General features: G+C 35.9%; 110 protein-coding genes, 1 tRNA gene and 10 pseudogenes (2 of these 121 running past the window's edge). 23 read left to right on the forward strand and 98 right to left on the reverse strand.

Going from position 1 to position 115,343, the window contains the following annotated elements:
• From CS937_RS03050 to CS937_RS03130, 17 genes are all read right to left on the reverse strand, one after another.
• A protein-coding gene (locus CS937_RS03050) for an ABC transporter substrate-binding protein (RefSeq protein ID WP_099157011.1) crosses the window boundary here: on the reverse strand, positions 1-1,272 show its 5' portion. 24 nt of this gene lie to the left of the window's left edge; 1,272 of the gene's 1,296 nt are visible here — the first part of the coding sequence; it begins with the start codon at positions 1,270-1,272; its stop codon lies beyond the left edge, outside the window.
• Positions 1,273-1,416: 144 nt separating this feature from the next.
• Positions 1,417-2,907 carry a tripartite tricarboxylate transporter permease gene (locus CS937_RS03055; protein ID WP_099157012.1) on the reverse strand — a complete coding sequence of 497 codons (1,491 nt, stop codon included), beginning with the start codon at positions 2,905-2,907 and terminating at the stop codon, positions 1,417-1,419.
• Positions 2,908-2,924: 17 nt separating this feature from the next.
• Positions 2,925-3,401 (reverse strand): tripartite tricarboxylate transporter TctB family protein, encoded by a 477-nt coding sequence (locus CS937_RS03060; RefSeq protein WP_099157013.1) that lies wholly within the window; start codon positions 3,399-3,401, stop codon positions 2,925-2,927.
• A gap of 77 nt (positions 3,402-3,478) precedes the next feature.
• Complete coding sequence (locus CS937_RS03065) at positions 3,479-4,480, reverse strand: Bug family tripartite tricarboxylate transporter substrate binding protein (protein ID WP_099157014.1); 1,002 nt, start codon at positions 4,478-4,480, stop codon at positions 3,479-3,481.
• A 136-nt stretch (positions 4,481-4,616) separates the two neighbouring features.
• Positions 4,617-5,765: a galactonate dehydratase gene (gene dgoD / locus CS937_RS03070; RefSeq protein ID WP_099157015.1), complete on the reverse strand. Its 1,149-nt coding sequence runs from the start codon at positions 5,763-5,765 to the stop codon at positions 4,617-4,619.
• A gap of 157 nt (positions 5,766-5,922) precedes the next feature.
• On the reverse strand, positions 5,923-7,413 hold the full coding sequence (locus CS937_RS03075) for a tripartite tricarboxylate transporter permease (RefSeq protein WP_099157016.1): 1,491 nt from the start codon (positions 7,411-7,413) through the stop codon (positions 5,923-5,925).
• Between the two features lie 51 nt (positions 7,414-7,464).
• Positions 7,465-7,953, reverse strand: a complete 489-nt coding sequence (locus CS937_RS03080; RefSeq protein WP_099157017.1) for a tripartite tricarboxylate transporter TctB family protein — start codon at positions 7,951-7,953, stop codon at positions 7,465-7,467.
• A 103-nt stretch (positions 7,954-8,056) separates the two neighbouring features.
• Entirely contained in the window at positions 8,057-9,058 is a 1,002-nt protein-coding gene (locus CS937_RS03085) for a tripartite tricarboxylate transporter substrate binding protein (protein ID WP_099157018.1), read from the reverse strand.
• Between the two features lie 29 nt (positions 9,059-9,087).
• Positions 9,088-10,041, reverse strand: coding sequence for a phosphoglycerate dehydrogenase (locus CS937_RS03090; RefSeq protein WP_099157019.1), 954 nt, complete (start codon positions 10,039-10,041; stop codon positions 9,088-9,090).
• A gap of 64 nt (positions 10,042-10,105) precedes the next feature.
• Positions 10,106-11,281 (reverse strand): mandelate racemase/muconate lactonizing enzyme family protein, encoded by a 1,176-nt coding sequence (locus CS937_RS03095; protein WP_099157020.1) that lies wholly within the window; start codon positions 11,279-11,281, stop codon positions 10,106-10,108.
• Between the two features lie 27 nt (positions 11,282-11,308).
• Positions 11,309-12,223, reverse strand: a complete 915-nt coding sequence (locus tag CS937_RS03100) for a dihydrodipicolinate synthase family protein (protein WP_099157021.1) — start codon at positions 12,221-12,223, stop codon at positions 11,309-11,311.
• Positions 12,224-12,288: 65 nt separating this feature from the next.
• The gene (locus CS937_RS03105; protein WP_218012836.1) at positions 12,289-13,728 is read right to left on the reverse strand and encodes an NAD-dependent succinate-semialdehyde dehydrogenase; all 1,440 of its coding nucleotides are present in this window, start codon (positions 13,726-13,728) and stop codon (positions 12,289-12,291) included.
• 61 nt (positions 13,729-13,789) lie between these two features.
• Positions 13,790-14,539 carry a FadR/GntR family transcriptional regulator gene (locus CS937_RS03110; protein WP_176555728.1) on the reverse strand — a complete coding sequence of 250 codons (750 nt, stop codon included), beginning with the start codon at positions 14,537-14,539 and terminating at the stop codon, positions 13,790-13,792.
• Between the two features lie 18 nt (positions 14,540-14,557).
• Positions 14,558-15,508, reverse strand: a complete 951-nt coding sequence (locus CS937_RS03115) for a hydroxyacid dehydrogenase (RefSeq protein ID WP_099157023.1) — start codon at positions 15,506-15,508, stop codon at positions 14,558-14,560.
• Positions 15,509-15,617: 109 nt separating this feature from the next.
• Entirely contained in the window at positions 15,618-16,673 is a 1,056-nt protein-coding gene (locus tag CS937_RS03120) for an Ldh family oxidoreductase (RefSeq protein WP_099157024.1), read from the reverse strand.
• A gap of 14 nt (positions 16,674-16,687) precedes the next feature.
• A complete protein-coding gene (locus tag CS937_RS03125; RefSeq protein ID WP_099157025.1) occupies positions 16,688-17,845 on the reverse strand; it encodes a UxaA family hydrolase in 1,158 nt (385 codons plus the stop codon).
• 2 nt (positions 17,846-17,847) lie between these two features.
• Positions 17,848-18,126, reverse strand: coding sequence for a UxaA family hydrolase (locus CS937_RS03130; protein WP_099157026.1), 279 nt, complete (start codon positions 18,124-18,126; stop codon positions 17,848-17,850).
• A gap of 481 nt (positions 18,127-18,607) precedes the next feature.
• Here CS937_RS03130 and CS937_RS03135 point away from each other — a divergent pair, with 481 nt between their 5' ends.
• Both CS937_RS03135 and CS937_RS03140 read left to right on the forward strand, forming a co-directional pair.
• Positions 18,608-19,552: a selenium metabolism-associated LysR family transcriptional regulator gene (locus CS937_RS03135; RefSeq protein ID WP_099157027.1), complete on the forward strand. Its 945-nt coding sequence runs from the start codon at positions 18,608-18,610 to the stop codon at positions 19,550-19,552.
• Between the two features lie 239 nt (positions 19,553-19,791).
• A complete protein-coding gene (locus CS937_RS03140) occupies positions 19,792-20,205 on the forward strand; it encodes a GNAT family N-acetyltransferase (protein ID WP_099157028.1) in 414 nt (137 codons plus the stop codon).
• Positions 20,206-20,305: 100 nt separating this feature from the next.
• On the opposite strand, the gene CS937_RS03145 is transcribed toward CS937_RS03140, so the two are convergent.
• From CS937_RS03145 to CS937_RS03170, 6 genes are all read right to left on the reverse strand, one after another.
• The gene (locus tag CS937_RS03145; RefSeq protein WP_176555729.1) at positions 20,306-21,052 is read right to left on the reverse strand and encodes a basic secretory protein-like protein; all 747 of its coding nucleotides are present in this window, start codon (positions 21,050-21,052) and stop codon (positions 20,306-20,308) included.
• Positions 21,053-21,108: 56 nt separating this feature from the next.
• Positions 21,109-24,243 (reverse strand): alpha-mannosidase, encoded by a 3,135-nt coding sequence (locus CS937_RS03150; RefSeq protein ID WP_099157030.1) that lies wholly within the window; start codon positions 24,241-24,243, stop codon positions 21,109-21,111.
• Between the two features lie 83 nt (positions 24,244-24,326).
• On the reverse strand, positions 24,327-25,163 hold the full coding sequence (locus tag CS937_RS03155; RefSeq protein ID WP_099157031.1) for a carbohydrate ABC transporter permease: 837 nt from the start codon (positions 25,161-25,163) through the stop codon (positions 24,327-24,329).
• 12 nt (positions 25,164-25,175) lie between these two features.
• Positions 25,176-26,150, reverse strand: coding sequence for a carbohydrate ABC transporter permease (locus CS937_RS03160; RefSeq protein WP_245835678.1), 975 nt, complete (start codon positions 26,148-26,150; stop codon positions 25,176-25,178).
• A gap of 56 nt (positions 26,151-26,206) precedes the next feature.
• Positions 26,207-27,508, reverse strand: a complete 1,302-nt coding sequence (locus CS937_RS03165) for an ABC transporter substrate-binding protein (protein WP_245835679.1) — start codon at positions 27,506-27,508, stop codon at positions 26,207-26,209.
• Positions 27,509-27,765: 257 nt separating this feature from the next.
• Entirely contained in the window at positions 27,766-28,926 is a 1,161-nt protein-coding gene (locus CS937_RS03170) for a GntR family transcriptional regulator (RefSeq protein ID WP_176555730.1), read from the reverse strand.
• 349 nt (positions 28,927-29,275) lie between these two features.
• Here CS937_RS03170 and CS937_RS03175 point away from each other — a divergent pair, with 349 nt between their 5' ends.
• Positions 29,276-30,160, forward strand: coding sequence for a fructose bisphosphate aldolase (locus tag CS937_RS03175; protein ID WP_099157033.1), 885 nt, complete (start codon positions 29,276-29,278; stop codon positions 30,158-30,160).
• A 218-nt stretch (positions 30,161-30,378) separates the two neighbouring features.
• Here CS937_RS03175 and CS937_RS03180 read toward each other — a convergent pair whose 3' ends face one another.
• From CS937_RS03180 to CS937_RS03250, 15 genes and pseudogenes are all read right to left on the reverse strand, one after another.
• Entirely contained in the window at positions 30,379-31,872 is a 1,494-nt protein-coding gene (locus CS937_RS03180; RefSeq protein ID WP_099157034.1) for a tripartite tricarboxylate transporter permease, read from the reverse strand.
• A 55-nt stretch (positions 31,873-31,927) separates the two neighbouring features.
• Complete coding sequence (locus tag CS937_RS03185; RefSeq protein ID WP_099157035.1) at positions 31,928-32,350, reverse strand: tripartite tricarboxylate transporter TctB family protein; 423 nt, start codon at positions 32,348-32,350, stop codon at positions 31,928-31,930.
• A gap of 70 nt (positions 32,351-32,420) precedes the next feature.
• Complete coding sequence (locus tag CS937_RS03190; RefSeq protein WP_099157036.1) at positions 32,421-33,431, reverse strand: Bug family tripartite tricarboxylate transporter substrate binding protein; 1,011 nt, start codon at positions 33,429-33,431, stop codon at positions 32,421-32,423.
• A 23-nt stretch (positions 33,432-33,454) separates the two neighbouring features.
• On the reverse strand, positions 33,455-34,351 hold the full coding sequence (locus tag CS937_RS03195) for a DUF1932 domain-containing protein (RefSeq protein ID WP_099157037.1): 897 nt from the start codon (positions 34,349-34,351) through the stop codon (positions 33,455-33,457).
• Between the two features lie 24 nt (positions 34,352-34,375).
• The gene (locus CS937_RS03200; RefSeq protein WP_099157038.1) at positions 34,376-35,101 is read right to left on the reverse strand and encodes a 4-carboxy-4-hydroxy-2-oxoadipate aldolase/oxaloacetate decarboxylase; all 726 of its coding nucleotides are present in this window, start codon (positions 35,099-35,101) and stop codon (positions 34,376-34,378) included.
• Positions 35,101-35,829, reverse strand: coding sequence for a PIG-L deacetylase family protein (locus tag CS937_RS03205; RefSeq protein ID WP_099157039.1), 729 nt, complete (start codon positions 35,827-35,829; stop codon positions 35,101-35,103). The genes CS937_RS03200 and CS937_RS03205 overlap by 1 nt, the downstream gene beginning before the upstream one ends.
• A gap of 46 nt (positions 35,830-35,875) precedes the next feature.
• The gene (locus CS937_RS03210) at positions 35,876-36,757 is read right to left on the reverse strand and encodes a DUF6282 family protein (RefSeq protein WP_099157769.1); all 882 of its coding nucleotides are present in this window, start codon (positions 36,755-36,757) and stop codon (positions 35,876-35,878) included.
• Between the two features lie 20 nt (positions 36,758-36,777).
• Positions 36,778-37,419: a GntR family transcriptional regulator gene (locus tag CS937_RS03215; RefSeq protein ID WP_099157040.1), complete on the reverse strand. Its 642-nt coding sequence runs from the start codon at positions 37,417-37,419 to the stop codon at positions 36,778-36,780.
• A gap of 519 nt (positions 37,420-37,938) precedes the next feature.
• Positions 37,939-38,502, reverse strand: a complete 564-nt coding sequence (locus CS937_RS03220) for an NADPH-dependent FMN reductase (RefSeq protein ID WP_099157041.1) — start codon at positions 38,500-38,502, stop codon at positions 37,939-37,941.
• Positions 38,503-38,724: 222 nt separating this feature from the next.
• On the reverse strand, positions 38,725-39,063 hold the full coding sequence (locus CS937_RS03225) for an antibiotic biosynthesis monooxygenase (protein ID WP_099157042.1): 339 nt from the start codon (positions 39,061-39,063) through the stop codon (positions 38,725-38,727).
• Positions 39,064-39,141: 78 nt separating this feature from the next.
• Entirely contained in the window at positions 39,142-40,545 is a 1,404-nt protein-coding gene (locus CS937_RS03230) for an MFS transporter (RefSeq protein ID WP_099157043.1), read from the reverse strand.
• Between the two features lie 87 nt (positions 40,546-40,632).
• Positions 40,633-41,223, reverse strand: a complete 591-nt coding sequence (locus CS937_RS03235) for a TetR/AcrR family transcriptional regulator (RefSeq protein ID WP_099157044.1) — start codon at positions 41,221-41,223, stop codon at positions 40,633-40,635.
• Positions 41,224-41,462: 239 nt separating this feature from the next.
• A pseudogene (locus CS937_RS19625) lies at positions 41,463-41,765 on the reverse strand (FtsW/RodA/SpoVE family cell cycle protein); the annotation flags it as partial.
• A 401-nt stretch (positions 41,766-42,166) separates the two neighbouring features.
• Complete coding sequence (locus CS937_RS03245) at positions 42,167-42,676, reverse strand: hypothetical protein (protein WP_099157045.1); 510 nt, start codon at positions 42,674-42,676, stop codon at positions 42,167-42,169.
• A 28-nt stretch (positions 42,677-42,704) separates the two neighbouring features.
• Positions 42,705-43,271 carry a DUF4879 domain-containing protein gene (locus tag CS937_RS03250; protein ID WP_218012837.1) on the reverse strand — a complete coding sequence of 189 codons (567 nt, stop codon included), beginning with the start codon at positions 43,269-43,271 and terminating at the stop codon, positions 42,705-42,707.
• Positions 43,272-43,532: 261 nt separating this feature from the next.
• Between CS937_RS03250 and CS937_RS03255 the strand changes: the two are divergent.
• Positions 43,533-43,855: pseudogene (locus CS937_RS03255) on the forward strand (IS110 family transposase); the annotation flags it as partial.
• Positions 43,856-44,100: 245 nt separating this feature from the next.
• On the opposite strand, the gene CS937_RS03260 reads toward CS937_RS03255, so the two are convergent.
• The 5 genes from CS937_RS03260 to CS937_RS03280 all read right to left on the reverse strand — a co-directional run bounded on the left by CS937_RS03260 (position 44,101) and on the right by CS937_RS03280 (position 47,802).
• Entirely contained in the window at positions 44,101-44,475 is a 375-nt protein-coding gene (locus CS937_RS03260) for a YybH family protein (RefSeq protein ID WP_099157047.1), read from the reverse strand.
• A gap of 369 nt (positions 44,476-44,844) precedes the next feature.
• Positions 44,845-45,279 carry a cell wall hydrolase gene (locus CS937_RS03265; protein WP_099157048.1) on the reverse strand — a complete coding sequence of 145 codons (435 nt, stop codon included), beginning with the start codon at positions 45,277-45,279 and terminating at the stop codon, positions 44,845-44,847.
• Between the two features lie 410 nt (positions 45,280-45,689).
• Positions 45,690-46,103: a DUF4181 domain-containing protein gene (locus CS937_RS03270; RefSeq protein ID WP_099157049.1), complete on the reverse strand. Its 414-nt coding sequence runs from the start codon at positions 46,101-46,103 to the stop codon at positions 45,690-45,692.
• 130 nt (positions 46,104-46,233) lie between these two features.
• Positions 46,234-47,169, reverse strand: coding sequence for a DnaD domain protein (locus tag CS937_RS03275; RefSeq protein WP_176555731.1), 936 nt, complete (start codon positions 47,167-47,169; stop codon positions 46,234-46,236).
• Positions 47,170-47,238: 69 nt separating this feature from the next.
• A complete protein-coding gene (locus CS937_RS03280) occupies positions 47,239-47,802 on the reverse strand; it encodes a sigma-70 family RNA polymerase sigma factor (RefSeq protein WP_099157051.1) in 564 nt (187 codons plus the stop codon).
• A gap of 321 nt (positions 47,803-48,123) precedes the next feature.
• Here CS937_RS03280 and CS937_RS03285 point away from each other — a divergent pair, with 321 nt between their 5' ends.
• From CS937_RS03285 to CS937_RS03295, 3 genes are all read left to right on the forward strand, one after another.
• On the forward strand, positions 48,124-48,324 hold the full coding sequence (locus tag CS937_RS03285) for a hypothetical protein (RefSeq protein ID WP_099157052.1): 201 nt from the start codon (positions 48,124-48,126) through the stop codon (positions 48,322-48,324).
• A 79-nt stretch (positions 48,325-48,403) separates the two neighbouring features.
• Positions 48,404-48,883 (forward strand): competence protein ComK, encoded by a 480-nt coding sequence (locus tag CS937_RS03290; RefSeq protein WP_099157053.1) that lies wholly within the window; start codon positions 48,404-48,406, stop codon positions 48,881-48,883.
• A 100-nt stretch (positions 48,884-48,983) separates the two neighbouring features.
• A complete protein-coding gene (locus CS937_RS03295; protein ID WP_099157054.1) occupies positions 48,984-49,310 on the forward strand; it encodes a nucleoside triphosphate pyrophosphohydrolase in 327 nt (108 codons plus the stop codon).
• A 60-nt stretch (positions 49,311-49,370) separates the two neighbouring features.
• Here CS937_RS03295 and CS937_RS03300 read toward each other — a convergent pair whose 3' ends face one another.
• From CS937_RS03300 to CS937_RS03310, 4 genes and pseudogenes are all read right to left on the reverse strand, one after another.
• Complete coding sequence (locus tag CS937_RS03300; protein ID WP_342748188.1) at positions 49,371-50,774, reverse strand: nuclease domain-containing protein; 1,404 nt, start codon at positions 50,772-50,774, stop codon at positions 49,371-49,373.
• Positions 50,771-51,256: a DUF2357 domain-containing protein gene (locus tag CS937_RS19875; protein ID WP_342748189.1), complete on the reverse strand. Its 486-nt coding sequence runs from the start codon at positions 51,254-51,256 to the stop codon at positions 50,771-50,773. The genes CS937_RS03300 and CS937_RS19875 overlap by 4 nt, the downstream gene beginning before the upstream one ends.
• A pseudogene (locus CS937_RS19935) lies at positions 51,228-53,300 on the reverse strand (McrB family protein). Before CS937_RS19935 ends, CS937_RS19875 begins: the two are co-directional and overlap by 29 nt.
• A gap of 152 nt (positions 53,301-53,452) precedes the next feature.
• On the reverse strand, positions 53,453-55,177 hold the full coding sequence (locus CS937_RS03310) for a hypothetical protein (RefSeq protein WP_099157055.1): 1,725 nt from the start codon (positions 55,175-55,177) through the stop codon (positions 53,453-53,455).
• 118 nt (positions 55,178-55,295) lie between these two features.
• On the opposite strand from CS937_RS03310, the gene CS937_RS03315 reads away from it, so the two are divergent.
• Both CS937_RS03315 and CS937_RS03320 read left to right on the forward strand, forming a co-directional pair.
• Positions 55,296-56,543, forward strand: coding sequence for a DNA cytosine methyltransferase (locus CS937_RS03315; protein ID WP_099157056.1), 1,248 nt, complete (start codon positions 55,296-55,298; stop codon positions 56,541-56,543).
• A gap of 611 nt (positions 56,544-57,154) precedes the next feature.
• Positions 57,155-58,276 (forward strand): DUF3800 domain-containing protein, encoded by a 1,122-nt coding sequence (locus tag CS937_RS03320; protein ID WP_099157057.1) that lies wholly within the window; start codon positions 57,155-57,157, stop codon positions 58,274-58,276.
• Between the two features lie 421 nt (positions 58,277-58,697).
• Here the strand turns inward: CS937_RS03320 and istB are convergent, their stop codons facing one another.
• The 8 genes from istB to CS937_RS03355 all read right to left on the reverse strand — a co-directional run bounded on the left by istB (position 58,698) and on the right by CS937_RS03355 (position 70,244).
• The gene (gene istB, locus CS937_RS03325) at positions 58,698-59,465 is read right to left on the reverse strand and encodes an IS21-like element helper ATPase IstB (protein ID WP_099157058.1); all 768 of its coding nucleotides are present in this window, start codon (positions 59,463-59,465) and stop codon (positions 58,698-58,700) included.
• Between the two features lies 1 nt (position 59,466).
• Positions 59,467-60,999 (reverse strand): IS21 family transposase, encoded by a 1,533-nt coding sequence (gene istA, locus CS937_RS03330; RefSeq protein WP_141554321.1) that lies wholly within the window; start codon positions 60,997-60,999, stop codon positions 59,467-59,469.
• A gap of 480 nt (positions 61,000-61,479) precedes the next feature.
• Complete coding sequence (locus CS937_RS03335) at positions 61,480-61,932, reverse strand: hypothetical protein (protein ID WP_099157060.1); 453 nt, start codon at positions 61,930-61,932, stop codon at positions 61,480-61,482.
• A 3-nt stretch (positions 61,933-61,935) separates the two neighbouring features.
• On the reverse strand, positions 61,936-63,963 hold the full coding sequence (locus CS937_RS03340) for an AAA family ATPase (protein ID WP_099157061.1): 2,028 nt from the start codon (positions 63,961-63,963) through the stop codon (positions 61,936-61,938).
• Complete coding sequence (locus tag CS937_RS19330) at positions 63,960-64,133, reverse strand: hypothetical protein (RefSeq protein ID WP_176555732.1); 174 nt, start codon at positions 64,131-64,133, stop codon at positions 63,960-63,962. The genes CS937_RS03340 and CS937_RS19330 overlap by 4 nt, the downstream gene beginning before the upstream one ends.
• Positions 64,099-66,159, reverse strand: a complete 2,061-nt coding sequence (locus CS937_RS03345; protein WP_099157062.1) for a DEAD/DEAH box helicase family protein — start codon at positions 66,157-66,159, stop codon at positions 64,099-64,101. Before CS937_RS03345 ends, CS937_RS19330 begins: the two co-directional genes overlap by 35 nt.
• 8 nt (positions 66,160-66,167) lie before the next feature.
• Positions 66,168-69,413 carry a sigma factor-like helix-turn-helix DNA-binding protein gene (locus tag CS937_RS03350; RefSeq protein WP_099157063.1) on the reverse strand — a complete coding sequence of 1,082 codons (3,246 nt, stop codon included), beginning with the start codon at positions 69,411-69,413 and terminating at the stop codon, positions 66,168-66,170.
• 186 nt (positions 69,414-69,599) lie between these two features.
• The gene (locus CS937_RS03355) at positions 69,600-70,244 is read right to left on the reverse strand and encodes a hypothetical protein (protein ID WP_099157064.1); all 645 of its coding nucleotides are present in this window, start codon (positions 70,242-70,244) and stop codon (positions 69,600-69,602) included.
• 216 nt (positions 70,245-70,460) lie between these two features.
• On the opposite strand from CS937_RS03355, the gene CS937_RS03360 reads away from it, so the two are divergent.
• Positions 70,461-70,679, forward strand: a complete 219-nt coding sequence (locus CS937_RS03360) for a hypothetical protein (protein ID WP_099157065.1) — start codon at positions 70,461-70,463, stop codon at positions 70,677-70,679.
• Between the two features lie 386 nt (positions 70,680-71,065).
• Complete coding sequence (locus tag CS937_RS03365) at positions 71,066-71,671, forward strand: SEC-C metal-binding domain-containing protein (RefSeq protein WP_176555733.1); 606 nt, start codon at positions 71,066-71,068, stop codon at positions 71,669-71,671.
• Between the two features lie 32 nt (positions 71,672-71,703).
• Here CS937_RS03365 and CS937_RS03370 read toward each other — a convergent pair whose 3' ends face one another.
• The gene (locus CS937_RS03370; RefSeq protein WP_099157067.1) at positions 71,704-72,120 is read right to left on the reverse strand and encodes a hypothetical protein; all 417 of its coding nucleotides are present in this window, start codon (positions 72,118-72,120) and stop codon (positions 71,704-71,706) included.
• A 216-nt stretch (positions 72,121-72,336) separates the two neighbouring features.
• Between CS937_RS03370 and CS937_RS19630 the strand changes: the two genes are divergently transcribed.
• A complete protein-coding gene (locus CS937_RS19630; RefSeq protein WP_245835680.1) occupies positions 72,337-72,444 on the forward strand; it encodes a putative holin-like toxin in 108 nt (35 codons plus the stop codon).
• A gap of 227 nt (positions 72,445-72,671) precedes the next feature.
• Here the strand turns inward: CS937_RS19630 and CS937_RS19635 are convergent, their stop codons facing one another.
• Together CS937_RS19635 and CS937_RS03375 are read right to left on the reverse strand one after the other, a co-directional pair.
• The gene (locus CS937_RS19635) at positions 72,672-72,797 is read right to left on the reverse strand and encodes a DUF6254 family protein (RefSeq protein WP_245835681.1); all 126 of its coding nucleotides are present in this window, start codon (positions 72,795-72,797) and stop codon (positions 72,672-72,674) included.
• 42 nt (positions 72,798-72,839) lie between these two features.
• Complete coding sequence (locus tag CS937_RS03375) at positions 72,840-73,022, reverse strand: hypothetical protein (RefSeq protein WP_099157068.1); 183 nt, start codon at positions 73,020-73,022, stop codon at positions 72,840-72,842.
• Between the two features lie 141 nt (positions 73,023-73,163).
• Here CS937_RS03375 and CS937_RS03380 point away from each other — a divergent pair, with 141 nt between their 5' ends.
• The gene (locus CS937_RS03380; protein WP_099157069.1) at positions 73,164-73,952 is read left to right on the forward strand and encodes a nucleotidyltransferase domain-containing protein; all 789 of its coding nucleotides are present in this window, start codon (positions 73,164-73,166) and stop codon (positions 73,950-73,952) included.
• 132 nt (positions 73,953-74,084) lie between these two features.
• Positions 74,085-75,503 (forward strand): peptide MFS transporter, encoded by a 1,419-nt coding sequence (locus CS937_RS03385; protein ID WP_245835682.1) that lies wholly within the window; start codon positions 74,085-74,087, stop codon positions 75,501-75,503.
• A 33-nt stretch (positions 75,504-75,536) separates the two neighbouring features.
• On the opposite strand, the gene CS937_RS03390 is transcribed toward CS937_RS03385, so the two are convergent.
• Positions 75,537-76,475, reverse strand: a complete 939-nt coding sequence (locus tag CS937_RS03390) for a hypothetical protein (RefSeq protein ID WP_099157070.1) — start codon at positions 76,473-76,475, stop codon at positions 75,537-75,539.
• A 100-nt stretch (positions 76,476-76,575) separates the two neighbouring features.
• Positions 76,576-76,989, reverse strand: coding sequence for an Lrp/AsnC family transcriptional regulator (locus CS937_RS03395; RefSeq protein ID WP_099157071.1), 414 nt, complete (start codon positions 76,987-76,989; stop codon positions 76,576-76,578).
• Positions 76,990-77,119: 130 nt separating this feature from the next.
• Here CS937_RS03395 and CS937_RS03400 point away from each other — a divergent pair, with 130 nt between their 5' ends.
• Positions 77,120-77,881 (forward strand): MBL fold metallo-hydrolase, encoded by a 762-nt coding sequence (locus CS937_RS03400; protein WP_099157072.1) that lies wholly within the window; start codon positions 77,120-77,122, stop codon positions 77,879-77,881.
• 287 nt (positions 77,882-78,168) lie between these two features.
• On the opposite strand, the gene CS937_RS03405 is transcribed toward CS937_RS03400, so the two are convergent.
• The 16 genes and pseudogenes from CS937_RS03405 to CS937_RS03475 all read right to left on the reverse strand — a co-directional run.
• Positions 78,169-78,636, reverse strand: coding sequence for a M50 family metallopeptidase (locus CS937_RS03405; RefSeq protein WP_176555734.1), 468 nt, complete (start codon positions 78,634-78,636; stop codon positions 78,169-78,171).
• A 485-nt stretch (positions 78,637-79,121) separates the two neighbouring features.
• A complete protein-coding gene (locus CS937_RS03410; RefSeq protein ID WP_218012838.1) occupies positions 79,122-79,868 on the reverse strand; it encodes an SDR family NAD(P)-dependent oxidoreductase in 747 nt (248 codons plus the stop codon).
• Positions 79,869-80,377: 509 nt separating this feature from the next.
• Positions 80,378-81,226 carry a sialate O-acetylesterase gene (locus CS937_RS03415; RefSeq protein WP_099157074.1) on the reverse strand — a complete coding sequence of 283 codons (849 nt, stop codon included), beginning with the start codon at positions 81,224-81,226 and terminating at the stop codon, positions 80,378-80,380.
• A 282-nt stretch (positions 81,227-81,508) separates the two neighbouring features.
• Positions 81,509-81,850, reverse strand: coding sequence for an ArsR/SmtB family transcription factor (locus tag CS937_RS03420; RefSeq protein WP_218012839.1), 342 nt, complete (start codon positions 81,848-81,850; stop codon positions 81,509-81,511).
• Positions 81,837-82,268, reverse strand: a complete 432-nt coding sequence (locus CS937_RS03425) for an SRPBCC domain-containing protein (protein WP_099157076.1) — start codon at positions 82,266-82,268, stop codon at positions 81,837-81,839. Before CS937_RS03425 ends, CS937_RS03420 begins: the two co-directional genes overlap by 14 nt.
• 232 nt (positions 82,269-82,500) lie before the next feature.
• Complete coding sequence (locus CS937_RS03430) at positions 82,501-82,938, reverse strand: VOC family protein (RefSeq protein WP_099157077.1); 438 nt, start codon at positions 82,936-82,938, stop codon at positions 82,501-82,503.
• A gap of 375 nt (positions 82,939-83,313) precedes the next feature.
• Positions 83,314-83,823, reverse strand: a complete 510-nt coding sequence (locus tag CS937_RS03435; protein WP_099157078.1) for a DinB family protein — start codon at positions 83,821-83,823, stop codon at positions 83,314-83,316.
• 748 nt (positions 83,824-84,571) lie between these two features.
• Positions 84,572-85,860: pseudogene (locus CS937_RS03440) on the reverse strand (IS1182 family transposase); the annotation flags it as partial.
• Positions 85,861-86,016: 156 nt separating this feature from the next.
• Positions 86,017-86,820: a putative protein N(5)-glutamine methyltransferase gene (locus CS937_RS03445; RefSeq protein WP_218012842.1), complete on the reverse strand. Its 804-nt coding sequence runs from the start codon at positions 86,818-86,820 to the stop codon at positions 86,017-86,019.
• Positions 86,821-86,995: 175 nt separating this feature from the next.
• Entirely contained in the window at positions 86,996-87,811 is an 816-nt protein-coding gene (locus tag CS937_RS03450) for a tyrosine-type recombinase/integrase (protein ID WP_099157773.1), read from the reverse strand.
• Positions 87,812-87,886: 75 nt separating this feature from the next.
• Positions 87,887-88,273, reverse strand: a pseudogene (locus tag CS937_RS19885) (NAD(P)H-dependent glycerol-3-phosphate dehydrogenase); the annotation flags it as partial.
• A gap of 163 nt (positions 88,274-88,436) precedes the next feature.
• A complete protein-coding gene (locus tag CS937_RS19645) occupies positions 88,437-88,700 on the reverse strand; it encodes a hypothetical protein (RefSeq protein ID WP_245835684.1) in 264 nt (87 codons plus the stop codon).
• 229 nt (positions 88,701-88,929) lie between these two features.
• A complete protein-coding gene (locus CS937_RS03460; protein ID WP_099157079.1) occupies positions 88,930-89,499 on the reverse strand; it encodes a DUF2812 domain-containing protein in 570 nt (189 codons plus the stop codon).
• Positions 89,486-89,803: a PadR family transcriptional regulator gene (locus tag CS937_RS03465; protein WP_099157080.1), complete on the reverse strand. Its 318-nt coding sequence runs from the start codon at positions 89,801-89,803 to the stop codon at positions 89,486-89,488. Before CS937_RS03465 ends, CS937_RS03460 begins: the two co-directional genes overlap by 14 nt.
• A 310-nt stretch (positions 89,804-90,113) precedes the next feature.
• Positions 90,114-90,596: a GNAT family N-acetyltransferase gene (locus CS937_RS03470; protein WP_099157081.1), complete on the reverse strand. Its 483-nt coding sequence runs from the start codon at positions 90,594-90,596 to the stop codon at positions 90,114-90,116.
• 305 nt (positions 90,597-90,901) lie between these two features.
• Positions 90,902-91,264 (reverse strand): annotated as a pseudogene (locus tag CS937_RS03475) (M15 family metallopeptidase); the annotation flags it as partial.
• Between CS937_RS03475 and CS937_RS03480 the strand changes: the two are divergent.
• Positions 91,241-92,131 (forward strand): annotated as a pseudogene (locus CS937_RS03480) (LysR family transcriptional regulator). The pseudogenes CS937_RS03475 and CS937_RS03480 sit on opposite strands and share 24 nt — an antisense overlap.
• A 112-nt stretch (positions 92,132-92,243) precedes the next feature.
• Here the strand turns inward: CS937_RS03480 and CS937_RS03485 are convergent.
• From CS937_RS03485 to CS937_RS03540, 12 genes and pseudogenes are all read right to left on the reverse strand, one after another.
• On the reverse strand, positions 92,244-92,876 hold the full coding sequence (locus CS937_RS03485; protein ID WP_099157083.1) for a type 1 glutamine amidotransferase family protein: 633 nt from the start codon (positions 92,874-92,876) through the stop codon (positions 92,244-92,246).
• Between the two features lie 72 nt (positions 92,877-92,948).
• Positions 92,949-93,914, reverse strand: a complete 966-nt coding sequence (locus tag CS937_RS03490; protein WP_099157084.1) for a helix-turn-helix transcriptional regulator — start codon at positions 93,912-93,914, stop codon at positions 92,949-92,951.
• Positions 93,915-94,540: 626 nt separating this feature from the next.
• Positions 94,541-96,328 (reverse strand): hypothetical protein, encoded by a 1,788-nt coding sequence (locus CS937_RS03495; RefSeq protein ID WP_099157085.1) that lies wholly within the window; start codon positions 96,326-96,328, stop codon positions 94,541-94,543.
• Between the two features lie 393 nt (positions 96,329-96,721).
• Entirely contained in the window at positions 96,722-97,144 is a 423-nt protein-coding gene (locus CS937_RS03500; RefSeq protein ID WP_099157086.1) for a GNAT family N-acetyltransferase, read from the reverse strand.
• Between the two features lie 211 nt (positions 97,145-97,355).
• Positions 97,356-97,874: a DinB family protein gene (locus tag CS937_RS03505; RefSeq protein WP_099157087.1), complete on the reverse strand. Its 519-nt coding sequence runs from the start codon at positions 97,872-97,874 to the stop codon at positions 97,356-97,358.
• 260 nt (positions 97,875-98,134) lie between these two features.
• Positions 98,135-98,671, reverse strand: a complete 537-nt coding sequence (locus tag CS937_RS03510) for a DinB family protein (protein WP_099157088.1) — start codon at positions 98,669-98,671, stop codon at positions 98,135-98,137.
• Positions 98,672-98,976: 305 nt separating this feature from the next.
• The gene (locus tag CS937_RS03515) at positions 98,977-99,330 is read right to left on the reverse strand and encodes a DUF2200 domain-containing protein (RefSeq protein ID WP_099157089.1); all 354 of its coding nucleotides are present in this window, start codon (positions 99,328-99,330) and stop codon (positions 98,977-98,979) included.
• A gap of 321 nt (positions 99,331-99,651) precedes the next feature.
• A pseudogene (locus tag CS937_RS19650) lies at positions 99,652-99,978 on the reverse strand (DUF1062 domain-containing protein); the annotation flags it as partial.
• Between the two features lie 493 nt (positions 99,979-100,471).
• Positions 100,472-100,789 (reverse strand): TIGR04104 family putative zinc finger protein, encoded by a 318-nt coding sequence (locus CS937_RS03525; RefSeq protein WP_099157090.1) that lies wholly within the window; start codon positions 100,787-100,789, stop codon positions 100,472-100,474.
• Positions 100,790-100,891: 102 nt separating this feature from the next.
• Entirely contained in the window at positions 100,892-101,185 is a 294-nt protein-coding gene (locus tag CS937_RS03530; protein ID WP_099157091.1) for a hypothetical protein, read from the reverse strand.
• A gap of 219 nt (positions 101,186-101,404) precedes the next feature.
• Complete coding sequence (locus CS937_RS03535) at positions 101,405-101,695, reverse strand: hypothetical protein (protein ID WP_099157092.1); 291 nt, start codon at positions 101,693-101,695, stop codon at positions 101,405-101,407.
• 160 nt (positions 101,696-101,855) lie between these two features.
• Positions 101,856-102,293, reverse strand: coding sequence for a GNAT family N-acetyltransferase (locus CS937_RS03540; protein ID WP_099157093.1), 438 nt, complete (start codon positions 102,291-102,293; stop codon positions 101,856-101,858).
• Between the two features lie 229 nt (positions 102,294-102,522).
• On the opposite strand from CS937_RS03540, the pseudogene CS937_RS03545 reads away from it, so the two are divergent.
• Positions 102,523-103,357: pseudogene (locus CS937_RS03545) on the forward strand (tyrosine-type recombinase/integrase).
• Positions 103,358-103,442: 85 nt separating this feature from the next.
• Here the strand turns inward: CS937_RS03545 and CS937_RS03550 are convergent.
• From CS937_RS03550 to CS937_RS03590, 10 genes and pseudogenes are all read right to left on the reverse strand, one after another.
• On the reverse strand, positions 103,443-103,673 hold the full coding sequence (locus CS937_RS03550; protein WP_099157094.1) for a hypothetical protein: 231 nt from the start codon (positions 103,671-103,673) through the stop codon (positions 103,443-103,445).
• A gap of 124 nt (positions 103,674-103,797) precedes the next feature.
• Positions 103,798-103,959: a hypothetical protein gene (locus CS937_RS19335; RefSeq protein WP_176555735.1), complete on the reverse strand. Its 162-nt coding sequence runs from the start codon at positions 103,957-103,959 to the stop codon at positions 103,798-103,800.
• Between the two features lie 109 nt (positions 103,960-104,068).
• A pseudogene (locus CS937_RS03555) lies at positions 104,069-104,895 on the reverse strand (GNAT family N-acetyltransferase).
• A 14-nt stretch (positions 104,896-104,909) separates the two neighbouring features.
• Entirely contained in the window at positions 104,910-105,428 is a 519-nt protein-coding gene (locus CS937_RS03560; protein WP_099157095.1) for a GrpB family protein, read from the reverse strand.
• Positions 105,429-105,519: 91 nt separating this feature from the next.
• Positions 105,520-105,747, reverse strand: a complete 228-nt coding sequence (locus CS937_RS03565) for a hypothetical protein (protein WP_099157096.1) — start codon at positions 105,745-105,747, stop codon at positions 105,520-105,522.
• Positions 105,748-105,834: 87 nt separating this feature from the next.
• Positions 105,835-106,149 carry a hypothetical protein gene (locus tag CS937_RS03570; RefSeq protein ID WP_099157097.1) on the reverse strand — a complete coding sequence of 105 codons (315 nt, stop codon included), beginning with the start codon at positions 106,147-106,149 and terminating at the stop codon, positions 105,835-105,837.
• 69 nt (positions 106,150-106,218) lie between these two features.
• Entirely contained in the window at positions 106,219-106,539 is a 321-nt protein-coding gene (gene cutA / locus CS937_RS03575; RefSeq protein ID WP_099157098.1) for a divalent cation tolerance protein CutA, read from the reverse strand.
• A 147-nt stretch (positions 106,540-106,686) separates the two neighbouring features.
• Entirely contained in the window at positions 106,687-107,769 is a 1,083-nt protein-coding gene (locus tag CS937_RS03580) for a DUF3626 domain-containing protein (RefSeq protein ID WP_099157099.1), read from the reverse strand.
• Between the two features lie 459 nt (positions 107,770-108,228).
• Positions 108,229-108,408, reverse strand: a complete 180-nt coding sequence (locus tag CS937_RS03585; protein ID WP_099157100.1) for a hypothetical protein — start codon at positions 108,406-108,408, stop codon at positions 108,229-108,231.
• A 160-nt stretch (positions 108,409-108,568) separates the two neighbouring features.
• Positions 108,569-108,641, reverse strand: a tRNA-Val gene (locus CS937_RS03590).
• Between the two features lie 685 nt (positions 108,642-109,326).
• On the opposite strand from CS937_RS03590, the gene CS937_RS03595 reads away from it, so the two are divergent.
• The 6 genes from CS937_RS03595 to CS937_RS03620 all read left to right on the forward strand — a co-directional run.
• Positions 109,327-111,057 (forward strand): ABC transporter ATP-binding protein, encoded by a 1,731-nt coding sequence (locus CS937_RS03595; protein ID WP_099157101.1) that lies wholly within the window; start codon positions 109,327-109,329, stop codon positions 111,055-111,057.
• Positions 111,047-112,867, forward strand: coding sequence for an ABC transporter ATP-binding protein (locus CS937_RS03600; protein ID WP_099157102.1), 1,821 nt, complete (start codon positions 111,047-111,049; stop codon positions 112,865-112,867). Before CS937_RS03595 ends, CS937_RS03600 begins: the two co-directional genes overlap by 11 nt.
• Positions 112,868-112,958: 91 nt before the next feature.
• Positions 112,959-113,681: an alpha/beta hydrolase gene (locus CS937_RS03605; RefSeq protein ID WP_099157103.1), complete on the forward strand. Its 723-nt coding sequence runs from the start codon at positions 112,959-112,961 to the stop codon at positions 113,679-113,681.
• A gap of 274 nt (positions 113,682-113,955) precedes the next feature.
• Positions 113,956-114,474 (forward strand): YjcG family protein, encoded by a 519-nt coding sequence (locus CS937_RS03610; RefSeq protein ID WP_099157104.1) that lies wholly within the window; start codon positions 113,956-113,958, stop codon positions 114,472-114,474.
• Positions 114,471-114,893: a GNAT family N-acetyltransferase gene (locus CS937_RS03615; protein WP_099157105.1), complete on the forward strand. Its 423-nt coding sequence runs from the start codon at positions 114,471-114,473 to the stop codon at positions 114,891-114,893. The genes CS937_RS03610 and CS937_RS03615 overlap by 4 nt, the downstream gene beginning before the upstream one ends.
• A 209-nt stretch (positions 114,894-115,102) precedes the next feature.
• Positions 115,103-115,343, forward strand: the 5' end (the start) of a protein-coding gene (locus tag CS937_RS03620; protein WP_099157106.1) for a DUF421 domain-containing protein. 446 nt of this gene lie beyond the right edge of the window; 241 of the gene's 687 nt are visible here — the first part of the coding sequence; it begins with the start codon at positions 115,103-115,105; its stop codon lies off the right edge, out of view.

The raw sequence follows: 115,343 nt of genomic DNA on the forward strand, positions 1-115,343 counted from the left end.
ATCAAGGTCTTTTTGAATTTGATCTAGTATTTCTTGTATTGAAGTTTTAGTAGTTATAAGTTCTTGCATTTGCGTTGCGAATGTTGTCGCCATATCTGCGTAATCGGCACCAAACGGTGGTACAATAGCAGTGGGGAGTATGTCATTAAGAAACACCTTCATGTGAGGGCTTTCTTTTAATTCTGGAAAGCGTTCTGCTGCACTTGATGTAACCGGTAAATTCCCCATAGGCATAACATATTCTTCTAATGCGACATCACTGTTCGCAAGAAACTCAAGAAATTTCACTGCTTCTTTCTTATGCTCTGAATCTTCAAAAACCGCAGTAAAGTGGTCACTACCTCCTATTGCAGAATAAGATTTACCGTCCTCACCGGCTGGCAAAGTAGTTACGCCCCATGTTTCATTAAAGACCTCGTCTGTAATTGCGTCATCAAAACTTTGAACTGTCCCTTTAAAAAGAGGAGCGTCAAAAGCAAAAGCAAGTCGGTTTTGAGCGGCAAGCGGTCTAAATTCTCCTAACTTTTTGCCGGGCAATGTATATTCTTTTTCAACTAGTTTCCTCAGCCATTCACCATACTTGGTCAACTCGTCTACTTGGACGTTTTCATTATCGAAAGGTATTTTATCAATTGTAGCCATAAAAGACCATTGAAATGTAGCTGCAAATGCCCTTGGGCTAGTGTCAAATTGAAGCGGAATGACATCTGGCAACTTTTTAACTGCTTCCATAGCTGAATCAAGTTCTACCATTGTTTTTGGTGGTTTATTTGGATCAAGTCCTGCTTCTTTCATAATTTTTTTATTGTACCAAAATCCATTAATTCCACCAGTCCAAGGTACAAGGTAATGTTTATCTTCATAGAGACCGGTATCATAATAAGAAGATATTAAATCTGATTCATAATCTTGTGATAAAAGATCATCTACAGGCTGCAGTACTCCCATTGCCGCTAAGCTTACCCCTGTGCTGGCATCCACTTGTGCAATATCCGGTGCATTCCCACCATTGGACATAACGGTTAATTGATTTTGAATCTCTGAAAATGGTACCGTTACAGGTTTAATTTTAATGTTGGGATTTTCCGACTCAAACGCATCAATTACTTTATTAATTTTTTCCTCCGTTGCTTTTTCAGCTGTCGCCCAGTTAACAAATTCTAGTTCTATTTGATTACTTTCAGACGAAGTCTCCCCTGCAGAACATGCAACAAGCATTAACACTAAACCAACTAATAATGTTAATAAACAAACAGATTTTACTTTTGACATTTTTTACCCTCCTAAAAATTTCCTTGTGATTTTTTGGATTCTTAGAGATAATGCCTTATATCATTGTAATACTGTACGTTATACTTCAAAATCACACCCTCTAACTATTTAGCAATCCTTATCTACCATGGGTATCAATTACACCTAAGTCTTGTTTTCTACTTTTTTAGAAAAATATGGCTTTACTATTGGTAACAAAAAAGATAGGAAAGCAATCAGAATAAATATTGCAGAAATTGGTTTAGTCAAAAAAATCATCCAGCTACCATCTGACAGAAGTAATGCCTGTCTAAAGGAAGTCTCAGCAATAGGACCTAATACGATACCAAGCAGCATAGGTATAATTGGGAACCCAAATTTTGGCATGATATAGCCTATTACACCAAATATCATCATAAGTTTGACATCGAATAATGTATTGTTTACACCATATGCACCAATAAAACTTAGAGCCAGCAATATAGGAAGTAATAAACTTACCGGTATAGCAGTAATTTTAACGAACAATTTTATTGCTAACCTACCCTGTATAAACATGACAATATTGACAATTAGGAGTCCAATCATAATCGTATAAACAACATCTGCATGATTGGTAAATAACTGTGGTCCTGGAGTTAATCCCTGCATCGTCAAAGCACCTAGCATAATTGCAGTCACCATATCGCCAGGTATCCCTAAAGTCAATAGAGGGATTAATGTGGCGCCTGTTACACCGTTATTACCTGCCTCTGAAGCAGCGATTCCACCTAGAGATCCCTTTCCAAACTGCTTTTTGTTTTTTGAAACTCTATAGGCTTCGTTATAGCTAAGAAACGAAGCAATAGCAGCTCCGGTTCCAGGAATTGCCCCAACAAATGTACCGATCCCACTCGATTTAAGGATTGTTTTCATATGAGGTCTTACTTTTGAAAATGGTAGTTTTGTATCGACATTTCTGTCATCATGAGTATTTGGTAAATGGGCTGTTTGAGCACGATTTATAATTTCAGAAATCGCGAATAATCCAACCAAAGCCGGAATTAACGAAATACCACTCATCAAATATTCATTATTAAACGATACCCTAGGAATTCCATCAATAGGGTCAATACCAATAGTGGATATAAATAAGCCTAAAAACCCCATAATCATACCTTTTATAATAGATTTACCGCTTACACTTGCAATCATGGTCAAGCCAAACAAAGCTAAAGCAAAGAATTCAGTAGGTCCAAAATTAAGAGCAAATTTAGCAATTTGAGGTCCAATAAATAATAATATTAAGGCACTGAATAGCCCGGCAATTACTGAAGCAAAGAGCGCTATACGTAATGCCATACCAGCTTTTCCCTGTTTAGCCATTTCATAACCGTCTATAACAGTCGCTGCTGAGGCTGGTGTTCCTGGTGTTCGAATGAGTATGGCTGTAATCGATCCTCCGTAAATTCCCCCACAATAAACACCAAGTAGTAACAGCATCCCTGTGGTTGGTGTAAGTCCGAATGTAACCGGGAGCATAAGTGCTACTCCGACTGTCGCGGTTAAACCCGGTAATGAACCAAACACGATACCAGTCGCCACTCCTAGAAAAATAAATAGTATATTCTCTATTTGAAAAACATCTACGAAACTGTTAATTAGTAGTTCGCCCACAATAATCACCCTTTAAATTAAGGAAGTCTGATGTACATTATGTTTTCAAAAACGTATTGCAATGCAAATATGGTAGCAATCAGAATTAAATACAAATACCATTTACGCGCCTTCAATAACCACATAACCACAGACATGGAAATAACTGTTGAACACAAGTATCCAATTATATCTGCTAAATAAATATAACCAATCATAACAATAAACACCCAAACACCTACCGAAACTTTACCTCGTGGTTCTGAAGTTTCTTCTGTTCCCTCGTCTTTTTCCAAATTATTTTCTGAATCACCAATTTTAAAAAACGATTTAATTACAAGAAAAGCACTAAGTATAATTAATGCTATGGTAATGAACTTTGGAAAAAAACTAGGTCCCACTGTTGTCATTCCCTCACTTGATTCAATGCCATAAGGAATAATAACAAACCAAGATAATAAGCTGATGAAAAGTAAGACAAACCCGGAATACCTGTCTCTCATTCTTTCATCCATATACTTCCTCCTATTTTTTAGGTGAGAACCAAGGGACAAAAAGGGTACAAAAAGATTTTTTGCATCCTTTTTGTAGTTTAATACTCTTTCAAACCTATATTTTCAAGTACTTTCCCGGTACTTTCATATTCTTCATTAAGTCTAGGAACAATCTCATCTGGCTCTATATCAATTGGAGCTAGACTATTCTTTTTCAGAAACTCTTTATATTCAGTACTATTTACAGCTGTCGTAAATATGTCGCGTAACTTCTCTACTACATCGTCGGGAGTATCCTTAGGGACCACAAGAGCTTTCCAAACACTCATATTAAGATCAAATCCTTTTTCTTTAAACGTTGGAACATCTTCAAGGAGCTCAAAACGTTCAGGTGAGAAAACTCCCAACAGTCTTATATCTCCTGACTCTACATGAGGAATCAATTCAGCAGGGTGAGCAGCCACTGTATCAACATGACCACCAAGAAGAGCAGTCACAGCCGGACCACCACCTTCAAATGGCACACTTTCAGCATTAATTCCTGCCTCAGAGAAAAAAGCTTCCTGTGTGACGTGTGGAAATCCTCCTGCCCCTGAATGCGCAAATTTAATAATTCTATTAGAATTTTTCTCCGCAATTAAATCATCTAATGTATCCCAATCGGAATCTGCATTAACCGCTAATACAACTGGCTCATAAGTAAGTCCAACAATACCTTTAAAATCATCGTTTTCATACTGAACCTCGCGCATATGAGGTTGTGCTACCATTGCACCTGATGCAATAAATGTAATTTCATAACCAGTTGAAGCAGCATTTGCTCCTTCCATTATGCCAATTGTACCGCCTGCTCCCTCTCTATTCGTAATATTGACAGATTCGCCTATTTCAGGACCTACTATTTCAGCCAAGGCTCTGAGGGTTAAATCACTACTTCCGCCAGGAGCCCATGGTAATGTAATTTGAAGAGGCTGAGTAGGAAAGTCAGCTTGACCTTCTGTTTTTTTGGATGAGCAACCTGTTAGCAGTAAACTGAATGCTAGACATAGTACTAATACATACATCAATTTTTTCATGGAAAAACGTTTACTTCTATTCATTCCAAAACACCCCTTACTAAAAAAATTTATCGTCAGTTAAGCACTTTCAACATTGCAATTTATGATTCGTAAACTATAAACCTACCCAATCACAATTACTACCTATTAAAATGATACTTGCATAATTATCCGAAGTTTATCTTTCTGCAAAGCTGCCATCTTCAAGACGATGTATTGGCGGTTTCCAATTATGTCCTTCTTCTGCTGCAGAGCGCACTTTATCCTCATCAATTTCAATTCCAAGACCTGGACCTTTTGGAATATCTACGTAACCATCTGTGTATTTGAAAACAGACGGATCTTTAAGATAATCCATTAAATCACTACCTTGATTGTAATGAATTCCTAGACTCTGCTCCTGAATAAACACATTTGGTGTGCAAGCATCAAGTTGTAAAGAAGCTGCCAAACAAATTGGTCCCAACGGGCAGTGTGGAGCAACTGCAACGTCATATGCTTCAGCCATAGCAGCAATTTTTCGCGCTTCTAAGATACCACCCGTGTGTGATAAATCAGGTTGAATAATATCTATAAATCCATCTGATAAAGGCTTTTTAAAATCCCAACGTGTGTATAATCGTTCCCCTGTTGCAATAGGAACAGTCGTGTGGTTTACAATATCTCTTAATGCTTCATTATTCTCAGGTAAAACAGGTTCCTCGATAAACATAGGTTTAAATGGTTCCAATTCCTTCACTAAAGTCTTGGCCATACCTTTATGAACACGCCCGTGAAAGTCCAAACCAATTTCAAGATCATAACCAACCGCTTCTCTAATATCTGAAATCCGTCCAACAGCTTGATCAACCTTTACATGTGAATCAATATAATGCATCACATCTGTTGCATTCATTTTAATTGCTTTAAATCCCTCTTCAATTTTTTGTTTAGCTGCTTCGACTACATCTTTAGGTCGTTCACCTCCTATCCAACTATACACCTGTACTTTTTCCCTACATGCACCTCCTAGCAGTTCATACACTGGGGCATTAAAAAATTTGCCTTTAATATCCCACAACGCTTGTTCAATCCCAGAAATAGCACTCGTTAATACAGGACCACCACGATAAAAACCACCTCGATACAACAATTGAAAGTGATCTTCTATTCTCATTGGATCTTTACCAATTAAGTACGTACTCAACTCCTCAACTGCTGCTTTAACTGTATCCTGACGAGCTTCAACAATTGGTTCCCCCCATCCCGATATCCCTTCATCAGTTTCTATTTTTAAAAATAGCCAACGTGGTTTTACTTTAAATAACTCAAGTTTTCGAATTTTCACTATATCCCCTCCTAATAATTATTTAATAACTTTATAGTGGACAATAATCTTTTTACTCCTATACTTATATCAAGTGTGACTAGGAAATGGTCATAGATGACGATAGTAATATTCAAACTAATGCAAATACTACTCACATTTTGGAAAATTATTGCGCCTAGTAATTTGATTCTTTTATATGTTTCCTTATGGAAAATAGTACAGTACCTACGATTAATAAAAGGATTACGACTGAAATAGGTCTAGTAAAAAAAGGAATTAAACTTCCCTCACTAACCAATAAAGAATGTCTTAGGTTCTTTTCCAACATTGTACCTAATAGGAGAGTTATAACTAATGGAAGAATAGGATAAGAATTTTTTTTAAAAATGTATCCTAATATTCCAAAAATTATAGTTATCCATACATTTGAAATATCGTTACTGATACTGAAACTCCCTATAAGACTCATTACTATTACTATTGGAAGAATGTAATCTTTTGAAACTGAAAGTATACGAGAAAAGAAGGGAATCCCCACTGTAATCATTAGAAAAAACATAGCTATCACGGCGATAAAAAAACTTACAAACAATCCTAATATTAGTAATGGCTGTTCAGAAAAAAGTAACGGCCCTGGTTGAAGCCCCTGTATTTGCAGACCACCAATTAACATTGCCGTAATAGCATCTCCTGGTATCCCTAAAGTGAGTAGAGGAATGAGTGCGCCACCTACAACTGCATTATTTGCTGTCTCAGAGGCGATAATTCCCTGTATATTTCCTTTTCCAAATGTATCAGGTTGTTTACTTCTTTTTTTCGTTTGATCATATGCAACAAAATTGGCTAGAGAACTACCGATCCCCGGTAAAATTCCTATACCTGTTCCTATAAGACCAGATCTAATAAAGTTTGCAATTGAATGTTTAAATTCATTGAACGATAAGATGCCTCCTCCTCCCTTTACAGGAGGTGGTATTACTGTTTTTTCATGAATTTCCTCTAGCTCCTCAAATAGTTTGGAAACAACTAACAATCCAATCATGGCTGCTATAGGTGAAACTCCTGAAACTAAGAATTCTAACCCAAAAGTATTACGATCACTACCAGTAGTTGGGTCGATACCTATTGTTAGAATACTCAATCCCAAGACACTCATTAATACACCTTTTATTACACTCTCACCAGACAAACTTACCACTGTAATAATTGTAAATAATATTATTAGGGTGTATTCAAAGGATGTAAAAGACAATGAAATCTTGGCTAATTGGGGCGCAATCGTTATCAATACAAGAAAACCAAACAATGATCCAACCATATTCCCAATAATCGCTATCCCGAGAGCTTTCCTTCCTTGCCCGTTCTTTGCCAAAGGAAATCCATCCCACACTGTTGTAAAAGAGGAAGGTGTACCAGGCATTCCTAGTAGCACAGCGGAGACACATCCTCCAGATATACCGCCAACATAAGCTCCTAAAAGCATTGATATTCCAGTTAAAGTGTCCATTCCATAAGTTAACGGAATCAATATAACTACCGCTAGAACAGCTGTTAAACCCGGAATAGCTCCAAAAAAGATACCCAAAACAACTCCTAAGATTATAAATAAAACAGTTTCACTAAAAAAGACGGATTGGACTACTTGAATAATTAATGAAAAATCCATAAAGTTACCCCCAATTCAAATTATTTAATATTTATATTAGGTCCTACAATATTAAATAAGCCATGTATTAGGTAGGTAAATATTTATAAGGTCAAACAAAAAGTACAAAACGATTGCCAATGCTATACTAAAGGTGATTGAAGAAGTAATTTTTTTCTTATTCCAATTATTCATGATCATTCCCATAATAAACACGATAATTATTGAAGTTGTATAAAATCCAACGTATGAGAAACCAATTACAAAAAAGAATATAGCTATAGTTGTTTGAGTTATTTTCTTCTTAGCTTCAGCTCCCATTTTTTCTTTCACAATAATTGTTGATTTTTTAATATTTATCATTTGACTTATAGAAACAAGGATTAAAATAATAGATAAGCCAATTGAATATTCTTTACTTCCAATAACCTGACCATTAGAACCAAATATATTTGGTGAATAAACTGAACCAATAATCAGCAGTATCGAAAATAAAATTAATAACAATGGAAACAAAAATGGTAGAAAATCATTTTTCTTTATAATAGATACCAACTCCACATTTCAATAATTCTTAATCTAATTTTATGGTCACTCAACTTTCGATCTATTATTAGATACACCATTAATTGAGCGATGATTAATTTATTACACCTAAAGTGAATTATTTTTTCATCTGTTCTTCAACAATTTCTCCAATTTTATTGAACATTTCTTGATCCTGGTCTAGGATTTCTTCCCATTCATCACCTGGAATAAATTTATGTGTTAAAATCCTTGATTCTGTAAACTCTTTATACTCTTCCGTTTCAAAGGCACGTTTAATAACATCCTCCCAAATTTCAACAATTTCATCCGGAGTATCAGGGGGCGCAAAAAATCCTGTTCTCAGAATACCTTCACCTTCCACACCGAAATCTTTAAATGTAGGTGTATTAGGAAATTCCGGTAATGGTTCTTGAGTCGAAACTACCAAGGGGATGACATCTCCTGATTTCGAATACTTTAATGCAGCAGAAGCCCCCTGAGCAGCTATATCAACTTGCCCACCTAAAATTGCTGTTGCTAATTCCCCACCTCCTCCTTGAAACGGAACTGTTTTATAATATTGTGAAGTATTTGTTTCATTCAGTAGATACTCCAAAACCATATGCCCAGTACCACCAACTCCAGGTATTCCCAACGTCACTGATCCTGGATTTTCCTTTGCTACCTGTTGGTATTCTGCAAAGGAACCCATTCCATTCTTCTTTCCTGTATACACATATGCCATTTCTGAAACTTGACCTATTGCCTCATAGTCTCTATACGACATTGGTAATTGACCTACAGCCTCCATCGTATTAAATGCAGTGTGATGAAGTAATAACGTATGTCCATCCGGTTTTGCCTTTAATACCTCGTTAAGACCTGTGCGCGTATTCCCTCCAACCATGTTTACTACTGAAATATTCGCTCCTGGAAGTAGATTTTCTTCCTGTATAATTTTGGCAAAAATTCTTGCTGTAACATCGCTATTACCACCCGTTGCATAAGGCACTACAATTTGAATATCCTTCTGAGGAAAGTCAATATTTTGACCTGCAGTTTTTTCCTGCTTATTACAACCAACTGCTAGCATGAATATAGAAAAAGTTAAAAAAACAAGATACATTCTTTTTTTCATTTTTTATCCTCCCTAACTTATTAAACCAATCAATTTACAGAATATAATGGTTTTTCACCATTAAGGACCTTTATTATATTTTGTGAAGAAGCCATACCCATATTGTAATTCGATTCATAAGAATGACCACCTATATGCGGTGTGACAATTACGTTATCTAATGTTAATATTGGATTGTTACTAGGTGGTTCTTTTTGCAATGTATCCAATGCAGCACCTGCTATTTTTCTTTCTTTTAATGCGTTATATAAAGCCAACTCATCAATAATATCTCCCCTTGCGGTATTAATTAAGAATGCATCCTTTTTCATGGAATGAATCTTATCTTTATCCAACATCCCTTTTGTTGAAAGAAGGGAAGGCAGGTGAAGTGTTACGAAATCTGATGTACTTAATAATGTTTGCAAGTCCACCATTTTAATTTTATAACTTTGGATGAATTCTTTGTCAGGGTGAGGGTCAAAAGCTAAAATTTCCATGTTAAATCCTTGCGCTCTAACAGCTACTTCTTTTCCAATTCGTCCTAATCCAATAATTCCGAGTGTTTTTCTAGACAGTTCATGTCCAATAACAACTTTCCATTCACCTCGTTGAACGACATTAACAGCCTGAAAGATTTGGCGTGAAATGCTAAGCATTAAAGTAAATACCATATCAGCAACAGCATCTTTATTACTACCAGGTGTATTTGTTACAACGATCCCTTTTTTTGTCGCTGCTTCTACATCAATTCGGTCTGTACCAACTCCATACTTAGAGATAACTTTAAGTTTATTTGCTTTCTCGATAACCTTTTTAGAAAAATAATCATCACCAACAATTGCTGCATCAACACCTTCAATTAATTCAATTAGTTGATCTTGATTTAATGTTGATCCTTGATAAGGATTATCAACTACTTCACAACCATTCTTTTTTATTAGATTTAGCGGTTCGTCATTTTGCTTTCCAAACATACGTGATGAAATTAAGACCTTATACATTTTTTACCTCTTCCCATAAAATAGACTCTTAGAATTAATGCGGATACATACATACTTTAATCCGCTACTCGAACAATCTCTCTCCTGATTTCAAATGTGCTCTAGCGACATCTTCGTCAAGTTCCAAACCGAGTCCTGGTTCATCAGAAAGGGTAATGTAACCACGATCAATAACAGGTGCATTACTTTTTACTAAAGAACCGAACCAAGTTATATCGTCTGCGTGAAATTCCAGTACTAAGAAGTTAGGAACCACTGAACAAAGATGAGCTGCAGCTACTGTCGCAATCGGACCACCAACATTATGAGGAGCGAACGGCACATAATACGACTCAGCTAGTTCCGCAATTCGTTTCATTTCACTGATACCACCACTTCGTGGAAAATCGGGCTCAATAATGTCTACCGCTTGCTTCTCTAGTAAATCTCTGAACCCGTATCTCATATATAAATTTTCACCTGTACAAATTGGAGTACTGGTCGAATCTGTTACCTTTTTTATGACATCAATGTTTTCAGGACGCACCGGATCTTCTAGCCATAACAAATCAAAGGGCTCCAATGCCTTTGCTACACGAATAGCATCAGACGTATTATAGTGCCAATGACAATCAATAGCGATATCAATGGTTCTCCCCACTTGTTTCCGAACAGCTGAAACAATATCCACAATTTTATCTACTTGAGCAGGATATAGAACGTGATTGATTGGGTCTCTTTCTTTTAAGATTGGAACATCGATATCAAACTTAATCGCATCATAACCTCGTTCAACTGCATCTTTAGCATGATTCGCGTAAGCCTCTGGACTGTACATTTCCTCTGGATTATTTTCATTAACTTTTGTACCATCTCCAGGTTTATAACTCGCACCGGCATGAAGGTCAGCTAAAACACGGATACTATCCCTTTGCTTACCACCTAAAAGCTGCCAAATAGGTAGCCCACTATATTTTCCAAGAATATCCCATAGAGCAATTTCGACTCCACTTATTGCACATATGAACGATCCTTGCCAAGCAGCCCCTGCGACGATACGATACATTTTTTCCCATAGATAATTAATATTTTTTGGATCCTCCCCAATTAAATGAAGTTCGAGACGTTCAATCGCTTCTTTTACACCAAAACCCCAATGAGCCTCTCCTAACCCAATTACTCCTTCGTCAGTTACAACTTTAATAAGAAGCCATTCAAAATTTGCTTGAAGAAGAGCTGTATTAACTCCTGTAATCTTCATTTGAGTTCATACCTTTCTAAAAATCTCTTATTTAGTCGCTTCAACTGGATTTAAGTAACCTAGTTCTACCATTCTAGATTTTAATTCTACTGTTTCCTGATCAGTCATCTGTCGTAAAGGAGGGCTAACTGTACCATTAATAATCCCCCGTAGCTCAAGTGCTTTTTTATGAGAACCAACTGGATAAGATTTTAGTAGCATTTTTTTAACTTCTGCACAAACAGCTTGCCATTTCCGTGCCTCATCCAAATCACCTTTCTTATATGCTTGATACAGGGCAACGTATGGTTCTGGTACAGCAACAGCCCCAGCAGAAACAGATCCGCTTCCGCCAACAGTTAAAGCTGGGAGAATTTGGGCATCATTTCCCATGAGAATAACCTGGTTTGATTCCGCCACTTGAGTCAAATCATAAAAATTATTAAAATCCATGCAACTATCTTTTATTCCAACAATGTGTGGGTATTTATCAGTTAGTTTATTAAATAAAGAAGTGCTAATTTTATTTTTAGTATTGGAGGGTATGTTGTAAAGATAAATTGGACAATCTACTGCCTCAGCTACTTTCGAAAAAAATTGATCTAATGCATTATCATCCAAGCTATAATAAAAAGGAGGAATAACGGCAATCCCGTCAGCACGAAGGTTAACAGCAAATCTTGCTAATTCCAAGACATCTTGTTGTCGATGTGCCCCTGCGTGAAATACTATAGGAATGCGTCCATTCACTTCTTCTGTAATAAAACTCATAATCTGTTTACGAGTATCTAAGTCAAATAGAATTCCTTCCCCAGTTGATCCTAACGGAAATAATCCATCAACACCTTTTTCTATTAAGAATTCGACAAGATTCTTTATTCCCTTTCGATCAACCTTCATTCCAGAAGGATCCAAAGGGGTAACAAAAGCTGGAATTATACCTTCTAAATATCGATGTTCCATTTTCCCACACTCCTACGTAATGTTGTAAAAATCATATATGAAGTGATAAATCAATGACAGGCATTCTAAGAATTAAGCCCCATAGAAATATATTTCATCTCTAAATATTGATCCATCCCATAATGTCCACCTTCGCGACCAAGTCCACTCTCTTTCCATCCACCAAAAGGTGCCTGTGGAATAGATGGGAGCGGGTCATTCATTCCAACAATCCCGTACTCCAGCGCCTCTGCTACTCGATACGTTCTACTCAGATCATTAGTGAAGGCATATGCTGCAAGGCCGTAGTTTACATTATTTGCTTTTTGCAAAACCTCATCTTCAGTGTTGAAAACTATTAATGGTGCGACCGGTCCGAATGTTTCTTCAAAAGAGATTTCCATTGTTTCATTAACATGATTAATTACTGTTGGCTCATAATATGAACCACTTAAGGAACTCTCTTTCCATTCCTTTCCACCTGTAATAATCTCAGCTCCTTTAGAAATAGCATCACTTATTTGATGTTGAACTTTTGCCAAAGCATCTTGATCAATTAAGGGCCCAATTTCAATCCCATCCTCCATACCATTTCCAATTTTTAAAGTTCTAACTCGATCAGCAAGTTTTTTGGCAAAAGTATCTATTATTGTATCTTGAACATAGACACGATTTGCACTAATACACGTTTGCCCAGTATTACGAAATTTACTTAATATACATGCATCCACTGCCAAATCAATATCTGCATCATCGAAGACTAAAAATGGAGCATGGCCACCCAACTCCATGGATACCCTTTTTACTTGGTCTGCTGCTCCTTTTAATAAATGCTTTCCTACTTCCGTTGAACCAGTAAATGTTATTTTTTTCACCTTTGAATTTTCCAAAAACTCAGTTCCGATTTCACTTCCTTTTCCTGTTACCAGATTTACTACCCCCGGCGGAAATCCTGCTTGTTCAAAAACTTCAAACAATGCAACAGCTGTTAACGGTGTGTAATTTGCTGGTTTTATAACAACTGTACATCCAGCAGCCAATGCTGGGGCTACTTTACGTGTGATCATAGATGCTGGGAAGTTCCAAGGTGTAATAGCTGCAACAACACCAACTGGCTGTCTAATAACCATTGCTCGCTTATTAGAAACCGCAGCTGGGATTGTTTCCCCATAAGTTCGTTTAGCTTCTTCACTATACCAACGTAAAAATTCAGCAGCGCCGAGTACCTCTCCCCTAGATTCAGTTAGAGGCTTTCCTTGTTCCAAAGTCATTATCCTAGCAATCTCATCGGATCGTTCTGATAACATTTCATATGCCTTATACAAAGGAATAGATCGTTCCATTGCTGTCAATTTTGACCAAGATTTAAATGCAGAATCTGCGGCATCTATGGATAATTTCACATCTTGCCGACTACCAGCAGGAATTGAACCAACTATAGCCCCTGTTGCTGGGTTTATAACATCCGTTCTATCACCATTAGTCGCTTCGACCCAATTACCATTGCTATACATCTTCCCTTCCATTTTAATTCACTCCTTTTATGAAAAATGATTCAATACGTATCCTATAAAACTACCAATTTGATCATATGCTAGTTTGAGAGTTTCCTGTTTCATCTAGTTCTTTTATAAGATCCTGTTCTACACTTCTCAAATGTTCTAACATACTCTTGCGTGCTAGTTTAGCATCCCGTCCCACAATTGCATCTGCAATTTTAATATGTTCCTTTAATGATTGAGTAACCCGTCCTGGAATTCGCATAGATTGTAAACGACTCTTGCGTAGTAGGTCGATTAAATTATTCATAATACGAATAATCACCTCATTACCAGCTGCCTCAGCGATCATTAAATGAAACTTTTGATCGGATTGTGATAAAAATGTTTCTAGCTCTTCTTTTACTGAATACTTGTTGTTTATCACAATAGTGTCATACGTTTCATTAGCCATTTCAGAAATTTGTTCAAGAAAGTCTTGTTTTCCTCTTTTTGCAGCCCATTCTGAAGTTTGGGTTTCAATTGTCTTTCTTACTTCAAACAATTCACGAATTGTATCCGTTTCCAAAAAGAGATATGAAGCAAGGTTATCAATACGTGCCGTCTCATCAGCAACGACTACACCATGACCTTGCTTTATTGTAAGAAAGCCCATCGCTGATAATATTTTAAAGGCTTCACGAACAGTTGGACGACTTACATTCATCATCTCTGCCAATTGACGTTCTGCTGGAAGTTTATCCCCAGGTTTGAGTTGTTCTGTAATTATTAAATTTTTAACATGCTCAACAATTTTTTTGGAAAACGTTTTTCTTTCTTCATTAATAGACTTAAACACATTACATACCATCCTTCTTTATTTAACCCTACAAAGTGAGACTTTTCCCTCTAATTCACCAATTAGTTCATTCGCCACCAACCTTGAAGTTCGGTTTTGAGATTCCTCTGTCAATCCAGCAATATGAGGTGTAATCATACAATTATCCAAGCCAAGTAACGGATGATCCTTTTCTGGGGGTTCAATTTCTAATACATCTAAAAACGCTCCGGAAATAGTCTTATTTTGCAGAGCCTTATATAAATCTTTTTCGTTTACAATTCCACCACGCGATGTGTTAATGATCCATGTGGTTGATTTCATTTTACTCATCAAATCTGCATCGATTAAATTACGAGTTTTGTCCGTAAGTGGTACATGCAAAGAGATAAAATTTGAATGGATTAAAATATCTTGTAACTTTACTAATTCAATACCTGATTCCATAACAGAAAATTCGTATGGTGTTATAAACGGATCATAGCCTAAGACATTTAGTCCCAACATATGTGCATGCTTAGCAACACGGTGGCCGATTTCCCCCACACCAATTAGACCTAATGTTTTTCCATAGATTTCATTTCCTGTATACCTTCTCCGATTCCACTTTCCATTCTTTACATTTTCTGAAGCTGAATTCAAAGAACGGTTACTAGATAACATCGCTGAGATTACATATTCTGAAACGGAAGTAGCATTCGCATTTTTCGCGAAAATAACGGGTACTTTTCTTTCCGAAGCAGCTTTTAAATCAATATTATCCAACCCTACGCCTAACCGCCCAATAACTTTTAATTGCTTCGCAGTTTCCATCATTTTCGCATCAACTTTAGTTTGATTTCTCACGATTAAAGCATCGGCATCTTCTAATTCAAATAATAACTTTTCATTATCTGTCCATAAGTCTGGATCATAGACAACTGTCCAGTTTTTCTGTTTTATTAAATCAATTCCAATCGGCCAAATAATCTCAGAAACCACAATTTTCATATACTACTCCTACCCTTTGTAAACTTATTTTAGATGAAAGAAATCCGTACATAAGAAGGAAAATACGTTTTGATTGCCAATTGAGAACAAATGAACAACTACAATATGACTAAATCATTTTAACTGGAAATGAAATACCACAAAATTTTCCTAGTTGTTCAAGCTCTTTTACAACTTCCTCCGACAATGCTATCCCTTGTTTTTTATTTTCCACGTATGTTCGATAACGACGCTCACCAGGATATAAAATATCCTCACTACCTTCAGCGAGTGGAACATTTCGTATTTCCTCTAGAAATTTGTTCATTTTGGAATAATATGATTCCATAGAAGTCCATTTTTCAATATCCAATAATATAAAACAATGTCCGACATCTGCAGGTGGATCGTTATCCTTATATAGGTTATTGACATGCGGACCAAAGGCTGCTCCCGAAAGAACGGATGACATAATTTCTACTGCCATCGCAAGTGCATATCCCTTAGGTCCTCCCAGAGGAAGTAATGCTCCTCGAAGTGCTGATACAGGATCAGTTGTTTCCTTTCCTTCTTCGTCGATTGCCCAAATAGGGGGGATAGATTCCCCCTTCTGTTTGGCTACCATAATTTTTCCTCTAGCGACAACGCTTGAGGACATATCAACAATTACGGGTGGTGCTTGCTTTGTTGGGAAACCAAAAGCTACTGGATTTGTTCCAAGAAACGGCTCCCTTCCACCTGATGGGGCTATACCTGGAGGAGAATTAGTTGTCGCTATCATCGCCATCCCTTTTTCACATGCATTTTGGCAAAAATAAGCCGCAGTTCCAAAGTGATTACTATTTCGGACAAAGACACCAGCAATACCATTTTTCCGAGCCAAAGGTATTGCTTTGTCCAAAGCATGGTGTGACACAACCTGCCCTAATCCATTACCGCCATTTACTTTTAATATAGACCCATATTCTTCAAATTCAATATTTGGCTTAGCTTCAATTCTGCTTTCTCTTATTCGCTTTACATAAATCACAAGTCTATTAATACCATGGCTACTAGCACCTTCAAGTTCCGCCCTCACCAGTGACTCTGCTGCTACATTAGCATCTTCTTCATTAAAACCTATATGGATAAATATTTTTAAACAAAATTCAAATAATTCTTTGGAATGGTATCTTTTATTAGACACGAATACATCAACCTTTATGCACTAGGATATAGTTTTGTCATGACAAATTCTTTGTGACCAAGAGCCTCAGCAGACGTTAATCGCCCGTTCACGGTGCGAACTAGACATTCCATTAAAGAATCACCAGCTTCAGGAAGTGTCAATTCTCGTGAAAGTAACCCTTTAACATCTACATCGATGTGTTCACTCATTGTACTAGCAGTTATCGGGTTAGCTGTGAGTTTAATAACTGGCTCAATTGGATTTCCAATAATATTTCCTTGACCGGTTGGAAAAAAATGTACAACTGCACCAGCTGCAGCCATTAATGTAATACACTCAGCAGCTGCAGAAGATGTATCCATAAAATAAAGACCTGAACCATCTTTTGGAGCTTCTGCTGGTTTTAGTACACCGATAACTTCCTTTGTTCCAGTTTTCTCAATGTTACCTAATGCTTTTTCTTCAATGGTTGAAAGGCCACCTGTAATATTTCCCTGTGTCGGCTGCGAACCCAATAAATCTACTCCCTGTGATTCAATCTGGCCAACATATTTGTTATAAGTATTCATAAATTGCTCTTTTAATTGAGGTGTTGCCATTCGACCTGCGATAATGTGTTCTCCACCCGTCAATTCAGAAGTTTCACCAAAAAAAACAGTTGCCCCTGAATCGAGAAGTCTGTCAATAGTCACTCCAACAGTTGGACAAGACCCTAAACCTGTGGTCGTATCTGATTCACCACATTTAATACTTACGGTTAAGTCACCTAATTCAACGGGCTCGGTACGTAATTCTGATGCCCACTGTACAAATTCTTTAGCCTTCCAAGATGCCTTTCGAATTGTCTCTAAATCTCCGTTTCTCTCAATCGAAAAATAAGCTACAGGTTTACCTGTTTCCGCTATACCATCTGCAATTTGTTTAGACCAATTTTCCTCAATTCCAATAACAACTACAGCCGCTACATTGGGATTACTCCCTGTTCCAATCATTGTACGAAAATGTAAATCCAAATCCTCTCCATATTGTAGGCGACCATAAGCATGGGGTAGAGCTAAAGTACCTTGAATTTGATTAGCTACCTGTTCGCACGCCGCATTTGAAATATCATCCACGGGTAAAATGACGACGTGGTTCCGAATGCCAACTTTTCCATTTTCTCGACGATATCCATATAATTGTCTTTCCATTTTTACCACCTCGAAGTTTTTATATTGTGGGTATGAACATAGTCACCTACACTCAATCCATTCGGTGCTGATCCAATTTGAACCATGTATTCAATTACTGGCTGATTAGGGGGTAACTCTGCAACAGAAATTTTATGCCCTAGTGGAACTGCCTCCTTTGCCACAACCTCTATAATCGAGTCATCGTCCATGTGAACGCCTAAAACTTTTTCATTCTTTTCAATATCCTCAACTGCAACACCAACATGATCACCTTTATAATGAATTAAAAACTTATGCAACTTAAACCCTCCCCTATAATTTTATTGGTATGTGGTAAGTGGTAATACCAATATAGTTATTAAAAACCGTAAAGAAACTATGACTTATAAATCTCCTCCCCCTATTTTTTACAAATTGTATATTTTTGGCTGGTTGTAAAATAGTCCAACCAAGATATTAATATATAGTAAAACACAGCTGATTGATTTATTCAATAAATTCTATAAATTTTGACTTATTACTATTTTTAATAAATAATATAATATAAGGTAATAAATCAACTTATTTCTGATTTAACTAATACGCAACACCTCTAGTTAACGAATCTCGTGAAATCATTGTTAAAATTTTAGTGAATTATCTAAATTGCTTACTAGACTTTTACAAGCATTTTCTAGAATTATGATTTATTGTGCAGTACTTCATATAATTTGCACATGTTGTTTCACTGTTATCTTATTAAAGTAGATTACTAATTAAATAAATGGATGGTGATTGAAAGTGAACTTGGATCATTTAAAAGTTTTCTATACTGCAGCCACCACGAAAAGCTTTTCTGAAACTGCCAAGATCTTGCATCTATCTCAACCCTCTGTTAGTCAACAAGTTCGCAAGCTAGAGGAATATTTAAATATTAAACTTTTTACAAGAACAACAAAGAAGATTTCCTTGACACCTGCAGGGGAGTTACTTTATAAAAATACTGAAACTATTTTAAATCTAGTTCATCATACGGAAAGAGAAATTAACTTACTTTCTGAAACTATTCATGGAGAACTTATGGTGGGGGCAAGTTTAACAATAGGACAACATATTTTACCTTATGTACTTGGACAATACATAAAAGCGTATCCTAAAGTTGATATACATTTAAAAATTTTAAATTCTGAGCATATTGTTGAACATTTAAAAAGTGGAGAGATCAACTTAGGATTTATAGAATCCATGATATCCTACCCAGAATTATCGCAAAAACCATTTATGGAAGATGAACTAGTCCTTACTTCTTCAACTAACTATTCACATATTCAAATAAGTGAAAGTAACTCTATTTCTCCAAATGATCTGTTTTCACTTCCTATTATTCTGCGAGAGAAAGGATCTGGAACAAGACAAGTAGTGGAAGAATACTTAATAAAAAGTGGATTGGACCCTAATAAATTAAATGTTATCCTAGAACTCGAAAACACCGAATCAATAAAATCAGCTGTAGAATCAGGAATTGGGGTCACGATACTATCAAAATCTGCTATTCGCAAAGAGTTACAATTAAACACTCTAAAGCCAATTACTATTGAAGGCATCAAATTAATCAGAAAGTTTTATACAGTATTCATAGAAAATACCATATCTCTACCAAGTGAGTCTTTTCTATCCTTTATTACAAATTATTTTAGCTTGCATAAACAAGGAAATGACCATGCACGGAAGCATAAGTTTTTATAACATCTGAAATCCAAACTAATAATTAAGGATAACTCTTTTACGAAAGAAGTGTCCTTTAAGCAAGGTATTAACAATGCAAGCTATATAATTTTGATTATTACAAAATCGCAAAAGAATTTTTGGATTTTAAGTCGAATATCTTGTAGTATCCCAATATACGTTTGGAGGGTACAGTTTTGTTATTTTACTTTTGATATATATCGTCTGCTTAATAATAAGTAATTTAGGAGTTGATATATGTGATATACAAAAATTCTCTTGATGGCATTTCGTCTAATATGTTAAAAGGCTTTTTTGTGGATTGGCTTAATCAACCAAATCCACAAACTCACTTAGAGCTGTTAAAAAACAGCAGTAAAGTGGGCAATATCTTAGATGAAAATACTAAACAAGTAGTCGGATTTATAAAAGCAATTAGCGATGGAGTTCTATTCGCCTACATTCCATTCCTTGAAGTCTTACCAGAGTATAAAAATAAAGGTATTGGCAAGGAGTTAGTAAAACGAATGTTAAAAGAACTTGATGATATCTATATGGTTAATTTGTGTTGTGATGATGACTTCGTTCCTTATTATGAAAAATTTGGAGTGATAAAATCAAACGGAATACTTGTAAGAAATTACGAAGAACAATCGGGAATTTCAAACAAATAATATAAGAAAAACGCTTGAAAAATAGTGAAGCGTCTCCATAAAACATATAATGCCAAGTAGCCTCCAACTTTCCGGATGCTACTTGGCATTTATACACTTACTAGTTATATTTAGTTCTTACCTCAGGGTTCTCGAGATATTCCTCCCATAACGCATCAATAGATTTTCCTGTTATTTCTTTAAATACATGAAGATCGAATGTATTATGCTGCATTTCTCGATTGATAATGTCCACTGCGAAATGATTCTTTTGCTGCGTTATCCACAATAAAAAGCGTGCGGTAACGCGATATCCACTGTCATAGTTATCTGTTTCTTTTATTTCCTCTGGTAACCTCCAACTACCGTTGTGAGGGCCGTACACATATCTTGTATAATCTGCAATCCCTTCTGTAATCCACCATGTATCATCATTATAGGTAGGGTACGATTGAGCAAGATGGGTCAATTCATGAGTGAAAAGTGCCACATCATCCGGATTAGTCAAAATATAGTCAGAGCTTACAACTATTTTACCGTTGTCTGCATACGCAACGCCATCATATGCTGGGTCAAATTCAAGAATGACCTCTCTACTCGCCTCTTTAGGATTTAGTGCATACTTTTTAACCAATTTCGGATAAACCTTAAAATATAGATTTACAAACTCCTCAATAATAGGATCCATAGACGGGTCCTCTACCCCATTAATAACTTCAAGCTTGTACCCTCTTTTTTCATATTCCTGAGTTGATTGCGTGAAGGTGTTCGTTTCATACGAAGTCTCTTCCGCTTGAACACTATGGAATCCACCCATTCCACTTACTAAAACCCCTGTACAGATTAGACTGCCTACTAATTTTTTCATGAAACTTCCTCCCTTATTTATAAATGACATAAACAAATAGATTCGGATGTTTATTCTTACCTTTCTATTTCCACTAAGAATGTTTTGATCTCATACGGTTTAATATCAAATTCGATATGCTCATCATGTGATAATTCACTTACTGGTTCCTCCATTAAATTACATTCCTGCCAGCTCTTAATAGATAACTCCGAAGTTACGTTGACAGGGCCTCTTCTTCCAGTGAATTCATGTAATCGTATAACAACTTTATCGCTGTCTTCTGCTTTCTTTACAGCGTCAACCACGGCATAGTCAGCTGATATCGAAAATAAACTGAAACTAGCTTCACTAGATTTTCCTTGAATATAGGATAATGGTTGATTTAAATCTGACGCTTCCTGAACAGTTCTTCCTTCCACCCATGATCCTTGATGGGGCAACAAGGAATAAGTAAATGTATGCTCCCCTTGATCTTGCGTATAATCCGGGAATGTTGCACCCTTTAGCAGTGTAAGTCTCATTGTAGCGTCTTTGATGTCATAGCCGTATTTACAATCGTTCAGTAAGCTTACTCCATAGCCTCGCTCGGATAAATCAGCCCACTGATGACCAACCGTTTCAAATTTTGCAAGGTCCCAGCTAGTGTTCCAGTGCGTAGGTCGCTTCACATTTCCAAACTGAATATCAAACGTAGCCTCCGTTGAACGAACATTTACCGGGAAAGCGACTTTAAGCAATTGATTTGCCTCATGCCATGTAACGTTCGTTTCAAAATCGATGCGGGGATTATCCGCGTAAACAATCATTTTCTGCTCGATGATAGATTGGTTGTATTCCCAAGTAAATTGCATTACAGCACGAAGGGAATTTACTTCTATAACTTCTATCGATCTAACATTACAAATTTCTTTCATTTTCTCTTGGTAGGAAATGTCAATTTCCCAAGCATCCCATCTTGTAGGCTTGTCTTCGAAGATCTGCAATACATTACCTAATTGATTCTCTCCCAATACTTCCCGTTTATTTTGACTATCAAAAATCCTGGTAAGATGGCCCGCTTCGTTCCATTCCATTTCATAAAAAGGTGTTACTACATGGTTATCCTCAATTGTAAAAGGACATCCCATTTCTTCTAAATCATCCCGAGAACTCGGGTGAAAATCAATCGTCGTAAACCCCAATCCAGGAACAGTAGCATTGACTAGCCAGTAGTCTCCAACTTTTTCTGCACGTAATGCGTTCTTGGAATGATCAAACCATCGACCCGATTCCATGCCTGAACGAACCGGAATTTCAATTAAAGAATTGCGTTGCCAGGAAGATTGGTTAAGTACCGTAAACGATTGTGTTTTATCCTCAGACACCACCCCCTTACCTACTTGATTTCGTATAGATAATGCTATTTCTTCTGCTTCTTTATATTCTAGCTTGCTATCTTCATAGACTTCTTTAATTGCAGACCCAGGAAGAATATCATGAAACTGGTTTCTTAAAATTATTTTCCAGCCGTGATTCAATTGTTCTAGCGGATAGTGGCTCCACGTTTTTGTCAAAACGCTCTCAAGCACACTTAGAAGCTCCACTTCTTTATACAATAGTTCCAATTTGCGATTTGATTTCTTATTATAAGCTTGCGATGTATATGTTCCACGATGGAACTCTAAATAAAGTTCTCCATCCCATAAATGTACATAACCCTCTGTTTCTTCCACGTCTTGATGAAGTTTTTCTAAGTAATCCACTGCTTTACCAGTGACAACATTTGGTACACCTGGCATAGTGTTGAGCCGGCGCCTCATTTCCAGCATGTCTCGAGTGACACCACCACCGCCATCACCATGACCATACGTTACCATAATATCTTTGGTTACTCCTTTATCTCTAAATGCTTCCCATGCACCAATCATTGTTTCGGCGCTTATATTCGCATTGTAATCAGCTCCCCAGCCTTTACGACCGGGATAAGGCGTTGTAATAAAGTACGTTATGATCTCTGTCCCATCAATTCCACGCCATTTAAAGACATCATGAGGCATACGATTGTATTGATTCCAGCTAATCTTTGTAGTTACAAATGACTTGATGCCGGATTTTTTTAAAATCTGTGGTAAAGCCCAACTATACCCAAATACATCTGGCAACCATAGATATGTACACTCCACACCGAATTCTTTTCGTAAAAAACGAGTCCCGTGTAACAATTGACGAATGAAGGATTCGCCAGAAGGAAGGTTACAATCCGGCTCAACCCACATGCCACCATCCGGTTCCCAACGCCCTTCCTCTACACGCTTGTGAATTTGCTCGTATATGACTGGGTAATCCTGTTTAATATAATCATAGAGTTGTGGCTGTGCTTGCTGGAATAAGTATTCTGGATATTTTTCCATTAAGCGAAGCACCGTCGAAAATGATCGAGCCACTTTTTCCCGTGTATGCTTCAGACGCCATAACCACGCAACATCAATATGCGTATGACCAATGGCATGCACTGTCACCGGATAGTGTTTTTCAATCTGTTCTAAGCCTTTTTTCAGAACATCCCGAGCACCTTTGATGGATTGATAAAATGCTTCCGATCCAGGTGACATCCAATCTACTTGGTTAAAAGCACGATTTAGCACAAGCAGCAAATCTTCCCTGACAGGATTTTTCTGATCTAGCATTTCGATGGTCTGGAGAGCAGCCTTCCCTGTGTAGTACAAGTCATCGGCATTTTCGTCTAGCCATGATAGAAAAGCTTGCTTAAACGTATGAACCTGTTCGACAGGGCGGCCTCCTCCTTCCAAGCCTGACCATAAGCGGAAATCTAACCGAGCACTAGTTCCTGCAAGTTCTTCTGAGAAAAATACTTCTTTGTGATTGCCATCCACTCCTTGAAATGGAAAACGATTAACATACAATAACGATTCAAATCCAGAATTGGTCCCGCCATCGGTGATACCAAAGTCAAAGACTCCTACTACCTGTTTTGAATTCCACTCCTCAGGGATCTTTACCTCAGCTCCAAGCCAAGCATATAGGTCTCTTCCAGCCCACTTTTCTCCTTTTTTAAGTGTGGACCATTCACCATCTATTGGAGGTTTTGCTCCTACTTCACCTTTTGTATCCAACTGGAATCGGAAGGAGGATATTTCTATTTTCTCTCTATATCGGTGACAATCTAATTCAGTCAATCTTGCTGCAAGTTTCTTTTCTGTTTGAAACAAAAATACCCCTCATTTCATTTTTTCGTATTTCATAGTTTTATCATACAGGTTACTAGATTTAGAGTATACTAGCACACGATACTTCATCCTTTAATCCCGCTAAATGTGATACCTTTAATAAATGTTTTTTGTAAGAAGAAAAACAACACGATAATTGGTAATGTCATTAACGTTGATACAGCCATCATTAAACTCCATTCAGAACCTTGTTTATTTTGGAACTGCTGAAGAGCTAAGGATAATGTGTACGAATCTTCATTTGTCAGATACAGTAAAGGACCAAGGAAATCGGTCCAGCTTGCCATTAATTGGAACAACCCAACTGCCAGAATAGCGGGCTTCGCTAAAGGAAGCATAATCTGCCAGTAAACCCGGAGTTCGCTAGCTCCATCCATTTTCGCTGCTTCCCTAAGTGAATCTGGAAGCCCCATGAAAAATTGACGTAACAGGAAAATGTAAAATGGAACACCAAAAAATTGCGGTATAATTAGTGGTAATGATGTACCAACCCAACCCAATTTGTTAAACAACAGAAACAAAGGAATCATGGTAACTTGAGCCGGAATCATCATGACAGCTAAGGTCACAGCAAAAAGTACATTTCTGCCTTTCCATTTTAGTTTAGCAAAACTATACGCAACAAGCGGGCATGTCAAAACAACGCCCATAGTGCTTAAAATCGTTATCACAGAGGTATTAAACAAATACTTCCAAAAAGGTACATATTCAACCGCTTTACTATAATTCTCCCATTCAAAAGGTTTGGGTATCCACTCTGGCGGAAAGGTAAATACCTGTTCAATAGGTTTCAACGATGTGGATACCATCCAGATAAAAGGTACTAAGAAAAACAGTGAAGCTATAATTAAACAGATATGAGCAGCTGTAAATTTAAATTTTTTCACATGGGTAGGATTCATTCATTTCCCTCCTTATTTACCTTGATAATGCACCCAGCGCTTGGAAGACCAGAATATGAGTATAGTTAAGATCATAATAACGACAAATAGAATCCATGCCATGGCAGAGGCGTAACCCATCTTGAAGTATTTAAACCCATTGTCATACAAATACATAACATAAAACGTTAAAGAGTTGGCAGGCTTTCCTTGCCCTTGTGTAAGTGTATAAGGTAGGGTAAACTGCTGAAATGCTCCTATAACCCCCATTACGAGGTTGAAAAAAATAACTGGCGTAAGCAAAGGCAACGTTATATGAAACGTTTTTTGAAACCAACTTGCCCCATCTACTTCTGCTGCTTCATAATATTCATCCGAAATATCACCTAAACCCGCCAAATAAATTACCACAGCTTGCCCAATCCCCCAAAGAGACATAAAAATGAGGGAAGGCTTTGCCCATTCCTCACTTCCCAGCCAAGCTGGCCCTTTGATACCAATCATGTCCAAGAACCCATTTACAAGACCGAAGCCTGGATTTAACAGCCACATCCATAGTACAGCAATCGCCACATGAGGAACTAAAGTTGGCAGAAAGAAAATAGTTCGATAGATTGTCATTCCTTTAATTTTCATATTCAACATCATTGCTAAAGCTACCCCTGAGATAATACTTAAAGGAACAAAAAAGACGGCAAAATAAACCGTATTATAAATAGATTTTAAAAATAGTTCATCATGAATTAATTCTTTGTAATTCTGGAACCCAATAAACTCACCTGGTTGCAGGATGGAATAAGATGTAAAACTAAAATAAATGGAAGCAACCAATGGCAAAATATAAAACATAAAAAGCCCAATAATCCATGGGGATGCAAAAAACCAACCAGTTCTCCCATTGTTTAACGTAATCGTTTTCGGCTTTTTGTGCTTGATCGGTTTCGGTTGTTTGTGTTTACCAGTTGTACGAGGTGATGTGTCAACTTTGTTTACTGCTTCTTGTCCCAATTTACCCTCCCCTTTATGATGAAGAAGGGAGAGGAAATTCCCTTCTCCCTATCTGTTTATTCAATTGCAGCGTTAACTTTCTTATTCACGGCTTCTAACAGCTCTTTTGGCGTTCCGTTTCCGTGAATAGAATTATCTACTGCATTTGATAATTCGTTCCATAATAGTTCACCTTCTGGAATTACTGGACGATTATGTGATTTTGGAAGTATATTGATAAATTTGCTAAAAATAGGATCATCTTTATACCCTAGTTTCTCGTTAACCGAATCAATCACAGATAACGTTTTGTATTTTCCGTTATAAATTTCCTGACCTTCCTCCGAACCAAAGAATTTAACAAATTCCCATGCTTCATCAGGATGTGGTGCACCTTTCGGAATAACTACAGCCATCCCACCTGACCAAGAAGTGAAGTTATCACCTGTTGGTGTAGGTATTGGTGTAACGCCGTAATTTAAATCCGGTTTATACTTTAAGTAACTTGAAATACTCCAATTTCCACCAATATGCATAGCAAGCTGTCCCGTCAGAAATGGATCCATTTCACCTGAACCACTGGAATCAGTAAAGCCAGTTATATCTTCCACATTATATTTCTTTGCATATTCCGTCATCCATTCAAGCGATTCAACAATTTTAGGATCATCAGCAGTCACTTTTCCAGCTACTTTATCAAAGAATTCTCCACCAAATGACCAACCCCAAGAGTAGAGCCAACCTTGGTTATACCATGGAATAAAACCAATTCTCTTAAATCGATTCCCATCTTTAATGGTAAGTTTCTCAGCTGCCTCCTCCAGCTCAGCAATTGTCTTTGGCGGATTTTCAGGATCTAATCCTGCATCTTTAAATGCATCTTTGTTGTAAAATAACATCCGTGCATCGGTATCAACAGGCATGGCATACAGTTTATCCTGATACGTAGCCTCTTCCCATGCAAACGGATAATACGTATCTTTCGTAACCCCATCTTCCTTCGCGTATTCGGTAAGATCTGTTAAGGCACCTTGATCAGCCCATGAACCAACTTTGAATCGGTCAAACCAGGATACATCTGGAGGATTTCCCCCAGCTACTGCTGCCAATAACTTTTCATTTTGTGATTCATCGGCAGCGGTGTATACTGCATCTACTTTTATGTCTTCATGCTTCTTGTTAAAGGCATCTACTACAGCATTAATCGCTTCTTCGCCAACTCCCGTATTTTCATGCCAAAACGTAATGGTCGTTACACCATTTTCCGACTTAGCCTCTCCGGATTGCCCATCATTCGAGCATGCCCCAAGTGCAAGCGCTAACATAAGAGGAATAGCTAAAGAGACTTTTTTCACCTTATCACCTTTTAAAAACACCATTTTTTCCCCCTTTATCGTAAGTTTTAACTTTAACGTTTGGTCCTTCCCTCCTTCCATCTACCTTTATTAACCACAACTGAAAAGTTATGAGTAATAGCATTGCTAAAAACAAAGATTTACATGATGACTATACAACCGAAGGAAAATCCTTTTTTTGATATATCAATATATTAACAATACAAATTATTGATGTCAATATATTTTTATTTTAGGCTATTTTCAGAATTCTAACAAAGAAACAAAAAAAAGAACCATGTTTATTCATGGTTCCCCTGTAAACGAACTATTCTTGTAGATTGGCCATCCACTAATTCAAAATCAACTTTGCAATCAACTGGTTCTTTATCTCCGTTAAACTGTTTGATCAAAAGTTCTACCGCATTATGTCCCATATCTAATTGATTTTGCCGTATATGGGTGAAAAAAGGTTTATCCATATACGAATTTGGAGAATCAAAACAAAGGATCGAAATATCTTTTGGCGTCCTTTTCTCTAATGACTCAAGGATTTTGGACAGGAAGACGGCTATTTCATATTCACTACAAATATATGCGGTAACAGCTGGGTTTTGTTGAATAAACCGGACCATCCTGTCGTGATCTTTTTCTTCATATACTTTGGAATCTTCGCCGTGCAAATTAACTGGCATGGTACTATGAATATCTGTCAGGATATAGTCTTGATTTAAAGGTTCTCCTTTTTCGGAAAAAGCTGCTTGAAATCCCCTAAAGCGTTCCTCTACGGAAGAAGTACCTTCCACGGAAGGTGAAACAAATGCAATATCCTGATGACCACCTTCTAGTACTAATTTAGTTAGTTGCTGCATCGCCTTTTTATTATCAATGGAAACTGAACTCGCTGGTATCCCTTTTAAATAACGATCAATAAGAACCAACGGATACTCTTCAACAACCAACCGAAGCAGTTCGTTATTGTAATGAGTTCCTTGGACAGGTAGTACAATAATTCCTTTAACACCCATGTTCACAAAGGAATTTATTGCCTTCTTCTCTTCCTCTTTTAATCCAAATGTTCTCTTGATCATAAGGTTGTATTGATGTTCAGCACACCTTTCCTCGATCGACTTAACTAAATCGAGACCATACGTATCGGTGAAATCTGGTATGATCAAGCCAATTAACCTGTGATCGTGGTGTTTTTCGGATTCCGTTTTACCTTCGTTAGCAGGATTATTAAATTTAGGAAGGTTATATGCAACAAAAGATCCTTTTCCCTGGTAGCGTTCAATAATATTTTTCTGAGAAAGTAAATCCAGCGCCTTTTTAGATGTAATTCTACTTACATTAAATTGTTTAGCCAATTCATCCTCCGTAGGAATCTTATCTCCCTGCTTCATATCCCCTGCTTTTATTTTATCAAATATATAATTGTAAATTTGTTCATAAAGGCTACTCATTCGATCCATCCTTAGTGATTTGTTATATTCATTATAACAAATATATTGAATTAGTACAATTTCAAGATTACGTACTAACTGTGATCCTAAACATATAAACCTATATCTCCTCTAGTCTATATAACTACCCCTCCATTGCAAAATGTTCACCAACAAGTCGTTTTTCCTACTATTTTAACATATTTTGTAGGATGCGGGTTCAGACCTTGTCTCCTATCCCCAAACACTTTAATACACCATAACCACGACAAATGCTACAATTAATTATGATGCTTGCTTCAGCAAATTGTACGTATATTCGTTATCAAGCTGAAAAAACTAGCACTATTATGGTAGAGGAGTGGAAAATATGCGACAAGATCAATTACAAAAAATGAAAAACGGTAAAGGATTTATAGCTGCACTGGACCAAAGTGGTGGCAGTACACCAAAAGCACTAGCTGCTTACGGTGTACCAGAGGACGCGTATTCCAATGAGGATGAAATGTTTGATTTAGTCCACGAAATGCGGACACGGATAATTACTTCCCCTGCATTTGATTCCGACTATATTCTTGGTGCCATTTTGTTTGAACAAACGATGGATCGTGAAATTGAAGGCATGTACACTGGCGATTACCTCTCTGAGAAGAAAGGCATTGTACCTTTTCTAAAAGTAGATAAAGGACTTGCTGAAGAATCCAACGGTGTACAAATGATGAAGCCAATTACCGATCTAGACGAAACACTACGACGTGCGAATGAACGTCATATTTTCGGTACAAAAATGCGCTCTGTGATTAAAGAAGCTAACCCTGAAAGCATTAAGGCTGTTGTTGATCAGCAATTTGAAATCGGCAAACAGATTATCGCAGCTGGACTGGTACCAATTATCGAACCAGAAGTGGATATTAATAGCCCAGAAAAAGAGAAATGCGAGGACCTACTAAAAACGGAAATCCTTAGCCATCTCGACAGTCTAACTGATAATGAACCTGTCATGTTAAAATTATCGATTCCTACAAAAGCGAATTTGTATAAAGAACTGATCGATCATCCAAAAGTTGTTCGTGTCGTTGCTCTTTCCGGAGGCTATTCTGCAGATGTGGCAAATGAAAAGCTGAAAGCAAATGATGGTCTTATCGCCAGCTTCTCTAGAGCTTTAAGCCAGGATCTGAACGCCAACCAGACGGATGAAGAATTTAATGCTACATTAGAAAATGCTGTAAAATCTATTTATGAAGCTTCTGTTTAAAAAATGATAGTGAAAGCTAGCTATTAAAGGTGCCTGTCGCTTGTTCAATTTCGTCAAGTGGCAGGCACTACGTTTTTCCACACATATATTTAACAATATTGAAACAAAAATAGGCGCTTCACTCAACGCCTTATGTAACGATCAGTCGCACTACATGACCAAATCATACTATTTATTAATATCTCCGACTGGAAAAACCATCAATCTTATTTATAACTCTAACTCACTTTACTTTTCTTACTAGTGAAAACATTTTTTAGAATCGGTGATACAAAAGTAAACAACGCAATAAGAATTAGGATTAAACTAATAGGATTTGTTAAAAATATCATCCAACTCCCATCAGAAATGAGCAATGCTCTCCTTAAATTAGATTCCATCATGCCACCCAAAACTAAAGCAAGGACAATAGGAGCCAAAGGAAAATTAAACTTTTTGAGAAAATAACCTAAGACACCAAATCCTAAAGTTATATAAACATCAAACATTAAATTCCTTACAGAAAATGCTCCAATAACGGAAATACTTAAAATAATTGGTGCTATAAATGTTTGAGGCAGGCTTATTAACTTAACCCAAAAGTTTGTTAGTAAAGAACCTACGAAAAACATAAAAATACAAGTAATAAACAACCCTATAATTAGACCATAGAACAAATTTGCATCTGTTTCCATCAATTTCGGACCAGGTGTTAATCCATGAAGCATTAAAGCACCTAATAATACAGCGGTAGTAGGTGAACCTGGTATTCCTAAAGATAATAACGGCACAAGAGCTCCACCTACAGTTGCATTATTGGCTGCTTCCGGAGCTGCTACTCCAGAAAGAGCCCCTTTACCGTAATCTTTTTTATCTTTGGCAATACGCTTAGATTGTTGATATGCTATCCAAGATGCAATACTACCACCTGCTCCTGGAATAACTCCTACAAAAGAACCAATAAAACTACTTTGAAAAATTACTGGCAGCATGCTTTTGAATTCTTTTAGTGTAATAAACTGTTTGGATACTTTTTTTCCTAATTTTTTAATCGTGTTATTCTGGGTTAAAAACATATTAAACACTTCTGAAACAGCATATAAACCCATTAAAGCCGGAATAATTGATATACCTTCAAGCAGATAAAAACTTCCAAATGTATATCGTGGTTGACCAGTTAATGGATCTAAACCTATTGAAGAGATCAAAAGACCTAATATAGCCATTAATAGACCTTTTAGTATTGATTTCCCACTTAATGAAGCTACTAGCGAAAGTCCGAAGAAACCTAAAGCAAAGTACTCTGCTGGTCCAAATTTAAGCGCAAAGTTCATTAGAGGTATAGTTAAAAACAATAGTATAAATGTAGTAAATATCCCACCAATTGTTGATGCTGTGATTGATGCTCCTAAAGCCTTGCCTGGATACCCTTTTTGCGTTAGAGGATATCCGTCTTCAACTGTTGCTGTAGCTGCTGTTGTTCCCGGACTGGATATTAGTATAGCTGTTATTGAACCTCCATATTCAGCTGTCATATAAATTGCTACTAATAAAATTAAAGCTGCAGTTGGTTCCATCCCAAATGTAGCTGGTATTATCAGTGTTGTTCCAACAGTTGGACCAAGTCCTGGAAGTGCACCAATAATAATTCCAACAAATGAACCAAGTAAAATAATTAACAACATCTTTAATGTAAATACAATAGATATAGCCTCAATAAGATTTTCAATCATAAGGTATATGGAACCTCCTTGTGAAGCCGAAATTTTAAAATAAACTATTTGTCCTTTACGGAATTGGTAAAGCTATTATTTTCTCAAATACAATGAAAACGAATAAAGAATAAGCGATAGGAATGATCATAAGTTGCGGTAACTTTCTGATTCCAAGTAGCAAAAATAAAATTATTAGTAATAAAATAGTAGAAATATAGTATCCAATGATAGTAATTAAAATCATGTATACAATAGCAATACCAACGTAGAGAAAAAATTTTTTATCTAGTTTAAATTGTTCTTTTGTTTTTTCCCTAATACTATTTAGTAAAATAAAAACAGCTAATACAATACCAACCCAAACATATACCAGTGGTACATATGATGGTCCGATTATATTTGGATTAGGGGATTTAGGTATTTGTAATGTTAAATACAATATCCAAGACATTAATGTTAATAACAATACAGAAAAGATAATATTTGCGACCTTCACTCCAACCACCTACAATCTTTAAGTTAATTAATGAATAAAAATTTAGGGGGATAGTCCCCCTATTTGTTCACTAATTATTGAGTAAACCCATATCTTTTAAGAATTGAGTACGTCCTTCAACCTCGTTTGCAAGTCGTTCATCTAGCTTTTCAGGACTTGTAGTATCATTTTCTTGATTTCTTTTCTTTTGAAAGTTCAACCATTCTTCAGTTTGAGTTGCACTTTTAATAGCCTCATGCAATTTATTAACTATTTCTTTTGGCGTACCTTTTTTCACAGACAACCCTCTCCATAATACTTCGACCACATCATAACCTTGTTCCTTAAATGTTGGGATATCAGGATAGTTTTCCGATCTTTCTTCTGTACTTACACCTAAAAGTTTTACTTCACCACTTTGAACAGCTGATAACGCCGTACTTGGAGTCATTACCGCTACATCTATGTGCCCCCCAAGTAACGAAGCAGCGACTTTGTCAGTTGTATCAATTGGTATCCATTTTCCTTCAAATCCTGCTATTTTTTGTAGTTGGTAGTATACATATGTCATAAATCCTGCACTTCCATAACCACCAACAACTAATTTACCTGGATCGTTTTTCATTGTCTCTACAAAATCATCAATGGATTCTAAAGGACTATCTGCTAAAACTGCTATTGAAGCTGGTTCTTTTTGTAATGAATAAACCATTGACCAGTCTTCTGGATCAAAAGGAATCTGCCCTTGTGCCATACCAAAGCTGGTGCTACTTGTTTTTGATTGTAATGTGTAACCATCTGCTGGTGCAGTTTGGGTAGCTGTCTGTGAAATCGATTGACCGCCTCCTGGGCGATTCTCTACTATGACATCGACTCCAAGTTCTTCCGAAAGTAAAGGACTTAGTTGGCGAATTGCAGTATCTAAATTTCCAGGACCACTATGAACATTAATATGAATGTCCTTAGATGGCCAATCAGACGCAGCTGATTTATCCCCATTTGACTCCCCAGATTCACCGGAAGAACTTTTACTACAACCAACTATTAAAACTAAACTGGCCATACCTAATATAAGTAAAATTAAAGTCTTTTTAATTTTCATTATTTTCCCTCCAAAAAAAATTATTATATGACGGATTTGTCCAACGTATCAATCTTCTCTATAACATCTATAAAATCTCTTGGTGAATTATCTAAAAACTCATCTTTAAGGTTCATTTCTACAAATTGACTTAATTTGTCCTTGGTTGCCTGTGACAGTAAAGAATTTACATTTAAAGCTTTTAATGTTTTAATAACTTCTTCCATTTCTGAAACTCTACGCTCAGAGTGTTCCGCCGTTCGAGTTATTAATAGATTTACAGTTTCAGCAAACGGTTTGTCTAATAAAGAGTTTTCAATTGATTCCATAATCCACTCATTAATTCCATATTTATTACTAGCTATTAAGGTTTCAATCATCAGCATCGTAAAACCTTTCATAAATACACTTCTTATCATCTTGATTGCAGAAGCACTGCCGGGCTTATCGTCAATAAATGTAATATCCATCTCTACTTCATTAGCATAGCTTTCAAAGTCCTTGGCACCTTCACCGCTAATTAATAATGGAACTTTATGTTTATATTTCGGTATGGATTCTACAACAGCGACATCTACAAATTTCGCCTTATCTACCATTATTGATGAAATTTCTTCTTTTACCATTGGAGAGGCAGCATTAATATCTACAAATAATTGATCATTGGTTAAATAGGGCAAGGCATCTTTTGCTACGGATAAAGCATATTTAGCACTTGTAGCACTTATAATAATTTGGCTATTTTGTATAAGCTCTTGAAGTGTAGGCATTAATGAAACACCTAATTCTTCTGCCCTCTTTCTTAATTTACCACCCAAAGAAGGATGATCCTGATTGACATCATAAGCAATAATTTCTTGAGACTTCTCTGTGATTAAACCACTTGATATAAGGTAAGCAGCTTCACCAAAACCTATAAATCCTATTTTTTTTGAAACCATGAAATACCTCCTGATTTTCTATCATTACATGTTAGAACTAGATTTTGTTAATTGGTTTGTCAGTTGCTCTTCATCCTCAAAATAGACTACATTTTCACTATTTAGTACCTCTCTAAGCCCATAAAAGTCTAAACTTAACTCACCGTTCATTATTTTTTCTTTGGTTTTTATCTCTTTGTTTACTCTTTTAGCTGAAGCTTCTAAAGTTCTTTCAAAATTAGCTTTTTCAATAACTACGACCCCATCATCATCGGCCATAATTAAATCACCTGGACGTACGATACACCCTCCACATGAAGTTTCCTTATTTACCCAGCCTCCTTTGTTTTTAGTTGTGCCTTGAGAATATATTGCTCTACTCCAAACCGGGAAACCTAATCTTCTTATTTGGGCTACATCTCTAATACCTGCATTAATTATTAACCCTTTAACCCCACGTTTAATTAAAGCGCTTACAATGAGTTCGCCAATCATTCCTGAGTTTGACTCACCAATGATTGAGACAACCAGTATATCTCCAGGTCGGCAAACTTCAATCGCTGCATGAATCATTAAATTATCTCCAGCAAAACATGTGGCTGTAACTGCTGGCCCAACTACAAAATCTCCTTGAGAAATAGTTTGTAATTCATAACTCATTAAACCCGTTTTTCCTTGCGCTTCATAAACTGTAGATACATCATATTTAGCATAGTCTTCAATCAATTGATTATCTGGGCGTTTAATATTTTTAATAATATATTTTTTCATTATACAAACTCACTCCCTACATGGGGATAGAATCGCGTAAATGCTTCAGCATATTTATAAGTTTTATTTCCAGATATTCGTCTTGCATGATTCCCTCTCATTTTTGCTCTGGCATCATAATAATCTATTAAATGTGGCTGGGCTTCAAAACATTGCATTGCTGCCTTTTTTTGATCATAAGTTTCTGTAATATCAATAATGATTTCAGGTGTAAAATTACTAATCTCTGTTTGATGTGGTTCAAATCCAAATAGTCTTTGCTGAGTAGTTGCGTTTAATCCTTCGATTTGAACACCTGAAGAATTGGCAAGTACACTTGCCTTAAATACCGATTGAGAAACAAGTTCATGATCGGGATTAAAAGCATCTCCTTTTGCATGTGTAAGGATATGATCTGGCTTAATTTCTCTGATTTTCCGAACTAATTGATACAGTCGTGGTTCATCAATCACCATATGATAATCTTCAAAATCCCAAAACTCAACATTGTTAATGCCTAATATATCAGTTGCTTTATCAATTTCTTTTCTTCGTATATTTTTTACGTTTTCATAGGATTGGTCTTCCATCTTCCATAAATCATTTGACTCTCCTCTAACACCGTAACTTAATATGATCAGTGTTACATTTGCTCCATTTTTTATATATTTAGCAATTGTCCCTCCTCCCCTCCAAACAAAATCTGCTGCATGGGCACTTACTACTAATAAGTTTGTGTTTTTATCCATTTATGTCCCTCCAGAAAATTGATAAATTTATCATTCATAATGTTTTTTAACCTTCAACTAAATAAGATGGATTTTCTTTTATCATTGTGTTAATCATATCTGGGTTAAATCCATTATTAAGAAGTTTTTGAACGAATATTTTCATGCCTTCATCAGGATATATAGCGTTAAATTGACCAAGGTCAGATGATAAAATACAATTCTCATATCCTACGTAATTTATTTCTTCAAAAACAGATTCCCACGTCACCTTTTTAGTGTGTGGAGTGGTGAAACAGTGTTCTATAATAGCTCCCATATCTACTAATGTTTTTTGTTCTTCTTTTGATAGGTTAATAGAAGGAAAATTTGGGTGCGTTATAACAACCTTTTTAATATTTAAGTCTTTGGCTGCTTTAACAAGATGGAAAATTTCCCCTCTACCTAAATGTCCGGTTGCAAGAATCAAATTATGTTTAGCAATAACTTCTAGAATGTCTAAAGTAGTATTACTAATCTTAGAGTCTTCAAATACGGTTAAGCTTGAAGTTTCTATCCCCTGATCAATCATTTCTTGTTTGAATTTAGCCCAGCCAGGTGGATTTTTGTATTTACCCTGCTTAAATTGTATTTCTTCATTCATTGCATCCACTGTAGGCATCCAAACAATTTTGGCTCCATCTCTAGCTGCCATTTCTACAGCAATAGGGTTAATCCCCCCAACAGCATTATTTAAACTTATTGCTCCGAAAGCTTTAACATCTGAATTCACCTTATTAACTAGTCTAGCTCTTTCAGCAGTACAAAAATAATGAGATTTTATTCCAAACCCTTTCATACCAACTTTTTGTAACCTTTCTGTCATTTCTAAATCGTCCAGCTTTCGGTTCATTACATCAGGACCCGTATGTACGTGCAGGTCATAAGCACCCTCTAATAATGATTCCATTTCCAATTACGATTCCTCCCTTATATCAAGAACTGATAATAATCTTTTATTGTTTTTGCTACATTACTAATATGAATTCTAATTGCTTCTTCAACTGCTTTTTTGTCTCCATTTTTTAAAGCATTATATATATTTGTGTGTTCATTAAATGAATTAAAATTTCTGCCGGCTACTAATACCGTGCGAAATTGATGTCTTACCAGTTGTGTTTTAAACGTCTTTACTAATTCAACTGCCTCTGGTTTCTTTGATGCTTTATAGATAACATCATGAAATTTTCTGTTTCCTTTTGAATAATCATCATATCTTTCTTCTTGAATACTTTGCTCCATTTCGCTTAAAATTTCATTTAACCTATCCAATTGATCGGTAGTTATATGATCAACTGCTGATTTAGCAATTAATGCTTCTAATAACTCACGAATTTCCAATATATTAAGAACTTCTTCCAAATCAAGAACTTTAATATAAGCACCTTTATTTTTTTCAATTACTACTAATTTTTCTCTTTCTAATTTCAATAGTATTTGCCTTATTGTATTACGACTTACTCCTATTTCTTCTGATAATTGACTTTCAATTAATCTCTGAGAAGGTTTATATGTATTATTGATAATGTTGTTTTTAATTTTTAAATACGCGCTTTCCATCTTATCCGTCATAATGTCTACCCCTTATCAAAATTATTAACAAAATTGTTGAACAATCTTGGTTACAAAATCATACTACAATTAATAACCAGGTATGTCAATAGAAATTTCTGATTTCTTAAAAGATAATTTATATTCTATATAATGTTTTGGATATAGTTATTTAATTTTCACAGCTATGGACACCTCCAATTATTTAATATAAAAACCGCACTAGAATTAAGTGTGAAGCTTAATCAAATGCGGTTAATGATGAATAGCCTTCCCGTTTGCGATTATTAAATCGAATAGTGTGGCTAATTCATATGATGATGTAGCTTTGAAAGTAAATAAAAGGATTATATGGCATCTTGTACACCTCAAATTTATTGCAATGTATCATGCTGCAAATCCCTAGTTAGCCACAATTTATTTATGTGTCAACGTATATTAAACGATTGCCCCCTTTTCTTGAATAATGTTTTATTTTAAATTTCTTGACTATGTGAAAACCACATCCTCATATAAAGAATGTGGCCACATTAAAAATGGTTATTTAGGTTCTCGAATAACGCTCAGTGCACTACTCCAGTTGATAACCTGATCAAGCATGTCATGAACTGATTTTTCTTGGAAGGCAGCCGGCTTCAACTCGCTGAAATTCTCAAAATCGGTGAAGAGAGAAAGTCGTACCTGAGCACGCACATCCGCAACCTTCAATTCAGCCATAATCATCCTAAGATTTTCAACTGCAGTCGTAGCCCCGGTAGCCCCGTATCCAACAAAACCGGCCGCTTTGTTGTTCCATTCCTTATACAAGAAATCAATGGCGTTCTTAAGGGCAGGTGACGTTGCGTGATTATACTCTGGCGTGACGAAAATGAAACCATCAAATGTATCTATTTTTTGAGACCAAGCCTTCGTATGCGGCTTCGTGTACTCCCCTGATGCTGCCCCCTTTGGTTCATCAAGGAGTGGCAGATCGTAGTCTGCAATGTCCACGATTTCGAATTCAGCATCACTGCGTTGATTGGCTATCTCATATACCCAATGGGCAACAGCCTTGCCATTTCGACCCGGACGTGTACTTCCAATTATAATTGCTATCCTACTCATGTTACATTCCTCCTGCTAAAAATATATTGTGGGATCATTAGGGCATCGCCCTCCAAGTAACAAAATTTAATATTTAAATAAGGTATCTTTATTTCTCTTTTCACTCAAACAGCGTTTTAGTGATAAAACAAAGCGCGCCGGGTTGATCTTAGAAAACGGAAACCGGTGGAGCTGATGCAGCGACCGTCAGTTAAAACGCATAGTCGGGGGCCTCACACCCTTTTATGCGCCTTCGATCACTCGTGCAACTTGAAAAAAATCGACCTTCGTGGTCCTCGCCCCACAGCGCTTAATAACGTCAGCAATTGTCGCTTTGGCTGTGTCAAAACCAGTTGCCGAAGAACTTCCCATCCAGGCCTCTTTTGACAGCCATTGACCATAATTCACCACCCTTCGTCCATCATCACTCGCATGAAAACTTGCGGAAACAAATCCAGTAAAATGAGTAAAGTGTTGTTCGACTTGATCGGTAATCCCATTAATCAATACCTGTTGGTACTGTGGTTCAACATCGAACTCAACCATCACCGTAAAGAATCGGTTTTCATCTATTGTCGGCATTTTTTTACTCCTCCTCAGATCAATCAGGTTATTGTTGCTGCCACTGAGTGGCTGCTTCCCACTTAACAATGAATCGTATTATGGACTCTGCTCAGCCTGACTTGGTTTATACGTCATTTTAAAACGCGTGCTTGTCGCTCTCTGAATCTGAAAGTAGTAAAGCAATATAACACTAACAAGCAAAAGGGCAAGGGAGAGGTAAATATTACTATAAACAATCCCGTTCGAAAACAAATTGGCGGGATTCCAATTCACAACAGCCCCCAGGTCAACTACCTTACTGTATACAGCCCCTGAAACACTGCCGGCCATAAAGTTCAACATCGAGAAAATGCCCATGCCAACCCCAATCTGTTCCTTCGGTAATGTTTGGGAAATCATGTTCGACAGTGTAATGAGTATGAACGCTGCACCGGCATCACCGATGGTTAAAAAGACAGCGATGAAAATCGGCGAACTTCCCACAAAGGAAGATAATAAAAGAAAAGCGATGAACATTAACGCGGATGACAAGTAGAATAAGAAAGGATTTCCTTTCACATCCGCTAATTTGCCGCCTTTTTTCCCAAGAATGGCTGAAATGATGGCGGCTGGAACCATCACTATGCCAATCAGCTGTGGATCCAAATGACTGACATCGGATAACAACAACGGACTTAGATAAACGAACGAGAAACTGCTCCCACTGAGAAGAAAAGTAATAACCAGTCCAAGAGAATAACGCTTATTTTGGAACAGACGAACTTTAATAAACGGTTCTGCTGCTGAGCGAATGCGTACCATAAACAAGGCGAACAAAGTCAGGCAGCCGATGGCAAGCATCCATCCCCCTCTCGTAACAGACAAAAGTAATAGTGCGACTGTTCCGGCTAACAGCCCACCGCCAAGCCAATCAACTTTACTTCCTTGCCTCTGTTCGTCATCCAAATATTTACGGTAAAACGGCAGGAGGAATAGCGTGAAAATGGGTAGGCAGAACAACCATCGCCAATTAGCAATGCTGACAATAAAAGCAGAAACAATCGGACCCAATACTCTACCAAGCGCCAGCCCAACAGCAACCATCCCTAAAGCGCTGCCGCGTCTCTCCGGCGGAAAATGGCGGGCCGGAATGATCATAGCAGCTGCTGGAATAACTGAGGCCCCCACAGCCTGTAAGATACGGCCAAGAAGCACCATCCAATAGGCTTGAGCGATCAGACCAACTATTGAACCAAGTGAAAAAAAGATCAATCCGAACGTTAACAAATTTTTGAGCTTGCAAGTATCGGCCAACTTCCCATAGATGACTGCTCCGATTCCATAAATCAGCATATAGACTGTTGAAACCCAACTCACTTGGGCAAAAGAAAGGTCAAGATCCGAAGCAATATCAGGCAGAACGATATTAAACATCGTTGCACTCATGACGGATAGAACAAGTGTAAACAACAAAATACGCATTAATTTTTCTCCGGTTTGTTCTTGTACTTCATGCTCCATTTTTTATTTCTCCTTTCTGTTATTAATAGTGGTAATTTCTAAGTTTTTTACAGTCACTACTGACTGACATAATTCTTTTAAAAATAACTAGGGGGTTAAAGCCCTAGTAAAAATCGAAACACTTTCTTCAATAAAAGCTTCGATAGAAAAGGTACTGAGTATTGGATCATTGTTTATCCCGCCCATAGCTGCACCATAATTCATATACAGAAAGGCAACAGCTTTTCTTTCGGGATCGGTTTGAATAATCTTTCCCTTTTTATACATTTCATCGAAATACTCGGTTAAGAATGCTTTTAACTGCTCAGGGTGTTTATGGGTAGATTCCTTAAAGCCAGGAAGATTCTCACGCTCTCTTCCACTAATTTTGATCAGTTTTCGATTCTGATGCATGATTCGATGGTAGTTTCGACTAATCATCATCAAGTCTGTATGAAGGTCCCATTTTATTTTCTTATCAAAGAGATCTTTCATCTCTTCCGCATAATGATATCGATGAAAAGCTGATTCTAACAAATTTTGTTTGCTTTTAAAGTGTCTAAACAATGTTTTTTCACTAAATCCAGCTTTTGTTGCAATTTCTTCAGTCGTTACTCCTTTGTAACCTCTTTCTGCCATAAGATCTATGGCAGCCGTCATAATTTTATCAGCAGTATCCTGTTTTTTATTAAAATTCATTTGAATAACCTCGACCTCTTAAATTAATGTCAGTCATCAGTGACTGTCACTAATGTATAATATCATTTTCATATTGTCAAGTTTAATTTGAAATTTTTTTAACATGTTCTTTGTTTATCAATGGCTATTAAATATTTGTTTGTTTTACCTTAGTACCAATTTGTTTTGTACTTGTTAAATGCTCATTAGACCAGAAAAGAAAATTACCAACCGAAAAACATTTATACATTGAATCAGGTATAGATAAAGGATGTGGAGAGATTGGGTATCATTAAAAATAGATACAAAGGAAATAAAAATAAAATACCAAGATGCCATACTTTTAACCTAATGTTACTGAAAAAAGAAGCCCAAGCTAGAATAAAGAATGGTACAGGCATTAGACACTCAATTATGTTCGGCCCAATTTTTATAAAAGGTTCCCCATTTCGCATTATATTAGGAAAAAGGCTTATTACTAAGAGAATGAGTACTCCAATTATATAAAACACCATCCCAAAAGCTTTCGCAACACCTAAAATAACAAAAATCACCTTATCAAGAGTGGAACGTTCGCTTGAGAGGAACAACACTCTGTTAACAAAAAACGACGATGATGGCAACTAGTGCAGCCGTGTCAGCGATAATCGAACTTATTAATATATTTAAATCCATATTTATTGCTTTCTTCCAAACTCTATATCCATCCTATAATTATAGTATATATGAACAAAAGTAAATAATTCCAACGATTTTCCGTTTTACATATTGTCTTGTTCAACTCTCCAGCATCATTAAATCAACAAGAAAAAGCTATTCTCTTTCAAGAATAGCACTAGTACTTTAGTAAACTATTTCACAGCGTACTTAAAAAGTGCAAGAAACAAAAATTCCATGCACTTTTTTTAACTCATACATTTATTAACATTTCCATTTCAGAAATAGAAAAAAATAAGAAAATCCCCTATCTTTCTAGTTTCCGCAAAATATTTAAAGTCTTCATATTGTTATCATAGCCAAGTAAATTACCATGACTATAATTATTGTTTGCCCTTATCTCAAATTCTTCTATCCAGTCCCTTTGCCCACTTGCATTAGCTTTCGTTTCAAATAAGCTAAAATCTGGTGATACGGGCCCAGCTGTTTGACTACTTTTTGCAAACTGCATGATGTCTTGTGACGCTTTGTCATAATTAAAAGTTAACGAAGCAACACTTTTTAAAGAAATTTCACCTGATTGGTACAACGAATCTGCAATATCAACGATATCATCAAATGTCGCATTTCGAACATCATATTTGCTTGAAAGTCCTTCCCAAACTTTTGAAGAATCGTTAGTAGATAATTTTAGTTCTTGCATTTTTCCTTCTGATTCACTAGACCGTATGGAAGTCTCAACAGAATCCGATGTTAGATTTGTATTTCTTGAATACCACACATTTGATTGAGTAGATGTAACAGAGCTTATATTCATATAATTCACCTTTTCAAATAAGCTTAATTTATCTAATATTCATTCTATCAGACATTGTGTTCCAAGGAGCGTTTGATGAAGTATTTTGATAGGTAAACTCTCCTTCTTCATATCCGCTGGCATCCCACCATAGATACGAACCATCAACAATATTGTCACCATCTAAATCAATATCTTGTCTATCATATATTGATAACCTATCTCCTTCCATTCTTGCAAACCTTGTAGAACCATATCCTAATTCTGCAGTTACGATATACATTTCATCTCCGCCGTGATCTTCGATAGATGCTAATTGATTTTCGCTAAAGTACTCATATTCTGGATAATTAGTAGATATAGTTGCATAAGCTTCCAAATAGGTCAATGGGGCAGCCGCCGCAAATGGTGTAATACTTTTTGTTAATTTTTCTTGCTCCTCATCTGATTCAATGAATTGGGCATTAGGATACTCTGATTGAAGTGACTGCAAAGCCTGCTCCTTAAAGGATTCGATTTGGAAATCAATAGAATCATTAGATGATGCTGAAGCTTGCCCTACAAATAAAGAAAGAGATAATACTGCACCTGCTACAAGTGTAAGAGTTCTTTTCAAAATTAATCCTCCTTATTTTTTTAATAATCCAAATGAAAAAGATTATATATAATATATCGGTGGAAAAATCTATTTGTTTAGAAAAAATACAATTCTTTAAGAATGAATTTAGTTGTTTTTACCTCCCTACTTAAATAACATTCCTGTAGTGCATTAATTTAGACTTTGAAAAATTAGAGCTCCTCAGTAAGATAAGAGTATAGACACCACTCTAAAAACTCAAAATTTAAGGAAAAAGTTTTTATATGAAGAGAAAATGTAAGACAAACACACGTGGCTCTTGCTGTGACTTTCTGAGCTATATGGTTGACAATCCTTTACCTTTTGAAAATAACGAAGATGGCTTTGCTAGATTACTAGAATGGATAAACCAATTGACTCTTGATACGGAATTTGTTGGTATGGAACCTACTGGGCATTACTGGTTAAACCTATCACAACGGCTTTATGATAAAAATATTGATGGTGTAACAGTTAATCCCCATCTAGTTAAAAAGAATAAAGAAAACAGAGATAATACGCAGTCCAAAAGTGATAAAAAAGATGCTCTAGTTATTGCTGATATGGTGAAGAATGGATACTATTTTATCTAATCTCCTTTAGGGATACAGCCAACATTTTAAAAAATTATACGCTCAAGAAACCCGTCCTTGTGAAAAAAGATAATTCATAATTACCTTTTTTCAATACCCACGTTAAACTTATGTAGCTTTGTAATAAAGTCTGATCATTTCACTTATATTCGAGAAAAACGCCTTTTTCTATAAATTATAATTCCTTTATATCTCATTGATGAACACCAAAATCTCGATATTGTACTTTTTTTAGTTTAATTTGGTATACTTAGATGTTCATGAATCACTTTCCAGACCTGGTTGCTCCGTTTAAAGACATTCGTACCTCTTCCACTTCCTTCTCTACGGTTTCCTCCTATATTTCCTATCCAATGAAACTGATAAATACAAACGGCAATTGTTTCACCAAGTGCAATCCAATTTACATCTTTGATGGTATAAACCTCGTCCTGAATAGTATCCCATGTTTTTTCAAAGTAGGCTTTTAGCTGTTCATGTCCATGAACTGTTTCATCTGAAAAATAATAAATAGCATTTACGTCAATTAACTCGGATACATTTTCAAAGAGATGTGAATTTGTTGCCTTCTCATACTCCTTCAATGCTTCCTGTGGAGTTGATGCTGCCATAAGACCCCTCCTTTTTTCTTTCATTATAATCGAATATACGTTCCTTCTCAATGTTAGTTTCGAAACAAATTCAAAACTCTTACCCCTTTAACTTAACCGATTGATCAAGAACAGGTGCAATTCCCTTCTTATTGTATTTCTTGCTTGTTGACCAAGTTCTAATGCGTTTTTCCACTTATGAAATTCAACCTTGTTAATGTTCACGAATAGAGATGATCTAATTAAAATAGACATACAGAAAAGGCAAACTGATTTTATCAGTATTGCCCTTTTTCATGCCATATTCAATTATCCTGTCCGTCCAATATATTAAAAAAAGTGCAATCTCTTTACTCCAGAATTGAAACATTATCTTGAAGATACAATAACTCAATAAACACTATCACATGTTCCAGCTGCTGGTTCATAATAACAATGATTTTTATATTGACCAGAAAAAGGTTCACCATACCATGTTGGAGGACATGGACCATATGGATTGAAATACCAAAGAGCATATTTCGATGGGTGTTGCCTCCAAAATTTCAAATTCTTTCTTGCTAATTTTTTTTCATTAGATCTTGCTCTTTGATAAAATACATTACCTTTTTGGACAGCTTCAAACGAATAATTTCCTCCTTGTACTTGAAAAATGACATCTCGAATTGTTCTTACATCTCCAAAATCTAAACAATCTGCTTTAGTACGATTAACAATTACATTCCCGACAGACAACATCCCTAAGTTTCCTTCCCCAACAGCTTCCGCCCTCATCATCCTTGCCATCAAGGCAACGTCTGCACTTGTGAATTTTACTATTGGCATTCTTTCACCTCCAAAATATTGTATGAAAAAGCCTACTTCATTATTATAATAGTGCTTTGGTTTACAGCTACAGGTTTTATGTAGGATAGAATTTATGTCATCCTTTTTATAGATGTATTCAACTAAACGGATCGTTATTACATTAGATTGCCCATGGGACGCTGATTCTTTCCGTACTACTGGCCACCCCTTCCTTGTAGAAACATTTTTGAACAAACTGGGATGACGAATCTAAACTTGATATATACCTTATACATAAACTACTCAATTGCTCTCTAAAGTTGTCTGTTATCGTCTTCTAATTTTTTAAAATTCATTTCTATGATTCAAGAATAGCTTGCTAAATTGATTTTAATAAAGGTTCCCGTTCTGTAACTCCCCCAAAAGCTAGCTCCTCCTGGTTATCATCATTAAATCCCTAACCCAAACCACATAAACACCCCAGCAAGAACAACAATAGTCAAACAAGCCTCAATCACAGACAATTTATAATTGCTGCGGTTCTCTGCATATTTCCATTCGAAGTATGCCTGAAAAACAAGTTGTAAAACTCCAAAGATGGTAAGGATAAAAACAGTGATAAGCGGATTAGCTTGGAACACAATCGGAGAAAATAAAATAAAAAATATCCCGCAAATACGTAATCCCTTATCAATTTTTTCATGTAATTCATTGATATAGTTACGCGAAAACCATTTGCGTTTATCAGCACCCAATATACGGCGCACGATAGCTGGGAGTCCTACCAATATGATGAACATTGCTCCCACTATAATCAAAAGTTCACTCCAGAATCCGGGCGGAGGTCCAAGGTACTGCTCCATTTAAAATCAGCTCCAAATATCGTTCGCAAAATCATCCTAATTATTTCAAAATTTTGGATAAAACGCAAGGTAAGCAGCGGGACAGGGGGTCTGTCCCCTCGTCCCACTCAACTCCCTTTACGATATTCCGCTAGAACTCGGTAATCTCCTCTTTCTCCGCGGCAGTTGCTGCTGAGTCCATTGGCTTGTCTTGCCAATTCTTTCGCTTCGACGCCGCTTGCTTTGACTCTCGAAACCAATCTGGAACTACCTCACGCCTATGCTGGTACCCCTTATTTCGCTTCTCTATTCGATCAAGCATGTCATCTATTGCAACATCTTCAACTGTTCGAAGCTCTTTTTTCTGCCAATCATTTAAAATCCATTTCACATAGCCCCAGCTCTTCCTATCCAGCTCCAACGCCCGTTTCATTGCATGCAAAACAAGCTCCTCGTCAGCATTGTTTACCCAGCTTGTGATCTCTTTTGCAGTAAACGTATTTGCTTTGCCAAAATTCTTTTGAAAAAATTGCGTGGCTGAAGAAAAAGCTTTTTCCTGTTTACCATCGGTTTTATGTTGTTTACTGTTTTGTTTCCCCTCTTGTTTAGTATTATATTGTTTATATAATGGGTCCGCATTGTCTGCCGGATTGTTCACCACATTGTCAGCAACATCGCTTGCCGCATTGTTATCCTCATTGCCAGCCGCATTATCTAACAAACTATCACTCGCACTGTCAACCGTATTTCCTTCCACTGCATCAACCACTGCGCCGACAGTCGCAACGCCATTTTGATCAAATCTCTGTACCTGTGAAATCATTTGATAGATCGGTGATAAGCTGCCATTTCGCTTCTCCATTAAAATAAACCCTTTCTCCACAAGTTCATTCCTAGCCCGAGTTAACGAACTACCTGTAACACCAGAGATTGACTCAATTGTTTTATTCGCTATGGTAAAGCTTTTCTGCCACCCACTCAGATTGTTGAAATGCATCAAGGTATGCCACAATGCAATTGCTGAACCTGAAAGCGGACTAAATATAATACGATTATAAAATGCATTCATTTCTTTTATATAGTTCATGTTAAAAACCCCCATTTAAGCAATAATAGTGCGCGTCCCTATATACAGGACCACGCTAAATGATGATTGTTATACATCCCACGAAATACGCTTACGAAAATCCGCGTCCTTCAATTTCTTCCTAACCTGCTGCCCCCAACTCTTCACCGCTTCTTCAGTTGTATTTTCCTGAATAGCAATGTCTTTTACCGACATATCCCCAATGATGAAGAAATACACCCACTTCCATTGGTTTTCAGTTAATTCCGCCTTAAGATTTTGCCATAAGTTAGGATCATTCATTAGAGGATCAGAAAAGTTTGGTATAGGATAACTATTCCCCTTGCTTCTTTGGTGGTTGCCATCGTCTATTACTGTCTTTTCTTCTAAAATAGCATCTGCAGTGTGTTTGGTGTCACGTGTCTCTTTACGAATTTTGTCAATCAAACGGTTACGGATCATATAGTTGAAATAAGTTGCCATTGGACCTTTATCTGGTTGGTATTTCTCATAAGCATTCCACATCGCACACAACCCCCCCTGGTAAAACTCCTTATGCGGATCATAAATATGTAACCGATGAAGCTGATAATGAATTCTTCTTTCGTTTTGCTTGAAAATTTCCTCAAACGTAAATTTCTTTTCATCATTCATTTGTTTATCTCCTCTCCAAATGGTAAAGATAGAATCTTGATAGAACTACCATATTAAAAGAATAGAAAATGTGCATCCTGGCTAATTTTTCATTTTTAAGGCGAAAATTCATTTTTCATCTAAAAAATCCGTCGAAAATTGAAAAACTATCTTGAAAAAATCAATTTTGAAGGCAGTAAAAAAAGTTAGAGGGAATTTGCTGAATTGGAGTGAAGCAGTAATTGTTAAACTAGATAAATTTTATTCCCAAAAAGTGACCTACAGGGCGTGGGATCTACCAATTTACAACTAGATAATAGTTTTAAAAAAGGAAGATAACCATTGGGAGATAAAAATCTATTCAAGCAGTTACTGGGGAAACAATTACGATTGAAAAGAATAGAGAATATAGGTAGGATTGAACGAGGAGAAAAATTACCGACAACATTTACATTGGTTATACTCTGTAAATCGCTAAATATCAAGATTGATCCTTTGATCGAAGAAGTATGGATTAAAATGAAATTGGAATCAAATGAATAAACTATTAAATCGCTCCCATAATGGATTTTCCTTTTAAAAACAAATTCCATCATACATATACTAAGAGGTGTTAAAAATAGTGGAAGAAATTATAAATCAATATAAAATAAACTGTAAAACGATGGCACTATTACCTGCAGCGCATTTGGATTATCATACGATTGTTTTAGAAGAGGATCAAAGGCTATTTATCAGGAAAACACCGATACAACTAATTAATGCCGCCTGTTTAGAAAACGGTTCTACCTATGATGGAAGGAGAACTTCTGTTATGCACCAGACTGGCTTTAAGCGAAAAATCCCCATTCCATTCAAACCGAGCAAAGGCATCTATACCTTCCCATCCCATTCCCTAACCGACTTACAATGTAGTTGGATTTTCTATAAACACATACGAAAAATGATACAATACCAATCTCCAGAAAGACCAACAATTAAATCTATTATTATCATTAATAATGGAAAACAATTACCAATGAATGTATCTCATTTTACCTTAGAGAAGCAAATGCAGCGGACTCTTACGTGTATATATATGTTTTCTAATTTGGTGGGGTAGTGGAGCGGGACAATGGGAAGTCACTTTGTCCCGCTCTGTTTGCCATTGTAATATCAATCTATTAAAATAAAAACATAAATATATAAAAGGGGGTATTATTGTGCCTAAATATAATAAACTGGTTCGTGATCGGATTCCAGAAATCATTAAAAATACAGGAAAAGAGTCAAAAAAAGAAACACTTACCGACAAACGCTATATCGATGAACTAAAAAAGAAATTAAATGAAGAAGTAGCTGAATACCAGGAAGCTAAAACAGATACAGACGCATTGGAAGAACTAGGTGACGTGCTGGAACTGATGCATGCACTTGCACGACAACACGGAGAATCCATTGACACTGTTGAACAGATTCGAAAAGAAAAAGCGGCAAAACGTGGGGCTTTTCAAGACAAGATCTTTTTAATTGAGGTTGAAGACGATTGAAGCAATCCCCTTACACACAAACCTATTACAGGACACAGGGATCAGGTCCCGCGTCCCGTTCTATTTATCTTCCCAATTAACCTTTAGCATATTTACTAATAAATGAAAAATCCGGGAAGGATTCTTATTCAATTGATCAAACGATATTGTTTCTATATTTTTGTTAGCATGAAAATGTACACTACTTTGCGTTCTATCCATATGAACTTTCATGCCTGTAAGTCGATATTCCTTAATTTGAGTTGCACTATCCACATGTATATGGTCTAAACCAGTATTAATTTGATCAGAAACTCTACGTAACGTCTTCCACACAATTTTTTCCTCTTTAGACTTCATAAACAATTCCGGAAGTTCCGCTGCTTGCTTAATATTCGCTAAAGTAGTCATAAAGGAATTAGCTACACCATAGTTTACTGGTTTAATCGGATTATGTAGATTGGTCCAAACTTCTATTTTAAATAAAACATCGTCATTTGCCTTGTTCAGTATAACATCTGTAATTCTCCCATATACCAAAACGCCATTTTCATTAGCAATACCTTTTTTAACATACAGTGCTATATACTTTGCCTCTTGCCAGCCTCTTTTAACTCTTTCAACGGGGATGGTATAATATTTTTCTTTTATAAATTGCTTATAGTCCTCTGCGGTTGATACTAGCCCGACAAGGACAGATTCTTCAAGGGATGACCCCCACTCTTCCATGGTTCCCTGTGGTAAAATACCTTCTTCCTGTAATTCTTCCGGTCCCATTTCTACTAATCTTTTAATAAAGTTTTCTACCATAATGGTCGTATTCGGCAAAAATGGGAATGCTCCAACATTTACCTTATCAATACTCTTATAAAAGTGATGATTTTGGTATATGTTTTCATTCTTCCATGGAAATAAAACATATGCTCCAAACGCTGTTCTTTCATATGGTCCATTGTTTTCTGCGACGATCGCATCACGATAGCGATGCATCGTATTGATATCGTCTTCCATCGGTCCGGGCGTTTGATACAAATTTTTATAATAGCTACCATCTTGCGCATAATCCACCCGATATTTTGCATCAAAAATATAGTTGAATGTATACTCCTTGCCTTTTTTCTCTATGCTCAGCATTGTGTCCGGCTTCTGGGTAACGGTTGGTAATCTACCTTCACGCTTCTGGTAACGTAACACAATCTTTTCACTTGTAACTGGATGTGAATAAATTCTTTTAGCCGTACGGTTTGCTTCTAAATTAACGAATAGACCTTGACGACTTACTTGTACGATATCTTGGCTGATTAGGTTATAATTTTTATCCAAAATCTGTCCCAGCTTAAGAAATGTCCAATATTCGTATAATGTTGCTACATCTTTCAATGACAGCTGATATAGCTTACCTTGAAGAACTAAGCCTTTCGAAACGGTTAAATAGATTTGAAATGCCTTCCGATAACCTGGAGCCATTTGTAAAACTAAACTCATAACCGCTTCGAAGGAAAAATTTCAAGTGTTACTTCTAATAGTGTTTCATCATTATTTCTAATTTCAAAAGTGGTCAAACCAACCTCATTTTGAAATTGTAGATTACCCATCAACATTACTTGATTACCGACCTGTACAGAGTCAATAGCTTCCCTTAACAATGGATGCTCATGGTGAAATGTTAACACCTTATCATTTTTCGGAACGACGATTAATTGATATACTCCATTCTCAAAGAAAATAGGTCTTACATTAGTTTGTTCTCCTAGGTAATTTTCGTTTACATCGTACACTTTTATATCCTCAATGTCCGAACCATGGACACTAAATTCCATCACATCATGATAGTCCAACATACGATATTGCTTTAACCCCTCATACCTTTTGTGATAAGGCTTCCCTTTTAGAATTAGCGATAAATCATTTGTTTCAATTTGTACTAATTCAACTTCCTCACGAGATCCAGTAGGAGGTAAACCCATCTCTTAGCCTCCTCAACATTTCTACAACCTTTGCTACACTTAAAGGATATTTTGCACTAGCTAGATCCATTTCTGTCAAATCCTCATCAAATTGTTTATTTGTAAAAATTACATACAATTCACGTAATACTTGATCAACTCTTGAATCACTTCCTGCTATTCGCGGTAAAATTTTCTGTAAAATAGCATGATCAAATGCTTGATCAAAAGGTAGCAGTCCATCTTCGTTATTGTATGCCATTTAAAAACAAATCTCGTCCCGAACGCGATACCCTACTTGTGCGTGATCCCTCTGTAAAGCAGTGTTCATTCGAATAAGTTCTTTCGTTACATCCTCAATTAATTTTGGATAGACTGAATAAACATCCTTTAAATGCAAATACTTCGACGCAAATCTTTTATAAGGTCCTTCCATAGCAGCTACTTCTTTACTTTCCTTTAAGAAGTCTAAATGTCCAAGTTCCACCCGATTAAATTCGATCGTATTAGCGCGATCTAACACTTTTTTACTAAATGGATGTGTTGTTTCATCCATGTTTACCGTTCCGATTATATAGAGATTATTCGGTAATTTGATGTTCTCTCCAGCTGTTTCCTCCTTTGTTAACAAATGTGATGAAACAATTTTTCCATCTTCCCATTTCCGGCTTTCCATTACAGATAATATATCACTGAAATAATACTCCACCCGCGCAAGATTCATTTCATCCAATAAAACAAAAAATGGCAATTCAGGATTCAGTTCTGCCTGCTTGATGACTTTCGTTAATGGACCTTCTTTGAAATCACCCTTTATGTCAACATACCCGAGTAAATCTGACCCATCACTCCAGTCCGGTCTGATTGGGATAAGCGAAAACCGACCATTCTCCTCTGTTGCTCCAACACTTTCCGCAAACCATTGAACAATCTTAGTTTTTCCTGTTCCGGAAATCCCTGAAAGAATTACAAATGGTTTTGTCTTAAGAGATAAATAGAGATTCATTACTTCCTTTTTCTCAAAGTAAAAACCTTTTGAAGCTATGTAATTATGTATATGATCAACTATTTCTTTATTGGATATGTATGGGTTTTCCCCTTCACTAGCAATCTCTTTTTGATGGGATGGCTTGTACTCTACCATTTTTGTTCTCACCTCTGTTGGGAAACGCTTAGAAAACTGCTGAAATAATTTAAATGCAAATTTATCAGATATCTTGTAAAAATATCCTTGATTTAGATCTCCTTTTATATTAAAAGGTGGTTTCTCATTTAACCTCCATTGAATAGGTATTTCTTCTTTTTTTATATCAGTTTTTAAATCAAAATAAGATAGCTCAACTTTGTATCCATCCTTTTGTGATTCTTCCTTATCAATTTCAGAAGGTATTTTTGCCTCAATTGCGGTGGCTCTTACTATACCTACAGATAATATTTTAGGTGTAGAGTAACAAAAGACTATATCTCCTATTTTTGCATCTAGTAAATTTGTATGATGACCATATTTCCTTCCACCTTTACTTTGTTGCGGTGCCCAAAGGTACTCCCCTTCTTTCTGCTGACGATGTGTTTCCCTCTGGTTCACCCACCAAAAAGACGGAACCTTGTGTTGATTCCTTTTTGTTCGAAATGCTAGTTTATATACAAAAGGTTCATCAGTTTGGTAAAAGTCAATGTATTCTGCTTCGCTATTAGGAGTAAATACAGGTTTTTTTGATTTTTCTTCACGGTGTTCTTGAAAGTAGTTATAGGAGTTGAAAAAGGTCTCTCTTAGTAATTCCTTTAAATCATTGTTTTGTGTATATCTTAATTGCAAAGATCCTTTCTTAAAGTCATTCCTTTTCAAAAAAACTAGCTTCGCCTGATATGTCACACCATCAAATAATAATTTTACAGATACCTCTTCGCCCACACTTAAGGTAGCATTTCCATTAGCTTTTGCAAAATCTTCATGAAACTCAATAGGTATTTGTGACCCATATTCAAATATAGACCAATCTACTTTTTTACTTCCAATTAAATTTGCAGTCTCATCTTTTGACCAACTTCTCACTTGTTTTATCATTTTCTTATCACCATCACAATCTGTAATTATGATTTTATCTTTTTACGAGAACAGACCGAACAAGTCTACTAGAATTATTTTTATCACTTCTTTTTACACGCTTTCAAAGTTCAATTAAGATACTTGCATAATTTATAATTAATTTTTCTGGTCTAACAATCAATTTTTACTTGGCATGCAAGTTTTATTGATGACCATCCCTTGGATTGATTAGCACTAAATTTTACTCTTAACGTCAATTGTTCTATATTGTCATTCCAATATAAAGTAGTGTTTATAGTAGTAGGAAACTTGGGAACCACGATAACATTACTATCCACTTTACCATGCTCAAGAAGAACACTCTCATTATGAGTATAGAAAGAGATCAGTAATGCTACATCCCCTAATAATGCTTGTATACCTTTTTTTAATTCAAGTTGACTTGCCTTACTTAACTTTAATCCCAGTTCATTTGACACTTCCTCCAAACTTTGCTGATGATCAATTTGGTTCTTTTGAAACTCCTCTTTTACAACATTAATTTTCTCTTTCATACTTCCAATTCCGAAATATTGATCGCCTAATATCGTCCCTATCCCGGGGTTTTTTGAAACCAGTGTATTGGTTTTTTTCGCAAGTGCTTTTATCGAAAATCGTTCTTCTTCTAGTCTTCCATTTACAGAAATTATTAATTTTATATCACTTGTATCTAATCTATTCTTGATATAACTATCAGGAACTAATTGAATACTTACAATTGAGTACAAGCTGTATTTCTTCCCTAAATATTCCACTAGGTCTTTATAAACTTCTCTTGAAGTTTTAATGATATCTTTTATCGTTTGTTGAGGTACCAAATATGCATATCTTTTAAACACTTCTTTATACTCTACTTTATCTACTTGATAACAACTAGTATTCTCTTTCAGAATACTATAATAAACGATTGCTTCATTACACTTTCCAATTGCATTGCTCTTATTCTTATCTTCTAACATTTGGTGATTTGCTAACAGTTTTTCAAACTCAATTATATTAGAAAGATTCTCATCTTTATCATCGACTCTTGTTTCATGTATATCATAACTCGTAGCTAATTTAATTGACGAAGATGGACCACTTTCAAACTTAAAACGAAGCAATAGTGAAGTGCTGCCCACTCTAATGCCTAAGGAGTTCTGTCCCACCTTATATACCGATAGCTTACCATCTTCTAAATGAAATTTAAGTTCTTCTACGCCCAAACACTTGTTCTCTTGTTTATACCGTGTTATAATATTAGTAGATTCAGTAAGTAATAGCTTATTAAATGCATGGTTTATCTTATCTTTATTATCATTAAACTGTCTTCTTAACAATTCAAAACAATATTCTCTCAAGTAATATAAAAAATTATTTTTGTACTCTATGATTTCCTGTGTAAATTTTTTATAATAAAGTCTTATTCTTTTTTTTATGTCTGCTTTTTTTAAATAAGGATTAACAGTTTCCTTAATTTTTAATAACTCTTTTAAAAAAGTCATATAATTTTTCTCAAAAAATTCATTGAATTTTTCTTGCAGATCAGTTGATAAAAAATATTTTTCTAGAAAACTTAGTGCTCCCAAATTTTTAGGCTGAATTCTCCCATTTCCTTTAATGAAAAATAAATTTATTGGTATATACTTACCTTCACTTGTTTCCAGAGTTAAATCAGGATACTGATCTGGTTCGGGAAAATCAAATTTGGATTTAATTCTTATTATACTAGGGAATAAATCTAGAATATATTGTCCAGTTTTTCTTGTAGTTTCTTGTGGATAACCGATTATCTTATTTGATAGGTTTACTCTATGTTTTAAATAAGATGCGACCTCCTGTACATGTAAGTCTCCTATTTTTCTTGGATTGTTCATTATACCCCCTCCAGATAAGTCCATTTTACCTGTAATAGCCTAAAAATTAAATGATTTTTCATGATGTTATATTTGCTTATTCCATGTTAAAATAATATTCTACTAGAGGTGATACAAATTGAAGATCAAAGAACGAGGACGTGCTAAATATAGACCGCTAAAAAATTATGAGGTTTCTGAAGTTAAACGAGTACTTCTTGAAAAAATTGCAGAAGAACAAGCGGAAATTCAAAAGTTAAAAGAAGATGAAAAAATAGATACTATTCAATATATAGATAACAAGTTAAATGTAGTTAGTTTATTCTCTGGTTGCGGGGGATTAGATTTAGGAGTAGAATTCGCAGGTTTAGATGCTACAATTGGAGAAGCAAACACAAACAGATTAAAAAACAATTACAATCAGTTTATAAAATATCGTTATAAGAGCTTATTTCATACTATTTGTTCTATCGACCTTTTTAAAGAAGCTAATCAGACATATCACTGCAATTTTCCTGATTCAATTGTACAAATAGAAAAGGATATTAGAAAAATCAAAAGTTTTCCAGTTGGAGATATCGTCCTTGGTGGTTTTCCTTGTCCCGGATTTAGTGAAGCAGGTCCTAGATTAATCGATGATGAACGTAACTTCCTTTACATACATTTTATACGTAGTTTAATTCAGACTCAGCCACTGTTTTTTATAGCTGAAAATGTTAAAGGACTTTTAACTCTAGGAAAAGGTGAAGTGCTTAAGCAAATCATTCAAGATTTTGAAACAGCAGGTTATAAAGTCAAATTTAAACTAGTAAACGCCCGTGATTTTGGAGTACCTCAGAACAGGGAAAGGGTATTTATTGTCGGTGTTAGGAAGGATATAGATTTTGAATACAACTTCCCCGATCCTACACATGGAATGGATAATCATCTCTTGAACTTTAGAACTTTAAAAGACTCTATTGGCGATTTAGAAGAAGATCCTGGCGAGTGGTATGAAGGGAACTTTTCTTCAATATATCTATCTAGGAACCGGAAGAAGAACTGGGATGATCAAAGTTTTACAATTCAGGCATCAGGTAGACAGGCACCTCTCCACCCTAGCGGTGAGCCAATGAGAAAAACTGGTAAAGATCAATGGGAACTTCCTGGAGGGTTAAGTCAGCACCGCAGATTGTCTACTAGAGAAATTGCTAGAATCCAGACTTTCCCTGACTGGTTTAAATTTTCTCATGGTCTTAGTGATAATATTAGTAAGAATGGCAGGTTAAATAAAGTTTATAAACAGATTGGTAACGCTGTACCAGTTGACTTAGCAAGGGCTATAGCACGCCCAATAGCTGAATGGGTTATTAAAAATTATAGTGAAAAGACTTACTTAAGGGTTTAAAATTTCCCAGATACAATGTAAATGTAATCCCCACCCATATTCAGGATGGGGATTTTCTATTTGTCGAAGCGCATTTGTGTAATTAACCGTAATATGCAAATATGTAAATAAATTAATTTAATAGGAACTACTGAATTGGATACCCGACTTGGAAAAAAATTAAGGAAAGGTAATAGGGTGCTAATGAAAATATTAAGATTAAATATCAATAATTTTGTATGCTTGAGGTGTAAAGAACCAGAAGGTAAGGTCACAGTGACGCCTTGGAATTTGTCGAATGTTGTTAGCTTCAACAGCGACACAGTTGGTTTGGTTTGTTTTTATTCCCTTTTTTTATAGTTTTGAAGGATTTTGGATTATTTTGTAGAAAGAGAATGGGGTAGATATTTTTCGTTTCTTTATCATCCTTACTTCCTTTTGAACACATAATTGTAGGTGCCAGGCCATTTAACTTATTGCCATAATGGTTATCATTTAGGAAAATCTAAAACGGGCATCATTAAGATATTAGTGCTCGTTTTTAGGCAGATAAAGGATTCAAAATATTTTATAACAAGATCGAGAAGTATGGAGGTAAGCTTACAGAGAGATCGGATGAGGAGGTAGGTAGCATGGATGTAGACCAATATCGAAATATTTGGAGCGCATCATCTGGCATACCATTACTTAATGAAAAGTACAGCTTCTATTATGATGAGACCGGAAACGTTCGCAAGTTTAGACTGACCGATAATGGTGTGAATGCTGAAGAAGGCATTGTTAATGACTTTATTCTCGGTGGTGTGCTGTTTAATGGCAATACCCCCCCGTGTAATTTGGACTTATTATACGATGAACTGAAAATCAATGCTCCAGAAATCAAGTTTAGAACTTTAGCTGGTAGAGGAACTGATTTCTGGACTGCAATAGGCAAGAAACCAATTCAGCAATTCCTTACATGGTTAGAAAGCAGTGGCCTCTATGTCCACTATGCTACCTTAAATAATATGTACTACTCCATCGTGGATATTGTAGATTCGTTATTTGTCACTCAGCCACAGTTCAACTTTGGACCTGAATGGTTACAAGTTCTGAAGGCAAGATGGCATAGATTTGTCGTAGCCCATTTAGATGAAATCTTGACTATATTTTATAGATACGATTATCCGAGTTTAGTGAAAGCTGATATTAAGGACTTTTGCTATGAACTTAGCGATTTTATCCAGTCATATGATGATGACGACTTCTATTTAGAAAACTTCCGGCAGTTACTTAAAGAGAATGGACGTAGAGGAGAACTGTTTTTCATTGAAGATAACACACCAGGTTTATTAGTTGAGGAATACTCAAGTTTAAGAACCGGGCGGTGCGCATTATATAAAGATTCCATCCATTATTTTGATGAAGAAGCAGAGGCAGAATCGTCATTAGAGGTTATACCTTTCACTATGAATGGCGGGAAACTAGACAATTATAAATTCATTGATTCCAAAACAGAACGATTAATTCAAGTTTCTGATGTTTGGGTAGGTCTGCTCGGAAAGTTATTTTTCATTTTAGATGAATCAACACCAGACTCAATCAAGAGCATAATGGAATCGCTTACTGAAGAACAGAAAGAATGTGTTCGGATAATAAACTACTTAATCGATAGTGCTGAAAGTCTTAACAGAGCATTAATTCAGAACGTAAACAGTATTGAGATGGTTCAGCATAGAGGATCTCTGTTAGCATTGATGGATGAGTTGGTATGATTACTTGAGAATAAATGCAAAAGATCATTTGCCTGAGATGGATTTCTCTCAAGATCCAAAGGACAAAGTGCCTGTCACGCCCCGAAATATGCCGAAAAATCTTGTATTAGGAAATGTTCCATAACAGATTGTAAGAATAAAAAGAGAGAGCGCCATTAAAGAAGGTGCTCTTTCTTGTTATATACATTGATTTTAAAAATATGCTTTACTTATAAAAGAACATATTAGCTCTCTAACATTTTTTTCTTTTGTTAAAAACCTCAATTTACATCATTAAAACTTTCTATTAAGGCTTAAACATGGATCGAGTGTTGGTCGCAGACACTTTTGATATAGAGGTGTTTACCCCTATTTCTATTTAAAATATTTATTTAGCAAGAGCACCTGTATTTCGCAAGTGAAAAGTGAACCATATCGCAATTTAATTTAGAGCCACTTGATCATTATTATTTCTTATCCATTCTTCTGTTTCTTTCATTCGATAAGATGTACCACTCATGTTTAAAACATGGGATTTATGTGTTAACCGATCCGTTAAGGCTGCGGTTAGTACGGGATCATGAAAAATCTCTTGCCACTTTAAAAAGGATAAATTACTAGTAATAATCGTGGATTTTCTGTCAGCACGTAGCGATAAATGTGAAAATAATAATTCAGCTCCTTCTTTATCAAAAGAAATGTAGCCAAGTTCATCTAAAATGACAAGATCATACTTTTCAAACTTTAACTCGAATGACCGTAACGTGCGTTCTGAGCGATGCTCCTTTAATTGATTAATAAAAGAGGGAACTGTTGCGAAAAACACACGATATCCGGCTAAACATGCTTCCATCCCTAATCCAATAGCTAGATGGGATTTTCCCGTTCCGGGAGGGCCTGTTAAAATCACATTTTGACCCTCCTGAATAAAGGATAATGTCTTTAATTGTGGTAACTTCTGTCTTGCCTGTTCTGGTAATGCTTCTTCTATTAATTCTTCTAATAACTTCTTCTGTGGAAAATTCGCAGCTCGAATTCGGTTTTGTTTTGCACGAACCATGCGATCTTCTTTTTCCTGTGTTAAGACTTGTAGTAATACATCATAAGCTTGTTTCGGTTGCTTGAATGCACTTTGGTCCTGAACCATTTTGCGAATCGTTGGTAATCTTAATTCTTTACATAGTTGAATAAGTTGCGTTTGTGGATCCATATTACATTACTCCTTTTTCTGTCATATAAAATAGTTTTTGATAGGCATGTAAATTAGATTCAGCTTGCTTCGTTATATCATCTTGCGCATCCACCATAGGTTCCTCCTCCGTAAGTTCACAGATGAATTGGATTCGATCTAGTGAAACATAATCGGATCGCACTTTTTTCAATTGATGGATAGCCTTTAATACGTCCTGAAGGTTATTATTTTCCTTTATATAATGGAGTAATGCTATGAATTCTTTCTCTTTTCCGATATAATATAGGTGATAGATATTTTTTATATGAGTTGGTGCCTGTTTCAAACATTGACTTTGGATCATGGCACCTTTTTTCTTTTCAAATGTTCGTAAATAGTGATAGATATCCATTTCCCATTGGTGAAGACCCCAATTCCGGGAATGTGTTGCTACGTATTCTCCATCAATAAATAACCGAATATGCTCTGCTCCTACTTTAGCTCGTATATATTTTCCTACATGTCCCTCTGGGACAGAATAATGATTCTGTTTGAGGACCACGGTACTATATTTATCTACGCGGCATTCTATTAGTTCTGCCATATCAAATGGTTGAATGGGTGTTGCTCCGATTACTTCTTTTTCCTTCTTCATTAAGTCCACATGTTTTAACTTATGTTCATGATGCAATCGTTGATTAAGGCTTTCTAAAACGGTTATTAAGTACTGATTGGCTTCTTTGATATGTTGAAACTTATATACGGAGGAAAAAGCTTTTCGTCGAACGAACTCTACACTCCTTTCTACATGTCCTTTTTCATTTCCTTTTCTTATTTCACATAGCCGGATACGAAATTGATAATAGTCCGCTAGTTGTTTTATTGGTTCGGTGATGGTCTTTTCATTACCTACAAATGATTTGACGACTGTTCGCATATTATCATATGTAAAAACCTCTGGAATAAAGCCCAAGTGGTCTACTAATTTGGTATGAACATCCAAAACACATATTTGTGTTTCTGACTCATATAACCTGGCGAACCGATAATTACTATAAGGCAAGGTGAAAACAGCTAAGGAAAAACTTTTTATTCTCCCTTGTATTTCTAATTTCACTTCCCCCCAATCAAATTCAATCTCTGCACCTGGTTCACAATACTTACGAATAAACACTTCCTTCTTCTTCATTATTTCTTTATTCACATAGTTCCTTACTGTGGTATAGCTAATGTTGTACCCTTTATCTAATAAAGCATCATGCATATCAATGATTTTCATTTGTTGCTTTGCCATGTAATGTTGTTGTTTCCATTGATTCTCCGCAATATATTGTTGTAATAATTTCTGGATTTCTTTAGTTAATACTCTCTTTGGGCTAATCCTTGGTTTATAGCTAGGTGCACTTATAATATTTTCAGGTATGGGCAATTTCCGTAGGTCTTGTTGCTTACTCTCCTCAAATGCTTTGATATATTTTCTCACCGTATTTCTAGAAGCCTTTAATTCTTTCGCAATACTTCGTTGGCTCTCGCCACCTAAATATCTTTTTAATATTTCCTGTTTCTTGTTCAAGGTGATCACTCCTAAAATTCCCCCTAATATTTTCATAGAATATTAGGATTATTTTCTATTAGAGTGGCTCTATTTTCAATTAATAATGTGGCTCACTTTTAAGTTACCATATACAAGCACCTGATTGTGATAGATTTACTGAATAGTATTTGTCTACTACGCAATACTAGGATAAATCTATCGCAGGAGTAACATTAATTACACAAAATTATTAAGTTGTAAGCGTCTGTAATTTACTGGTAAAAAGTATGGCAATGATGGTAAAATTCATTGGCCGTAATCAAAAATTGCTTATATCCGTTGTATTTTGAAAAATTCGCGACGAATACACGTGCTTGCTATATGTCATACAAATGAGGAGGAATCTTCCCGACAACCGTAGAATGTCGAAAGCTTACCCATTTTCCGATATTTACTTCAGTCTCTAAGTAGATCTTTTGTCATGATGATTACTGCCAAAATGTAGATGCTGTTGTATTATTAAAATGGTACTTCTTTAGTATCGAAATAAATATACCCAAGAATATCTATTTCATATTCCGTATAATTTTGATCTAATTTATTGCCATCCCAACAATTACCGAAAACTTCTTCGATGAGTATTTCAATACCGCCTTCAGCATATTCCTCTAATCGTCTTTTTGCTTTTCTCCGGAATTCAGAGTCATCAAATTGCTCAATGCTTTTTCCAATCTCTGGATCTGCTAGGATAATAGAATATGCAGTAGCTCTTTGATTTGAGTTAAGATAGTTTGATCGGAATTCTCTACCTCGATTTTCAATTGGAGTTTTTCTGTTATTTTTAAATCCGATGCTTGCACAGATACTAAACAAATCCTGATATTTAATATCAAATTTGCTATTAAGATGTATATAGATTTCTTGATGTTTTTCACTCGTAAAGAAAAGGATTTGATCCAATAAAAAGTCCATGATTTACCCCCTAGTCGCCATAGAATCCTGAAGGTCCAGTTCAACGATTTCAGAATATCCATTTTTAATTTGGTCCAATTTATACCATTTGCCTAATTTTCCTGTCGCTTTGAATTGCATTTCTTCTGTTCTGGATAATTCCGTATCCGTCAATAGAAGAATCCACTGGGAAGATAGTTGTGGGATGTTTTCAATTAATTGATCCCTGTTTGTTCCACTAATTCTACCAAATGGCGTATCCATAAACAGTGGGAAAGAGATATCTGCGTAATCCCCAGCGGCAACCTTTGCCAAAGCAGTAATAAATGATAATGCTACCACTTGTCTTTGACCTTGGGAAATATCCTGCGTAATATTTACTTGATCCCAGCCAATGATTTCAATTTCATATTTTTCATTAATATCAATTTTGCTGATAAGGTCTTTATCCTTACTATCAATTAAGATTTTAAAAATAGCTGTAGCTTCCTCCATCAATTTATGACGCATATTATCACTATACTCGATAAAGACCTTTTCAAATTCGTTCTTTAAATCTTCAATATATTGAAGAACCTTAGCATCTACTTTTAAGCTTTCATTTTGGCGTAGTAGACGACTAAATTCCTTTTCTTTCGCTTTCTTTTTATTTTCTATTTCACTGATTTGGTCTTTCATCTTAGCAATATCAAGTTTAAAATTCTCTAAGTCTTGTTTCTTTTGTTTTAAAGTTGATTCCAAATAACTTAGATTTTCTTGTTCTTGTGCCTTGTCAGCAATGTCTGCCTGGAATGCTTCAAGCTGTCGATCTACTGCAGCAATATTATTTTTAATTCCTCTGAATTCCTTTAAATTCGTATCAATGGTATGAATAATTTCTTCCTCACTAATCTGAAAGTCATGTACCATGGAAGTAATTAAAGAAATAAGAGGAGTTAAGTTAGAGCGCTTGAAATTATCCTTTAAAAATTCCACATTTCTTAAATGGTCTGGATTTTTCCTAAGGTCTGTCCCACAACAAGCACAGATCAAATCATTCAATGATTTTTCAATCACTTCAATTGGAATCAAATCTTTTTGATCGACAAGCACCTGATCGAGATAGTTTTTTACAGAATAATAGGTATCCTTCAAGATCAGGTTTGAACCATTGGCTATTAGAACATTTTTCATTTCATCTTTCTTTGCTTTTAATAATCTTTGCTCGTACGTTTTCTTTTCTTGTGTTTCTTTATATCTTTCCTGGATTTTCTTCACATCTTCATTTTCCGAAAGTTTTGTTTCAATTTCGGTAATTTCCTGTGTACCTGCCTGAATATTGGAATCCTTCACGGCGATTTTCTCTTCCAAATCTGTAATTTTGTTGGATAAGTTCTCAATTTCATTTTGCTTTTGATTTAAATCCAGGCTTTTCGAATCCTGCAAAAGCCTGCGCTTTTCCGAAGAATGAAGCTTATTTAACAGGTTGATTGATGATTCCAGTTTGTCAATGTGCAATAATTTAACAATACCATTTTTTACTTCTTCTTTTACGCTCTTATCTGTTTTTGCTAGTGTTTCAATTTTTTCTGCGTCAAATAAGAAAAAGTCTTTTATGCTTTCGTGAAGAATGTCATTGATGATGCGTTGGACTTCTACTTCGTCAGTAATTGAATCAGGACTGAAATTGCCAGTTTCATCGGTAATGAAGAATTCCACATTGCTCATGCGTTCTTTAATGTTGTTTCCAACCATTACTCCTATAATCCTTCGATGTAATTCATATGTTTTTCCTTTGGATTCAAATTGAAGACAGACTTCCGTTTCTACAGGCATATTTTTTGATTCTTCCAAAGCGATAAAGTTAACTAGATGCAATTCTTCCTTGGGATTATCCTGTTCTATATGGATGTTTCCGTATAAACCAAACATAAGTGCTCGGAATATACCTGTTTTCCCTTTTCCGTTTTCTCCAAATATGATCGTAATATTTTGGTCTCCTGACGCAAATTCAATTACTTGTTCGCCATAGAATTGTCTAAAGTTTTTCATTGATATTTTTTTTAATTTCATTTATTTAAGTCCTCCAACACTATTTCTCTTATTTCCTGCCTTATGCGATCTTCAATCTGTGTATTGGATAGATTTCCACCTTCAATATCTTTTATGAGCAGTTTAGCTAACCTAGAAAGATGTTCAGGAAATTCATTAATTTTTTGGTCTAATTCCTTCGTTGTTTTCATAGTTATCCTCCATTTGCTGGAATTCTTTGTATACTTCCCATGGTAATTTGTCCATTAAATATTCTAGATGATAAGGTTCTAGATATTTACCAATTTCTTGTCGTGCATTATAGTTATTAATCGCAAATCGTGAAAACTCGGAAAAACGGGGGAGTTCTTTCGATGCGATGGATTTATACATTTGATCATTGGCCAGGCTTGGTAGAACGATAAAGTCATAGATTCTTGCAATATTTTTATTTGGATGGGATCTTAAAATTCTACCTCTTCTCTGCACAAATTCTCTAGGGTTCGAAGTACTTGCAAGAAAGTATGCTTCTTTTGTGCTTGGTACATCGACTCCTTCATCTAAACATTTAATGGCTACTAAGATTTGAATAGTGCCTCGATCAAAGGCTTCTAATATTTTCATCCGCTCATCCAGCTGGACCTCAGAGTCGAACCGGTGTACACGATAACCTAAATCAGCAAAGTTTTTCGTTATGATTTCTATTTCTCCTGGTGCACAGTACACTAATGCATGGGATACATTTTCCCGCTCTTTTTCTTCAAATATAGAAAAAAGCAATTCTTTCTTGTTTTCCGCTTTGCTGATAATTAAGCTTCTTTTCCGATTGACTTCACTTATTTCATCTTTATTTGCTTTTTCATCACCATATAAATGAATTAACCGTTTCGTGAGCTGTTCATAGCGATGCAGCTCATCATCATTAAATTCTGCATGTATCGGATGATAACTGTATTCTGTAAGAGCCCCATTTTGAATAGCTGTTTTCATATCATACTCATACACAGCAGGTCCAAAGAAAGATTCAATGTATTCTGTTCCAGCATCATCCCACCAACGCTGTGGCGTAGCGGAAAGACCTACTTTTGCTTCCATATTTCCTAATTTATTTTTACGAAGACTTTTGACTCCAAAATAATGGCACTCATCGGCAATTAAAAAAGATTCTCTCCTAATTTTAGATATTAGATCATTAAATTCAACAGAAGCTGCTGAGCGATACGTCGTTATTGCCACATGCTGATCTATAACTCCTAAATTAAAATCTCGAACATCGGTCTGTAACTGATTAGTCCATGATTTCTTGGAACCAAAGCATTTTGTAATATGTTCAAATCCCATCATTTCACAGTTTTCAATCCATTGTTCTACTAAATGGGTAAAAGGAACCAGTATGACTAAGAAGATTCGCCCTCGTTCTTTTAGAAATGCCTTTGAAATAAGAAGGCTGGTAATAGTTTTTCCCGTACCAGTTGCCATCTCTAATATACCGTGCCAATTGTTATTTTTTACTGCCATAATGGCTTCTTCCTGGTATGGCCTTGGTTTAATTTGATTCGATTTTGATGACATTGGCTCAGACCCTTTTCTATAACTTGATAATTTTTCTTTAATAATATTAGGAATCTCAATGACGGAAAGACCGGGAGTGGAATCATTCCAAAGACCCTCAAAGTCTTGTTGCATGTCAATGATTCGTTCCATGTCATGCTGTTTAAAAAAGACATCTATCTTTTCAAAATTATCCCGGATTCCACCTGCCGTTTCGTTAGAGGAACCAGAGAAAGCAACGCGATTTCCTTTTTCATCATAGAAAATACCAAATTTCTCATGATAAATACTATTATTTTTCGTAAAGGCAATCTTAATTTCCAATTTACCTTTATAAATTAACCAAGCGAGGGTGTTAAACGCATCTTCTTGAATCATTTTACTGCTCATTTCCAATTCTCTTAACATGGACTCGATAATGACATCATCTTTTGCTTTATAGCCAAATTCGATCGCTTCGACATCCTCTTTCTTTAAATGTGGATTGGCAATAATTCTAATGGCCCCATTTTTTCCCAAAAAGTATTCAAGTCCATCTGCAAGGATACTTAAACTGTTACTTGTGAAATAGCCGACGGCACGATCGTATTTTACTGCTTCCCGTAAGCATTTTTGATAAAAGTCCATATGGATTTTGTCATGAGAAGACCGGTATTTATATTTTAAGTCTAAATCCTGTAATGACATCACTTCACCTACTTTAACTTGACGATTCCGATTTCATCTACTTGGATTAAATTTGATTTACTTCTAATTTCATAAGGGAGTGTTTTTCCATAGTCTTTTTTTCGTAACAAGCCTTTATCTGCCAGAAAATGGTATACTGCTGTTTCATGCATGTTTCCATTATAGCGATCTTTTAAAATAGAATAAGTAAGTTCATCAAATGATTTAATCGTACTTGATTCAGGTACTAGAATAATCATGTCATACCGATAATCATTGTGAATTTTTTCTATTTGACGATAGCCGTTTTTAACCAAAATACTTTTTAATAAGAAAGGGTTCCAACGAAAATCGATAGCTGGAAGTGCACTTCGATATCCTTCTACAGTGTTTAAAGAAATATATTGTTGATTACCCATTTTAACTTCAATAAACTGTATTAAAGTTTGAACTGTCTCTTCTGATATACTGAACTTATCGGATGGGTAATAAACACCTAAATCAATTTCAATGAAATAGTTATTTTCAACAATTCTATCTAAGAAATTCGAAACCATTAAATCTTTATATCCATGCTGTAAAATAAAGGATTGAATCGCACTTCGAGGGGTTTCATCCTTAAAATGATCTACAATGACATCTTCAAAAGTTGTAAATTTACTACCCTCTGTGTATAAGAAATTATGATGTCCTTTGACTGACGGCATCATGTTTTTGACAATAGACGATATTTTAACCGAACTGTTAATATTTTTCTTCTGAATAAGTGGAGCCAATTTTTTATTAAACATCATTTGTTCGTAAATTAAGCTTGAGGTTGTATATCCATTCTTCATATTCGCTTCTACAACCCGAATCAATTCTTCTTTTTCATCATTTGTTAGAAGGGAATCAAAGAGTTTAACCGTATTTTTTTCCCAGGTTACAATTTGGTCAGAAGAAGAAATAGCTAAATCGATTTTATACCTTGGCCATTTCAAAACCATCTCCAATTGATCTTTGGCACAGGTCCGCCCAAGACTTCTTATAGCAGTTATCAATCGGTCTTCAATATTTAATTTATTGTCGCTTTCACGGTAAATATTGAGTGTATTTCCTTTACCAATACTGAAATCTTCATCAAAAAAGTATTTAATTAATGAATATAGATGCAATTTATTATGAATTTGGTTCGCTGTTAATCTATCCTCGAAAGTTTGATAAACTTCCTCAATGTTAATTACCTCTCTAGTTTCAAATTGGTTCATGATATAATCTTTAATTTCATCAACAAGGCTCTGGTTAATCGTTTCTGGTTTAAACCATTGAAAAGTATTTTTATCCACAAGAATAATATTTTCTGACTCCCGAAGCCTGCTTTCAATATATCGTATAGAATCTCCTAGCTGATAATCAAAATGCCTCTCAGCAAGTTCTCTAATAATATCTACTGAAGATTCATCCAGTTTAATCGGCTCATATATATAATATTGAAAAATAAGTTCGATCACATTCGTAATGGTAAGTCTATTAAGTGAATATAATGTTCCAAATTGGTTATATCCATAGTACTCAAGAATAGCTTTGAGATTTAAATCATGGTCTGTTTTTAGAATATCTTCCAGTACATTCTCGTATTCTTTTAAATTGAATGTCTCTGGAAGTTCTTCCATAATGTCCTCTAATTTCGTAATAAAGTTCGCCTTTTTCTCTTCGTCCAGGAAAAATGCATCCAGTTCTTCAGCATAATAAAGAGCGACATTCTTCTCCTTGAATAATTCCAGTATATCCCGGTTATCTTCGCCAATAACATCAAGTAATTCTTCATATGAAATAAACGGTTTATTGTTTAATACCATTGATAGAACTAATTGAAATCTATTTGCTTGAAGAAGCTGAACTATTTTTTTCACTATTTTAGTTTCGAGCTGGCGTACCCTTTCACGAGTGACTCCCAAATGTTGACCAGTTTCTTCAAGTGTATTACCATGAAGAAAACGCATGTTCAAAATGACCAAGTCCCTTTTCGTGAGTTGGGATTTAGCTTTCTTTAAAACCTTTTCCGGACTAGACAATTTTTGAAGCTCATAGGACAGCTGATAGATAATCTTCAGATTGTTAAATTGTTCTAATTCCCGCAGATCTTTCCCCTCTAATTCACTTATTATCATGTTGGTACTAATATCCGTTTCTATTTCAAACGTTTCCAGGAGATCACTAATTTGCGTATTTTTTAAGTATGGATATAAATTTCCTGCTGAGAATAAAGTATTTTCATCTGAATCTAATTCATTGGAAATGGATTGCAACTTCTCTTTCAAACTATCTATTTTTTTCTTTCCTACGCCTGGTAAGCTAGAAAATGTTTTAATATGTTTCTTTTTAATTTCACTAATCTTGTCAATTCCTACATCAGTACAGATCTCTAAAAACTTTTTATATTTATTTTCATAAAATAAATCCTTTATCGTTATACCTGAAACATAGAAATTGTCCGGAGAAATGATATATTCTTCGTCCCAATTGTTTTCTATCCGGTACGAAAAGCCATACGTTTCAAGTTGTTCGAGTACCATTTCATATTTACGTATTCCGACCCCTTTTGAGTTTTTAAATTCATTTAAAAAAGGCATAGTAATGTCTTCCAAGGCGAAGACGTTATTTTTATGGCAATACCTTCGAAACCAGTTATATTTATTCTCTTTAAATATGTCATCAATAATATACGTTCCAGAGTTCCGCTCATTAGAAACGTGATCTGTAATGTTTGTTGTATTAACAGAAAGGTTTGCAGTGTCAACGGGATTTATTTTTGCTTGATCCTGAACTAATTCTAATGAAGTAACAGTAAACCCGGCTAGTCGAAATTCATTTACTAACTCTTTCACATCGATCGATGCATTTATATATTGAAAACACTCAATTGGAACCTGATCGAAGAATAAATCGCTGTCAATCTGAAATCTATGGATAAACCCTGCTAGACCAAGATGTTGAAAGCCAAGACTCTTATAAAGGTCTTTGTTTGAAGAAACGTTAATAAAAGTTGAAAGTTCACAAGAAAAAGAAGGAAGAATGTTATTTGGTATCTCTGTAAAGAATTGAAATCCCCTTAATGTTAATTCATCCGTTACTTTTATAAATTTATCCCTGTCATCTACATACAGTTTTCTTATCGAGTCTAAAGGGAATTTATTACCTTCAACCTTAACAGTTTTGAAAAAACCTCTTAAATTATTACTATGGATGGTTTGTATATCATTAGTATAATTGGGGATTAAAACATAGTTTTTCATGAGGAACCTCCTCGAATTACAGTAATTATTACTTTATAAGTCTATTTACCCATATTATTCTATAGGTCTATATTGTTAGATGTTGAACGTTTTGTCAATCCCTTTCAAAGTTTTTTCGTTTGAAGGGTTTTACACACTTTTTGGATCTTTGATAGTGAAAAAATCAAAGATCCATTCTCAGTCCACTTACTCCAACACAAACTCCATCTCAACCTTCTCCCCAACACTCTCAAAATTCTCATCATGTGCACCATCAACAATCAAATTTACTTTCCCAATATCCTTTACTGGAGAATCAACAAGAAACATTACGTCTCCTTCCTTATGCACCTTACCGATAAAATCGCCGCCAACACTATCAGAAAAGAACATATCTGCATCCACCTGATCACCAGTATCTGTTGTAATTGTAGCTTGATCCGGGTAGAAGCCAATTGTATCGTCAGAAGTGTTCTCCGCTTTCATTTTTAACGTAATCACCGTTACCTTATCTTTTCCGTCAAACATATCTCGGTAATCTTCATTTACTTCAAGATCGCCAACCTGGATTCCACTCACATTCAGTTTCATTGGGCCACTTTCCGCATTTTCATCCAATTCCTTATTTTTATAAGCAATTCGCATGGTGCCAATTTCCGATTCCTTAACCATTTCATCGTCTTTTGCTTCAGCCGTCTTTTCATTTTCCGCTGAGTCATCACTAGCTGTGGATTGATTTGACTCCGCCTTCGCGTTTTCCTCCGAATTGTCACTCGTTGCCTCGCCACATGCTGAAAGGACCAGGCCAGAAATGACCATTACTGCAAATAAAAATACTAATTTCTTTAACATAATAAAAATCTCCCCCTGTATGAATAATTTCCGTGCAGTGATTTTTCTATCAGCTGCCTCACTTTAAACCTTATCAACAGGGGTACACATTTTTTTGTACACCCTTAAATGATGCATGTATACAAATACGTTGAAATTTATGTACGGAATGCATTACTATTAAAGTAACTACGGATGTAAACGACAGGCTTTAAATAGATCTAAGAGGCGATTGCGTTGAGTAATAAAACAAAAGACAAGGAATTGGAAAAAGGATTAATGAACGTTCTCGATGGACTGAAGGAAACGCGGCATGATTTAGAAGAAAAAGCAGAAAAACGAACGTGGCGTGACATCAACGTACCTTCCACCCTTTACGATGCATTTAGCAGATTTACAAAAGATGAAATGACAGACATCCGGAAAACGCTTGACATTCCAAACGCTAGCAGCTAAAAAAAAGAAGAACTTATCATGCTACTAGAGACGAAAATACCGGAAATGTTTGAAACGATTTGCCTTCATTTCGATGTGGAGCGTTACAGCATTATTGATAAAATAGCCCATCAAGGGTTCAGTCGATGCTGCTAAACTTTCACTAGACCTGCTTAAAAACCTTGGGCAGCACGGCCTCATTTTTACCGGAACAAATAATGGGGAAAAAGTTGCCGTCATGCCAAGTGAACTGCTAGCGATTCCAAACCATCGATCATACAAAAGTAAAAGCCATTACACAAAGAAACACAGAATGGATTAAGCTGGCACAGGGCCTTCTATACTATTATGGAACACTTTCGGGATCCAAATTAATTGAAATGGTGGAAAACTATTCGAGTTACGATATGGATGCAAGGAAATTTTTTGACATTATGCACGATGCGGTGGATTGCTACAAAGAAATCAAAGTTTACAATAATGGCTTTTCACAAGGAAGGGTTTTCGATTCGGAGCGTATAGTGAAAGAGCACCGCAGCAGAAAAGATGTTCCATACTATCCATTTACCAAGGAACAGCTTCTAGATGCGGGAGTTCTGGATTATGTAGAACGAAACAATAGCTACAGGCAATTCGTCACCTTCCTTACACAAAACTATGAAATTAGTAAGAAGGAAGCAGATGGATTTGCTGAGGAATGTGTTTATGCTACCAGAATTGGGGATGGCCCACAGGATGTCCTTCAGTTTCTGCAACAAAGTTTTGAAATAGACAGTTTAGAAAAGGTACAAGCATTCACAGAACCACTTGTTAACCTGATGAATAATACGAGGGAATGGTTCCTTAAAGGATATACGTCAACAGAATTATTAGAAATAGATAAGAAACATATGCAGCCATTGCCAAACAACACGAATAACGTCATTGATTTCAAAACGAAAAAGAAAGTCGGACGAAATGATCCATGTCTATGCGGCAGCGGAAAGACATATAAGAAATGCTGTGGGAGATAAGCGGGACAGGGGGACAGACCCCTTGTCCCGCTTCATCTGGTAAATGGTTTCATTAAAAATCCAGCAATACCCGCTAGCAGTGCAATTATAAAAACAAGTAGAAAAAAACCTTTAATCCATTCCCAAACAGCATGCAGGAAACCGAGGAATACCTGCCATTGGTCTACTACCCAGTCCCACTTGAGCCATATAGCTATACCAATCACGATAATAGTTATAAATCCCCATAGAACCCACTTTAACTCTTCATATTCCTGTTTAAGCTCTGCTAATGCTGATTCTTCTTTCATTACTGACAATTCCTGCTGAAACTCTTTTTTTAACTCTCGAAATTCAGCCTTAACACTCTTTAATTCTGCTTTGACTTTTTTATGCTGTTCCTTGTCAATGGTAAACAAATTATCCTTCGTCCAAAATGCCTTTTTAAAAGGGTTCCATATTTTGCTCATTTTGCAATCCCCGCCAATTCAACTATCACAATCTGTTTTCCGTTTAAATATTTCAAAAAGCAACCAATCAATTCCAATTTAATCCAGCTGGAATTTTTCATAACATACGTTCCTATTTAACTATTAATCTATAATCCATTGAGATAAAATTAGTGTAGCAACTACATAGGTATAGTGAGCGGTTGGCCATCTTCCTTTATGAAGGGAGGTGGTAGGATGACGACATTTGAAGCATTAAGTTTAGTACCGCAATTTAGTCTTACACTAATAGCGACACTTACTCTAATCATATCTATTGTCGTCTTTCTAAATAAAAAGAAGTAACCGCTCACACGATCAATGGCAGCGATTACTTCTTCAGAAAAACATAGAATTGGTCAACCGCTCTTTATGCGGTCTGTAGTTGTCGGTACCCTAGTAGCTGTAACTAATAGGGTACCTTACTCTTATTATAAGAATAGATTTATTTCATTATACTGTCAATTCTTTCAGGGATGAATACATATTTAAAAGGACCCAAGCATTTTTAATTTTTGGGTCCTTTTAATAATTCACTTATCCTCATCTTTCCCCGCTTCTTCAGCTATCTGATCAAAAGACCTAACTTTTCCATGCGGATTTTGTGATGCTTTTCTGCCTCGCCATTCTCGTTCTTGTTGTCGTTTAGGTTTAGACATATGCATAGTACCCCTTTATCTATTGTTTAATTGAAAATGAAATCAATGCATTCCTTTCCACTGACCTTGGTTTTTAGATGCCTTTTCTTTTTTAGCCTTCGCTTTATGTGCACGATTTGCATTTGCACTGCCAAATTCCTTGGAGAATTCAGAATCCGTTTTACTGGAATCAAATCCTTTTTTATTTTTTTGTTGCGGATCATTTTTCTTTGTTCGTTTCGCCATCGATATCCCTCCCTTTTTGCTTTAGTATGAGTTAAGGAAAATGAAATATTCGATGAAGTATCTGGCATTATTAATGGTTTATCAACTTGTAAATAAGCATACGCTAACAACGTAAAAATCCGAATAACAGAGGTCATTACCATGGAACAAACTATTTATAAGACACTGAAACAAATAGAAGAAGATTATCATGTAAAAGTTCTTTATGCATGTGAAGCTGGCAGTAGAGCTTGGGGAATTGCATCCGAGGTTAGTGATTTTGATATACGGTTTATCTACATCCATCATCCAACACATTATTTAAGCATTGATCCCATTGGAACGGGTAAAAAACGTGATGTGATTGAACTGCCTGTCAATAATTCACTTGACGTTAGTGGTTGGGATTTAATAAAAGCTCTTCGCTTGTTCAGAAAGTCTAATCCCTCTTTACTGGAGTGGATTCACTCCAGTATTGTGTATTCCAAGCCTTATTCCACCATCCATAAACTAAAAAAATTGCTGCCATCCATATTCAACCCTAAGGAATGCATTTTTCACTATCTCAATATGGCTAAAACAAATTTTCGAAAATGCAAACGAACTGCTGAACCATTAGAGAGTAAAACAGTTATAAACGTTATAAGACCAATACTAATAGCAAAATGGATCAAGGAATATGATGAATTCCCACCTGTTGAATTTACTACATTACTTGATAAGCTCATTTCTCCAGGTAAGGTCAACGAAAGCATTCACATATTAATAAAGAAAAAGATAACTACAGCTAGCGACAATCTTGAAGTCAACATGGACCTTATTCTTGCGTTTGCAGCTAAAGAAATGAATGTATTGGAGGAGTATGCGAATCGTATAGATATGAAAACGCCAAACTGTACGAAAAAGTTGGATCGCATTTTTCAGGAGACATTGGGCGATGTCTGGGAATAGAGTCCGCGACTAAGATCACCTATAATTATCCGAAAACAACAACAATTCATTTTAGCACATACCCCGCTTCACTTTTACACAATACTATAAAATATCCCAAAAACACATATTTAGACATCTGGAGGGATTGTCTTGGACAGAATACAAGGAAACGTGGATAAACAGGTCAAAAGAAAACATCCACCTGGTTTATTTCTGTTGTTTATCACAGAAATGTGGGAGCGTTATAGTTACTATGGCATGAGAGGTATCCTTGTTCTTTACTTGACTGAACAGTTAATAAGTGGCGGTCTTGGGATGGACGATGCCTCAGCTTTACAGTTGTATGGTTTATATACAGGTCTCGTTTATTTGACTCCAATGATTGGCGGTTGGCTGACTGACCGACATATGGGCCTACGAACTGCTATAACCATTGGCGGGATAACAATGGCATTGGGTGATTTTACATTATTTGCTGTTCAGCATCAATGGGGCCTGTATTTGGGGCTAATTCTGTTAATCATCGGAAACGGGTTCTTTAAACCGAATATATCAACGTTAGTCGGTGAGCTTTACGATAAAAATGACGAACGCAAGGATTCTGCTTTTACAATATTTTATATGGGGATTAACCTTGGAGCATTTTTCTCTCCACTAATCGCCGGACTTATTTATGGTGAATGGTTTTACTCAAACCAAAACGGTGTTGAGTATTTTGGTTATCATTTTGCTTTCTTAGCATCTTCCATTGGGATGATTATTGGTCAAATATTGTTCTCGACACTTTCTAATAAATATTTGGGTGATATTGGTAAAAAACCATCACGAGACAAGGCTACCCCAGAAAATGCTGCAAAAGCAAAACCGTTAACTACGAATGAGAAGCATAGAACAACCGTTATCTTTATTTTAGCAGCGTTTGTTATTATGTTCTGGGTTGGTTTTGAACAAGCTGGTGCTTCGTTTACACTCTATACAAGGGATTTCATTGATCGGACGATCTTTGGCTGGGAAGTACCCGTTTCGTGGTTCCAATCATTAAATCCATTGTTCATATTAATTTTAGCTCCAGTTATATCAGCGATCTGGGTCAAGCTTTCACGATCTAAACGAGGAGATTTTTCCATACCGACGAAAATGTCGTTTGGGCTCATGCTGCTTGGACTTGGTTTTATGATTATGGTTCCGGCAGTATTAATTACCGGTAGTGATGAAGGTAACATTACAGTTCAGGCTAACATGTTATTTATGATTTTCACCTACTTGATGCATACGCTCGGTGAATTGTGCTTGTCACCAATCGGATTATCCATGGTTACAAAAATGTCGCCACTGAAATTTGCATCACTTTTAATGGGTGTTTGGTTCTTAAGCAACGCAGCGGCTAACTATTTAGCTGGGCATGTAGCTTCTTTAACAACTACTTTTGGGTACCTTGAAATTTTCGCCTATCTTGGTATCGCAGCTATTGCACTCGGTCTGCTATTACTAGCCCTAACCAAACCAATCCAAAAACTCATGCACCTTGATGAGCTGGATGACGTAGACGACACAAAAGGAATCAGATAAGCAGTGGGACAAGGGGTCAGTCCCCTTGTCCCGCTAATAAGACTCAATCAAATTCTTTCTTTCCTTTTCAATGGCAACTAATTCCCTTTCTTTTTGTTCAGCTTCTATCTTCAATTTCCTTAGGATATTATCCACGTTAAATTTTTGATTTTTTGCTTGTTCCAAGGAATCTTGAATTCTTCCTTGAACCATCCAATCCGATATGATTCCATCGAAGAAAAAGTCGGCAAATTTTAACAGCCCGGAAATCTCTATTTGCAAATTAGCGGTTTCATCTAGATCAAGCAATTCCTTTTGAAAGCTTCTCATTTTAGACTGTGCCTGATGAATAGATTCAGTAGCATCATCAATATGACTATGTTTAGCTAAACCTGAGATTGCCCCGCCACCAATCATATCGAAGGTACCCCATCCGGCAGCACTTTCAAGCGAACTTACAGCATTATTAAGTTCGTATGTAACACGATTTCCCGCGTTAATCGCTTCATTCAGCTCGGTAATATACGCCTGTACGTCACCCTCCTGCTCACTTAAATCGTATAATGCATCCGCGGAAGCAGAATTGCTTTTAGTAATCAGTTCTTCCTTTACGGTCAACACTTTTCGATATTCATTTTCAGCATTTGCCACATCTTGTAATTTAGTTTGAAGTACTGCAATAGAATCGTTGATTTCATGTTTCGTTTTCATGGCTTCCTTCAGCATCAATTGTACTGCCGCTACTTCTTGTTTTTCCTTCCGCAGCTTTTCTTCTTTTGATCCGAAAAATGTTTGAAATAAGCTCGTCAAACTAATGCCTTCCAACTTCTCAACACCCTTCATTTCATCAGCGAGCTGATCTTCCAGATTAACAATCGTATTCTCTATTTCTGATAATTCATCTCTATAATCGGTTAATTGTCTTCCCCATTTTTTCTTGCTGCTCAGTGCTCCTTTTATTTGCACTAGTTGTTGATTTATTTCTTTATACATGTAAATCCCCCTTCGTAAACCTATCTTAGAACATTTAATAAAACGGATATAATGTATACGTTTTAAGGAGTGTTTACGTTTCATTTTTCTATTAAAGCAGCTATTCTTTATTAATAACAATCGATAATTTATAGCTCACATAATTGCTCAAGTCTGTTAAAAATGCATCTACTATTTCATTGGATGGAAATTTACATTCGAGCATATAACAACTTTCGCCACTGACTTTGTAGTTGTTTATAACATATTGAGCTTGTTTTTTTATGAACGATAAATAAGGTTGATGATTTGTACTTTTCGTAAAAATATGTATAATTGCATGAACAGAATACCCCATTTTTACTTGGTTAACTTTAATCGTATACCCTTCAATAACACCACTGTCTTCCAATTTTGCCACTCTTGCTGCTGTAGCTGGTCCTGTCAAATGGACTTTCTCGCCTAATTCTTTCATTGTAATCCGACTGTTTCTGGATAGTTCATCTATGATAAAAATATCTGTGTTATCCAACATTTCGCTAACTCCTTTCATAAATAAAGTAAAACGGACAAAAGACTTTACTTAATCTATGTATCCATCTATAGGTGATAGTTTAGAATATACATTGTTCAAACAAAATTTCAAAGAAAAGGAGTCATCTCATATGAATTTACAACACATTCGAAATGCAACATTACTAGTAGAATACGCAGGGAAAAAGTTTTTAATCGATCCAATGTTGGCGGAAAAAGGAGCTTACCCGCCCTTCCCAAATTCACCAAGACAAGATCAGAACAATCCTTTGGTAAATTTACCAACATCCATTGACCACATTATTCAAGATATTGATGTGGTCATCGTCACTCATCTCCATCTTGACCACTGGGATGATGCTGCCAAAGAATCATTGCCAAAAGAAATTAAAATATTTTCTCAAAATGAAGAAGATGCGATAGAAATTAGAAATGCTGGTTTCAAAAATGTAGATGTTTTACAAGAGGATACAGTTTTCGAAGGTATCCAATTAATTAAAACCAAAGGCGAGCATGGAAGAGGCGAAATCTTAAAAGCTGCTGGTCTAGTATGTGGCATTGTCTTCAAACATGTTACAGAGAAAACATTATATGTTGCTGGTGATACAGTTTGGTATGATGCCGTTCAAGAAGTAATTGACACACATGATCCAGAAATTATTGTCGTAAACGCTGGTGATAATCAATTCGATGAAGGCGGTTCTTTGGTAATGGGAAAAGACGATGTCTATCATATGTATAAAGCTGCTCCCAATGCAAAAATTATTGCTGTCCACATGGAAGCTGTCAATCACTGGACATTATCAAGAGATGAATTAAAAAACTTTGCTAACGAAAAAGAATTCTCCTCTACTGTTTTAGTACCAGATGACGGAGAATCATACTCATTTTAGGAATCAAATCAGACAGAAATAATAATTTTCTGTCTGATTTTTTCTTTCAGTTCAACTAATTTGCTGGATAGTTGAACATACTTCTTCATCCATTTTTCAAGTATTACTTTTTCGTATTTTGGTCTCTAACTTGTATTAGTAATGTTTCTAGTCAACTCAGTTTATAGTTACGTTATTTACATAAGAACTACTTCTTAATGACAGAAAAACTGCGATATCTTTTTGTATTAACCTGCTCCGTCAGTACAAGTAGCAATTTCCCCTTAGCGAATTATAAAATAAGAACTCTAATTTTGTCGAAATAGTTTTATCACTTTATATCCGTCACTAGATATTCCATTATAAGCACCAAAAAAAGATGGATACTTTATTGGTATTATTGTTATAACAAATTGTGCTAATGCTGCATTTGCAACTGCTTTCATTAAATAGTCAAATATACTTGGAAAGTTAACATAATAAATTAGTACAAAACATGTGCTACATAATATTAATGAAGAGATTGGACCAGCAAGAAATATAAAAATATTATTAATTCTACTCTCCTTTTCAGATGAAACATCATAGCTAAAAAAGCCAACCCAGCCACTCAAAGGTTGAATCTTTAAAGTTAGTCTTCCAAACGTTAAACCCCTGCCTTCAAATCGTTTCCCTAACCTAATCTCTACGGGTACTTTTAACAATCGAGAGGCTACCAAGGAATGACCAAGCTCGTGGACAAAAGTGGTAAATGGTAGAATAAGTGCAACAAACAATAAAAAAGTTAATAAAAACTCTACTATGTTTTCACCCCCTCTACAATTTTGTTATTTTTCTTTCATTTTATCTAATGTTTCAAGTATTCCCACAACAATAAACCATATTTTCATTTTACCATAAATATCCTATCAATCTTATTAAGTTATTCTGCTGCGTCAGCTTACGTATATCTTTTCACAATCTCCATTTTATTAACATTTAAATTATCTTAGTGAAGATCTTCCACAAAATGGCCATTTCAAAAAATAACGCAAATCCTTATTTAGGAAAAGCGCCAGATAATTGAATTTAATTTTTCTATTGCATAGTATCGTTGTACCACGCAGTAAAATCGGATCAGTTTTTGATTTTAATTATGTATGGTTAAATGCCAATATATTTTCCACAATAGACCCTAAGGATACTACCAAAATATAATGGTGTAGTATATTTAAGATCTTTTTTTCATTCAGCTTATTAAGATAACACGACATTTTTACTTTTAGGGGAGGCTCAACTTGGACATCCTGCCGCCATCCACTGTATAGACCTGACCTGTGATAAACCCAGCCTCATCGGCTGCAAGAAAAGCCACGAGTGCAGCCACTTCCTCGGGGGAGCCCGTACGGCACACAGGGTGGATGCGAGCGATGTTGCGTCGAAACTTCTCTGGATCAGCTATACTTTCGATCATATCGAGGTTTAGATCGGTATCGATCCACCCGGGTGCCACCGCATTGCAGCGGATGCCTTCATGGCCATGGTCCACCGCCACTGAACGAGTCAGGCCATGAAGCCCGGCCTTGGAGGCGCAGTAGGCAACATGCCCGGGATTAGCCGCCAACCCTTCAACTGAGCCGGTATTAACGATGCTGCCTTTCGTCTTGCGCAGGTAAGGCAACGCTGCGCGTATCAGTAGGAAGGGGGCAGTCAAGTTTAGGTTGAGGTTGCGTTGCCAATCCTCAAGGCTCAATTCTTCGATCGCGGCTTCCTGCATCATACCAGCATTGTTGATTAGCACATCAAGTCTCCCAGTGTGGGCGATAACCTCAGTAATGATCTGTTCCGGTGTATGTGGGTCGGAGAAATCTGCGGTGATCGAGTCAAATTCCTTGTCCTCGCCTCGCTGCGCGGTGATCACAGTCGCTCCCTCGTCACGCAACCGGCGGGCGATGGCCTGTCCAATCCCCGAACGCCCGCCTGTCACCAGCGCCACCTTATTTTCAAATCTCTTTATTTGATTTGTCATTATAATAACCTCCTTATACAAAAATCTGGTCCAATAACCCAAGAAAGAGCGCAATATTTATTCCATTCTTGCGTCCGTTTCTGCTTAACAATCCCCTCAATAGTTATTTGATTTTCTCCACCAAAACTTCTGCTACTACTTTAGCAAAAGTGATAACCTTTATTGAATAATCACAACAATTAGTTTATTTACAACTCTTCACATAGCTACAAGATTAAATCGAACGTCCAAACTCTGTAATTACAAAATCAGTAGAATATATTTATTTTTTTCTCTCGATTCTGATTTCCCCACTTCAGAAATACGTTGAATCAATCTTTTATATTCTAATTCTAACTGTTAAATATTCTAATAACATGAACCTTTGATGTAATTGACTACAGACTCGTAATTTTGCTCATTCATAATTGCCATAAGTTCATATCCATACAAACCTGTTTTTTTTAACAAACCTAAGATCAAAAGTGGAATCAATTGATCTCTCCTCATAAAATGAGATTAATTTTGCTTTACTTACTTTCATTAATATTGGAGACATTAATAGAAAATTCCTCAAAACTCAATTGTCCTAAGGCAAACTTCATACTTTGAACAAATATACGTTCATTTTTATTTAGTTCGCGTTTTGCTTCCTTTTCAATCCATTCATGCTCTATATCCAAAATATCTAAAACATGCTTTTGTTTTGAAAAAGCTTCATAGTATCTCAATCCAAATTTTCTTTGAGAGATAGCATCAATATGAATACCATCTGGATTTGCTGTTAAGCCTTTTGATGTTACAAAATAGCAATTTTTTTCGGCATAAGCAACTTTAGATAATATCTGGTTTATTTGTTTATATTCTACAGCACTTTTTCCAAATCCGACCTCTCCAAGGTAATGTCCCAACTCACCAATAATAATCGGGATATCTGGTACATTCAATTCTTCTCTCAAGTGTTTAAATAATGAAAGCAATTTATCTTCATACGTCTTATAACGTTCTCCGTAACTGTCGCTTTCCCCTTGGTGCCACAAAATTCCCACTATTTCACTTGTTTCCATAGCAAATTTTGCTTCAGAAATCGCATGTCTTGTTAATAGTCCATCAATTGACCACTCATCAATAGTGCTTCCTCCCTCGGCACATGTTATTACCCCAATGGACTCGCCCGGATGATCCTCCGTCCAAGCCTGAGCAAAAGAGGCTGCTGGCCCGACACCAGATACGTGACGATCAAAATTAAGTGGTTCTGCCATCATTTGCCATCTGCCGTTTCGCAACATATTTATGTGCTCATTATAAATCGGCGGTACATCCTCAATAAATCCTCTGCCTGCCATGTTGGATTGTCCGATTAATAATATAGATTTCATAAAAAAACCTTCTTTCTTTGTTTGCATAGGTCTAAATAGACTAAACAGGATTAAGAGTACAGCCTAATTATACTTTTTTGTGAAGTCGATTTTGTCTTTATTCAACTAAATGACCCTTATGTACAATATGGGGCGCTCTTTATTATTAAGGAATCGCGCCCTTTTCTTGAATAAAAGTGGATGTAAATTAACGGTAAAGCAAAAAGATTCCCCCTTCAAGGAAATCCTTTTGACTTTATTACACAGCTTGATCAAAACTTGTCTCTATTTAACTTTCAATTATTAATCTTCTGCTATGCGCTTAATCCAATCTAATTTTCTATCCCAATCCTCAGCTAGATTTTTCATCCACTCTGCTGTTGAAGACAGTTGCTGTGGACACACCTTATATCTTACTTCCCGCCCAACACGATTGCTGGATACAAGCCTAGCATCTTTTAAGATTGTTAGATGTTTAACAACTGCCTGACGAGAAACAGTTACCGTAGTTGCTAATGTTGTTGCTGTAGCTTGTCCCCTTAAAGCGATTAGATCAAGTAACTCTCGACGTGTGGGGTCTGCTAAGGCGATCAAGATATTTTCGAAATTATTACTATCTATAGTTGCCAATTTATTGCTCAGCACGCTTCCGCAGTACTTCCATTTGCATCTCCCAGCCATGGACATTCCCTTTAAAGAACTTGCTTCGCTCTTGTTCGGATACTGCAAGGTGTGAAAAGCCACTTTCAACTACTCTAAGTAAAGTTCCCCCATCTTTTGAAGTCAATTTGAACTCAACTAGCGTAGAGTTTTCTCCTTTTGGTTCCTCTCCGGCAAATGAACTTGCCCACCGACATGCAAGGTAATTTGGTGGTTCTGATTGTTCTATCAACACTGGGAATTGTCCGTACTTCGTGTCCGCTACCACACGTGATCCATCTACTTGAACCTTGTCCGGCCCAGGTGCATCACCAACCCACCTTGCCGGTTGGCTAATTAACTCCCATACCGTTTGGATAGGTGCGTTAATAAAAATCTCTCTTTTAATTCGATCATTAGCCATTACTACTCCTCCTTTTCGCAAGTGCAACCCAAGTGTAGCACATTAGAGGAATATTTGAAAAAAAATATATTTATTCCTTTCAAATAAACTTAAATCAGAACAGGTCTTACATTATCTGCATTTTTGTTTAAGACATTCCATAAGAAAAGAGAGCAAACAAGAGCTTGTATTTCAATTTCTTGAAAATCAAGGGATAGTGTACTATTTGATTAATCCAGTGGTTCCCTAATATTTATCTGATTTGCTCCGCCAACTCTAAAATAATTCCCTCTGGACCACGAACGTAGCATAACTTATAACTTTCTTCATATTGCTGTATCTCACTAAAGAATTCCGTGCCTTTCTTTTTCAGTTTTGCAACAATAGCTTCAATATCTTCAACAGCAAAGCAAATATGTCGGATACCCAGCGTATTTGCAAAAGGCCGCTGAATACCTTTTTCATCTGAAGGCGTATTAAATTTGACTAGCTCTATCCATGCCTGACCATCTTGCATCCCCAATCCAACACAGGACGTTTTAACATCATCAAGCCCAACTATTCTATCCAACTGTTCTCCATCCAATTCCCATTCGGCTTGCACTTCAAGTCCTAAATCAAGAAAAAACGCTTTTGCCTCTGAAAGATCATTGACGTTTATACTCACATGATCTATTCTATTGATCTTCATATCTCATACCTCCTATGTTCCTGTTATTTCAATACCTGTATTCGTGTAAAGTTTGTTTGTAATTCTAATTCGTTTAAAACTGAAAATATCCTTCTTTAACAAACCTGCCCCATTAGTGAAAAAGCGTTCTTGACGCTGTTGCAGAAACGCAACCGTTACTTAAATAAGTATTACAATTTTTTTAAGCACAACAATAAATTGCATCATCCAACATAAATTATCTCCTTAGTTCTGATTAAAAGTATAGTAAATTCGCTATAAAGGGTAGCGTCAGGAAAATGCAGATTTACAACGTTAAGGAAGTTTCAATATTAAAAAAACCTAATTTTTCAGCATTAAATGAGAAATTAGGTTTTTTCATTAATAGAAAAACACTTATAAGTATTTATCACTAATCACTTTCATATGGTGTATCTCGTGCCCTGCAATGCCATATGCAATGGTACCTATCGAAACTGGGCTGTTCATTACAGTTCCATTACGAACCCACGCTGCATCATCAATGGTTGAAATAAGGCTTAACGTGTTGCAGCGTACCGTGTCTAAACCAGCTAGTAATTGCTCCCAGGATAATTTGTTGAAGTTTGCCGCAGAAACGTATTGATCCTGATCCATTTCTGGGAGTGGTGCACTTTCATTTCGTGCAATGGCAAGCATACGATAAGACATCACACGTTCCGAGTCGGTCATATGCCCAATCACTTCTTTTAAAGTCCATTTCCCTGGTGCGTACGCCTTCCTTGCTGACTCCTCTGATACGCTGCTTAAGAGGGTAATGGTCTTAGTTCGTTGCTTACTAAGTATTTCTTCAATATCTCCATCTGGCACAAGACTAACATACCTATCATGCTCTGGATTTTCAATAAATAATGGTCGTGGACGCACAAGAATCCTCCTCATCGGAATAGTTAATTATGGTTCTAGTCTAATATTCGACTGTCAAGAAGATATTTCCTTTATTTTTGATATTTAATTTCATTACCGCAAGATACTTGCAAATTAAAAAACTTTATTATCTCTGTACAATTGATTTATGCAGTTAACATAATGCAGATAATAATGGATTAATTCACTTTTTTTATTCCACTAACCTGCCCGTAATGATTTCTTGTATAAACCTGCTAAATAGTTTCAGTACATTTCTTCATAAGTTTACTTTCATTTTAAAATAAACATCCATTAACTTTACGAAATGTTGCTAAACAATCTGACCCTATAAAACCAGATTGGAAAAACCAAATAAGTAATTGTTTTGTGATTTCAATTGATCAAAGACGCTCTCACTACTTATTTCTTTTACTTTAAGCCTTTCAATCATTGTTAATACATGCTTTATTTTTTGTTTATCTTTAATCATTTTTGTCAATTCTTCAGAAGTAGAATCATCCTCTACCTTTTGAATGAATAACTGGCCTGATAAGCTTTTTTCTTTAACTTTTACAACTTCTTCATTTTCAGAACAGGCGCTTAATAAAAATATAACAAATGTTAGACTTAAAATTAAATACCTCTTAATAATAGCACCCCCATTATTTTAAGTGGTTCAAAAAGCTAGACTCGATACACGAAAACGTATCAAACATCTAGTAACTTTAAAAATACCCAATTACGCTCCGAAATGATTGTCAACAAACCTCAATGGACAATCGGAACAATCTTCACATTCATAAACTTTAAATGTTCGTGTATAACCATATTTGTCAGTTCGATTAGATAGATATTGGAACGCCAATTTTTTACCATTCGGACAGGTAAATGAGTCGTCTTCTTCACTATAATCCCAATTGGTTATGTTAAAAGCGTTATCCATATATTTCTTTTTCTTCTCTTTTCGATACATGCTATATGTAATAAGCGGGGTACGTTTTCGGTTCTCGATGACATCTTCGTAGTTTTGTTCACTTCCATAACCTGCATCAGCGACGATATACTTCGGTAACTTAAAGAAACTTTTCTCGATATTATCTAGAAAAGGAATAAAAGTGCGTGTGTCTGTCGGGTTTGGGAATACATCATAAGCGAGCGCATATTGTCCTTCTGTCGCAAGCTGTACATTATAACCTGCCTTTAGTTGACCGTTCTTCATGTAATCATCTTTCATTTGCATAAAAGTGGCATCATGATCTGTCTTAGAGTAACTGTTGCGTTCTCCAAAGATCCCCATGTCTTTTTAGTATTTCTGCTTGCGTGCCACATAATCCTTGAATTGTTTACGGTATTGTTTTGGTTCTTTACGCTTTGAACGAAGTTGTTTCCGATCATTCACATCCTCGCTCGCTTCTATTTTTTTATCATACTCGTCAACCTTCTCATCTAGCTTCTCGACTACTTTTACGAGTTCTTCGGTAGAAAGTTCCTCCTGACTTTCCCGTTCTATCTCTGGAATAATTTCTTTTTCCAGTAATTCATCATACATTTGGTTGGACTTTTCAACCAAAGCTGAACTGTATTTTTCAATGGACGCCAAACAAATGTAAACTTATTGGCATTTGCTTCAAGCTTGGTACCATCAATAAAAATGGCTTTTTCATCAATCTGTTTTTCTTGCACAAGTTGACAACGAAATTGTACGAAGCACTGACGTAATAATTCTTTGACTTCTTCATTTACGCGGAAACGATTGATCGAGCGGTAGCTTGGTTCATATCCTTGGGCTAACCACATCATACGCACACTAACTTTAACTAATGCTTCGATCTTTCTGCTAGAAAAAACAGATTGCGTGTAAGCACACAAAATTATCTTTATCATCATTCTTGGATGGTAAGCAGGACAACCTGTTTCATGCAAAAACTTAGCGAATGCTTCATTAGGGATATTTTCCACTACATCATTTACGGCATAGGCAATATCATTTTCATTAATTTTTATTTCTAAATCCAAAGGCAAAACTACTTGATTCATGTTATAATCTTTAAACATAAGGACACCTCCGATAGTTATTGTGTGGTTACTTTAATTTTATCAAAAGGTGTCCTATTTTCTAACAAAAATTTAAAAATAAAGAGTGGTTTCTCCAACAACTTATTGTTGGTGGAAACCACTCTTTATTTTTACTGGGTTTTGTCCCAGCCTCCGTTAATTGAAGTTCGTTCCGATAACGACAGTAGCGTCTAGTTCCTCATCTTTGGCTATTTTCGCTGTCAATCCGGTACTACTAAAGATTTCAAGGGTCCGGGGTGCTTGCATTTCACTCGTCTCTATCAAAAGATGTCCTCCCGGTGATAACCAGTGAGGTGCTTCTTCTGCTACTCTTCGCTGAATGTCTAGGCCATCAGCACCTCCGTCAAGTGCCACACGAGCTTCATATTCACGAGCTTCTTGAGGTAGTCGTGCAATCTCCTCGGTGGGTACATAAGGTGTGTTACATAACAGAATGTCTACGTGACCTCGCAGTGTAGCTGGCAGCGGCTCATAAAGGTCACCTTCGTAGACGTGACCACCAATAGAATTGATATTGCGACGGGCGCACCGCACCGCGGCGGGATCAACGTCAGAGGCATATAACTCGATCCATTCTAGGGTAGCGGTGAGTGCAGCGCCTAATGCACCCGATCCACAGCAAAGGTCAACTACAACAGATCCTGACTCAGCTAGGTCGATGGCTTGTCGGACAAGAAACTCAGTACGACGACGGGGGACGAAAACCCCTGGGTCCACCGAAATCTGAAGATCACAAAACTCTGCCCAGCCAATGACATATTCGAGTGGTAAACCACCGGCACGCCGCTCTACCATGTCGACGAGGTCAGCCGGCATCTGTGCCGCAGAAATAAGCAATCTTGCTTCTTCTTCAGCGAAAACACAACCGGCGCTCCGAAGCCTGTCAATTATACATTTTTCAATTTTGTTGTCCTGAAAGAAATTAGTTTTTTTCCTTATTTTATCCACCACTTTTGATAAGTTTGTTTGTAATTCTGTATTCGCTAAAAATAAAAAATATCCTTCTTCAACTAACTGGCCCGATTCATAAATAGTTACTATTTCTAGAATTGTTTATTTAATTTTAACACAAAAGGTAATATTGGAAATACATTACATACAAAAAGCGCCACCACTAAAAATATTTGCTGTAAAAATCATGTCTTAATTTTCCACTAAGATGAGCATAAATTCTTGTAGTCTCGCTCTTTTCATGCCCTAGAAGACTTTGAATCACTTCTAAAGGAGCACCTTTGTCAATCATATGAGTTGCATAACTGTGGCGTAATTGGTGGGGATGAATCGTTTTTTTTATTCCAGCACGATTTGAAATACGTTTAACAATGTATCTCAAAGTATCTATACTCATGCGCCTTATGGGTTTACGTTCTGTGGCAAATAAACAGGGGTCATCATCATCGCGTTCATCTAAATACCTCTTTAACCAAATTGCACAACGTATATTAAAATAAACTTCTATTTCCTTATCACCTTTTCCATGCACAATTACGGAGTTTCCTGTGAAATTAATATCACGCCTATTTAATTTTGCAACTTCTCCGATGCGGCAGCCTGTGGAATAAAAAAATTCAAATAAAGCATTTTCCATTGATGTGTGACATCCTTCTCGAAGATGCTCTATTTCATGTTTTGTAAGAAACTTTGGAATTCGCATACCTAACTTAGGTTCTTTTAACTTTGCAGCTGGTTTTTTTAAAATTAAACCTTCTTCATGTGTCCATTTAAACAGCGACCTAATAAAACGTACATGTTCTGCGGCCTCACCCAAGTATTGTTTCAAACTATCTGTTGTAATAGCGCCCATTCTGATATCACCGAAATAACGCTTTAAAAGATCACATTGAAATCCATACATCTTTAAAGTAAGAAGAGAATAACCTTCAATTCTTTTATCAGATTGGTACTTTTCCCATGCTTCCGACAACAACATGTTTTCACACTCCCATACTATTGCATTACAAATTGGAAGTTCAACACCATACTGACTGGATAATTCCCTAATTGCCTTTACAGTTGAAACTCCTTCTGCTAATTTTTCAAACTTTTCTCCTTCAACTAATCCTTGCCCGAATTTTCTATTATGGCTATGCGCCGAAAATAATGTTGCTTCATAATTTCCCAGGTGGCTTAACCCATATATAGTTAGATCATTTCCTCCCATGGCGCTAACCAGACGAGAGATTTCTCTAGTTCCCCTTGCCATAAGTGAGCCTTTCAAACTGCTGTAATTCAATCCATCTAACATTCCTGCCACTATACCCATAACGTTTTTTGTAGCAGCACCAATTTCGTTTCCAATGAGATCCTGTCCATAATAAAATCTAATTAAATCGCTACTAAATTCCTGTACAATCATTTTAGTAGTTTCAATATCTTCAGAACCTATAACCATACAATTAGGTATATCTTTCACAAAATCTTGTACATGCCCCGGTCCTATCCATACTGCCTAACTTATATTTTTTCCAATCTCTTCACTGAATACTTGAGTAAGTCTTTTTCCACTAGTAGCCTCTATTCCCTTCATACACAGAATAAATGTTTTACCCCGTATGTCACTTATAGCGCTTAACTGGTTTGCAAACTTGAGCACTAATAGAAATAATAGTAATATCACTAAAAGAAATTGCCTTCTCCAATGAATTACTTAATTCTATATCATCTGGTATTGAAAGGTGATCGTTTTTTCTGGTTTCTTGCAATCGATTGTAATTTCTTGAACTTTCCCTTCCCCATAACATTACATTATGTCCAACTTTGTTAACATACCAAGCTAAAAAGGTTCCCCAACGCCCACATCCTAAAACTGAAATATTCATATTTCACCTTCCTCTTTTGTTAATTAAATCTCAGGTAATATTGTATCCCTAACTTTTTTACATGAATAATTATTTTAAGTATATTCCTTTAAAATCTGTATCTATTTTAACATAAATATCTAACTATCTTTGAGAAGGATCTTTCAACAATCTGGCCCAATTGTGGTAGATACATTATCCTCCGTTACTTCTTTGGATTAAAAAGGTTTATACTTTAATCTCTAGCATATTATTTTTCCTTTAACAATGAATACTTTCGATAAGCTCTATAGAAACTGCTGCCAAAGAAAACAACCATAAGTACGGGAAGAGACCTCAAAAGGACAAATGGCGTCTCAAATAAAAGTGCCTTCCAAAACAATGATCCTTTCATATTCCAAAGACCTTCAGTTAAATATAATCCCGAATCCTTATAAATCGAATAAGAAAAAAATAAACACAGCATACCCAACCAAAATGAATAACCCATTAATCTTTTATAATAATTACCCATTGATTGGCGGTCCGAGAAAATTTCATTTTGATCATCATCTTCTTTTTGCCAATACTGTCTCCCACCTAGTCGGTGCCCTTCTATGTGGCTCCAACCAAAATCTTCATATATCGCCATGTATTCCTTGAATTTTTTCTTTGGTAAATAATCCTGATAATCAAGTCGCATAACATATCTATTGTCAGTTTTTTCAAAAGTGTATATCCCCAATCCACTAATAGTTGTACAGCGATAGCCCTTTTGCAGTTGTTCGTTCAGCCATTGTTCTTCTTTTTCAATATCAAAAAACATGTTAAACATCTTCATTTGAATCATCCCTTCCGTACAAGGATAAAATATGCAATAGCCTTTCTTGTTCCATTTTCAAAATGGCGTTTCCTTCCGCAGTTATCATATAAATTTTTCTCCTGCCCGAATTTCCAACAGGTTCAATCCAACCATGTTTATTCAAGTTTTCAATCGCACCGTATAATGTACCAGCCGCTAAACTAACAGTACCATTACTTATTTGTTCTATCTTCTGCATTACGGCATAGCCGTGGAGTGGCTCACGTAGAGCTAATAAAATATAATGCATAGTTTCAGACAACGGCAATAATTTATGTTTCATATTCTCATCCTCTATTCAGTTTAACTATATAGTTTGACTTAATAATAATGTAATACAGTTCAACTGAATAGTCAACTGCATTTTTAAAATTAATCGTAGGAACTTAAAGTAAACCCTTTATAATTAGGCAAAATTTAACCCAAAAAAATCGATTTCCCTTACGCAGGAAAATCGACTCTTTGTGTTAATCTTATTCAATTGAATGGACTTTAAGTACGATATGGGCACGACTCTAATTAGGTAATCGTGCCTTTTGTTTAGGTTTGCTTCTCAAACACCCACATTTTTGATACATCTTGATAACCCAATTTCAGGTATAAAGGATGCCCATTTGACTGGAAGCAAGTACACTCTTGACAGCACCTTCCTGCTTGGTATCAATAAGCATTTTTCGGCAAAGTGCTTTAACCATTCCTTTGCCACTATGAATTTTTGAAGTAGATACATTATCCAAAAAACATACCGTATTATCTAATAGTAAATAGGATCCATGAGATGCCGGATGCCCGTTTTCCTCACCAACGTAATAATGCAGATTTGGATCATCTAATTTTGTAAGATCGATCACAGTCTTATCGAAAAAATGATTGATGCATAGAGCTTCTTCCTCGGTTTTGACACGCTTTATGAACTTATTTTCTATTTCAAAAGACCAGCTGTCCAGATTTAAAATCATAAGAAAATCTGTACTTTTTATGGTATACCCCTGTGCATCATAACGATACGGCTTTTCATTAGAAAATATAGTAAGCCAATAGTCTTTTTTGGTGCCTTGTTTATTTATGGTTTCCATAACGGGAGCAGGATTTGCATTATAAACGAAAAACTCATCAGTTCTGCCAGCAACAGTTGTACCAAATGCAAGATGTTTTATAGAATCATAATCGTGTAATTGGCTTTTGGGTTGGCGGCTACAGTAAAACTCACCTCGAACAAAAAATCAACAGCTTTTTTAACTCCATTTTTTCCCCCATAAAAAATCCTCCAATTAACATGTTCATCAATCTGGCCCTTTAAATGAAAAGTGAGCGCTGATCATTATTAAAGAAAAGCGCCCATTTGTGGAATAATCTTTTACATATAAACCTACTCTTATTTTTATTCAAATTTGTTATAAGTTTCCCCATCGTAAGTGGTCACTATTACTCCACCCATATTGTCACCTGAAATCACATATTTGTGATTTTTCGGCATATCAATGGTCATGTTTTCAGAAAAGGAGTAATAAGAAACAGTATATTTTTTACCTTCAACCTTAGCCGAAACCTTCTCATTGTTTTTTAGGTAATCTAAATATTCCTCTAAAACAAAATTCCTTTCTTTCATAATCGCACTGTGTGGCAAACCAACATAACGGATATGCCACGGTTCATTTTGAATTCCTGTAATATTCGTTTTATTCTTTGGATACCGTAAAATAAACCCGTATTTCCAAGAATTTTTTTCTATCCACTTACCTTCAGAACAGTCGCCTTCACGTTGAATTTCACGCGGGCCGCTGAAGCACTCAACTATGTTCCATCAAATGTTACAATGTAAATACAATCCTTGGAAAAAGAACTTGGTACACAACTCATTGACAGGTTAGGAAAACAAATTACCCTTACTGACGCTGGAAAGAGATTCTTAGTACATACAGAAAAAATATTAAACAGTGTGGATGAAGCACGTTTGGCTATGAAAGAAAATGAAGAGTTAACGGGTACCCTAACCATCAGTGCCAACGAAATCCCCGGCTCATATCGTTTACCTACCGTATTACAGTCTTTTCGCACTCGTTACCCTAACATACGCCTAATCTTTCGTCCTTTTACTAATGAACAACTTAAACAAAGTCTTTACGATGGAAAAACGGACATTGTTTTTATGTTGGATGAATCTGCTGGTTCAAACAACCTTATGATTGAACCTTTAATTGAGGAACCTTTTCTATTCCTTGTTTCGCCAAACCATCCACTAGTACAACGGGCATCCCTTTGTTCAGAAGATTTCCAAGGAGAACCTTTTTTACTTACGGAAAAAGGATGTCCCTATCGTACACTATTTGACCGAACCATAAAGCAACAAGGAATTCACGAAAGTATGGCGAATTTAGAATTTAGTAGCGCCGAGACAATCAAACGGTGCGCAATGGCCGGCATTGGTATTGCCTTTTTACCTGCGATAGCCGTTAAGGCTGAGCTGGAACGTGAAGAACTGATTTCCCTTCCTTGGGAAATGCCCAATCTCAAGGTTGTTACCCAAATGGTATGGCATAAAGACAAGTGGCTTTCACCTGCAATCAAGGCGTTTTTAGAATTAACCAGAGAGGTTATTACCCCAAAATAAATACTTGGGGTAGCGTCAGGAAAATGCTGATTTACAACGATAAGGAAATTCCAAATTAAAAAGCTCAACTTCTCTACAAATCAAAATAGAGAAATTGAGCTTTTCAGTTACTTCATTTATTTATTGAATTCATTAACTGAAAGAAGTATTCAGGTTTATGAGTTTTATTTAGGTTATACCATGAATGTAATGCATCCGGTGTAAATACATCTATTTTTTTCAGTACCTCCATTGCAAATTCCAGAGGAGCTATTCCTGATGCAGTAACTAAATTCGCATCAGATACCGCAGATCCCAACTCATAGAACTTTTCTCCTTTATAGTTAGGACATACCATTTTTGTATATTCTAAGTTATTACTTGTATGCCTTCTAGTATCTAAGTATCCCCTATTCGCTAGGCCCTCAATTGCACCACAAATTGCAGCAACAATAGTGCCAAGCTTTAAAGCTTGGCCAATTCTTTCCAAGATAGGTCGATGAATTTCTACACTCCAAGTAGTCCCTCCTGGTAAAATTAAAAGATCTTTACTCTCAAGAGTACATTCATCAAGGGCAATATCTGGTTTTATGCTCAGTCCTCCCATAGTAGTAATCATTTCTTTATTAGCTCCTACTGTAATTACTTTTAAAGGTGCTAAATCTTTTTTGAAATATCTTCCTGAGTTCAGTTCAGCAATTAAATATCCATATTCCCAGTCTGACATTGTATTAAATACATAAAGATAAACTTTCTTTGTTTGCATCCAATAACACTCCAATCACAATTGATATATCCTATTATAAAATAACTTCCCTGACACCTAACGTCAGGGAAGTTATTTTACTTGATGAAATTTTATTAATTCCGACAGAATTTCAATAAGTCTATTTTTAAGGCTCATTGGCTCAATAACTTGAATAGATTTTCCGTATGGTAAAAGTAAATAAGGTACATATGTATGTATCATATCTTTTTCAAGAAGAAATACTGCTTGATTTGAAGTCCGTTCTTGTAAATAATGTCCTAAAAACCAATGTTGACAAAGATTATCCAACGTACTTGTATTTCCAGTAATAACTAAAGAAATAATCTCTTCCTTATCTTCTAAAGTTGGAAGGAGGTTTTTCATAAAAAAGTCACGTGCTGAAAAATTTTCCGGTCGGTTAAACTTATTTTCGGTTAGCATCAGATTTTCAATTCGATCTACCCTAAAACTACGAATATCATTTCTAAGATGACAAAATCCAATCACATACCACTTATTATTCCAATAGATAATTCTGTAAGGATCAACCATTCTACACTTTGATTGCTCTTCGCCACTTTTATGGTATAGCATTTTTACAGAGCATCCATCAGCTACGGCCTCCTCCAACTCCTTTAAGAAAGGTTCTACAGAGTAGGAACTTAATCGATTTATTACTTCAAGACTGGTTAAAAGTTGGTTTATCTTTGTTTCCTGTTCTTGATTTGAATAGTTGCTTAGCTTTGAAATAGCCCTATGTAGTGCTTCACCTCCATAATATCCCGCTTCTTCTGCAAAGACGGCAGCGTGAAATAGTGAGGTTTGTTCCTCGAAATCGAAAAAAAGAGGAGCTTCAATAAAATGGTTCAACAAGGTGTACCCACCGTTATGTCCTGTGTCTGAAATTATAGGTACACCACTTGTTGAAAGTGTATCAATATAACGATACACAGTCCTTATATTCATCTCTAACTTTTCTGAAATTTGTTTTGCAGTGATTTTTTCACCTGAACGAAGCATCCATAGAATTGCTAGCATATTGTCAATTTTAGGCATATAAATCCACCTCTATATGGAATTTATTTCTATTATATAAGTTTAACTGCGATATTCTACAAACTGGCCCGATTCAGGAATAGTATTTATTCCGGATTAGCGCCCGATAACGGAAGAATTTAAACCATATCCAAACGGCTAATATGTTGGAATTTACCCAAAATGCTTATCCATGAATACTTCCTTTGAAGGTTATCCCTTCATAAAACTACACATACTCAGCAAATAAGTAAATGGCTCCAATAACTAACGCCGCGTAGAGAAACGTCTTTCCTGTAAATAAATACATCAGATAATACCACCCTTGACCTTATTTGTGTCCGAGGTATTGTTTTCTATGGTGGATGGTTAAAAGAAGCTTTTAGGGATCCATCCAGATCAACAGCTTACCACGGAAAATCACTTCCAAATTCCGCCGGGCGGGGGTCCGATCACTTCTAGCGATTACCAAGAAGTGGAACGGCGGTCAAGGGCAAGCGACTAACGATGCGGTTATAAAGTTGATGTTTTCCAGTGATTGGCTCACCTTTGATATGACTGGCTCATTTTCTTGTCATCGATGGCTCAGAAAAATGGCGACGGTGGGTCAACTGGATGGCAATATTAAGGTCTTAAAAATGAAAGTATTAAATTATATTAATCAGATTATAAATAGGAAAGTCCTTAAATGACTCTTTTTCTTTTTGTGTTAATTTATCAAAATGGATATCAAATTCCATTTCATTGTCCATCAAAAGAAGATACCCACACAAAATAAATGTATCTTCTGAATCATTTTTTCTCAGTAAGATTTCTTCTTTTTCTTCAGAAGTAAATTCCCGCATTCGTTTAACCACTTGCATTTGATTTATATAATAATGATCATCGCTTTTTTCAAATGAACGAATATATTGAAAAACTTCTTCCAGCATCAGTAGAATATCCTCGTTTTTATCTGTTTGTTGATCATAATGCGCAAGAAATTCTAATAAATGTAAGTTGGCTTTGGACTTGGCCACATCTGAATTGTAATCAATAGAAAGATAAGAACTCTTTACGTCTTCTAAATTAAAATTTGCCATTGCAATAAGATCATCAACCTTATTACAGACATAAGGACTTATGGTACCTTTTTGTTCGCCGCCTTCTTCTTGTACAAGGAACTCAACGTGTTCACTTAAAGTTTTCCAATCACACCCATTTAATATAATTACTTCTTGGTTGGTATCGTGATAAGCAAACAGCAAGAAGTTTCTGTTGGCAATATCCATTTTGATAAACCCATCATTTTTAACATGAAGATCACTGTAATTATCATTTAAAAATATTCGTTTTAATATTTCAATGCGGCGATAATCTTCTTCTGAAATTTCCACAATAGGTACATCAAAAGAAGCATTTAATTTCTTAAAAACCTGGATAGTTTCTTTAAGTGAATCAATATGCTCCGGAAGCTCTTCGATCAATTCAGTATGATTATGATTTAGCTCTAAAACGTGTCCGTTTATTTCCAATTCTTTTTGTTTTGTGATGTGGAGCATAAACTGGCAATCTTTCAATCTTTCCCCGAATGTACCGCCCTCCTTGAAATTGATATTCACTTTTTGGGTTCTTGCATCCTCCAAATCTTTTATATCTAGCTGAAAACTTCGTCCAAATCTCAATGTTTTTCTGTCGTTTTCTAACTTTCGAGAAACATCAGCATAAACCACTTCATTGTTGATGCCAATTGTAACACCGGTACACTCAATTAAACTTGTTATTTTCCCCCTTTGTACCGGGATATCAATGGAAGTGGTGGTTTCGTCAATTTTGAGGTCTGCTGGTTGATACATATAAATATCATAATTAAGAAGCGCATCCCGGGGGTCCATATCTGCAGGAACAACAAAACGTAAACGACCAGGTTTTTTGTCATTGAAGGAAATAGCTTTGTCCATAACATTATGCGATTGTTTCCTGCTATTTATTAAAAACATTCGACAAAGCGCTGTTAAACTTTGGCCTCCGGTTGGTAATGATGCAAATTCATAATTTATACTTTTTTTTATACCCATCTCTTTTAAAATTTGTTTTAAATCAAACGGCAGTAAAGAAGCATAATAAATTTTTGTGTTTAGGGGGTCCGTAAACTCCACAACAAAGAATATAGCGCCACCATCTTTATAATAGTTGTTTAAATCATCTTTATGAAGTCGATACTTAATGGAGTCTCCCTGCAGTTTTTTGACTTCTTTCCCTTTTACCTGTATAGGGACTTTGCCATCTAAATTCGATTTTTTATAAGATTTATTTTTTCCAAGTTTATGATAAACAAAAATTTCCCCATCCCAGGAAGGAGTTTTATCATTTTCGTTTATTTCATAACCTTTTAGTAATGGATTAAAACGTATATTCTGCTTTAATGCATCTACCGCGATGCCTTCTGTGTCCATATGTAGCACCCCTATGTATTTTAAATTCAAAGGTGAACTTCTTTCGCTGTCGGATTTATATTTATCTAAATAAAAGTACAATATCTAAGTGCCCAGACACAGCCCGATTGCTGAACAAAGATTAATTTGAACTCTTCCACTAAAATGTACCTTTAGTACAAGAAACGATTATAAATCGCTCCAGTTGCTTTACTAAAAAATACTTACATATTCATATTAAGAACAACAAAAAATTGCATCATCAAAAGCATCTTCAGGAATAAAATCATTTCGTATTTAATTTTATAGAGTATCTCTTATGGCCCACCTTCAGTAAAAAATGCACCTAACCTTCTTTAAGAAAACTACTAAAATACTTGCACAAGAATGCAATCTCGTATTAAAAGTAAAGCCCTATATTTCAAATCTTTTCTGTAAGAAATATTGGTTAAATCCCTTTGGATGATCTTCAATAATTCCGAAAATTTCATATCCGTTCCTTTTATAAAATTCTGGTGCTTGAAAGCTAAATGTATCTAAGTAAATGAATCTACATCCATTATATTTTGCATAGTCTTCCAATTTTTTCAGAAGTATACTTCCATACCCTTCTTCCCTAACACTTTTGTCCACCCATATGAAGTCAACGTGCATATGATGCCAAAACATATTGCCTGTAATTCCGCCTACTATTGCTCCTTCATCATCTTTTAAAACAAAACTAATATCCTCATTCGGAGTTTTAAGTCCATCAGGAAGTTGGTCCATATTATGCTCGATTACTTTCTTCCTGATATAATCACTATCATCTTGATTCCATTGCTCAATTATCTCCACATCTTCATCCTCCTTTTTAAATGGAAATATAGTATATCCGTTAGATAATAGTTTTTAATCAGTTAAATCTTCTTCAAGAAAACTACTCCGTTAGCTTTCAAAATCCAATTAATATTATATTAACATAATATTCAAAACGCACTTCCATAAATAAAAGACAATCAAATTGATGATCGCCTTGTTTACTTTTTCACCAGATAGTGAAGAGAATTTACCTATTTTTCAATAGTCTCTTAATTCTTCTAATCTGTCCACGATGGTTGATTTCGTCTTCCATAACATGAAACCATAAATAGTAATTGTTATAAGAAATTCCATTATCCCATTTGTTTTCCTCAAACAACCACTTATCATCCTTCGATTTTAGATATGTTAGTGTAAATTCTCTAACTTCTGATAATTTATCTAAATAGTATTCAATAGAAAGATTTCTAATGCCTTCTCTTGCTTTATCTCCCAATTCCAAAGCTGTTCCCCATTTTAGGTATTCATCTTTTGTTAAATCCCTTTTTTCAAACGAAATAACTTGATGAACATACTCAATTGATGCAATATGTAATAAAAGAGAACCAATTGAATTTGAACTGTCATTTGGTAAGTAATCTAAATCTTTTTGGTTTAAATGAGAGATTTCACTCAACGTAACTTCCCTCGAATGTTCAAGCATACATGCAAGTTCCCCTAATTTTTCAGTAAAGTTATCTTTTGTTTTAATTCTATAATCAATCATTAATCTACCTCCATTCTTTGGTAAGTACAACACTACCAATAAAAAGGAAAATATAAAGACTAATAATTCATAAAAATAAATGATATAATTTAATTGAACATACAGAATCTAAAGAGCTCCCATGCTTATACTGTTGACTTCATGATTTCCGATTTGCATTCACTTTTATTCATTTATCGCCGCTTCTCACTCATTTTTCCATACTTCATACCTTAAAAATACAAGCGACTGTATTACCCCCCAATAGTGGATGATACAAATTATTCTCGCTCTTTTGGCCAAGATCCTTGTTGCTTTCGGATTAATACAATTTGCCCTATATGGTATACGGTGTGCAATATCTGACGGGCCAGCCCCCCAACAAGTTCCTCTTCAAGCTGACTGTCATTAACTTGTGCCAGTGATTTACGCAAATCCTCACAAATTAGGTGTGCGTCTGCCAAGACTTCCTCCCATTTCTCAGAATCCGCTGGGTCGCCGATATCTCCAAATGTATCCTCTGCCAAAATAGCCTTCCATTTTTCAGAATCTGGTTCCCCGATATCTCCAAATGCAACCTTATTAGTAGATCCTTTTTTTCTAGGCGTTGTGTCATTGATTTGTCTAACAAGTAGAGCATTGTAATAGTTTAGATGGTTCACAGTTTGCCAAATTGTATTCCCTCCTCCAGGGGGGTGCCAGCTTGCATCTGCGGAATTTAACCCCTGAAGAGCAGGTTCTAAAGATAAAAACCAGGTCTCCGTATCCCAACAAAAGTCATATTCCATGCGAAAAATATCCATCAATCCTAGGTTCATTTGCCTTCTCCCTTCACCTTAAATTTTTATTATTCAGATAGTGGGGGGTCCGGTCGGTTTATCAAAAACTCACTCCAGAATCCAAGCGGTGGTCCAAGGTACCACGCACCATGTAAATCAGCCCCATTTTACCGTTCACAAAATCATCCTAATTATTTCAAAATTTCGTATAAAACGCAAGGTACGAACAAAATACGAGTGGCGGGGAAGAAGAGAGACTGGCCCTTCTTCCCATACCACCATTCTCATTTCAACAAAAAAACACCAATCCTTTTTGCATAGAACCAGTGTTTCTTCGCTTTTAATTATTTTTTCCGCAAAATCTTCTCCATCGTTTTCCCCTTTGCTAACTCATCGATCAGCTTATCCAAATAGCGGATTTCCTGCATTATTGGCTCTTCTATGTCTTCCACACGGACACCGCAGATTACACCTTTGATCATAGACCGCGAAGGATTCAGTTGTGGTGCTCCCGTAATAAAGGTCTCAAAGTCTGTCTGTTCTTCCAGATGCGATTCTAACTCTTCTTGGCTATACCCTGTCAACCAACAGATGATTTCATCGACTTCTTCTTTCGTACGTCCTTTTTTCTCCGCTTTCGTTACGTAATGGGGATAGACTTTTGCGAAACTCATTGTATATATTTTGTGTTTGGTCATGATACATCCTTCCTTATATGTTTTCTTTATTATAATCGAAAAATATTCAGTTTAAAAACGAAGTAGCATCCAATCGCGTCCCATAATGGAATAACTGTAAAGCTAATGAAGCTAGCACCATCACTATTTTCACACCAAATTTCTTTAACTTAGCCAGCTTCAAAATATAACAACGATAATGGACTATTATGTCAAATCATCAACTTTGTACCAATCACCTATGACTGTAATTTGTAAATTATCGATAACTTTGCTCTTCATAGTAATGTTTGGATTTAGTAATATAGTTCCATTCTGAGACAACTTATTTACTTTTGACCTTTAGATGCCAAAGATTTTTGCTATTAGTTTATCGATTCTAAGACCAAAATCATATTTATAGCAAATTCTAATAGTAACCTCATTAGATAGTGAATCGAGCTTTTCTTTTCTTAACTCGTATTGTATATCTGTATTTACATCATTACATATTTTTCTTAATTTGTTGATTTGAAAGGCATAGTACCAGATTGTCTCTTTATCATTATTCATAAACTTTTGAATTAGCATAGAGTCAATTTTATTAATATTTACTCTCGATAAAATAGGGTAATTCCAAGTTCCCTCACAATGTATACAGTTATAAATAAGCCAAATATCAACTATTTTCTGATTCGCATTCCCCCTGAATTTTTCACTACAATAAAATTCTGTATTCGTTTTACATTAACTACAATTTCGTTTTATATAAGGTGTTTCCTGAGCAATGATCTCATAAGTGAATAAATTATTAAAACTCATACACCCGTTCCTCTTATTTATTCAGAGGAACGCAAAAACGGTTGAATGGAGAAAAAATTCCCATTAAAAAAGCGGAACACCTTATAGGTATCCCGCTGGAATTAAAACAACTAACTATCCTGCGTTCCCTGTAATGGTTAAAAATAGGCACACTTCACCCGTAATTAAACAATAATGTTTAAAAAGAAAAGTACTATTTAGTTGCTCAACCATTACAAGTATGCTGGCAAATTCAATTCCACCTTCCGTATTTCTCCTGTGTATTAGTATTCCATTATTTTGCTTTATATCAATATGTAATATCTAAAATAAAAACACATATCCTTATATCGGAAATGCCCCAGATTCTTGATTAATCGTTTCACTGTTTATCCTTAAAAAAATTAATATATTCCTCTTTGCTACTTATTTCTACTAAAAATGGATATAAAAATATAACAATAATAATTAAAACAAGGAATAAAGTGAACAAGTTGACTCCTGGAATATCAAAGAAAATTAGAGTAAAGAGTGGCAAATAAATAATTGGAGTTAGAAAGGCAGCTTTTGTTTTTGATTTTTGTGTTTGGTATTGTTTTTCTCCGCAATAAGGGCAAGTCATTTCAGGGTTCAATGTAGTCGTCTTTTTAATCGTTTGTTTCCAGCTCCATTTATTGTTGCAATTCTCGCAAGTTGGCATTTTAATCCCCCCTATATTACCTTTTATACACCAGAATATGCCGCGTACGCTTATCCTTATAGGGAAAAGCGTCTGATTCTGGGAAAAGATAGCTCAACTATTTTAATCAATATAGATTCTTTCTAAATCAAACTGACTACGATTATCATAAGATTTTAATAGTACATAAAAAGTTTTTCCTTCTGATAAATAATTCCATATCATAGTTATATTACCGTCTCTTGGTTCTTCATTTTCAAAAATGGTAAAAAATTCATTTTCGTCAAACACAGATGTCTTAATGCCGAAGTTCCCTTCAACTGTTACAATAAATTCATTATCAATATGACCTAATTCCCCTACTTCTACAAACCCAAAATAGCTAGTCGATTTATTATAGTTATAAAAAACAATCACGATGGATACTAATATTGCTACTAAGATAATAACGTTTTTTCTTGTTATTACTTTTTTTCTTACACCGATACTACATCTCTCCTCTTAATCGCTTAAACTTATCATTGAAGCAATAATCCTTATGCGCAATCTGGACTCTTCCACTAACCTACCTCAATAGTTGAAGAAAGGGTTCCTGCCATAATCATAGATTTTATAAAATAAAAAGCCACCGTAGTTCTAATACGGATATAATGCAGTAAAAAGATACAGTAAAAAATATTTTATTTTTCCTGTAATTAACATTTCAACAACTCGAATAGCATAAGTCATTCCTAAGGAAAAGGTCATGGCAAGCATTAATACATTTGGAAAGTCAGTCGAATATTTTTCATTTACCAATACATCAGTCGAAATAAATAATATCCGGATAGAAAAATAGATTGCCGAAAGAGTAAAAAGAATATCCAAAGCTAAAAATAGCTTAATTCTTTCCCTACATCTTTCTAGCGTTTTGTCTATTAGCTTCACACCCTAGCCTCCCTTATCAAAAACTCTCTCTAAGCAAGAGAAGTGCATTTTTTATTCTAGAATGCGCACTTTAATGGAATAACTGTAATATAACATCATTCTTAAAATCACTAAATCCCTTATTCGACTAACGCACCCGTTAGTGATATAAGGTAGCTTCTTATAATTGCAAACTCATAGTAACTGTTCTAATGCCAAATCCCAACTTTTCATACAATTTAATTGCTTGATTCCCTGCAAATGCACTTAGACGGATTTCTGAGTATCCACCTTGTTTTAGTTGGTCAATACCAGCTCTCATTAACAGTTTGGAAATTCCATTACCTCTAAATTCTTGTAGAACAAATAGTTCGTAAATAAATCCATTCATCTTATCAGTAAATTGGTCTTTACTTGCCCCTATTAGAATCCAACCCATTAATTTATCGTTCTCGGTTGCTATCAAATAATAGCTTCCCTTTTCCAAAAGTGGTTTAACAAGTTGGTCAATTTTTTCTTTCGTGGGTTCTACCTCACCTAATGCTCCATCAAAAATAGCTTGGGGAGAAAGTGATAATACCTTTTTTAGTTCAAAATCATTAGGTTTTCTAATTTCCAACTGAATCAGTCCTTTAATCTTTTTTTCAGTTCGTATAATATCTCAATAATTATTTTCTAAAGACGATGTTTACTTGAATTCCTATTGTGCTAAACTGCCCCGTTAGATCAATAACTTAGTTTGATTTTAACATTAAATTCCATCAATTCATCCGAATTATTCAAAAAATTATTTTATTCAACCCGTCTGGTAATGATAATGATGATAATAATTTTGGGAGTGAGCTATTATGCTATTATCGGATGCTGCAAAGGGTATGAGGCAGATAAGAAAATTGAGGGTTTTTCTGCACAAACATTAAACGCTATAGGCTTCAAGCAAAACTACTAATTGAACATTTTGGGAATATCAATATGAATACTATAACAACTCTACAACTAAAGAGTTATTTAGCTGAATCTAGTAATAACCTAAAACCATCAAGTTTGTCTCATCGTATCAGATTTATTCGTTCCCTATTTCGATGGTCACACGAGGAAGGGATTATTGAGTTAAATCCAGCTAGTAAAATAAAGGAACCAAAAGTAGGTAAACGGATTCCAAAATTTCTTACTGAAAGAGAAATTGAGTATCTTAGGGATGCGTGTTTTTCTCCTATAGAGAAAGCCTTATTTGAGTTTATGTTTTCAACTGGATGCCGAATAGGAGAAATAGTTTCATTGGACCGAAATAGTATTAATTGGGGGAATCAATCTGCTATTGTTCGTGGAAAGGGAGATAAAGAACGAGAAGTGTACTTCAATATACGATGCGATATTCGGCTAAAGGAATATTTAGATAGTAGAGAAGATAATGATCCAGCTATATTTGTTACAGAACGTTCTCCACATAGGATGAGTATAGCTCAAATGAGATATATCATTAAGCGGATTTCCCAACATGCAGGAATAAATAAGACCATACATCCTCACCAGTTAAGGCATAGTTACGCAAATCCACCTGTTGAATAATGGAGCTCCACTAGAAGTTATTCAAAGCCTATTAAGTCACGAAAAAAGCGAACAACAAGAATTTACGCTCAATTAAGCGGGAGGATTCGGCAAGAGTTTTATAAAAAGTATTAGGATAAGGAAGAGCTACGTTGATTAGATCGGCGTAGCTCTTTTAAGCTATTGCACCCGTTTGTTTAAGTACATTTGGAACCAACAGTTATCCAAAGTGATTATGAAACCACCAAACAATAAGAATCATACTCACTATTCCCCAAGCTGTGGTACTCACTATCCACCAAATTATGGATTTAGCTTTTGTTGAATTTTCCTCGTCTTCCATATTTGCTGTTATAAAAGCGAGCTTACTTTCCATACCTTTTTTCATAGAAGTGAGAACAACAAATCCGATTATTATGAAACCAATAGTTATCCAAAGTAATAAGTCCACCTTTTATACCTTCCTTTTTTTGTGAATTACTTTCTTTTCAATCTTCTTTATTCAATTATCCTGCTTCTTTAGTATAATAACTTCTACATAAAACAGCGTTAATCCTTCTAGAATTACCCACCTGTTAATTGAATAGATACATCTTATCGTTATCTTTAAAGGGGTCACAAATAAAAAGTTTTGATTTTTTACTAAGGTTTCTTAAGTGTTCAAAGTGCTTAATTAATAAACCCTTGGTTAGTTCACCCTTCTTTTTATCTTTTAATATTGCTACAAATTTTTTCATAGAATACCCCCTTTTTTCAACTAACCTGCTAGTTAACACAATAAGCAATAGGAGCTGCCAATCGACAAATCCCTGTTCAGTTATTGCACCATTTAATTAAAAAAGAAATTTATTCAAAAGAGATACTATACCATATATAATTAAATTTATTTTTAAATCCTATATTTTCTGCAACTGAAACAGATGGTTTATTTATCTCCATACAATCCCAATATGGAGTATTATTATTCTCTATACAGTCTTTTACAAAAGTATGAGCCACTTTTTGTGCAAGTTTTTTTCCTTGATGATGCTTTAAAGTCTCAATGTCTATACCGTGTACATTTCCAGCCACTACACCTGAAAAACAAACACTTACAATTTCATTTTCATAAACAACACAATAACCAACACCATAATTTAAAAACCTTTCAATCGAAGTCCAAAACTCTAAAATTTTCGAATGCAAAAATCCAATGTTTTCATATGCTAAATAATCTTTGTTATCCAAGATAGTTTTAGTGATTTTTATAATTTCATATCCATGCTCGATAACAGGTTCATTTTGTTTTTTATATTCATCCTTTTGTAATTCATAAACCTTTTGATTGTAATCAATCAAATTTTCGCCAAATACTTTTTTGAAAGTCTTATTCCATTTCGAATGATTACCTATCGCTTCAAAAGCCGTTAAACCAGCTTTTCTAGCATCTGGTTTACTGTATTAAAAAAATTGTTTAACTCAAAATTAAATCCATCATTTTCTTCGTTACCAATAAAGATAAATCCATTATTACTTCCCAACCAAATAAATCCAGAAGTAGGAGTAATAATATCATCCACAAATATGCGACCAGAATTTTTCCCTTCAACTATGGATTTTGGTTCTAAGTGTCCTTGTTCATATAATAATTCTTTACACTTATAAAATTCAGACCTTTTAAGTTCTGAAATCATTCGTTTTCCTCCTCTCACCACATACGATATTTCTCAAACCAATCCAATGCTCTCTCTTCCATTTCCTGAACAAAAGGTTTTTTGGCTTTACTGTAGAACTTTGTATTGTCATAACGTTGAGCCAACTCTTCTTTTATATTTGTATAACGCTTGACTTCTTGAGGATGAGTTCTTAGATAATCCCGCAAAATCAGGTGCCGTTTTATTTCGGGATTATCAAATTGATAGAAATGAATGTGGTGCGTTCTTTCTTCCCCACCTCGACGAAATAATCGTCTACCTGCAATTCCCCACTCGCCAGCAATGTCGTAATCTAAAGATTGCATTTGTTCATCAAATTCGTCAATTTTCTCTATATCTTTCACTAGGCACATCATATCAATAACAGGCTTGGCTTTCATACCTGGAACAGAAGTACTTCCAAAATGTTCGAATGTAATAATTTCATCACCAAATACCTGCCTTAACAGTCGAGTTTCATTTTCAAACATTTGAATCCAATTTTCATCGTATTCAGTTAGCCGAATCTTCACATAAGTCCCCCTCAGAGTGTCTGCAAGAGCAGTCTTATTTCACGATTGCCCCTGTTTGTTTAAATCTTTCACTTTTTTATTATTGTTTATCTTATAAATATGTTCTGTATTTCCTCCATACTTCATAGCTTGAAGTCAAAATCAATAAAAAGATACCTATGCTAATCGAAAATATAAGATAATTATTGGATGGAATTTGGCCATTGGAAGCAGCATAAAATACTCCTGGATTAGCAAGTAAAAGCCCCAAAAGAGTTGGCAAATATGTTTGCCACCATGCACCCTTTTCTATTTGCTTATCAGTAATTTCAATATCCACCAAAAATCCAATCGTGCCAATGACAACTATAATAAGAAAAGGCGAATTACCCTTTATTTCAACCTTACAAACTGGAAGTTGACAGTCCTACTTTGCTGTTCTATTACGATATATAATCAGAGTAATTACATTCAATATGATGGTAACGGTGAGAAGTACTGCTGCAATGAACACCACAGCGCCTGTAATGTCCATAAGTGCAGACCAATCCGCAATCTTTACTAGATGATAGTTATAGAAAATCTGTAAACATAGCGAAATAGCACAAGCACTGATGCTCATTATGGAAAGAGCGGCCCAATTTCTATATTTTTGCTTTTCAAATCGCATGAGATTGATAGCAGGAAGTATCCAAGCAATTAGTCCTAGCACAAGGCTGCCAAGATTAAGCAAACCAATCATATCTAATCTCCTTTGTATTTTTTATATCTTCCTTCTTATTCAATAATACTGCACTAATAATTGCACCTTTTAACTTAATAAGGGGAACACATTTATAATAGGTTCTTCATAAGGATGGACACTTCTAATTAGGTTTTTCACTTCTTCAATTTGCTTGTATTTACATCTAAATTCCATTTTACATTCGGTTCCAAACGAAATTTCCCCTTTATTACCATTAAAAGGTGTTGATTCACTCAATGGTCTCCAATATCCTTTTGAGATAGAGTAGGAAACAACATTATCGTAATTTCCTACAGTTAAAATGCCAATAACATTAAGCTCATCTCTTAACTGTTCTATATATTCCTTTGGTAAAAGCACTTCTACTTTTACGAATTCAAACTCCATTTTATTCCCTCAATTTCGTTTTATAAATTATAATGACTTCTTAAACACAGCTGCTACTTCTAGCACAAGCATAAACCTTGTTGAATAATCTCACTCATTAATCAAATTTACAAACACGATAGCATTCTAATCGAATTATTCCTATGTCTAATAATGCTTCCCGTATTTAACAAGTACATGCCACAAAAGTTTCAATTCCTGGAGAACTTCCTTAAATAATCCGCGTTCTAACCAATTTTGAGGATTACGATGTAAATCCATTACAGCCAACCCAATTACACGTGCATTGATACTATTATTTTTTGCAATACGTTTTGCAAGCGACGGCATTGTTGATCCTCTAAAGTCTGAAGGGACTTCTTCTACATTAAGAGAAAAGCCACCATGCCAATATAATTCAATAGAGTATATACGGCAGATGTTTTCTAAGGTAATCCCAATTTTTGTTTCTTTAAAAGAAGGATCTGCAACAAGCACCTCGACGTCATCTTTAAGTGAAATATCGCCATGAATTTGAGCTTCAATATAGTGATTAAGATTGCGGTTTGGTTCTTTATTTGCTGGATATGTAAACGTCTTTTCAAGATTTGTGAACAAATGTTTTATTAATTTACTAGGCGTCAATTGAGATTCTCCAATTGCTGAATCTCTTACAAACACCTCTTCCAGGAGCGTGGACATTATGAAATCAAACGCTTCATAAGTTCCCTTTTCTTTAGGATCTTGGTGCGAATCTAAATAGGTGAATGTTGAACGATGTGAGACTTTAGGAGAAAGAAGGAAATAACAGGAACCAAAACGTGGAACCGGTCCATCTGGGTGCAGCATCAAATTTAATGCACCATATTTAGGGCGTTGGTCATTGGTTGTTCCATCCAGTTGGTATGCTCCTCCAAAAATTTTATTCTCCCATAAGTCTCTTTCACCTCCTGGATGAGCAGATACCTTACCGTTTGATATTAGCGTTTCAAATTGGTTCTTATATATTCCCTGTTCCAATAGTGATTCAGCAACACTTTTCATAGATGAGACTGGTCTATCTGGGTGAAAATGAAGTCCAATTCTTCCATTAGCCTTTAAGCAGCTAACGGCTTTTTCGAAAACATCAACAGAAATATTGGACATCTTTAGTATATGATGAATTGTTGCTTTAGCTTCCTTATTGTAGTTACGAGCATAGTTTGTAATATAGTTTAAAGCAAATTTTTGAGAGCGCGATAATTCTACCAACGGATTGTCCCCCCCTTTTTATCTGAAATTTTTATGCTCTTGATTATCATTCCTTACGCTAATTACTATAAATAGCTTAAATAGAAAATAGAAAACTTTATTGCACCCATCTGCACCATTAGCACAACAAAATTCATCTTAGTAAAATATTAACATAATATCCTAGCTATCTGTTGTCTAAATTCTAATCTTCTGAAACATTCACCGAAATAAAAAGATCGATAAAATGTCGACCTCCTTGTTAAACTCTAGCGTCCGATAGTTGAATAAATAACTTAACTAGGGTATCTTCAATTTTTGCACCTGTTTGGTTTCAAAATTTTATTTCAACCGCTTATTGAAAATATTGCGGTCAACCGATTTGCCGTAATTAGTCAGAAAGATATATTCTGAATCAAAGTCTTGGTAATTTTCTTGAATAGTTCATGAATCGATTCTTGAACTTATAAACTTCGACCCTTACTTTTTCGTGAAGTATAAGGAAACGTATACACGAATGATGTTCTTATCATTTTGAAATCGTCTATTGATTTTCTTAACATCAACATATTCGAAGACAACGTTAATTGAATCAATTAGCTTCCTATCAATTCGCCACTTGCTCTTCACAGATTTTCCTTTCAATTTATTTGTCGCCATAAAAAACGCCCTTTTACTCGGATTTTACTCGAATAAAAGGACGTAATGTTCCGCAATATTGTTTGGTGGAAATCCGCAACCCTGTTCCATAAACAATTAAAATCTTTCACAAAAAAACACGCTTGAACCGTTGTCAAACGTGGCTTTTTGTAAAAATTAATGATTCCGATTGGGCTCGAACCAACGACCTCCACCCTGTCAAGGTGGCGCTCTCCCAGCTGAGCTACGGAATCAAATATAAAATTATCGTAATCTAACTATATAGAACCTATCAATCTCTGTCAATACTTATCCAGTTTACATGAACAACAACCCTTATTGACTATTTACCGGTCTTATATTTTAATATCAATGCTACCTTCTCGCTGTTATTATGGTTTTTCTTTTGGTCCAAGTGTAACAAGCATGAACTCCTTGGTCAAACGCGCAGTTCTAACCAGTAAGCGCGCGACTTTTTTAGGTTGAAGTGCAATTCCTCGGACCGAGCGCGCAATCTATTCCTTATTTCGCGCGACTTCACACCTTAAACGCGCAGCTCCACAGCAAGAGCGTGCAATTCCACCAGTACACCGTGCGACTCCTCCCTTCTATCGCGCAGCACCCGGACGAGCGCGCAATCTATTCCTTATTTCGCGCGACTACGCACCTTAAACGCGCAATTCCTCAGAACGAGCGTGCAATCCCCCATAATACCGCGCAACTCTCACCTTCTATCGCGCAGCACCCTAACGAATCGCGCGACTTCGCACCCTAATCGCGCATCTCCCGGACCGAGCATACCAACCGAGCAGCACCACGATGTATCTAAACTATATGTAGACAACGTTAAAACTTCAGCAAGTCTCTACCCTCGATAAAAGCTCCTTTTCCCTATATAATAGAAAGAAAATTGCTTAAAATTCAGCCGGAGGTCACAAATTGAAAACAGTTTTCTCGAACTTAAAACCATACAAACTCCCAATTGGGATTGCATATAGCTTAACCATGATTGAACTCGCAACAGAGTTACTTCTCCCCTTCTTTCTTGGGAAAATGATTAATCAGGGGGTTGTTCACAAAGACATTGACTCCATTATTATGTGGGGCAGCATTATGATCGGTCTAGCGTTTTTAGCGTTTGTTGCTGGACTAACCAATTCCTTTTTTGCTTCGCATACAAGTTTACGTTTTTCCTATGATATCCGTAAAAAACTTTTCGATAAAATTCAAAGCTTTTCGTTTGCTAACTTAAATCAATACCCAACGTCGGCATTGGTCACTAGATTCACGAACGACGTGCGCCAATTACAAAACACTATTTTCATGGGTCTCCGCATTATGGTAAAGGCTCCTTTAATAGTACTCGGCGGCGTGATCATGGCGTTTGTGGTGAATGCCAAACTGGCGGTTATTTTCTTAATCACGGTACCGCTTCTTATCACGTTTCTGCTATGGGTCCTGAAAAAAGCGAGCCGCATGTTCAAACGTGTTCAGAAGCGTGTAGACAGCGTCAATCGTGTGATGCAAGAAAATCTGGCTGGAATGCGTTTGATCAAAGCCTTCCTCCGGCGTAATTATGAAGAAAACCGCTTCACCAAAGAAAACAAAGACTTAGCAAATCAAACACGAACAACATTCCGGTTTGTCGAAGCATCGATGCCGATACTTCTTTTCGTTATGAACCTAAGCTTGATTTTCATTCTCTGGTTCGGCAACAGCCAAGTACTCGCTGGGAAAACTTCTGTCGGGGATATTGTTGCAATTGTTAACTATGCTTTACGTGTTTCAATGTCCATTTCCATGTTCACATTCATTACGCTCGCCTTTTCGCGGGCAAAGGCTTCCGCTAGCCGTATTGGTGATGTACTTGCTGTGGATGTTGATTTAGTCAATCATACGGATGCTGACCGACAAACGACCGTAACAAATGGAAAAATCGAATTTGACCATGTTGATTTTACCTACCCATCGCTAAAAGAACGAGTTTTACAGAATATCTCATTTACCGTTAATTCTGGTGAAACACTCGCCATCATCGGTGCGACAGGATCTGGTAAAACATCATTATTTCAGCTTATCCCCCGTCTATATGATGTGACGGAAGGTAAAATTTCGATAGATGAAAATCCAATAACTTCCTATACATTAGAGCACCTGCGTCGTGGAATTGGCTACGTGCCGCAAAACCCGCTTCTTTTCAGCGGAACGATTTACGATAATATTGCCTGGGGAAAAGAAAATGCAACCTATAGCGAAGTCCAGCAGGCTGCAAAGGATGCGCAGATTCACGAGACGATTATGGAACTTCACGGGCAATATGAAACGCGTGTTGGACAAAAAGGCGTCAATTTATCTGGTGGCCAGAAGCAGCGGATTTCGATAGCACGCGCACTCATTCGCCGGCCGAAAATATTAATGCTTGATGACAGCACGAGTGCACTTGATTTAGCCACAGAATCACGTCTGCTTGAAGCAATAAAACTAGACCACTGCACAACATTAATGATCACACAAAAAATCTCAACGGCGATGGACGCTGATCGCATTTTATTAATCGATGAAGGAAAAGTACTGGCTATTGGCACGCATGATGAATTATTGAAGCAAGCAAAAGTGTACCGTGACATCGTCGAATCACAGTTTGGAAAGGAGTATCCACATGCCAATTAATCAACTGAAGCACCCTTTCCAATATGAAAAGATTCCGTTAAAAAGCGTTTCGAAAAAAGAAAGGAAAAAAGCTAAAAACACTACCGCTACGGTAAAACGGATTTGGTCCTATTTAGCCCGTGAAAAAGCTACATTAGGCCTTGTCATTCTAATGGTTGTCATGAGCTCTGGATTGAGCCTGCTTGGCCCATTTTTAGTCGGAATGGCGATTGATGATTATATCGTCTCAAAAGAAAGTTCTGGTCTAGGTGTCCTATTACTATGGCTGATCGTTATCTATTTTGCCCACTCAATTTCGATTTTTTTACAGAATTATTGGATGGTCGGAATTGCTCAAAACACTGTTTACTCATTGCGTGAGGATTTGTTCCGTCAATTCCACCGCCTCCCCATTTCTTATTTTGACAAACGGCAGCACGGGGAATTGATGAGCCGGATTACGAACGACATCGATAATGTGAACAACACCCTAAATCAGTCGGTCATTCAAATTTTTGCGAGTATTTTAACACTTATTGGCACGGTAGTTGTCATGCTGATATTAAGTCCCCTCTTAACACTTGTGACGATGACTATTATCCCAATTATGTTTTTGGCGATGAAGTGGATTACGAAGCGTACAGGTCCATTGTATAAATTACAGCAAAACGACCTCGGTGAGCTGAACGGCTATGTTGAGGAAATTGTCTCTGGACAGCATGTTGTCAAAACGTTTTCCCAGGAAGATCGTGTTATTAGCGAATTTGAAGAAAAAAATTCCGCTTTAAAGCATTCTGGCTTTTGGGCACAGACCATATCTGGTTTTATACCAAAGGTAATGAACATGCTTAATTTCTTGAGTTTCGGCTTGATTGCGCTGGTCGGTGGTTTACTTGCTGTCGAAAATATCATTACAGTTGGGGTCATCGTTATTTTCACCGAATATGCACGGCAATTTACAAGACCGTTAAACGAGTTATCGAACCAATTTAACATTCTCTTATCAGCAGTTGCTGGTGCGGAACGGGTTTTCCATGTAATTGACGAAGAACAGGAAGAAACAGATGAGCAGGACGCTCGGAAACTTACTAAAACGGATGGACATATGGTGTTTCATGATGTTTCCTTTGCCTATGAGGACACACCAATTTTACAACACATTAGCTTTGAAGCACATCCAGGGCAGACCGTTGCTTTTGTTGGTCATACCGGTGCTGGGAAGACAACAATCATAAACCTCATTTCCCGTTTCTACAATTATGATGAAGGTGAAATCACATTAGACGATATTGATATAAAGGATATAAAACGGTCAAGCCTGCGAAATCATATGGCATTCGTTTTACAGGATTCGTTTCTATTTCGCGGAACGGTTTGGGAAAACATCCGCTACGGTCGCTTAAATGCTACTGATCAGGAAGTTATGACCGCTGCCAAGGATGCGAATGCACATGATTTTATCAAAAAACTTCCGGATGGCTATGATACCATCCTTGACCAAGATGGAAGCGGGATTAGCCAGGGACAAAAACAGCTGATCACGATTGCTCGTGCTATTTTAGCTGATCCATCGATTTTGATTTTGGATGAAGCGACAAGTAATATCGACACGATTACAGAGGTTAAAATCCAAGATGCGCTAAAACGGCTGATGAACGGTCGAACCAGTTTTGTTATTGCCCATCGTTTAAATACGATTCAAGAGGCTGATAAAATTATCATGCTGGAGCATGGCGAAATTATTGAGCAAGGAAGTCACAAGGAGTTAATTGACCATAAGGGAAGCTATTATAACTTGTACAAAGGGCAGCTTCGGGAGGTATCTAATTAGGTTGGTCTAATTAGAATTTTGCCTTTTACCATGATAGACTAAGTTTGGAATCATACAGCAGGGGAAATTAATATAAAACGAGGTGTCCACATTGCCAAGAAAAGGTACAATGATTGAAAAACAAATTGAAAGCTACTATTTACATGAAACAATGACATTAAAATTATACCAGCCAGAATCATTTTCACCCCTATATAAATACCACATTTGTATAATGCAGGATGGGAATGATTACTATCAATTAGGTAGAGTCGCGACGTTGAGTGACCGCCTTCATGATAGTAATGAGATTACGAATACTATTTTTGTCGGTATTCATTATCAGGATAAATTTGACCGTAGAAAAAAATATCATCCTAGTGGTGAACAGAATCAAGCGTATATCAAATTTTTAGTACATGAAGTTGTACCATTTTTAGACGACCTGCTCCCTACCTATCATATGGGGCAATCACGTGCATTAATGGGTGATTCGCTTGCTGGTACACTTGCACTTATGACTGCATTACAGTATCCAAACACATTTGGCAACGTCATTATGCAGTCACCATATGTCGATGAAACGGTAATGAACGCTGTAAAGGATGCGAAAGATATCCATTCAATTGATATCTATCACACAATTGGTACAGAGGAAACAGAGGTTAACACAACAGACGGATCCAAACAGGACTTTCTTACACCCAATCGTGAATTGCATAAGATCTTAGAGGAAAAAGGGATGAGTTACGTTTATCATGAACTAGATGGTCCACATACATGGAAGCCATGGCAGAAAGATTTAAAACGAGCATTGACGACAATGTTTGATTAATTTTTCCCTTAACCGTCATTTATGAGGAAGGTAATTGGATTACTGAATTGGTTATTTAGTCGATATTTCCCAATTCAGCCCACTGATTTCCAACCTCTTTCCTCTGTCTTTGTCCCTAAAATGCAAAAATAGTAAAAATTTTTTTCGATATTATGTATATTTTTGTTATAATAATAGGTAGTGAAAATGAATCAAGTCTGCATACACGATTAAACGCAAATCATTTTTTACATCATCGTAGTTATGAATAAAAATATGAATAGGAGGTTTTACGATGAATTACGGTATTGTTATTTTCCCATCAAAGCCTGTCCAAGACGAAGTAAACTCATATAGAAAGCGTTACGATCCACATTATTCACTAATTCCACCACACATTACATTAAAAGAAGCGTTTGAAGCAGACAACGATCAGATCCAGGAAATTATCACAGAACTGAAGCATATTGCAAATGAATTTGAACCTTTTAAAATTAATGTTAATAAGGTAAGCACGTTTGCACCGGTTACCAATACGATTTATTTAAAAGTGGAACCGATTCAGCAATTAATTGATCTAAATGAAAAATTGCAGCAAGGTAAATTGTCAAATAATCAAGTATATTCGTTTGTTCCACATATTACAATTGCACAAAAGCTTTCACACGATGAGTACTCAGATGTGTTCGGTAGCATGAAAATGAAAGATGTACAATTTGAAGACACAGTTGATCGTTTCCAATTGTTATACCAGCTTGATAATGGTTCATGGACTGTATATGAATCATTTGTATTTGGGAAGGAATACGTGTGAATATAAAATTAGTTGAAACAAACCAAGAAAAAGAACAAGCTTATCATGTACGGACCGTTGTTTTTGTTGAAGAACAGAAGGTCCCACCTGAGGAAGAACTTGATCAGCATGACGAAACGGCAATACATTTTATTTGCTACCAAGAAGATAAACCGATAGCAGCAAGCCGCTTGCGTTTCGTTGATCAGTACGGAAAATTGGAACGCATATGTGTCTTGAAAAATGAGCGTGGTAAATCCTACGGTGCACAGCTCATTCAAGCTATGGAAGCAGAGATTCATAAAAATGGCTATACGAAAGCAAAATTAAACGCACAAACACATGCGGAGAACTTTTATAAACGGTTAGGCTATAAAACAGTTTCTGGAGAATTCCTCGATGCAGGAATCCCGCATGTAACAATGATTAAAGAATTATAAAACGGCAGTTCGTTGCTTTGACAGCGGACTGTCGTTTTTGGTTGTTTGATACCGGGACAGGGGGACTGACCCCATGTCCCAGTTTCACATGTATTCTTTACAAAATATCGCATATGCTAATTGAACAAATGTCTTGGGAAAGTAGGTTCTTGGGAGTTGGGGACTGTCCCAACTGATTCCCTATCCTGCTGCTAAAGGGGATATGTTCAATGGGTGATTTGCCAACAATTTTTATTGAAATATTATTTGGATTTGCTGCTTTGTTTGTCTTAACAAAAATATTGGGAAAAACGCAAATAACGCAATTAACAGCTTTTGACTTCATTGCAGCATTAATTTTAGGAGAACTTGTTGGAAATGCAATATTTGATGATAAAGCTGATCTATTGGATATTGCCTTTGCCGTTTTTGTCGGTGGTGTCATTCTGTACATTACTGAATCCATTACAC

It is taken from the genome of Virgibacillus ndiopensis (assembly GCF_900187325.1).
GTDB classification, from domain to species: domain Bacteria; phylum Bacillota; class Bacilli; order Bacillales; family Amphibacillaceae; genus Virgibacillus_E; species Virgibacillus_E ndiopensis.

Excerpts from the sequence above, each read along its gene's own strand:
- CS937_RS03260 (WP_099157047.1), bottom strand. The coding sequence starts at position 44,475 with ATGGCAGCATCAACTCCACAGGAAGCATTGAAGGAGTATGAGAAGGCA.
- CS937_RS03265 (WP_099157048.1), bottom strand. The coding sequence starts at position 45,279 with ATGCCAATAGTAAAATTCACAAGTGCAGACGTTGCCTTGATGGCAAGG.
- CS937_RS03340 (WP_099157061.1), bottom strand. The coding sequence starts at position 63,963 with ATGAAATTAAAAAAAATATCAATGAAAAACTTTAGACAATTCTATGGC.
- CS937_RS03410 (WP_218012838.1), bottom strand. The coding sequence starts at position 79,868 with ATGACAAATCAAATAAAGAGATTTGAAAATAAGGTGGCGCTGGTGACA.
- CS937_RS03220 (WP_099157041.1), bottom strand. The coding sequence starts at position 38,502 with ATGAGTAGGATAGCAATTATAATTGGAAGTACACGTCCGGGTCGAAAT.
- CS937_RS03365 (WP_176555733.1), top strand. The coding sequence starts at position 71,066 with ATGGATGCAAGGAAATTTTTTGACATTATGCACGATGCGGTGGATTGC.
- CS937_RS03300 (WP_342748188.1), bottom strand. The coding sequence starts at position 50,774 with ATGAGTTTAGTTTTACAAATGGCTCCAGGTTATCGGAAGGCATTTCAA.
- CS937_RS03570 (WP_099157097.1), bottom strand. The coding sequence starts at position 106,149 with ATGATTGGTTTGCTTAATCTTGGCAGCCTTGTGCTAGGACTAATTGCT.
- CS937_RS03235 (WP_099157044.1), bottom strand. The coding sequence starts at position 41,223 with ATGAATTTTAATAAAAAACAGGATACTGCTGATAAAATTATGACGGCT.
- CS937_RS03090 (WP_099157019.1), bottom strand. The coding sequence starts at position 10,041 with ATGTATAAGGTCTTAATTTCATCACGTATGTTTGGAAAGCAAAATGAC.
- CS937_RS03125 (WP_099157025.1), bottom strand. The coding sequence starts at position 17,845 with ATGGAAAGACAATTATATGGATATCGTCGAGAAAATGGAAAAGTTGGC.
- CS937_RS03180 (WP_099157034.1), bottom strand. The coding sequence starts at position 31,872 with ATGATTGAAAATCTTATTGAGGCTATATCTATTGTATTTACATTAAAG.
- CS937_RS03225 (WP_099157042.1), bottom strand. The coding sequence starts at position 39,063 with ATGCCGACAATAGATGAAAACCGATTCTTTACGGTGATGGTTGAGTTC.
- CS937_RS03280 (WP_099157051.1), bottom strand. The coding sequence starts at position 47,802 with ATGAATGATGAAAAGAAATTTACGTTTGAGGAAATTTTCAAGCAAAAC.
- CS937_RS03210 (WP_099157769.1), bottom strand. The coding sequence starts at position 36,757 with ATGGAATCATTATTAGAGGGTGCTTATGACCTGCACGTACATACGGGT.
- CS937_RS19335 (WP_176555735.1), bottom strand. The coding sequence starts at position 103,959 with ATGAAAAAATTTGTAGCAATATTAAAAGATAAAAAGAAGGGTGAACTA.
- CS937_RS03465 (WP_099157080.1), bottom strand. The coding sequence starts at position 89,803 with ATGAAACATAAATTATTGCCGTTGTCTGAAACTATGCATTATATTTTA.
- cutA (WP_099157098.1), bottom strand. The coding sequence starts at position 106,539 with ATGGAGTTTGAATTCGTAAAAGTAGAAGTGCTTTTACCAAAGGAATAT.
- CS937_RS03610 (WP_099157104.1), top strand. The coding sequence starts at position 113,956 with ATGAATTACGGTATTGTTATTTTCCCATCAAAGCCTGTCCAAGACGAA.
- CS937_RS03085 (WP_099157018.1), bottom strand. The coding sequence starts at position 9,058 with ATGAAAAAAAGAATGTATCTTGTTTTTTTAACTTTTTCTATATTCATG.
- CS937_RS03230 (WP_099157043.1), bottom strand. The coding sequence starts at position 40,545 with ATGGAGCATGAAGTACAAGAACAAACCGGAGAAAAATTAATGCGTATT.
- CS937_RS03355 (WP_099157064.1), bottom strand. The coding sequence starts at position 70,244 with ATGTTAAAGAAATTAGTATTTTTATTTGCAGTAATGGTCATTTCTGGC.
- CS937_RS03430 (WP_099157077.1), bottom strand. The coding sequence starts at position 82,938 with ATGAAGATCAATAGAATAGATCATGTGAGTATAAACGTCAATGATCTT.
- CS937_RS03515 (WP_099157089.1), bottom strand. The coding sequence starts at position 99,330 with ATGACCAAACACAAAATATATACAATGAGTTTCGCAAAAGTCTATCCC.
- CS937_RS03380 (WP_099157069.1), top strand. The coding sequence starts at position 73,164 with ATGGAACAAACTATTTATAAGACACTGAAACAAATAGAAGAAGATTAT.
- CS937_RS19630 (WP_245835680.1), top strand. The coding sequence starts at position 72,337 with ATGACGACATTTGAAGCATTAAGTTTAGTACCGCAATTTAGTCTTACA.
- CS937_RS03310 (WP_099157055.1), bottom strand. The coding sequence starts at position 55,177 with ATGAACAATCCAAGAAAAATAGGAGACTTACATGTACAGGAGGTCGCA.
- CS937_RS03275 (WP_176555731.1), bottom strand. The coding sequence starts at position 47,169 with ATGAACTATATAAAAGAAATGAATGCATTTTATAATCGTATTATATTT.
- CS937_RS03100 (WP_099157021.1), bottom strand. The coding sequence starts at position 12,223 with ATGGAACATCGATATTTAGAAGGTATAATTCCAGCTTTTGTTACCCCT.
- CS937_RS03415 (WP_099157074.1), bottom strand. The coding sequence starts at position 81,226 with ATGAAATCTATATTATTAATCGGACAATCCAACATGGCAGGCAGAGGA.
- CS937_RS03450 (WP_099157773.1), bottom strand. The coding sequence starts at position 87,811 with ATGTTGTTGTCGGAAGCATGGGAAAAGTACCAATCTGATAAAAGAATT.
- istB (WP_099157058.1), bottom strand. The coding sequence starts at position 59,465 with ATGGATCCACAAACGCAACTTATTCAACTATGTAAAGAATTAAGATTA.
- CS937_RS03425 (WP_099157076.1), bottom strand. The coding sequence starts at position 82,268 with ATGGCTAATGATCGAATTAAAAGAGAGATTTTTATTAACGCACCTATC.
- CS937_RS03345 (WP_099157062.1), bottom strand. The coding sequence starts at position 66,159 with ATGTCATTACAGGATTTAGACTTAAAATATAAATACCGGTCTTCTCAT.
- CS937_RS03215 (WP_099157040.1), bottom strand. The coding sequence starts at position 37,419 with ATGACGGATAAGATGGAAAGCGCGTATTTAAAAATTAAAAACAACATT.
- CS937_RS19645 (WP_245835684.1), bottom strand. The coding sequence starts at position 88,700 with ATGAATATTTCAGTTTTAGGATGTGGGCGTTGGGGAACCTTTTTAGCT.
- CS937_RS03585 (WP_099157100.1), bottom strand. The coding sequence starts at position 108,408 with ATGGCGACAAATAAATTGAAAGGAAAATCTGTGAAGAGCAAGTGGCGA.
- CS937_RS03320 (WP_099157057.1), top strand. The coding sequence starts at position 57,155 with ATGGATGTAGACCAATATCGAAATATTTGGAGCGCATCATCTGGCATA.
- CS937_RS03370 (WP_099157067.1), bottom strand. The coding sequence starts at position 72,120 with ATGAGCAAAATATGGAACCCTTTTAAAAAGGCATTTTGGACGAAGGAT.
- CS937_RS03075 (WP_099157016.1), bottom strand. The coding sequence starts at position 7,413 with ATGGATTTTTCATTAATTATTCAAGTAGTCCAATCCGTCTTTTTTAGT.
- CS937_RS03495 (WP_099157085.1), bottom strand. The coding sequence starts at position 96,328 with ATGGACACAGAAGGCATCGCGGTAGATGCATTAAAGCAGAATATACGT.
- CS937_RS03200 (WP_099157038.1), bottom strand. The coding sequence starts at position 35,101 with ATGAAAAAATATATTATTAAAAATATTAAACGCCCAGATAATCAATTG.
- CS937_RS03095 (WP_099157020.1), bottom strand. The coding sequence starts at position 11,281 with ATGAAGATTACAGGAGTTAATACAGCTCTTCTTCAAGCAAATTTTGAA.
- CS937_RS03195 (WP_099157037.1), bottom strand. The coding sequence starts at position 34,351 with ATGGTTTCAAAAAAAATAGGATTTATAGGTTTTGGTGAAGCTGCTTAC.
- CS937_RS19330 (WP_176555732.1), bottom strand. The coding sequence starts at position 64,133 with ATGAAAACAACGAAGGAATTAGACCAAAAAATTAATGAATTTCCTGAA.
- CS937_RS03205 (WP_099157039.1), bottom strand. The coding sequence starts at position 35,829 with ATGGATAAAAACACAAACTTATTAGTAGTAAGTGCCCATGCAGCAGAT.
- CS937_RS03485 (WP_099157083.1), bottom strand. The coding sequence starts at position 92,876 with ATGCAAACAAAGAAAGTTTATCTTTATGTATTTAATACAATGTCAGAC.
- CS937_RS03175 (WP_099157033.1), top strand. The coding sequence starts at position 29,276 with ATGCGACAAGATCAATTACAAAAAATGAAAAACGGTAAAGGATTTATA.
- CS937_RS03270 (WP_099157049.1), bottom strand. The coding sequence starts at position 46,103 with ATGGAGCAGTACCTTGGACCTCCGCCCGGATTCTGGAGTGAACTTTTG.
- CS937_RS03375 (WP_099157068.1), bottom strand. The coding sequence starts at position 73,022 with ATGGCGAAACGAACAAAGAAAAATGATCCGCAACAAAAAAATAAAAAA.
- CS937_RS19875 (WP_342748189.1), bottom strand. The coding sequence starts at position 51,256 with ATGGGTTTACCTCCTACTGGATCTCGTGAGGAAGTTGAATTAGTACAA.
- CS937_RS03245 (WP_099157045.1), bottom strand. The coding sequence starts at position 42,676 with ATGAATATAAGCTCTGTTACATCTACTCAATCAAATGTGTGGTATTCA.
- CS937_RS03170 (WP_176555730.1), bottom strand. The coding sequence starts at position 28,926 with ATGAGTAGCCTTTATGAACAAATTTACAATTATATATTTGATAAAATA.
- CS937_RS03165 (WP_245835679.1), bottom strand. The coding sequence starts at position 27,508 with ATGGTGTTTTTAAAAGGTGATAAGGTGAAAAAAGTCTCTTTAGCTATT.
- CS937_RS03600 (WP_099157102.1), top strand. The coding sequence starts at position 111,047 with ATGCCAATTAATCAACTGAAGCACCCTTTCCAATATGAAAAGATTCCG.
- CS937_RS03065 (WP_099157014.1), bottom strand. The coding sequence starts at position 4,480 with ATGAATAGAAGTAAACGTTTTTCCATGAAAAAATTGATGTATGTATTA.
- CS937_RS03470 (WP_099157081.1), bottom strand. The coding sequence starts at position 90,596 with ATGGAAACCATAAATAAACAAGGCACCAAAAAAGACTATTGGCTTACT.
- CS937_RS03395 (WP_099157071.1), bottom strand. The coding sequence starts at position 76,989 with ATGTTGGATAACACAGATATTTTTATCATAGATGAACTATCCAGAAAC.
- CS937_RS19635 (WP_245835681.1), bottom strand. The coding sequence starts at position 72,797 with ATGTCTAAACCTAAACGACAACAAGAACGAGAATGGCGAGGCAGAAAA.
- CS937_RS03190 (WP_099157036.1), bottom strand. The coding sequence starts at position 33,431 with ATGAAAATTAAAAAGACTTTAATTTTACTTATATTAGGTATGGCCAGT.
- CS937_RS03510 (WP_099157088.1), bottom strand. The coding sequence starts at position 98,671 with ATGAACCTAGGATTGATGGATATTTTTCGCATGGAATATGACTTTTGT.
- CS937_RS03335 (WP_099157060.1), bottom strand. The coding sequence starts at position 61,932 with ATGGACTTTTTATTGGATCAAATCCTTTTCTTTACGAGTGAAAAACAT.
- CS937_RS03115 (WP_099157023.1), bottom strand. The coding sequence starts at position 15,508 with ATGAAAATTGTGGTTTCTGAGATTATTTGGCCGATTGGAATTGATTTA.
- CS937_RS03350 (WP_099157063.1), bottom strand. The coding sequence starts at position 69,413 with ATGAAAAACTATGTTTTAATCCCCAATTATACTAATGATATACAAACC.
- CS937_RS03105 (WP_218012836.1), bottom strand. The coding sequence starts at position 13,728 with ATGGAAGGGAAGATGTATAGCAATGGTAATTGGGTCGAAGCGACTAAT.
- CS937_RS03490 (WP_099157084.1), bottom strand. The coding sequence starts at position 93,914 with ATGCCTAAAATTGACAATATGCTAGCAATTCTATGGATGCTTCGTTCA.
- CS937_RS03145 (WP_176555729.1), bottom strand. The coding sequence starts at position 21,052 with ATGAAAAAATTAGTAGGCAGTCTAATCTGTACAGGGGTTTTAGTAAGT.
- CS937_RS03155 (WP_099157031.1), bottom strand. The coding sequence starts at position 25,163 with ATGAATCCTACCCATGTGAAAAAATTTAAATTTACAGCTGCTCATATC.
- CS937_RS03400 (WP_099157072.1), top strand. The coding sequence starts at position 77,120 with ATGAATTTACAACACATTCGAAATGCAACATTACTAGTAGAATACGCA.
- CS937_RS03390 (WP_099157070.1), bottom strand. The coding sequence starts at position 76,475 with ATGTATAAAGAAATAAATCAACAACTAGTGCAAATAAAAGGAGCACTG.
- CS937_RS03460 (WP_099157079.1), bottom strand. The coding sequence starts at position 89,499 with ATGAAGATGTTTAACATGTTTTTTGATATTGAAAAAGAAGAACAATGG.
- CS937_RS03060 (WP_099157013.1), bottom strand. The coding sequence starts at position 3,401 with ATGGATGAAAGAATGAGAGACAGGTATTCCGGGTTTGTCTTACTTTTC.
- CS937_RS03525 (WP_099157090.1), bottom strand. The coding sequence starts at position 100,789 with ATGCCAACTTGCGAGAATTGCAACAATAAATGGAGCTGGAAACAAACG.
- CS937_RS03505 (WP_099157087.1), bottom strand. The coding sequence starts at position 97,874 with ATGATTGATTATAGAATTAAAACAAAAGATAACTTTACTGAAAAATTA.